This window comes from Cupriavidus basilensis (assembly GCF_000876015.1).
Lineage (GTDB): Bacteria > Pseudomonadota > Gammaproteobacteria > Burkholderiales > Burkholderiaceae > Cupriavidus > Cupriavidus basilensis_B.
This window is the reverse complement of sequence record NZ_BBQM01000020.1, coordinates 1-112552: the sequence shown is the minus strand read 5'-3', so window position 1 is coordinate 112552 and position 112552 is coordinate 1. Positions and strand designations below refer to the sequence as shown.

At 68.8% G+C, this 112552-nt stretch carries 107 protein-coding genes and 1 tRNA gene (1 of these 108 cut by a window edge); 40 read left to right on the top strand and 68 right to left on the bottom strand.

Annotation, left to right across the window (positions count from 1 at the left end):
* Positions 1–1815, top strand: the 3' portion of a protein-coding gene (gene ppk1, locus KF708C_RS22375; protein WP_081651385.1) for a polyphosphate kinase 1. The gene continues 309 nt to the left of window position 1, outside the view; 1815 of the gene's 2124 nt are visible here — the last part of the coding sequence; its start codon lies beyond the left edge, outside the window; it ends in the stop codon at positions 1813–1815.
* A gap of 108 nt (positions 1816–1923) precedes the next feature.
* On the opposite strand, the gene phoR is transcribed toward ppk1, so the two are convergent.
* The 11 genes from phoR to KF708C_RS22320 form a co-directional block, all read right to left on the bottom strand.
* Complete coding sequence (phoR, locus tag KF708C_RS22370; RefSeq protein WP_020202894.1) at positions 1924–3282, bottom strand: phosphate regulon sensor histidine kinase PhoR; 1359 nt, start codon at positions 3280–3282, stop codon at positions 1924–1926.
* 238 nt (positions 3283–3520) lie between these two features.
* On the bottom strand, positions 3521–4228 hold the full coding sequence (gene phoB, locus KF708C_RS22365) for a phosphate regulon transcriptional regulator PhoB (protein WP_020202893.1): 708 nt from the start codon (positions 4226–4228) through the stop codon (positions 3521–3523).
* Between the two features lie 26 nt (positions 4229–4254).
* On the bottom strand, positions 4255–4959 hold the full coding sequence (gene phoU, locus KF708C_RS22360; protein WP_020202892.1) for a phosphate signaling complex protein PhoU: 705 nt from the start codon (positions 4957–4959) through the stop codon (positions 4255–4257).
* A gap of 91 nt (positions 4960–5050) precedes the next feature.
* Positions 5051–5839 carry a phosphate ABC transporter ATP-binding protein PstB gene (pstB, locus tag KF708C_RS22355; protein ID WP_020202891.1) on the bottom strand — a complete coding sequence of 263 codons (789 nt, stop codon included), beginning with the start codon at positions 5837–5839 and terminating at the stop codon, positions 5051–5053.
* A 73-nt stretch (positions 5840–5912) separates the two neighbouring features.
* Positions 5913–6812: a phosphate ABC transporter permease PstA gene (gene pstA, locus KF708C_RS22350; protein ID WP_029043584.1), complete on the bottom strand. Its 900-nt coding sequence runs from the start codon at positions 6810–6812 to the stop codon at positions 5913–5915.
* Positions 6809–7774, bottom strand: a complete 966-nt coding sequence (pstC, locus tag KF708C_RS22345) for a phosphate ABC transporter permease PstC (protein WP_029043583.1) — start codon at positions 7772–7774, stop codon at positions 6809–6811. Before pstC ends, pstA begins: the two co-directional genes overlap by 4 nt.
* Positions 7775–8019: 245 nt before the next feature.
* On the bottom strand, positions 8020–9051 hold the full coding sequence (gene pstS / locus KF708C_RS22340) for a phosphate ABC transporter substrate-binding protein PstS (protein WP_059413327.1): 1032 nt from the start codon (positions 9049–9051) through the stop codon (positions 8020–8022).
* A 408-nt stretch (positions 9052–9459) separates the two neighbouring features.
* Positions 9460–10806 carry a phosphoglucosamine mutase gene (gene glmM, locus KF708C_RS22335; RefSeq protein ID WP_020202887.1) on the bottom strand — a complete coding sequence of 449 codons (1347 nt, stop codon included), beginning with the start codon at positions 10804–10806 and terminating at the stop codon, positions 9460–9462.
* A 36-nt stretch (positions 10807–10842) separates the two neighbouring features.
* On the bottom strand, positions 10843–11727 hold the full coding sequence (gene folP / locus KF708C_RS22330) for a dihydropteroate synthase (protein ID WP_059413326.1): 885 nt from the start codon (positions 11725–11727) through the stop codon (positions 10843–10845).
* 189 nt (positions 11728–11916) lie between these two features.
* The gene (gene ftsH, locus KF708C_RS22325; RefSeq protein ID WP_020202885.1) at positions 11917–13800 is read right to left on the bottom strand and encodes an ATP-dependent zinc metalloprotease FtsH; all 1884 of its coding nucleotides are present in this window, start codon (positions 13798–13800) and stop codon (positions 11917–11919) included.
* A gap of 116 nt (positions 13801–13916) precedes the next feature.
* Positions 13917–14582 (bottom strand): RlmE family RNA methyltransferase, encoded by a 666-nt coding sequence (locus KF708C_RS22320; protein ID WP_020202884.1) that lies wholly within the window; start codon positions 14580–14582, stop codon positions 13917–13919.
* Between the two features lie 273 nt (positions 14583–14855).
* Here KF708C_RS22320 and KF708C_RS22315 point away from each other — a divergent pair, with 273 nt between their 5' ends.
* The gene (locus KF708C_RS22315) at positions 14856–15353 is read left to right on the top strand and encodes a YhbY family RNA-binding protein (protein ID WP_029043582.1); all 498 of its coding nucleotides are present in this window, start codon (positions 14856–14858) and stop codon (positions 15351–15353) included.
* Positions 15354–15521: 168 nt separating this feature from the next.
* Here the strand turns inward: KF708C_RS22315 and KF708C_RS22310 are convergent, their stop codons facing one another.
* The 15 genes from KF708C_RS22310 to gloB form a co-directional block, all read right to left on the bottom strand.
* Entirely contained in the window at positions 15522–16025 is a 504-nt protein-coding gene (locus KF708C_RS22310) for a DUF4149 domain-containing protein (protein WP_020202882.1), read from the bottom strand.
* A 17-nt stretch (positions 16026–16042) separates the two neighbouring features.
* A complete protein-coding gene (greA, locus tag KF708C_RS22305; protein WP_020202881.1) occupies positions 16043–16519 on the bottom strand; it encodes a transcription elongation factor GreA in 477 nt (158 codons plus the stop codon).
* 213 nt (positions 16520–16732) lie between these two features.
* The gene (gene carB / locus KF708C_RS22300; RefSeq protein ID WP_020202880.1) at positions 16733–19981 is read right to left on the bottom strand and encodes a carbamoyl-phosphate synthase large subunit; all 3249 of its coding nucleotides are present in this window, start codon (positions 19979–19981) and stop codon (positions 16733–16735) included.
* Between the two features lie 64 nt (positions 19982–20045).
* Positions 20046–20723, bottom strand: a complete 678-nt coding sequence (leuE, locus tag KF708C_RS22295) for a leucine efflux protein LeuE (RefSeq protein ID WP_020202879.1) — start codon at positions 20721–20723, stop codon at positions 20046–20048.
* 82 nt (positions 20724–20805) lie between these two features.
* Complete coding sequence (gene carA, locus KF708C_RS22290) at positions 20806–21942, bottom strand: glutamine-hydrolyzing carbamoyl-phosphate synthase small subunit (protein ID WP_059413325.1); 1137 nt, start codon at positions 21940–21942, stop codon at positions 20806–20808.
* 342 nt (positions 21943–22284) lie between these two features.
* Positions 22285–22692, bottom strand: coding sequence for a RidA family protein (locus tag KF708C_RS22285; RefSeq protein ID WP_059413324.1), 408 nt, complete (start codon positions 22690–22692; stop codon positions 22285–22287).
* 101 nt (positions 22693–22793) lie between these two features.
* Positions 22794–23267 (bottom strand): acyl-CoA thioesterase, encoded by a 474-nt coding sequence (locus KF708C_RS22280; RefSeq protein ID WP_020202876.1) that lies wholly within the window; start codon positions 23265–23267, stop codon positions 22794–22796.
* Positions 23264–24940 carry an AMP-binding protein gene (locus tag KF708C_RS22275; RefSeq protein WP_059413418.1) on the bottom strand — a complete coding sequence of 559 codons (1677 nt, stop codon included), beginning with the start codon at positions 24938–24940 and terminating at the stop codon, positions 23264–23266. Before KF708C_RS22275 ends, KF708C_RS22280 begins: the two co-directional genes overlap by 4 nt.
* Before the next feature lie 63 nt (positions 24941–25003).
* A complete protein-coding gene (locus tag KF708C_RS22270) occupies positions 25004–26167 on the bottom strand; it encodes an acyl-CoA dehydrogenase family protein (protein WP_020202874.1) in 1164 nt (387 codons plus the stop codon).
* 39 nt (positions 26168–26206) lie between these two features.
* The gene (locus KF708C_RS22265; RefSeq protein WP_059413323.1) at positions 26207–27058 is read right to left on the bottom strand and encodes an enoyl-CoA hydratase family protein; all 852 of its coding nucleotides are present in this window, start codon (positions 27056–27058) and stop codon (positions 26207–26209) included.
* 61 nt (positions 27059–27119) lie between these two features.
* Positions 27120–27920 (bottom strand): SDR family NAD(P)-dependent oxidoreductase, encoded by an 801-nt coding sequence (locus KF708C_RS22260; protein ID WP_043366525.1) that lies wholly within the window; start codon positions 27918–27920, stop codon positions 27120–27122.
* 2 nt (positions 27921–27922) lie between these two features.
* Positions 27923–30361, bottom strand: a complete 2439-nt coding sequence (locus KF708C_RS22255; RefSeq protein ID WP_059413322.1) for a bifunctional salicylyl-CoA 5-hydroxylase/oxidoreductase — start codon at positions 30359–30361, stop codon at positions 27923–27925.
* Between the two features lie 228 nt (positions 30362–30589).
* Positions 30590–32518, bottom strand: coding sequence for a propionate--CoA ligase (locus tag KF708C_RS22250; RefSeq protein WP_269432173.1), 1929 nt, complete (start codon positions 32516–32518; stop codon positions 30590–30592).
* Between the two features lie 190 nt (positions 32519–32708).
* Positions 32709–34418 carry a transglycosylase SLT domain-containing protein gene (locus KF708C_RS22245; protein ID WP_020206643.1) on the bottom strand — a complete coding sequence of 570 codons (1710 nt, stop codon included), beginning with the start codon at positions 34416–34418 and terminating at the stop codon, positions 32709–32711.
* Positions 34419–34579: 161 nt separating this feature from the next.
* Positions 34580–35383: a hydroxyacylglutathione hydrolase gene (gloB, locus tag KF708C_RS22240; RefSeq protein WP_059413320.1), complete on the bottom strand. Its 804-nt coding sequence runs from the start codon at positions 35381–35383 to the stop codon at positions 34580–34582.
* A gap of 10 nt (positions 35384–35393) precedes the next feature.
* Here gloB and KF708C_RS22235 point away from each other — a divergent pair, with 10 nt between their 5' ends.
* From KF708C_RS22235 to KF708C_RS22215, 5 genes are all read left to right on the top strand, one after another.
* Positions 35394–36182, top strand: coding sequence for a class I SAM-dependent methyltransferase (locus KF708C_RS22235; RefSeq protein WP_029044380.1), 789 nt, complete (start codon positions 35394–35396; stop codon positions 36180–36182).
* An 85-nt stretch (positions 36183–36267) separates the two neighbouring features.
* The gene (gene rnhA / locus KF708C_RS22230; RefSeq protein WP_029044381.1) at positions 36268–36708 is read left to right on the top strand and encodes a ribonuclease HI; all 441 of its coding nucleotides are present in this window, start codon (positions 36268–36270) and stop codon (positions 36706–36708) included.
* Between the two features lie 50 nt (positions 36709–36758).
* On the top strand, positions 36759–37490 hold the full coding sequence (gene dnaQ / locus KF708C_RS22225; RefSeq protein ID WP_059413417.1) for a DNA polymerase III subunit epsilon: 732 nt from the start codon (positions 36759–36761) through the stop codon (positions 37488–37490).
* Between the two features lie 155 nt (positions 37491–37645).
* Positions 37646–37720: transfer RNA gene (locus KF708C_RS22220), tRNA-Val, on the top strand.
* Between the two features lie 239 nt (positions 37721–37959).
* Positions 37960–38283 carry a hypothetical protein gene (locus KF708C_RS22215; RefSeq protein ID WP_156173917.1) on the top strand — a complete coding sequence of 108 codons (324 nt, stop codon included), beginning with the start codon at positions 37960–37962 and terminating at the stop codon, positions 38281–38283.
* Between the two features lie 30 nt (positions 38284–38313).
* On the opposite strand, the gene KF708C_RS22210 is transcribed toward KF708C_RS22215, so the two are convergent.
* The 4 genes from KF708C_RS22210 to KF708C_RS22195 form a co-directional block, all read right to left on the bottom strand.
* Positions 38314–39429: an NADH:flavin oxidoreductase/NADH oxidase gene (locus tag KF708C_RS22210; RefSeq protein WP_020206649.1), complete on the bottom strand. Its 1116-nt coding sequence runs from the start codon at positions 39427–39429 to the stop codon at positions 38314–38316.
* 124 nt (positions 39430–39553) lie between these two features.
* Positions 39554–40177: a TetR/AcrR family transcriptional regulator gene (locus KF708C_RS22205; protein ID WP_059413318.1), complete on the bottom strand. Its 624-nt coding sequence runs from the start codon at positions 40175–40177 to the stop codon at positions 39554–39556.
* Between the two features lie 135 nt (positions 40178–40312).
* On the bottom strand, positions 40313–41311 hold the full coding sequence (gene waaC / locus KF708C_RS22200; protein WP_059413317.1) for a lipopolysaccharide heptosyltransferase I: 999 nt from the start codon (positions 41309–41311) through the stop codon (positions 40313–40315).
* A gap of 103 nt (positions 41312–41414) precedes the next feature.
* The gene (locus KF708C_RS22195; protein WP_059413316.1) at positions 41415–42020 is read right to left on the bottom strand and encodes a cysteine hydrolase family protein; all 606 of its coding nucleotides are present in this window, start codon (positions 42018–42020) and stop codon (positions 41415–41417) included.
* A gap of 145 nt (positions 42021–42165) precedes the next feature.
* Here KF708C_RS22195 and KF708C_RS22190 point away from each other — a divergent pair, with 145 nt between their 5' ends.
* The gene (locus tag KF708C_RS22190; protein ID WP_059413315.1) at positions 42166–43038 is read left to right on the top strand and encodes a LysR family transcriptional regulator; all 873 of its coding nucleotides are present in this window, start codon (positions 42166–42168) and stop codon (positions 43036–43038) included.
* A gap of 69 nt (positions 43039–43107) precedes the next feature.
* Here KF708C_RS22190 and KF708C_RS22185 read toward each other — a convergent pair whose 3' ends face one another.
* From KF708C_RS22185 to KF708C_RS22150, 8 genes are all read right to left on the bottom strand, one after another.
* A complete protein-coding gene (locus KF708C_RS22185) occupies positions 43108–43698 on the bottom strand; it encodes a TetR/AcrR family transcriptional regulator (RefSeq protein WP_020206654.1) in 591 nt (196 codons plus the stop codon).
* A gap of 133 nt (positions 43699–43831) precedes the next feature.
* The gene (locus tag KF708C_RS22180; RefSeq protein ID WP_059413416.1) at positions 43832–44539 is read right to left on the bottom strand and encodes a hypothetical protein; all 708 of its coding nucleotides are present in this window, start codon (positions 44537–44539) and stop codon (positions 43832–43834) included.
* A 495-nt stretch (positions 44540–45034) separates the two neighbouring features.
* Positions 45035–46765: an ABC transporter substrate-binding protein gene (locus KF708C_RS22175; protein WP_043366115.1), complete on the bottom strand. Its 1731-nt coding sequence runs from the start codon at positions 46763–46765 to the stop codon at positions 45035–45037.
* A 118-nt stretch (positions 46766–46883) separates the two neighbouring features.
* On the bottom strand, positions 46884–47192 hold the full coding sequence (locus tag KF708C_RS22170) for a DUF2160 domain-containing protein (protein WP_020202337.1): 309 nt from the start codon (positions 47190–47192) through the stop codon (positions 46884–46886).
* A gap of 124 nt (positions 47193–47316) precedes the next feature.
* Positions 47317–48138 (bottom strand): carbohydrate ABC transporter permease, encoded by an 822-nt coding sequence (locus KF708C_RS22165; protein WP_020202336.1) that lies wholly within the window; start codon positions 48136–48138, stop codon positions 47317–47319.
* On the bottom strand, positions 48131–49024 hold the full coding sequence (locus KF708C_RS22160; protein ID WP_029043452.1) for a carbohydrate ABC transporter permease: 894 nt from the start codon (positions 49022–49024) through the stop codon (positions 48131–48133). Before KF708C_RS22160 ends, KF708C_RS22165 begins: the two co-directional genes overlap by 8 nt.
* A gap of 5 nt (positions 49025–49029) precedes the next feature.
* The gene (locus KF708C_RS22155; RefSeq protein ID WP_059413415.1) at positions 49030–50136 is read right to left on the bottom strand and encodes an ABC transporter ATP-binding protein; all 1107 of its coding nucleotides are present in this window, start codon (positions 50134–50136) and stop codon (positions 49030–49032) included.
* 1 nt (position 50137) lies between these two features.
* Positions 50138–51241 carry an ABC transporter ATP-binding protein gene (locus KF708C_RS22150; RefSeq protein ID WP_059413314.1) on the bottom strand — a complete coding sequence of 368 codons (1104 nt, stop codon included), beginning with the start codon at positions 51239–51241 and terminating at the stop codon, positions 50138–50140.
* Between the two features lie 156 nt (positions 51242–51397).
* Between KF708C_RS22150 and KF708C_RS22145 the strand changes: the two genes are divergently transcribed.
* The gene (locus tag KF708C_RS22145) at positions 51398–52165 is read left to right on the top strand and encodes a DeoR/GlpR family DNA-binding transcription regulator (RefSeq protein ID WP_020202332.1); all 768 of its coding nucleotides are present in this window, start codon (positions 51398–51400) and stop codon (positions 52163–52165) included.
* Positions 52166–52238: 73 nt separating this feature from the next.
* On the opposite strand, the gene purU is transcribed toward KF708C_RS22145, so the two are convergent.
* Positions 52239–53105 carry a formyltetrahydrofolate deformylase gene (gene purU, locus KF708C_RS22140; RefSeq protein ID WP_020202331.1) on the bottom strand — a complete coding sequence of 289 codons (867 nt, stop codon included), beginning with the start codon at positions 53103–53105 and terminating at the stop codon, positions 52239–52241.
* 29 nt (positions 53106–53134) lie between these two features.
* Positions 53135–53989 (bottom strand): NUDIX hydrolase, encoded by an 855-nt coding sequence (locus KF708C_RS22135; RefSeq protein WP_020202330.1) that lies wholly within the window; start codon positions 53987–53989, stop codon positions 53135–53137.
* 66 nt (positions 53990–54055) lie between these two features.
* Here KF708C_RS22135 and glpK point away from each other — a divergent pair, with 66 nt between their 5' ends.
* The 4 genes from glpK (at position 54056) to KF708C_RS22115 (ending at position 58211) form a co-directional block, all read left to right on the top strand.
* On the top strand, positions 54056–55642 hold the full coding sequence (gene glpK / locus KF708C_RS22130) for a glycerol kinase GlpK (RefSeq protein WP_059413313.1): 1587 nt from the start codon (positions 54056–54058) through the stop codon (positions 55640–55642).
* Positions 55643–55742: 100 nt separating this feature from the next.
* On the top strand, positions 55743–57347 hold the full coding sequence (locus tag KF708C_RS22125) for a glycerol-3-phosphate dehydrogenase/oxidase (protein WP_020202328.1): 1605 nt from the start codon (positions 55743–55745) through the stop codon (positions 57345–57347).
* A 26-nt stretch (positions 57348–57373) separates the two neighbouring features.
* Positions 57374–57748 carry an MliC family protein gene (locus tag KF708C_RS22120; RefSeq protein WP_020202327.1) on the top strand — a complete coding sequence of 125 codons (375 nt, stop codon included), beginning with the start codon at positions 57374–57376 and terminating at the stop codon, positions 57746–57748.
* A 76-nt stretch (positions 57749–57824) separates the two neighbouring features.
* Complete coding sequence (locus tag KF708C_RS22115; RefSeq protein ID WP_020202326.1) at positions 57825–58211, top strand: hypothetical protein; 387 nt, start codon at positions 57825–57827, stop codon at positions 58209–58211.
* A gap of 557 nt (positions 58212–58768) precedes the next feature.
* On the opposite strand, the gene KF708C_RS22110 is transcribed toward KF708C_RS22115, so the two are convergent.
* Complete coding sequence (locus tag KF708C_RS22110; RefSeq protein ID WP_059413312.1) at positions 58769–59176, bottom strand: DoxX family protein; 408 nt, start codon at positions 59174–59176, stop codon at positions 58769–58771.
* A gap of 136 nt (positions 59177–59312) precedes the next feature.
* Here KF708C_RS22110 and KF708C_RS22105 point away from each other — a divergent pair, with 136 nt between their 5' ends.
* A complete protein-coding gene (locus tag KF708C_RS22105) occupies positions 59313–60200 on the top strand; it encodes a LysR family transcriptional regulator (RefSeq protein WP_059413311.1) in 888 nt (295 codons plus the stop codon).
* A 107-nt stretch (positions 60201–60307) separates the two neighbouring features.
* Here KF708C_RS22105 and KF708C_RS22100 read toward each other — a convergent pair whose 3' ends face one another.
* Entirely contained in the window at positions 60308–61129 is an 822-nt protein-coding gene (locus tag KF708C_RS22100; protein ID WP_059413310.1) for an SDR family NAD(P)-dependent oxidoreductase, read from the bottom strand.
* Positions 61130–61264: 135 nt separating this feature from the next.
* Here KF708C_RS22100 and KF708C_RS22095 point away from each other — a divergent pair, with 135 nt between their 5' ends.
* Positions 61265–61855 (top strand): TetR/AcrR family transcriptional regulator, encoded by a 591-nt coding sequence (locus tag KF708C_RS22095; RefSeq protein WP_059413309.1) that lies wholly within the window; start codon positions 61265–61267, stop codon positions 61853–61855.
* Positions 61852–62349 (top strand): hypothetical protein, encoded by a 498-nt coding sequence (locus tag KF708C_RS22090; RefSeq protein WP_059413308.1) that lies wholly within the window; start codon positions 61852–61854, stop codon positions 62347–62349. Before KF708C_RS22095 ends, KF708C_RS22090 begins: the two co-directional genes overlap by 4 nt.
* A gap of 284 nt (positions 62350–62633) precedes the next feature.
* Here KF708C_RS22090 and KF708C_RS22085 read toward each other — a convergent pair whose 3' ends face one another.
* The 7 genes from KF708C_RS22085 to pdxR form a co-directional block, all read right to left on the bottom strand.
* Positions 62634–62924, bottom strand: a complete 291-nt coding sequence (locus KF708C_RS22085) for a hypothetical protein (RefSeq protein ID WP_059413307.1) — start codon at positions 62922–62924, stop codon at positions 62634–62636.
* Between the two features lie 93 nt (positions 62925–63017).
* Positions 63018–63245, bottom strand: coding sequence for a hypothetical protein (locus KF708C_RS22080; protein WP_029043449.1), 228 nt, complete (start codon positions 63243–63245; stop codon positions 63018–63020).
* A 48-nt stretch (positions 63246–63293) separates the two neighbouring features.
* On the bottom strand, positions 63294–63509 hold the full coding sequence (locus tag KF708C_RS22075; protein WP_020202317.1) for a hypothetical protein: 216 nt from the start codon (positions 63507–63509) through the stop codon (positions 63294–63296).
* Between the two features lie 82 nt (positions 63510–63591).
* Complete coding sequence (locus KF708C_RS22070; RefSeq protein ID WP_020202316.1) at positions 63592–63795, bottom strand: hypothetical protein; 204 nt, start codon at positions 63793–63795, stop codon at positions 63592–63594.
* Between the two features lie 71 nt (positions 63796–63866).
* On the bottom strand, positions 63867–64241 hold the full coding sequence (locus KF708C_RS22065) for a DUF5594 family protein (RefSeq protein WP_020202315.1): 375 nt from the start codon (positions 64239–64241) through the stop codon (positions 63867–63869).
* Between the two features lie 372 nt (positions 64242–64613).
* On the bottom strand, positions 64614–65246 hold the full coding sequence (locus KF708C_RS22060; RefSeq protein ID WP_059413306.1) for an NAD(P)H-binding protein: 633 nt from the start codon (positions 65244–65246) through the stop codon (positions 64614–64616).
* 282 nt (positions 65247–65528) lie between these two features.
* A complete protein-coding gene (gene pdxR / locus KF708C_RS22055; protein WP_059413305.1) occupies positions 65529–67079 on the bottom strand; it encodes a MocR-like pyridoxine biosynthesis transcription factor PdxR in 1551 nt (516 codons plus the stop codon).
* Between the two features lie 171 nt (positions 67080–67250).
* Here pdxR and KF708C_RS22050 point away from each other — a divergent pair, with 171 nt between their 5' ends.
* From KF708C_RS22050 to KF708C_RS22000, 11 genes are all read left to right on the top strand, one after another.
* Complete coding sequence (locus KF708C_RS22050; protein ID WP_020202311.1) at positions 67251–68012, top strand: SDR family NAD(P)-dependent oxidoreductase; 762 nt, start codon at positions 67251–67253, stop codon at positions 68010–68012.
* Between the two features lies 1 nt (position 68013).
* A complete protein-coding gene (locus tag KF708C_RS22045; protein WP_059413304.1) occupies positions 68014–68736 on the top strand; it encodes a sulfite exporter TauE/SafE family protein in 723 nt (240 codons plus the stop codon).
* A gap of 127 nt (positions 68737–68863) precedes the next feature.
* Positions 68864–70462, top strand: a complete 1599-nt coding sequence (locus KF708C_RS22040; RefSeq protein WP_370552851.1) for an ABC transporter substrate-binding protein — start codon at positions 68864–68866, stop codon at positions 70460–70462.
* 9 nt (positions 70463–70471) lie between these two features.
* Positions 70472–71443 (top strand): ABC transporter permease, encoded by a 972-nt coding sequence (locus KF708C_RS22035; protein WP_059413303.1) that lies wholly within the window; start codon positions 70472–70474, stop codon positions 71441–71443.
* On the top strand, positions 71440–72339 hold the full coding sequence (locus KF708C_RS22030) for an ABC transporter permease (protein WP_059413302.1): 900 nt from the start codon (positions 71440–71442) through the stop codon (positions 72337–72339). Before KF708C_RS22035 ends, KF708C_RS22030 begins: the two co-directional genes overlap by 4 nt.
* Positions 72339–73367: an ABC transporter ATP-binding protein gene (locus KF708C_RS22025; protein ID WP_020202306.1), complete on the top strand. Its 1029-nt coding sequence runs from the start codon at positions 72339–72341 to the stop codon at positions 73365–73367. Before KF708C_RS22030 ends, KF708C_RS22025 begins: the two co-directional genes overlap by 1 nt.
* Positions 73364–74371, top strand: a complete 1008-nt coding sequence (locus KF708C_RS22020; protein ID WP_020202305.1) for an ABC transporter ATP-binding protein — start codon at positions 73364–73366, stop codon at positions 74369–74371. Before KF708C_RS22025 ends, KF708C_RS22020 begins: the two co-directional genes overlap by 4 nt.
* A 72-nt stretch (positions 74372–74443) precedes the next feature.
* Positions 74444–76096 (top strand): amidohydrolase, encoded by a 1653-nt coding sequence (locus KF708C_RS22015; RefSeq protein ID WP_020202304.1) that lies wholly within the window; start codon positions 74444–74446, stop codon positions 76094–76096.
* Positions 76093–77184, top strand: coding sequence for a CobW family GTP-binding protein (locus KF708C_RS22010; RefSeq protein ID WP_059413301.1), 1092 nt, complete (start codon positions 76093–76095; stop codon positions 77182–77184). Before KF708C_RS22015 ends, KF708C_RS22010 begins: the two co-directional genes overlap by 4 nt.
* A gap of 33 nt (positions 77185–77217) precedes the next feature.
* A complete protein-coding gene (locus tag KF708C_RS22005; RefSeq protein WP_020202302.1) occupies positions 77218–77622 on the top strand; it encodes a nuclear transport factor 2 family protein in 405 nt (134 codons plus the stop codon).
* A 13-nt stretch (positions 77623–77635) separates the two neighbouring features.
* The gene (locus KF708C_RS22000) at positions 77636–79045 is read left to right on the top strand and encodes an NAD(P)/FAD-dependent oxidoreductase (protein WP_059413300.1); all 1410 of its coding nucleotides are present in this window, start codon (positions 77636–77638) and stop codon (positions 79043–79045) included.
* Between the two features lie 85 nt (positions 79046–79130).
* Here the strand turns inward: KF708C_RS22000 and KF708C_RS21995 are convergent, their stop codons facing one another.
* The 8 genes from KF708C_RS21995 to ggt form a co-directional block, all read right to left on the bottom strand.
* The gene (locus KF708C_RS21995) at positions 79131–80702 is read right to left on the bottom strand and encodes a methyl-accepting chemotaxis protein (protein ID WP_231586556.1); all 1572 of its coding nucleotides are present in this window, start codon (positions 80700–80702) and stop codon (positions 79131–79133) included.
* A 212-nt stretch (positions 80703–80914) separates the two neighbouring features.
* Complete coding sequence (locus tag KF708C_RS21990; RefSeq protein ID WP_059413298.1) at positions 80915–82000, bottom strand: ornithine cyclodeaminase; 1086 nt, start codon at positions 81998–82000, stop codon at positions 80915–80917.
* Between the two features lie 163 nt (positions 82001–82163).
* Entirely contained in the window at positions 82164–82595 is a 432-nt protein-coding gene (locus KF708C_RS21985) for an Lrp/AsnC family transcriptional regulator (RefSeq protein ID WP_020202298.1), read from the bottom strand.
* A 3-nt stretch (positions 82596–82598) separates the two neighbouring features.
* Positions 82599–84068 (bottom strand): amidase, encoded by a 1470-nt coding sequence (locus tag KF708C_RS21980; RefSeq protein ID WP_059413297.1) that lies wholly within the window; start codon positions 84066–84068, stop codon positions 82599–82601.
* A gap of 58 nt (positions 84069–84126) precedes the next feature.
* Positions 84127–85128, bottom strand: a complete 1002-nt coding sequence (locus KF708C_RS21975) for a Bug family tripartite tricarboxylate transporter substrate binding protein (RefSeq protein ID WP_197090409.1) — start codon at positions 85126–85128, stop codon at positions 84127–84129.
* Positions 85129–85173: 45 nt separating this feature from the next.
* Complete coding sequence (locus KF708C_RS21970) at positions 85174–86292, bottom strand: succinylglutamate desuccinylase/aspartoacylase family protein (protein ID WP_059413296.1); 1119 nt, start codon at positions 86290–86292, stop codon at positions 85174–85176.
* 196 nt (positions 86293–86488) lie between these two features.
* Positions 86489–87430: a Bug family tripartite tricarboxylate transporter substrate binding protein gene (locus KF708C_RS21965; protein ID WP_020202293.1), complete on the bottom strand. Its 942-nt coding sequence runs from the start codon at positions 87428–87430 to the stop codon at positions 86489–86491.
* Positions 87431–87530: 100 nt separating this feature from the next.
* Positions 87531–89123, bottom strand: a complete 1593-nt coding sequence (gene ggt, locus KF708C_RS21960) for a gamma-glutamyltransferase (RefSeq protein WP_020202292.1) — start codon at positions 89121–89123, stop codon at positions 87531–87533.
* Between the two features lie 335 nt (positions 89124–89458).
* On the opposite strand from ggt, the gene KF708C_RS21955 reads away from it, so the two are divergent.
* The gene (locus tag KF708C_RS21955; protein ID WP_059413295.1) at positions 89459–90109 is read left to right on the top strand and encodes a GntR family transcriptional regulator; all 651 of its coding nucleotides are present in this window, start codon (positions 89459–89461) and stop codon (positions 90107–90109) included.
* A 41-nt stretch (positions 90110–90150) separates the two neighbouring features.
* The gene (locus tag KF708C_RS35830; protein ID WP_156173916.1) at positions 90151–90312 is read left to right on the top strand and encodes a hypothetical protein; all 162 of its coding nucleotides are present in this window, start codon (positions 90151–90153) and stop codon (positions 90310–90312) included.
* 66 nt (positions 90313–90378) lie between these two features.
* Here the strand turns inward: KF708C_RS35830 and KF708C_RS21950 are convergent, their stop codons facing one another.
* The 8 genes from KF708C_RS21950 to KF708C_RS21915 all read right to left on the bottom strand — a co-directional run bounded on the left by KF708C_RS21950 (position 90379) and on the right by KF708C_RS21915 (position 96581).
* The gene (locus tag KF708C_RS21950; RefSeq protein WP_059413294.1) at positions 90379–91539 is read right to left on the bottom strand and encodes a thiolase; all 1161 of its coding nucleotides are present in this window, start codon (positions 91537–91539) and stop codon (positions 90379–90381) included.
* The gene (locus KF708C_RS21945) at positions 91536–91916 is read right to left on the bottom strand and encodes a Zn-ribbon domain-containing OB-fold protein (protein WP_020202288.1); all 381 of its coding nucleotides are present in this window, start codon (positions 91914–91916) and stop codon (positions 91536–91538) included. The genes KF708C_RS21950 and KF708C_RS21945 overlap by 4 nt, the downstream gene beginning before the upstream one ends.
* Complete coding sequence (locus tag KF708C_RS21940; protein ID WP_059413293.1) at positions 91913–92377, bottom strand: MaoC family dehydratase; 465 nt, start codon at positions 92375–92377, stop codon at positions 91913–91915. The genes KF708C_RS21945 and KF708C_RS21940 overlap by 4 nt, the downstream gene beginning before the upstream one ends.
* Before the next feature lie 66 nt (positions 92378–92443).
* Positions 92444–93430 carry an NAD(P)H-dependent flavin oxidoreductase gene (locus tag KF708C_RS21935; protein ID WP_059413292.1) on the bottom strand — a complete coding sequence of 329 codons (987 nt, stop codon included), beginning with the start codon at positions 93428–93430 and terminating at the stop codon, positions 92444–92446.
* 10 nt (positions 93431–93440) lie between these two features.
* Positions 93441–94139, bottom strand: coding sequence for a 3-oxoacid CoA-transferase subunit B (locus KF708C_RS21930; RefSeq protein ID WP_020202285.1), 699 nt, complete (start codon positions 94137–94139; stop codon positions 93441–93443).
* The gene (locus KF708C_RS21925; protein WP_059413291.1) at positions 94136–94801 is read right to left on the bottom strand and encodes a 3-oxoacid CoA-transferase subunit A; all 666 of its coding nucleotides are present in this window, start codon (positions 94799–94801) and stop codon (positions 94136–94138) included. Before KF708C_RS21925 ends, KF708C_RS21930 begins: the two co-directional genes overlap by 4 nt.
* 3 nt (positions 94802–94804) lie before the next feature.
* Entirely contained in the window at positions 94805–95704 is a 900-nt protein-coding gene (locus tag KF708C_RS21920) for an SDR family oxidoreductase (protein WP_059413290.1), read from the bottom strand.
* Between the two features lie 58 nt (positions 95705–95762).
* A complete protein-coding gene (locus tag KF708C_RS21915; protein WP_059413289.1) occupies positions 95763–96581 on the bottom strand; it encodes an enoyl-CoA hydratase-related protein in 819 nt (272 codons plus the stop codon).
* 256 nt (positions 96582–96837) lie between these two features.
* Between KF708C_RS21915 and KF708C_RS21910 the strand changes: the two genes are divergently transcribed.
* The 6 genes from KF708C_RS21910 to KF708C_RS21890 all read left to right on the top strand — a co-directional run bounded on the left by KF708C_RS21910 (position 96838) and on the right by KF708C_RS21890 (position 105067).
* Positions 96838–97647 (top strand): IclR family transcriptional regulator, encoded by an 810-nt coding sequence (locus KF708C_RS21910; RefSeq protein ID WP_059413288.1) that lies wholly within the window; start codon positions 96838–96840, stop codon positions 97645–97647.
* A gap of 210 nt (positions 97648–97857) precedes the next feature.
* Positions 97858–98841, top strand: coding sequence for a Bug family tripartite tricarboxylate transporter substrate binding protein (locus tag KF708C_RS21905; RefSeq protein ID WP_059413287.1), 984 nt, complete (start codon positions 97858–97860; stop codon positions 98839–98841).
* A 429-nt stretch (positions 98842–99270) separates the two neighbouring features.
* The gene (locus KF708C_RS21900; protein WP_020202279.1) at positions 99271–100029 is read left to right on the top strand and encodes a DeoR/GlpR family DNA-binding transcription regulator; all 759 of its coding nucleotides are present in this window, start codon (positions 99271–99273) and stop codon (positions 100027–100029) included.
* A gap of 218 nt (positions 100030–100247) precedes the next feature.
* Entirely contained in the window at positions 100248–100409 is a 162-nt protein-coding gene (locus KF708C_RS35825; protein WP_020202278.1) for a hypothetical protein, read from the top strand.
* Between the two features lie 49 nt (positions 100410–100458).
* Positions 100459–102720, top strand: coding sequence for a phosphocholine-specific phospholipase C (locus KF708C_RS21895; RefSeq protein ID WP_020202277.1), 2262 nt, complete (start codon positions 100459–100461; stop codon positions 102718–102720).
* Positions 102721–102808: 88 nt separating this feature from the next.
* Positions 102809–105067, top strand: a complete 2259-nt coding sequence (locus KF708C_RS21890) for a hypothetical protein (RefSeq protein ID WP_059413286.1) — start codon at positions 102809–102811, stop codon at positions 105065–105067.
* Positions 105068–105298: 231 nt separating this feature from the next.
* Here the strand turns inward: KF708C_RS21890 and KF708C_RS21885 are convergent, their stop codons facing one another.
* Entirely contained in the window at positions 105299–105994 is a 696-nt protein-coding gene (locus KF708C_RS21885; protein ID WP_029043440.1) for a VIT1/CCC1 transporter family protein, read from the bottom strand.
* Between the two features lie 299 nt (positions 105995–106293).
* On the opposite strand from KF708C_RS21885, the gene KF708C_RS21880 reads away from it, so the two are divergent.
* Together KF708C_RS21880 and KF708C_RS21875 are read left to right on the top strand one after the other, a co-directional pair.
* On the top strand, positions 106294–106950 hold the full coding sequence (locus KF708C_RS21880; protein WP_029043439.1) for a response regulator transcription factor: 657 nt from the start codon (positions 106294–106296) through the stop codon (positions 106948–106950).
* A 2-nt stretch (positions 106951–106952) separates the two neighbouring features.
* Complete coding sequence (locus KF708C_RS21875) at positions 106953–108302, top strand: sensor histidine kinase (RefSeq protein WP_059413285.1); 1350 nt, start codon at positions 106953–106955, stop codon at positions 108300–108302.
* Positions 108303–108359: 57 nt separating this feature from the next.
* Here KF708C_RS21875 and KF708C_RS21870 read toward each other — a convergent pair whose 3' ends face one another.
* Positions 108360–108875, bottom strand: coding sequence for a cytochrome b (locus KF708C_RS21870; protein ID WP_059413284.1), 516 nt, complete (start codon positions 108873–108875; stop codon positions 108360–108362).
* A 212-nt stretch (positions 108876–109087) separates the two neighbouring features.
* On the opposite strand from KF708C_RS21870, the gene KF708C_RS21865 reads away from it, so the two are divergent.
* Complete coding sequence (locus tag KF708C_RS21865; RefSeq protein WP_059413283.1) at positions 109088–109621, top strand: GNAT family N-acetyltransferase; 534 nt, start codon at positions 109088–109090, stop codon at positions 109619–109621.
* Positions 109622–110098: 477 nt separating this feature from the next.
* On the top strand, positions 110099–111658 hold the full coding sequence (locus tag KF708C_RS21860; protein WP_197090408.1) for a sensor domain-containing diguanylate cyclase: 1560 nt from the start codon (positions 110099–110101) through the stop codon (positions 111656–111658).
* A 233-nt stretch (positions 111659–111891) separates the two neighbouring features.
* Here the strand turns inward: KF708C_RS21860 and KF708C_RS37060 are convergent, their stop codons facing one another.
* A complete protein-coding gene (locus KF708C_RS37060) occupies positions 111892–111981 on the bottom strand; it encodes a DUF2514 family protein (protein ID WP_156173921.1) in 90 nt (29 codons plus the stop codon).
* Between the two features lie 79 nt (positions 111982–112060).
* On the opposite strand from KF708C_RS37060, the gene KF708C_RS34780 reads away from it, so the two are divergent.
* On the top strand, positions 112061–112534 hold the full coding sequence (locus KF708C_RS34780) for an HNH endonuclease (RefSeq protein ID WP_197090407.1): 474 nt from the start codon (positions 112061–112063) through the stop codon (positions 112532–112534).
* Positions 112535–112552: the final 18 nt, after the last annotated feature.

Genomic DNA, 112552 nt, shown 5'->3' with positions numbered 1-112552 from the left:
CTCGTGGCCTCGCAGTATGACATGCTGCAGAACGTGATTTTCCCCCTCCTGGAGAAGGAGGGCGTGTTCTTCCACCTGACCTCGACCTGGAACGACGCGCAGCGCGAATGGGCGCGCAGCTTCTTCCTGCGCGAGCTGGGCCCGGTGCTCACGCCGATCGCGCTCGATCCGGCCCATCCGTTCCCGCGCGTGCTCAACAAGAGCCTGAACTTCGTGGTCGAGCTCTCGGGCAAGGACGCCTTCGGCCGCGAGGCCGACCTCGCCATCGTGCAGGCCCCGCGCGCGCTGCCGCGCATGGTGCGCATGCCCGAGGAGCTGTCCGGCTTCCCCTACGGCTTCGTGCTGCTGTCGTCGTTCATGCAGGGCTTCGTGCACGAGCTGTTCCCCGCCATCCAGGTCAACGGCTGCTACCAGTTCCGCGTGACCCGCAACTCCGACCTGTTCGTCTCCGAGGACGACATCACCGACCTGCGCGAAGCGCTGCAGGGCGAGCTGCCGGCGCGCCATTTCGGCGACACCGTGCGCCTGGAGATTTCCTCCGACACGCCGCCGGCGATCGCGCGCCGCCTGCTGCTCGAATCGGGGCTCGGCGAGCAGGACGTCTACCGCGTGAGCGGCCCGGTCAACCTGGTGCGGCTCATGCAGATCCCCGACCTGGTGGACCGCCCTGCCCTCAAGTTCCCGCCGCACGTGCCCGCGCCGGTCAAGGTGTTCACGCCGGGCGTGCCGATGTTCGACGCGATCCGCCAGCAGGACGTGCTGCTGCACCATCCCTACGAGAGTTTCAGCTCGGTGCTGGACCTGCTGCAGCAGGCCGCGGTCGATCCCGCCGTGGTGGCCATCAAGCAGACCGTCTACCGCACCGGCAACGAGTCGCCGGTGATGGAGGCGCTGATGACCGCGGCGCGCAACGGCAAGGAAGTCACGGTGGTGGTAGAGCTGCTGGCGCGCTTCGACGAAGAGACCAACATCAACTGGGCCGAGCGGCTCGAATCGGCCGGCGCCCACGTGGTCTACGGCGTGGTGGGCCACAAGTGCCACGCCAAGATGCTGCTGATTGTGCGGCGCGAGCTGACCGGCGCCAAGAGCAAGCAGTTCAAGCTGCGCCGCTACGCCCACCTCGGCACCGGCAACTACCATCCGCGCACCGCCCGGCTGTACACCGACTTCGGCCTGCTGACCGCCAACGAGGAAATCTGCGAGGACGTGCAGCACGTGTTCCAGCTGCTCACCGGCACCGCCGGCACGATCCGCCTGAACCACCTGTGGCAGTCGCCGTTCACGATGCACAGCAACCTGGTGGAGCACATCCGCGCCGAGGCCCGCAACGCCCGCGCCGGCAAGCGCGCGCGCATCATCGCCAAGATGAACGCGCTGCTCGAGCCGTCCATCATCGACGAGCTCTACAAGGCCTCGCGCGCGGGCGTGAAGATCGACCTGATCGTGCGCGGCGTATGCGCGCTGCGGCCCGGCGTGCCGGGCATGTCGGAGAACATCTCGGTGCGCTCCATCGTCGGGCGCTTCCTCGAGCATCACCGCGTCTACTACTTCCTGGCCGACGGCGCCGAAGTGACCTACCTGTCCAGCGCGGACTGGATGGACCGCAACCTGTTCCGCCGCGTGGAAGTGGCGTTCCCGGTGCTGGACAAGGCCCTCAAGGCGCGCGTGATCAAGGAAAGCCTGCGCGTGCACCTGGAAGACAACGCCTCGGCCTGGGTCATGCAGTCCGACGGCACCTACCTGCGCAAGCACACCAAGTCCAGGCAGCCGCACGTCAGCCAGAACGATCTGCTGGCGATGTTCGCCGCGGCCTGACGCCGGCGGCGAAATACCGCACGCAAATCACCCGCGGCACGCCCGGCGTGCCGCGGCGGCCGCGCGCCGGAGGCCGGCATGTCCGGTCCCGGCGCGCGGCCTTGCCGTTCAGGCGGCCTTCTGCGGCGGCTGGCGCGAATGATCGGGCTGCGGGTGCGCGGCGGGAACCGGCGCGTGGCCGCTGCGGTCGGGCGGGAACACCACGCGGAACACGCTGCCGCGCCCCACTTCGCTGGTGATGCGCAGGTCGGCATGGTGGCGCGACAGCACGTGCTTGACGATCGCCAGCCCGAGGCCCGTGCCGCCGGTGTCGCGCGAGCGGCTGCGGTCAACGCGGTAGAACCGCTCGGTCAGGCGTGGGATGTGGTCGGCGGCGATGCCCAGGCCGGTATCGCTGACCGCGAAGATGGCGTGCTCGTTCTCGTAGCTCAACCTGATGCCGATGCGCCCGCCGTCCGGCGTGTAGCGCACCGCGTTCGAGACCAGGTTGCCGAACGCGGAGAACAGCTCGGTCTCGGCGCCGCGGATCTGCACCTCGGGGTCGATGTCCGCGCTGAGCTGGTGGCGCCCCTGCGACAGCGCCTCGGCATCGTGCACGAGGTGGGCCGCCATGCTGGCCATGTCGACGCGGTCGTAGCTCGGCGGCAGCGCGTCGCTCTCGAGCTTGGCCAGCACCAGCAAGTCCTCGACCAGATGCTGCATGCGCATCGACTGCACCAGCATCATGTCCAGGTAGCGGTTGCGGTCCTGCTCCGACACCGGCAGGTCGCGCACGGTTTCCAGGAAGCCGGTCAGCACCGTCAGCGGCGTCTTCAGCTCGTGCGAGACGTTGGCGACGAAGTCGCGCCGCATGGCCTCGGTGTTCTCCAGCTTGGTGATGTCGTTGGTCAGCACCAGCTTGCGGTTCTCGCCGTAGGGCAGGATCTGCACGGCGATCACGCTGCGCTTGTGCTCGCCGAGGTCGCGCATCAGCAGCGGATCGTCGAAGCGCTGCAGCGTCAGGTACTGCACGAACTCGGGGCGGCGGATCAGGTGGGTGATGCGCTGGCGCACGTCGCGCCGCGCGTTGAGGCCGAAATGCTGCTCGGCCACGTCGTTGCACCACTCGATCTGGTCGGCGTCGTCGAGCATCAGCACGCCGTTGGGCGAGGCCTGGATGGCCTGGATGAAGCGCGTGTGCTGCTGCTCCACCTGCAGCACCTGCATGCGCCAGCGCTTGACCAGGCGGTGCAGGCGGTAATACACCTCGCCCCACAGCCCGAGCGCGCTCGGGATCTCGCCGTAGGCCGGCGCGTCCAGCACCCGCCACAGGCGGTTGATCTGGTACAGGTAGTACAGCAGTTGGCCGAGCAGCGCGGCGCACAGGAACGACAGCGCCGACACCGGGCCGGACAGGAAATACAGCCCGGCGGATGCCAGGCCGAGGACGATCAGGATGGCCGCCGAGCGGGCCCAGATGACGTTCATGAAGAAGGGGGAAGGTCAGGCAGGCCGCAGGCCCGCGCGCGATGCGGTGGAGTGTGCCACGAAATCGGCAACAGGCGCATGACAGGCGGGTGAAGCGGGGGTGACAGGGCCGGCTGGACGCGCGGCGCGCGCGGATCCGCCGGAGAGCCGGCTGGCGGCGCGCCGGCCGCGGCACCGGCGGCTCGGGCGACTGCGGCGGCCCCGCCGCCACGCCGGCGCCGGCATGGCCGGCCTGGGTTCAGTGGCTCGGGCCGCGCGCCAGGCGATAGCCGCTGCCGCGTACCGTCTCGATCATATTGCTGTAGCCGCCGGGCGTCAGGGCCGCGCGCAGGCGCTTGATGTGCACGTCCACGGTCCGTTCCTCGACGAACACGTGGTCGCCCCACACCTGGTCCAGCAGTTGCGAGCGGCTGTGCACGCGCTCGGGATGCGTCATCAGGAAGTGCAGCAGGCGGAACTCGGTGGGGCCGAGGTCGAGCTTGAGCAGGCCCGACTCGTCGTGGCCGGTGACGCGGTGCGTGGCCGGGTCCAGGCGCAGGCCGTTGATGGCGACCACGTCGTCGGTGAGCTGCGGCGCGCGGCGGCGCAACACCGCCTTGATGCGCGCCAGCAGTTCCTTCGGCGAGAACGGCTTGGTGACATAGTCGTCGGCGCCGGCCTCGAGCCCCATCACCTTGTCCTGCTCCTCGCTGCGCGCGGTGAGCATGATGATCGGGATCTGCTTGGTGCGGTCGTTGTTGCGCAGTTCCTTCGCGAAGGTTGCCCCCGACTTGCCCGGAAGCATCCAGTCGAGCAGGACCAGGTCGGGCAGCACGTCGCTCATCAGCGACAGTGCCTGCTCCGCGTTGTAGGCCCGGATCGGATAGTGTCCAGCGTGTTGCAGGTTGACCGCGATCAGTTCCGCGATCGCCGGTTCGTCTTCGACGACAAGAATGCTGCTTGGCATGTATTTTCTCTCCGCTATGGCGCCCGTCAACTCAGCGCTTCGCGCTCCATGTCCTCACGCGAGGCGTGGCGCACGTCGGTGCCCTTGACGATGTAGATGATGAACTCGGCGATATTCTTGGCATGGTCGCCGATGCGCTCGATCGCCTTGGCGATGAAGAGGAAATCCAGCGCGACCGAGATGGTGCGCGGGTCTTCCATCATGTAGGTGATGAGCTTGCGCACGAAGGCCCGGAATTCGTCGTCGATGGCCTTGTCGTCCTTGACGATGCGGGCGGCGGCCACGGTGTCCAGGCGCGCGAAGGCGTCCAGCGCCTGGCGCAGCAGCGCGATGGCCAGGTCGCCCGAGAGCTTCACCTCGGAATAGTTGATCTGGTGCGCGCCGGCGTCTTCCATGATGTGCTTGGTGCGCTTGGCGATCTTCTCGGCCTCGTCGCCCGCGCGCTCGAGGTTGGTGATGGTCTTGGAAATCGCCATCACCAGGCGCAGGTCGCGCGCGGTGGGCTGGCGGCGCGCGATGATGTTGCCGCAGTCGGCGTCGATCTCGAGCTCCAGCGCGTTGAGGCGCTGCTCGCGCTCCACCACCTGGTCGGCGAGCGCGCCGTCGAATTCGGAAAGCGCCCGCATGGCGGTCTCGATCTGCGATTCGACCAGCCCGCCCATCTGCAGCAGCTTCGTGCTGATGGCGTTGAGGTCGGCGTCGAATTGGGTCGACAGATGCTTGTCAGACATGTTGTTCTCCTGGCCTCTGGTCCTGCAAGTGTTCCGCAAATTCCACTGATGCCGTTGTTCGTATGCTGTGCATTATGCGCGCAGCGCTCAATCAGCCGAAGCGGCCGGTGATGTAGTCTTCCGTTTCCTTGCGGTGCGGCTTGATGAAGATCTTCTCGGTCTCGCCGAACTCGATCAGCTCGCCCAGGTACATGTACGCGGTGTAGTCCGAGCAGCGCGCCGCCTGCTGCATGTTGTGCGTGACGATGACCACGGTGTAGTCGTCCTTCAGCTCGGCGATCAGCTCTTCGATGCGGCCGGTCGAGATCGGGTCCAGCGCCGAGCACGGCTCGTCGAGCAGCAGCACCTCGGGGCGGATGGCGATGCCGCGCGCGATGCACAGGCGCTGCTGCTGGCCGCCCGACAGGCCGTAGCCCGACTGGTTGAGCTTGTCCTTGACTTCGTTCCACAGCGCGGCCTTGGACAGCGCCCACTCCACGCGGTCGTCCATCTCCGAGCGCGACAGCTTCTCGAACAGGCGCACGCCGAAGGCGATGTTGTCGTAGATCGACATCGGGAACGGCGTGGGCTTCTGGAACACCATGCCGACCTTGGCGCGCAGCAGGGCGATGTCCTGCTTGGCGGTCAGCAGGTTGTCGCCGTCCATGTTGATCTCGCCCTCGGCACGCTGCTCCGGATAGAGCGCGTACATCTTGTTGAAGGTGCGCAGCAGCGTCGACTTGCCGCAGCCGGACGGGCCGATGAAGGCCGTCACCTTGCGTTCGGGGATCGACATGTTGACGTTCTTCAGCGCATGGAACTGGCCGTAGTAGAAGTTCAGGTTGCGCACGTCGATCTTGGCGCGGGTCGTATCGGGAATGTCGATGACGGTCGAGGTCATGCTCGTCTCTCGCAGGAAATTTTCGGTTTGCCGGTTCGGGCGTCTATGCAACAAGGGCGATATGGGCCGCCGGTCACTTCTTGAACAGCATGCGCGCGACGATGTTGAGCGCCAGCACGCCGATGGTGATCAGGAACACGCCGGCCCACGCCAGTTGCTGCCATTCCACGAACGGGCTCATGGCAAAGCGGAAGATCGTCACCGGCAGGTTGGCCACCGGCTTGTTCAGGTCGCTGGTCCAGAACTGGTTGGACAGGGCCGTGAACAGCAGCGGCGCGGTCTCGCCGGCGATGCGCGCCACCGCCAGCAGCACGCCGGTGACGATGCCCGCGTAGGACGACTTCACCGTGATCGACAGCACCATCTTCCACTTGGGCGTGCCCAGGGCGAAGGCGGCCTCGCGCAGCGCGTTGGGCACCAGGTTCAGCATGTTCTCGGTGGTGCGCACCACGATCGGCACCTGCAGCAGCGCCAGCGCGCACACCCCCGCCCAGCCGGAGAAATGGCCCATGCGGGTCACCACCAGCGCGTAGACGAACAGGCCGATCACGATCGACGGCGCCGACAGCAGGATGTCGTTGATGAAGCGGATGAAGCTGGCCAGCGGCGACTTCTTGCCGTACTCGGCCAGGTAGATGCCGGCCAGGATGCCCAGCGGCGTGCCGATCAGCGTGGCCACCCCGACCATCACGAAGCTGCCGTAGATGGCGTTGGCCAGGCCGCCGCCGGCGGTGTTCGGCGCCGGCGTCATCTGCGTGAACAGGTCGAGCGACATGCCGCCCACGCCCAGCGTGATGGTGGTCCAGAGGATCCACGCCAGCCAGAACAGGCCGAAGCCCATCGCGCCCAGCGACGCGGCCAGCGCATAGACGTTGGTGCGGCGGCGGCGCGCCTGCAGGCGCGTGCGCACGGCATCCGCGTCCTGGCTCACGGCCGGCATCGACGAAGAAGTGGACATCGAGGCTTGGCTCATTTTGCGCCCTCGCTCTTGGCCAGGCGCAGCAGCAGGATCTTGGACAGCGCGAGGACCACGAAAGTGATGAAAAACAGGATCAGGCCGAGCTCCATCAGCGCGGCCGTGTGCAGGCCGGCGCCGGCTTCGGCGAATTCATTGGCGAGTGCCGAGGTGATGCTGTTGCCCGGCGAGAACAGCGACGGGCTGTCCAGCAGGTTGGTATTGCCGATCACGAACGTGACCGCCATGGTCTCGCCCAGCGCGCGGCCCAGGCCCAGCATCACGCCGCCGATCACGCCGGCGCGGGTGTAGGGCAGCACGACGCGCCACATCACTTCCCACGTGGTGCAGCCCACGCCGTAGGCCGATTCCTTGAGCAGCACCGGCGTCACTTCGAACACGTCGCGCATCACCGAGGCGATGTACGGAATGATCATGATGGCCAGGATCACGCCCGCGCACAGCAGGCCGATGCCCAGCGGCGCGCCCTGGAACAGCTTGCCGATCAGCGGCAGCTGCCCCACGGTGGCGGCCAGCGGCTTCTGGAAGTATTCGCCGAAGATCGGCGCGAACACCAGCAGGCCCCACATGCCGTAGACGATCGAGGGCACCGCGGCCAGCAGCTCGATGGCGGTGCCGAGCGGGCGGCGCAGCCAGGCCGGCGACAGCTCGGTGAGGAACAGCGCGATGCCGAAGCTGATGGGCACCGCAATGATCAGGGCGATCAGCGACGTGACGAGGGTGCCGTAGATCGGCACCAGCGCGCCGTAGACGTCCGCGGGTGGATCCCACTCGGCGGTCCACAGGAAGCGCAGGCCGAAGGTCTGGATCGACGGCCAGGCGCTGATCGCGAGCGATACGATGATGCCGCCGAGCAGCAGCAGGGTCACGATGGCGGCGCCGCGCGTCAGGCCACCGAACAGGATGTCACCGGTGCGGCTGGGAGGCCGCACTGCGGATAGATCGGATGTAGTCGCCATGATGTGATATTGGGGTTCGTTTAGGTGGCGTACCGCCCGCTGCCAGCGCGGCCGCGGACTGCGGGGCCCGCGCTGCATGCTCGCGCGGACGCGGTGGATGCCTTGGATACTCAGGTATTCGGTACTTCGGTACAGCGGCGCGGCAGCGTCTGCCGCGGTCTTGCCTGTCCGGCGCCTGGCCGGCGCCGGACAGGCAAAACCGCCAGGCCGGGCGCCAGGGCCCGGCGATGGCGGTCAGCCCATCATCAGTACAGCGACTTGCCCGAACCGTCCTTCACCGAGGTCTTCCAGGTGTTGCGGATCTGGTTGACGACGCCTTCCGGCAGCGGCACGTAGTCCAGGTCGGTGGCCATGGCGGCACCGCTCTTGTAGGCCCAGTCGAAGAACTTCAGCACTTCGGTGCCTTGCGCCGGCTTTTCCTGGCTCTTGTGCAGCAGGATGAAGGTGGCGCCGGCGATCGGCCATGCGGCCTTGCCCGGCTGGTTGGTCAGGATCTGGTAGTACGTCTTGCTCCAGTCCGCGCCGGCGGCGGCGGCCTTGAAGCCGTCGTCGCTGGGCTGCACGACCGCACCCGAAGAATTCTTCATGTTCAGGTAGGTCATCTTGTTCTGCTTGGCGTAGGCGTACTCGACGTAGCCGATCGCGCCGTTCAGGCGCTGCACGAACGCGGCCACGCCTTCGTTGCCCTTGCCGCCCGTGCCGCCGCCCGGCCAGTTGACGGTGGTGCCTTCACCGACCGAGCTCTTCCAGTCCGAGCTGACCTTGGTCAGGTAGTTGGTGAAGATGAAGGTCGTGCCCGAACCGTCGGCGCGGCGCACCGGCAGGATGTCCTGGCTCGGCAGCTTGGCGTGCGGGTTCAGCGCCTTGATGGCGGGATCGTCCCACTTCTTGATCTTGCCCAGGTAGATGTTGGCCAGCACTTCGCCAGTGATGGTCAGCTCGCCCGGCTTGACGCCCTGCAGGTTGATCACCGGCACCACGCCGCCGATCACCGTCGGGAACTGCACGAGGCCTTGCTTGGCCAGTTCGTCGTCCGTGAGGGGTGCGTCCGAAGCACCGAAATCGACGGTCTTCGCGCCGATCTGCTTGATGCCGCCGGCCGAACCGATGGATTGATAGTTGACCTTGTTACCCGTTGCCTTTTGGTATGCGTCGGCCCACTTGGAATACACGGGCGCCGGGAAAGATGCGCCAGCACCGGTAATTTCCGCCGCGAACGCAGTGCCCGCCACCACCAACGACACGATGCCTGCTACGGCAGTCTTGACCAGCTTCATATGTCCTCCAGAGACATGGTTGGGGAATGACAATTTTTTGACACGTCGAACTTTATGCCCCGTATATGACAATTCCATGACATCACGAGATCTTCTTGTAAGTCGACGGCAAGTCTCTTTGACGGTCGCCAGGAGGATGACATGCGCATGACAAAACACGCCGTTTAATACACTATTTCGCCCAAAATCGCCCCGATAGACACATTTTGCTAGCATTTGGCGCGCGCGCACCAGATGGCCGTTAATTGCAGTACGGGCGCAAAAAAAGCCGGGTGAAAACCCGGCTCCATGCCACCGGCGACGCCGGCCCACCGCATCCGCCACGCTCGCGGCGCAAGCGGCCTACCCTCTCCCGCCTGCGGGCGCGGAAGGCAAGCCCCCGCATCCCGCGCGCGGCGGAGTGGCGTGTCAGGCGCGCAGCGAATCGGCCAGCGTCTGCGCCGCCCGCTCGGCGGTCTCGACCTGCTCGGCCTCGACCATCACCCGCACCACCGGCTCGGTCCCCGAGGCGCGGATCAGCACCCGGCCCTTGCCTTCGAGCTGCGGCTCGATGACCGCGCGCGCGGCGCTCAGGCCGGCGTGCGACTGCCAGTCGAAGCCCTTTTCCACGCGCACGTTGATGAGCGTCTGCGGGAACAGCGACACGCCTTCGAGCAGTTGCGCCAGGGTCTTGCCGCTGCGCCGCAGCGCGGCCAGCACCTGCAGCGCGGAGACGATGCCGTCGCCGGTGGTGTGCCGGTCCAGGCAGAGCAGGTGGCCCGAGCCTTCGCCGCCCAGCACCCACTTGCGCTTGTTCAGTTCCTCCAGCACGTAGCGGTCACCCACCTTGGCCCGCACGAACTCGACGCCCTGGCGCTTGAAGGCCAGCTCGACCGCCATGTTGGTCATCAGCGTACCGACCGCGCCGGCCACGCTCTGCCCGGACTGCAGGCGATCCTGCACGATCAGGTAGAGCAGCTCGTCGCCATTGAACAGGCGGCCGTCGCGGTCCACCACCTGGAGGCGGTCCGCATCGCCGTCGAAGGCCAGGCCGAGGTCCGCGCCGTGGGCCTTGACCGCCTCGATCAGCTTCTCCGGCGCGGTGGCGCCATAGCCGGCGTTGATGTTGCGCCCGTCGGGCTGGTTGCCGATCGACACCACGTCGGCGCCCAGCTCGTGGAACACGTGCGGCGCGATGTGATAGGCGGCGCCGTGGGCGCAGTCCACTACCAGCTTGAGCTTGTGCAGGTCCTGCTCGTAGGGGAACGTGCTCTTGCAGAACTCGATGTAGCGCCCGGCCGCATCGTCGATGCGGCGCGCGCGGCCGAGGTCGTCGGAGCGCACGCACACCATCGGCTCTTCCAGGGCCTGCTCGATGGCCAGCTCCACCTCGTCGGGCAGCTTGTCGCCGTCGGCGGAGAAGAACTTGATGCCGTTGTCGTAGTACGGGTTGTGGCTAGCCGAGATCACCACCCCGGCCGACAGCCGCAGCGCGCGCGTGAGGTAGGCCACGCCGGGCGTGGGCAGCGGCCCGGTCAGCAGCACGTTGACGCCGGCCGAGGTGAAGCCGGCTTCCAGCGCGGCTTCCAGCATGTAGCCGGAGATGCGGGTGTCCTTGCCGATCAGCACGGTCGGGCGCCCCTGCGCCTGCTGGCGCGCGCCGTGGGCCAGCACCATGCCGGCCGCGTAGCCGAGGCGCATCACGAAATCGGGCGTGATGGGCGCCTCGCCCACCCGGCCGCGCACCCCGTCGGTGCCGAAGTACTTGCGTGTCATACGTGTTTTCTCCCGTCGTTCTGTCTTGTGGGGATGCTAGCCCGCGTCCCCTGTGATCGATTCCTGCCGGATGGCCCACCACGTCTTGATGGCGTCCACGGTCTGCTCCACGTCGTGCACCCGCACGATGTACGCGCCGCGTTCCGCCGCGCAGACCGCCGCGGCCAGGCTGGCGGCCACGCGCTGCTGTGGCGGCCGGCCGCCGAGGATGGCGCCCAGCGTCGACTTGCGCGACAAGCCTACCAGCAGCGGCAGCCCCGCTACCGCGAGTTGCGGCAGGCGGGCCAGCAACTGCAGATTATGATCCGGCGTCTTGCCAAAGCCAAAGCCCGGATCGAGGGTGATGCGGGCCTCGTCGACGCCGGCGGCGCGCAGCGCGTCCACCCGTTCGCCGAGGAAGCCGGCCACCTCGCGCACCACGTCGCCGTAGCGCGGGTCTTCCTGCATGGTCTGCGGGTCGCGCTGCATGTGCATCACGCACAGGCCGGCCTGCCCCGCCGCCGCCTCGCTCACGGCCGCGACCGCGCCGGGCATGCGAAAGCCCCAGATGTCGTTGATCAGGTCGGCGCCGGCGGCCAGCGCGGCGCGCATGACCTCGGGCTTGTAGGTGTCGATCGACAGGGGCCGGCCGCAGTCGCGCAGCGCCTCCACCACCGGCAGCACGCGCGCCAGTTCCTGCTCCAGCGGCAGCGCCGCCGAGCCCGGCCGGCTGGACTCGCCGCCGATGTCGATGATGTCGACGCCCTCGGCGATCATGCGCTCGGCATGGCGCAGCGCGGCATCGCGCCCGGCATGCTGGCCGCCGTCGGAGAACGAGTCGGGCGTGACGTTGAGGATGCCCATCACCAGCGGGCGGCGGTTGCGTGCGAAGCGGAAGCGGCCGCACTGGAAATGCGAGTCAGCGGAGATCGGGGACAACATGGGAAAACCGGGAAAGTGCAGGAAACCGGGACGGGCCGCGAGGCAGGCCGCTGAATAGGCCGTGGAATAGACCGCGGAGCAGGCCGCGCCCGGGCGGCGGCAATGAAAAAGCCGGCGCACGGGGCGCCGGCTTCAGGCTCGGTGGACGGGCAGGCAAACGACTGCGGCCGCTGCCGCCGAGCCGGCCGTTCAGGCTGCGGCGGGCGCGGTGGCGGGCGCCACCGGCGAGCCGCCCGACGGGGTGTTGCCACCACCGTTCTGGCCGGACGCGCCGCGCGGCGGCCGCGGCGGCTTGCCCGCCATGATGTCGTTGACCTGGTCGGCGTCGATGGTTTCCCATTCCATGAGCGCGGTCGTCATGGCCTCGACCTTGTCGCGGTTTTCCTCGAGCAGGCGCTTGGCCAGGCCATATTGCTCGTCGACGATGCGGCGGATTTCCGCGTCGACCTTCTGCTGCGTGGCTTCCGACACGGTCTTCGAGGACATCTTGCCGAACATGCCGTCCTGCTCGGTGTCGACGTAGACCATCGTGCCGAGCGTGTCGCTCATGCCGAAGCGGGTCACCATGTCGCGCGCGGTCTTGGTGGCGCGCTCGAAGTCGTTGGAAGCACCGGTGCTCATGGCGTTGAGGAAAACCTCTTCCGCCGCGCGGCCGCCGAACAGGATGGCGATCTCGTCGAGCATGTTGTCCTTGTACTTCGAGTACTTGTCATGCTCCGGCAACTGCCAGGTCACGCCCAGCGCCCAGCCGCGCGGCATGATTGTGACCTTGTGCACCGGGTCGGCCTTGGGCAGCAGCTTGGCCACGACCGCATGGCCGGACTCGTGGTACGCGGTGGCGCGGCGTTCTTCCTCGCGCATGACCGTGGACTTGCGCTCCGGACCCATGTAGATCTTGTCCTTGGCGTCCTCGAAGTCCTGCATGTCGACCACGCGCTTGCTGCGGCGGGCGGCGAACAGCGCTGCTTCATTGACCAGGTTGGCCAGGTCGGCGCCCGAGAAGCCGGGCGTGCCGCGCGCGATCACCGAAGCGTCGACGTCGTTGCCGATCGGCACCTTGCGCATGTGGACCTTGAGGATCTGCTCGCGGCCGCGGATGTCCGGCAGGCCCACGTAGACCTGGCGGTCGAAGCGGCCCGGACGCAGCAGCGCCTTGTCCAGCACGTCGGAGCGGTTGGTCGCGGCGATCACGATCACGCCCGAGTTGGCCTCGAAGCCGTCCATCTCGACCAGCATCTGGTTCAGGGTCTGCTCGCGCTCGTCGTTGCCGCCGCCCATGCCGGCGCCGCGATGGCGGCCGACCGCGTCGATTTCGTCGATGAACACGATGCAGGGCGCCTGCTTCTTGGCGTTCTCGAACATGTCGCGCACGCGGGCCGCGCCCACGCCGACGAACATTTCAACGAAGTCCGAGCCGGAGATGCTGAAGAACGGCACCTTGGCCTCGCCGGCGATGGCGCGCGCCAGCAGCGTCTTGCCGGTGCCCGGGGGGCCGACCAGCAGCACGCCGCGCGGGATGCGCCCGCCCAGCTTCTGGAATTTCTGCGGATCCTTGAGGAAGTCGACCAGCTCGACCACTTCTTCCTTGGATTCGTCGCACCCGGCGACGTCCTGGAACGTGACCGCGTTCTGGTTCTCGTCGATCAGGCGCGCGCGCGACTTGCCGAACGAGAAGGCGCCGCCTTTGCCGCCGCCCTGCATCTGCCGCATCATGTAGAACCAGAACACGATGATCAGCAGGGTCGGCCCGAGGTAGTACAGGGCCTGGACCAGCACGTTGGGTTCGTCGTCGGCCTTGCCGGTCACCTGGACGCCGTACTTCATCAGGTCGCCGACCATCCAGATGTCGCCCGGCGAGATGATGGTGTACTTCTGCCCTTCCTTGGGCGTCACCACCAGATTGCGGCCTTGCACGTCAACCCGGCCCACCTTGCCGTTCTTGGCGTCATCCATGAACTGCGAATAGGTGACGCCCTCCTGCGTGCGGGGCTTGTCGAACTGCTTGAAGACGGTAAACAACACCAGCGCGATCACGAGCCAGATTGCCGCCTTTTGAAACAGGTTGTTATTCAAGGCCAAACTCCTTTACGAACGCCTTGCCAACGGGATAGCTGCATTGTAATGCAGTGCCCGGTGCCGGGGGGAAAAGCAAATTCATCGATGCGATAGGCCCGTCCCGCTGGCCCATCTCACCCCACCGACTTGAGGTAACGCCCAAGAATGAAGGTCTCGGAAGACTTGTCGCGCGACGCCTTGGGCTTGCGTTTGGCGACCACCTTGAACTGGCGCTTGAACTTCTCCACGATCTGGCTATAACCGCTGCCATGGAAGCACTTTACCAGCAATGAGCCCTCCGGCTTCAAATGGGCCTGCGCAAATTCCAGCGCCAGGTCGCACAGGTAATCGATGCGCGCCGCGTCCGCGAAGGCCACCCCGGACAGATTGGGGGCCATATCCGACAAAACAAGGTCGATCTTCGCGCCGCCGGAGGCGGCCAGCACGATTTCCTCGAGCTGGCGGAAAACCGGCTCCTCGCGGAAGTCGCCCTGGATGAAAGTGACGTCGGCGACGGCTTCCATCGGCAGGATGTCGATCGCCACCACCGCGCCGTCGATGCCGCCGTCCTTGGCGCGCGGCGACGCCGCCAGCTTGTTGCGCGCGTACTGGCTCCAGCTGCCCGGCGCGGCGCCGAGGTCGACGATGACCTGGCCGGGACGGATCAGCTTGTCCTGCTCGTCGATCTCCTTGAGCTTGTAAGCGGCGCGGGCACGATAGCCCTCGCGCTGCGCCAGCTTCACATACGGATCGTTGATATGGTCGTGCAGCCACGACTGATTGAATTTGTTCTTGGCCATTTGCCTGTGAAACCTGCCTGATACCTGCCTGAAACTCGCCTGATGCCTGCGCGGGGCACCCGCCCCGGAAACCATTTGCCGCGCCGCCCCGGTCCGGGAGCGGCCGCGCGTTTTTCATTCGTTTTGCTGTTTTTGCAGCCCGACGGTGCCAGTTTGACGGATAATACGCGCCGATTCGTTTTTTCGGCACTTCGGTGCCCTGGTTTGCGCACCGAGCTGCGCGCCCGTTTGCACTAACCCGCGCCCATTTGCGCCCTCGCCTGCGCTTTATCTATGCCCGCTCTTCAACTTATTCCAGCCCAGCGCTCCGAACTCCGCTCCCGCGCCCACGGCCTCAACCCGGTCGTGATGATCGGTGCCGACGGCCTGACGCGCCCGGTGCTGGCGGAAATCGACCGCAGCCTGGCCTCGCACGACCTGATCAAGATCCGTGTGTTCGGCGACGACCGCGAGAACCGCATCGCCATCTACGAAGCCATCTGCGAGGATCTCGACGCGGCCCCGATCCAGCACATCGGCAAGCTGCTGGTGGTATGGCGCCCGGGCCCGGCCGTCCTCAAGGAAAACCGTCCCCAGGAACTGGGCCGGCTGGCGCCGCGTGGCGGCGCCGCCCCGCGCACCGTGACGGTGCGCAAGCCCAGCGCGGCGCCCAACCGCCGCCCGAAGCGCTCGCAGGTGACGGTGCTCGGCAACGAGCGCGTGACCGCCGGCGGCAACGTCAAGCGCGCGCGTCCGCGTCCGTCCAGCCAGAAGAAGAAGGCGCTCGACTGAGGCGCTGCCCGGCGCGGCCAGGGCCGCGCTTCGGGCCATGTGCCTTATTCGGGCTTGGAAGTTGTTTCAACATGAAGCGAAGCGGTCCTGGCCAGGCGCGGCCGCAGACAGTACAGCTGGTACTTGCCGTGCCGCGCAACGACGCCAGGATCTTTTTGAAACGACTTCTTATTCGCCCGCCGAACGTGGCGCCGCTGCGCGCCACACCATGACCAGGGCCAGCAGGCTCTGCACCAGGTAGATCACGCTCGACACGCCGTGCAGCATGCCGAACTGGCCCTTGTAGGGCGACTCCGACACGCCCACGCCGAGCGCGGACGCCTTGTCCTTGAGATCTTCCATGAACGGCTGGATGCCGAAATAGCCGGCCAGCACGCACACCAGCATGGCCAGCACCAGCCAGCGCAGGCCGCGGTAGCGGCCCGCGCCGCGGCGGATCATCAGGTTGCACAGCGCCAGTTGCAGCACGCCCACCACGATGCCGAGAATGGCTTCGGTGCGGAACAACTGGCCGGCGATCAGGCCGGCGGTTTCCCGGCTGGGCAGCACGGCGAACAGGGTCGGGGCCACCATGTAGCCCACCGTCCACAGGCTGCCGGCCCAGACCACGGTCAGCAGGAGAAAGATCCGATGCGGCAGCGGCGGCAGACTGGAATAGGAAGAGGAGAACACGAAGCCTCGTTGATCGTTCAGATGTAGCGAACCGTGATGACTTCGTATTCGCGCTCGCCGCCGGGGGCCAGCACGGTCGCCACGTCGCCCTCGAACTTGCCGATCAGCGCGCGCGCGATGGGCGAGCTGACCGAGATCTTGCCGCTGTCGAGGTCGGCCTCGTCGTCGCCGACGATCTGGTAACACACCGGCTTGCCGGATTCCAGGTCTTCCAGGTCCACGGTGGCGCCGAACACGATGCGGCCGTCGGTGTCGAGCTGGCTCGGGTCGATGACCTGCGCGGCCGACAGCTTGGATTCCACTTCCAGGATGCGGCCTTCGATGAAGGCCTGCTTTTCCTTGGCGGCGTCGTACTCGGCGTTTTCCGAGAGATCACCCTGCGCGCGCGCTTCGGAAATGGCATTGATCACGGCGGGACGCTCGACCGCCTTCAGGCGCTGCAGCTCTTCTTTCAGCAACTCTGCGCCGCGCTTGGTAATCGGAATCGTGCTCATGTCTTTCGTTCTGCAAAAAAATGAGCCGCAGCGGAGCGGGAACCATGCACCGGCAACGTGCCCGGGCACTTCCGCTCAACCGCGGCTTTTCAGGTTGTTCTCAGATTGGGTCGTCGGCCCTGACCGACCAGATTGCCGTAGTTTAGGCCAAGACTGCCGCCCGCAGCAACTGCGGGCGGCCCGGGGGCCCGGCCAGGCCGGGCCCCGCGGCGCTCAGGCCAGCGAGGCGTGCAGGCCCTGCAGGTCGTAGACCTCCAGGCTCTGCAGGTGCTTGAGGCCTTCCACCGCGGCGCGCGCGCCGGCGATGGTGGTGTAGTACGGCACCCGGTTGGCCAGCGCCGAGATGCGGATCGAGCGCGAGTCGGCGATGGCGGTGCGGGTCTCGTCCACGGTGGTGAACACCAGCGCCAGCTCGCCGTTCTTGATCATGTCGACGATGTGCGGGCGGCCGTCCTTGACCTTGTTGACCACGCGCACCGGAATGCCGGCGGCCTCGATCGCCGAGGCAGTGCCGCGCGTGGCCACCAGCGGATAGCCCATCTCGTGCAGCATGCGGGCCACGCTGACGGCGTGCGGCTTGTCGCTGTCCTTCACGGTCAGCAGCACCGTGCCCTTCTCCGGCAGGCGCGAGCCGGCGGCGAGCTGGCTCTTGAAGAGCGCCTCGCCGAAGGTCTTGCCCACGCCCATCACCTCGCCGGTGGAGCGCATCTCGGGTCCGAGCACCGGGTCCACGCCCGGGAACTTGTTGAACGGGAACACCGCTTCCTTGACGCTGAAGTACGGCGGCACCACTTCGTCGTGGATGCCCTGCGAGTCCAGCGACTGGCCGGCCATGCAGCGCGCGGCGATCTTGGCCAGCGACAGGCCGGTGGCCTTGGACACATAAGGCACCGTGCGCGAGGCGCGCGGGTTCACTTCCAGCACGTAGACCACGTCCTGGCCGTCGGTGTGCTGGATGGCGAACTGCACGTTCATCAGGCCGATCACGTTCAGGGCGCGGGCCATCGCCGCGGTCTGGCGCTTGAGTTCGTCCACGGTGGCCTGGGCCAGCGAGTACGGCGGCAGCGAGCAGGCGGAGTCGCCCGAGTGCACGCCGGCCTGCTCGATGTGCTCCATCACGCCGCCGATGAACACGCGCTGGCCGTCGCACAGGGCGTCGACGTCGCACTCGATGGCGTCGTTGAGGAAGCGGTCCAGCAGCACCGGGGAGTCGTGCGACACCTTCACGGCCTCGCGCATGTAGCGCTCGAGGTCGCGCGGCTCATGCACGATTTCCATCGCGCGGCCGCCCAGCACGTAGGACGGGCGCACCACCAGCGGGTAGCCGATTTCCTCGGCCAGGCGCAGCGCCTCGTCCTCGGCGCGCGCGGTGCGGTTGGGCGGCTGGCGCAGGCCGAGTTCCTGCAGCAGCTTCTGGAAGCGCTCGCGGTCCTCGGCGGCGTCGATCATGTCGGGGCTGGTGCCGATGATGGGCACGCCGTTGGCTTCCAGGTCCAGCGCCAGCTTCAGCGGGGTCTGGCCGCCGTACTGCACGATCACGCCGACCGGCTTTTCCTTGTCGACGATCTCCAGCACGTCTTCGAGCGTCAGCGGCTCGAAGTACAGGCGGTCCGAGGTGTCGTAGTCGGTCGACACGGTTTCCGGGTTGCAGTTGACCATGATGGTCTCGTACCCGTCCTCGCGCAGCGCCAGCGCGGCGTGCACGCAGCAGTAGTCGAATTCGATGCCCTGGCCGATCCGGTTCGGGCCGCCGCCCAGCACCATGATCTTCTTGTTGGCGGTCGGCTGCGCCTCGCACTCGCCATGCTCGGCTTCGTACGTGCCGTACATGTAGGCGGTGTTGGTGGCGAACTCGGCCGCGCAGGTGTCCACGCGCTTGTAGACCGGGCGCACGCCGGCGGCGTGGCGCGCGGCGCGCACCTCGGCCGGCGTGGCGCCGAGCAGCCTGGCCAGGCGGCGGTCGGAGAAGCCCTTCTGCTTCAGGTGGCGCAGCTCGGCCGCCGACAGGCTGTCGAGCTTGCGCGCCTTGACCAGGGTCTCGGTCTTGACGATGTCCTCGATCTGGGCCAGGAACCACGGGTCGATGTCGGTCTCGGCATGCACTTCCTCGAGCGACATGCCGATGCGGAAGGCATCGCCCACGTACCAGATGCGGTCCGGGCCGGCTTCGCCGATTTCCTCGACGATCTCGTCGCGGTCGGTGGACTTGTCGTCCAGGCCGTCCACGCCGACTTCCAGGCCGCGCAGCGCCTTCTGGAACGATTCCTGGAAGGTGCGGCCCATCGCCATCACCTCGCCCACCGACTTCATCTGGGTGGTCAGGTGGCTGTCGGCCTGCGGGAATTTCTCGAAGGCGAAGCGCGGCACCTTGGTGACCACGTAGTCGATCGACGGTTCGAACGAGGCCGGGGTCTGGCCGCCGGTGATCTCGTTCTTGAGCTCGTCGAGCGTGTAGCCGACCGCCAGCTTGGCCGCGACCTTGGCGATCGGGAAGCCGGTGGCCTTGGAGGCCAGCGCCGACGAGCGCGACACGCGCGGGTTCATCTCGATCACGATCATGCGGCCGTCGGCCGGGTTGATCGAGAACTGCACGTTGGAGCCGCCGGTGTCCACGCCGATCTCGCGCAGCACCGCCAGCGAAGCATTGCGCAGGATCTGGTATTCCTTGTCGGTCAGGGTCTGCGCCGGGGCCACGGTGATCGAGTCGCCGGTGTGGATGCCCATCGGGTCCAGGTTCTCGATCGAGCAGATGATGATGCAGTTGTCCGCCTTGTCGCGGACCACTTCCATCTCATATTCCTTCCAGCCCAGCAGCGATTCCTCGATCAGCAGCTCGCGCGTGGGCGACAGATCCAGGCCGCGCTTGCAGATTTCCTCGAATTCCTCGCGGTTGTAGGCGATGCCGCCGCCCGAGCCACCCAGCGTGAAGGACGGGCGGATCACGATCGGGTAGCCGCCGGTGCTGGTTTCCCTGGCGATCTGCGACTGCACGGCCAGCGCTTCTTCCATCGAGTGGGCGATGCCGGACTTGGCCGAGCCCAGGCCGATCTTGGTCATCGCTTCCTTGAACTTCTGGCGGTCCTCGGCCTTGTCGATGGCCTCGGGCGACGCACCGATCAGCTCCACCTTGTACTTGTCCAGCACGCCGTGGCGGTGCAGGTCCAGCGCGCAGTTCAGCGCGGTCTGGCCGCCCATCGTCGGCAGGATGGCGTCGGGGCGCTCCTTCTCGATGATGCGTTCGACCACTTCCCAGGTGATCGGCTCGATGTAGGTCACGTCGGCCGTGTTGGGGTCGGTCATGATCGTGGCCGGATTGGAGTTGACCAGGATGACCTTGAAGCCTTCCTCGCGCAGCGCCTTGCAGGCCTGGGCGCCGGAATAGTCGAACTCGCACGCCTGCCCGATGATGATGGGGCCGGCGCCGATGATCAGGATGCTCTTAATGTCTGTGCGCTTTGGCATTGCACGCTCTCTTTGTTGGCCGGCCGCGCGCTCGCGCGGGCCGCGCCGGATATCAGGATTCGATTCAGTTCAGGGTGGCCGTGGCCAGCTTCGCGCCGAAGCCGATGAACATGGCGCCCACCCCGCTGGCCATGCCCGCCGACAGGCGCCGGCGGCGACGGAACATCTCCGCCAGCCTGGCGCCGGCGAAGATGATCGAGGTGAGGTAGGCGAAGCTGAACACCTGGCACACCAGCCCCAGCACCGCGAACGACAGCGCCGGATGGCCGAACTGCGGATCGACGAACTGGATGAAGAAGGAGATGAAGAACAGGATCGCCTTGGGATTGAGCAGGCTCACCACCAGCGCCTTGCGGAACGGGTTGGCGCGGTCCGCCGGCGCGGCCGCGGGCGCCTCGCGCCCGGCCTCGGCGCCGCGCTGCGACCAGCTGCGCAGCGCGCCGCGCAGCATCTGCAGGCCGATCCAGCCCAGGTAGGCCGCGCCGATGTACTTCACCACGTAGAACAACGCCGGGCTGGCCTGCAGCAGCGAGGCCACGCCCGCCGCCGACAGCACCATCAGGACCGCGTCGCCCAGGAACACCCCGCAGGCGCCCTTGTAGCCCGCGCGCACGCCGCGCTGGGCGGCGACCGACAGCACGTACATCGAATTCGGCCCCGGCAGCAGCACGATGAAGATCGTGCCGAGCACATAGGTCCAGAAATCGGTGATGCCGAGCGTGGCGTGCATGAAGGCGTTCATGGGGGGTTCCTGCTGGTTCCTGGGTCTTGCTGTCTTCGTTTCTTCTTCGGTTCTGCTTCGTTGCCGGTCCGTTGCGCCGCGCTTACTTGCGCGCGTCCGCCATCATCTTGGTGAAGCGGTCGAACAGGTAAGCCACGTCGTGCGGGCCGGGCGAGGCTTCCGGGTGGCCCTGGAAGCAGAACGCCGGCTTGTCGGTCAGCGCGAAGCCCTGCAGCGAGCCGTCGAACAGCGACACGTGCGTGGTGCGCACGTTGGCCGGCAGCGTGGCGGCATCCACGGCGAAGCCGTGGTTCTGCGAGGTGATCACCACGCGGCCGTCGTCCAGGTCCTTGACCGGGTGGTTGGCGCCGTGGTGGCCGAACTTCATCTTGAGCGTCTTCGCGCCCACGGCCAGGGCCATGATCTGGTGGCCCAGGCAGATGCCGAACGTGGGAATGCCGCGCGCGATGAACTCGCGCGTGGCGGCGATGGCGTAGTCGCACGGTTCCGGGTCGCCGGGGCCGTTGGACAGGAAGATGCCGTCCGGGTTGAGCGCCAGCGCGTTGGCCGCGCTGGCCTGGGCCGGCAGCACCGTCACCTTGCAGCCGCGCTGGGCCAGCATGCGCAGGATGTTGAACTTGACGCCGTAGTCATAGGCGACCACGTGGAACTGCGGCTGCTCCTGCTTGCCGTAGCCCGCGCCGAGCTTCCACTCGGACTGGGTCCATTCGTACGGCTCCCTGGCCGACACCACCTTGGCCAGGTCCATGCCGGCCAGGCCGGGGAACGAGCGGGCCAGGTCGATGGCCTTCTGCACATTGTCCTCGCCGGCCAGGATGCAGCCGTTCTGGGCACCCTTCTCGCGCAGGATGCGGGTCAGCTTGCGGGTATCGATGCCGGCGATCGCCACCACCTTTTCCTGCTTGAGGTAGTGCGCGAGCGTGTGCTCCTTGCGGAAGCTGGAGGCCAGAATCGGCAGATCCTTGATGATCAGGCCGGCGGCATGGACTTTCGTTGCCTCGACATCCTCACCGTTGACGCCGTAATTGCCGATATGCGGATACGTCAGCGTGACGATCTGCCGCGAATAGCTCGGGTCGGTAAGGATTTCCTGGTATCCGGTGATGGCGGTGTTGAACACCACTTCGCCAATCGTATGACCGGAAGCGCCGATGGAATAGCCACGAAAGACCGTGCCGTCTGCAAGCGCGAGAATGGCGGACGGAAAAGACGGTAACACGGGTAGGCTCCTGCTGGATTCACCCCGTGACCGACCTGCTCAACGCCTCTTGCCCCGTTGTCCGGCTTGGCAGCAGGCATGGCGCCGGAGGCGCCGCCTGTTGCCCGGACCGTTCGCCAGGCGCTCGAAACGCCACACGAAAACATGGGGCGGAGCCAGGGCGAAATGGGGGCGGCGGAAGGTGGAATTCGGTAGGCGCTAGGGTGAGGGGTTCTGAAAGCGAAACTTTCGGATTATACCCTGCCGCGCCCATTTTCTCAAGTTATCAAGGACTTGCGGACCGCACGGCGGCGTGCGGGCCACCCGGCCTGCGGCCGCGCGCCGCGGCGTGCGGCGCGGGGTTCATGCCGGCGGCACCACTGCCGTCACCTCGATCTCCACCTTGGCGCGCGCCTCCACGAGGTCGGACACCTCCACCGCCGTCATGGCCGGGAAATGGCGGCCGATGGTGGCGCGGTAATGCTCGCCGATGGCGCGGTAGGCGCCCACGTAGGCCGCCTTGTCCTTCACATACCAGGTCATGCGCACGATGTGCTCCGGGCGCGCCCCGCCCTCGGCCAGCACCGCCACCACGTTGCGCAGCGCCTGCCCGGCCTGTTCCGCGAAATCGTCGGTCTCGAACTCGCACCTGCCGTTCCAGCCGATCTGGCCGCCGACGAACAGCAGCCGGCTGCCCACGCGCATCTCCGTCATCACGCCGTTGGCATAGCCGCGCGGCGGCGCCCAGTCTGGTGGTTGCAGAATCTTCATGATCGGTTTCCCCGTCGTTCTTGTGATGTTGAATTCCATGTTTTCCGATGCGGCCCCGTACAGCCCGATGCGTCCCGATGCAGCCCGGGCTGGCGCGGCGCTCAGCCGCCGTCCTCGCCGCGCGGGCCGTCGGCAGGCACACCGCCGGCCTCGCCCGGCGGCGCCAGGAAGCGCGCCATCGCCGCGTGCACCGCGGGCGGCAGCGCGCGCGGCGCCAGTCTGCCGGCATCGACGCACACCAGCCGCTGCGCGATCTCCAGCCGCGCGTCGCCGGCCGGCCCGCGAAAGCGCACCAGCAGCGAAAAACTGCTGCGCCCGAGATGCGTCACGCGCAGCTCGCGCGTGAGCACCTCGCCGAGCCGGCTCGGCGCCATGAAGCGGCACGACAGCGCCGCGGTCGGCACGCCGGCCCCGCCGGCGCCGTGCATCTCGCCGAAGGGCCAGCCCAGCGCCTCGCGGAACCAGTCCTCGACGAGGTCGTTGAGCATCTCGAAGTAGCGCGGGAAGAACACGATGCCGGCGGCATCGCAGTCCTTGAAGCGCACGCGCCGCGTGCCGGCGAAGACCTCGCTCATGGCTGCCCCGCCCCGCCGTCCGCCGCCGCCTGCTGCTCGGCCATCTGCCGCAGGCGGAAGCGCTGCAGCTTGCCGGTCTCGGTGCGCGGCAGCGCGTCGACGAAGATCACGCGGCGCGGATACTTGTACGGCGCGATCTCCGCCTTGACGTAGGCCTGCAGCGCCGCGCGCGTGTCCTCGCCCGCCGGCACGCCGGGGCGCAGCACCACGTAGGCCGCCACCACCTGCCCGCGCTCGGCGTCGGCCATGCCGACCACGCCGCATTCGGCCACCGCCGCGTGGCGCATCAGCGCGCTCTCCACCTCGGGGCCGGCGATGTTGTAGCCCGCCGAGACGATCATGTCGTCCGAGCGCGCCTGGTAGAAGTAATAGCCGTCGGCATCCGCCATGAAGGTGTCGCCGGGCAGGTTCCAGCCGTCCTTCACGTAGGCCGCCTGGCGCGGGTCGTCCAGGTAGCGGCAGCCGGTGGGCCCGCGCACCGCGAGCCTGCCGACCGTGCCCGGCGGCACCGGCTGCATGGCCTCGTCGACGATGCGCGCCACGTAGCCCGGCACCACCTTGCCGATCGCGCCGGGCCGCACGTCCGCGCCGGCGCTGGAGATGAAGATGTGCATCATCTCGGTGCCGCCGATGCCGTCGGTCATCTCGATGCCGGTGGCGGCCTTCCAGCTCTGGCGCGTGGCGTCGGGCAGCGCCTCGCCGGCCGACACGCTCTTCTTCAGGCTGGCGATGTCGTAGCCCGGCGCCAGCGCCGCCATCTGGCGGTAGAAGGTCGGCGCGGTGAAGACGATGGTGGCGCGCCACGACTGGATCAGCGCCAGCAGGCTCTCCGGCGTGAGCCGCTCGGCCAGCACGGTGGAGGCGCCCGCGCGCAGCGGGAAGCACAGCATGCCGCCCAGGCCGAAGGTGAAGGCCAGCGGCGGCGTGCCGCAGAAGATGTCGTCCGGGCCCGGCTTGAGCACGTGGCGCGGGAACAGGTCGCACATGGCGATCACGTCGCGGTGGAAATGCACGGTGCCCTTGGGCTGGCCCGTGGTGCCGCTGGTGAAGGCGATCAGGCAGATGTCGTCGGCGGCGGTGTCGCAGGCCGCGTAGGCGTCCGGCTTGCCGGCGATGGCCGCTTCCAGCGCGTCGGCGCCGCTGCCGTTGAAGTAGCGCACCTGCGCGAGGCCCGGGCAGTGCTGCGCGCCGCCGGGCGCGAGGTTGGCGTCGAGCTCGTCGCGCAGGCGCGCGTCGCACAGCGCCGCGCCGACCTGGGCGCGGTCGATGACCTGCTTGAGTTCCTTGGCGCGCAGCAGCGGCATGGTCGGCACCGCGATCAGGCCGGCCTTGACCACCGCCAGCCAGCTCGCCGCCATCATCAGGTTGTTGGGCCCGCGCAGCAGCACGCGGTTGCCGGGCACCAGCTTCATGTCGCCGGTCAGCACGTGGGCGATGCGGTTGGACAGCGCGGCCAGCTCCGCGTAGGTGACCGCGTGCCGCGCGCCGTCCTGCTCGTAGCGGATCGCCACGCGCGCGCCGCGCCCCTCGCGCACGTGGCGCTCGACCAGCTCCAGCGCGCAGTTCATGCGCGGCGGGTATTGCGTGTCTTCGTTGAACAGCAGCTCGGGCCACTGCTCCGGGGGCGGCAGCCGGTCGCGCGCAAAGGTATCGAGGTGGGCTGTGCTAGCCATGATTGTCTCCGCTTCCTTCATTCTGATGATGCTGGTAAGGGTCTTGCCGCGCTGTCCGCCGCGCTAGCCGCGCTGCTGCGCCAGCGTCTCGCGCGCGATGATGAGCTTCTGCACCTCGGTGGCGCCTTCGTAGATGCGCAGCGAGCGGATCTCGCGGTACAGGCTTTCCACGCGCGTGCCGACCTTGACGCCGAGCCCGCCGAACATCTGCACGGCGCGGTCGATCACCTGCTGCGCGTTCTCGGTGGCCACCATCTTGGCCATCGCTGCCTCGCGCGTGGTGCGCACGCCGGCCACGTCGCGCAGCCACGCCGCGCGGTAGGTCAGCAGCGCCGCCGAGTCGATCGCGGTGGCCATGTCGCCGAGCGCGGCCTGCGTCAGTTGCAGGTCGGCCAGCACGCCGCCGAACATCGGCCGCGTGCTGGCGCGCGCGAGCGCCTCGTCCAGCGCGGCGCGGCCGAAGCCGAGCGCCGCGGCGGCCACCGAGGCGCGGAAGATGTCCAGCGTCATCATCGCCACCTTGAAGCCCTGCCCCGCCTCGCCCAGGCGCGCGCCGGCCGGCACGCGGCAGCGGTCGAAGCGCAGCGTGGCCAGCGGGTGCGGCGCCATCACGTCGATGCGCTCGGCAATCGTCAGCCCGGGCGTGTCGGCGTCGACCACGAAGGCCGAGATGCCGCGCGCGCCGGGCGCCTCGCCGGTGCGCGCGAACACGCAGTAGAAATCGGCGATGCCGCCGTTGGAGATCCAGGTCTTGGCGCCGTCGAGCACGTAGTCGTCGCCGTCGCGCGCGGCGCGGCACTGCATGGCCGCCACGTCGGAGCCGGCATCGGGCTCGGACAGCGCGAACGCGGCGATGGCCTCGCCGCGCGCCACGCGCGGCAGGTAGCGCTCGCGCACGGCCTCGCTGCCGGCCAGCGAGATCGCGCCGCTGCCCAGCCCCTGCATGGCGAAGGCGAAGTCGGCCAGGCCGTCGTGGCGGGCCAGCGTCTCGCGCAGCAGGCACAGCGAGCGCGAATCCAGCTTGTCGAGCGCGCCGCCGTAGGCGGCCGGCACGCAATAGCGCAGCCAGCCGGCCGCGCCGAGCTGGCGCACCAGCGCGCGGCAGGCGGCGTCGGTGTCGCGGTGGTCGACCGCGAGCGAGGCCGCGGCCCAGGCGTCGAGGCGCTGCTCCAGCGCGCGGTGCGCGTCGTCGAAGAACGGCAGCGAGAGATAACTCTTGTCGGACATGGCGTGGGATTTCCTCTGGTTCGGCGTTGCGCGCAAGATTCAGTCGCCTTCGAACACCGGGCGCGCCTTGGCGACGAAGGCGTCGTAGGCGCGGCGGAAGTCGCGCGTCTGCATGCAGATGGCCTGCGCCTCGGCCTCGGCCTCGATGGCCTCGTCCAGGCCCATGTTCCATTCCTGGTGCAGCAGCTTCTTGGTCACGCCGTGCGCGAACGTGGGGCCGGCGGCGATCTGCGCGGCCAGCGCCTGCGCGTCGGCCAGCAGCGTGCCGGGCGCGTGCAGCGCGTTGAAGAAGCCCCATTGCAGGCCCTCTTCCGCGCTCATCGCGCGGCCGGTGTAGAGCAGCTCGCCGGCGCGGCCCTGGCCGATCACGCGCGGCAGCAGCGAGCACGCGCCCATGTCGGCGCCGGCCAGGCCCACGCGCACGAACAGGAAGGCGGTCCTGGCCTGCGCCGTGCCCAGCCGCATGTCGGAAGCCAGCGCCATCATCGCGCCGGCGCCGGCGCAGATGCCGTCGACGGCGCTGATGACCGGCTGCGGGCAGGCGCGCATGGCCTTGACCAGGTCGCCGGTCATGCGCGTGAAGTCGAGCAGCTCGGGCATGGTCATGCGCGTGAGCGGGCCGATGATCTCGTGCACGTCGCCGCCCGAGCAGAAATTGCCGCCGGCGCCGGTGACGACCACGGCCTTGATGTCGCTGGCATGGCACAGGCCGCGGAACAGGTCGCGCAGCTCGGCGTAGGAATCGAAGGTCAGCGGGTTCTTGCGCTCGGGGCGGTTCAGCGTCACGGTGCCGACCTTGCCGTCGGCCGAGACCGACCACAGGAAGTGCCTGGGCTGGTAGCCGGCGAAGCTGCGCTTGTGGTGGCGCATGTCCAGTGCGATTTCGCTCATCTCGTCTCTCTCGCTTGCGGGTGTTCGTTGGATTGCGTGGGTCGTGTCCCGGCGCGCGCGGCTAGCCGGCCATGACTTCGCCGCCGGCCACCGGCACCGCCTGCCCGGTGATGGCGCCGGCAGTCGGCTGGCACAGCCACGCCACCGCGTCGGCCACTTCCTCGGGCTGGACCAGCCGGCCCTGCGGGTTGCCCTTCGCCAGCTCGGCGCGCGCCTCGGCTTCGCCGCGGCCGGTCTTGCGCACGATGTTGGCCACCGCGTCGCGCACGATGTCGGTCTCGGTGTAGCCGGGGCAGACCGCGTTGACGGTCACGCCGCCGCGCGCGGTCTCCAGCGCCAGCGCGCGCGTGAGTCCGATCACGCCGTGCTTGGCCGCGCAGTAGGCGCTGACGTAGCCGTAGCCGGCCAGCCCCGCGGTGCTGGCCACGTTGACGATGCGGCCCCAGCCGTTTTCCAGCATGCCGGGCAGCGCCGCCTGCGTGCACAGGAAGGTGCCGGTCAGGTTGACTTCGAGCATGCCCTGCCACAACGCCAGATCGGTCTTCAGGAACGGCGCGCTGCGCGCCTGCCCGGCGTTGTTGACGAGGATGTCGATGCGCCCCGCGCGCGCGGCCGCCGCGGCAAAGGCCGCCGCCACGCTGTCGGCGCTGGCGACGTCCGCGCTCACGGTGCCGAGCGTGGCCGGCGGCACCACCGCGTCGGCCAGCGCGTCGGCGGTGGCGGCCAGCGTGGCGGCGTCGCGCCCGAGCAGCGTGACGCTGGCGCCGTGCGCGAGCAGCCGCCGCGCGATCGCCGCGCCGATGCCGCGGCCGCCGCCGGTGACCAGCGCGTGCCGGCCCTGCAATGCAAGTTGTGCCGCCATGTTCAACGTTCCTCCGCCTGGCGCGCATGCCGCGCCGCCGCTTGTATCGCCCGCGCCGCCTGCGCCGCCTGCTGTTGCGCCATCTGCGCGGCGCGTTCCAGATTGGTTTCGAGCTGGCGCTTGCCGGCCTGGTATTGCTTCGGCCACGCCAGCTCGCGGTGGCCGATGCGCGCCGCCTCGTGAAGGGTCCAGGCCGGGTCCGCCAGGTGCGGGCGCGCGATCGCGCACAGGTCGGCGCGCCCGGCGGCGATGATGCTGTCGACGTGGTCGGCCTCGAAGATCGCACCCACGGCGATGGTGGCGATGCCGGCCTCGTTGCGGATGCGGTCGGCGAACGGCGTCTGGTACATGCGACCGTACACCGGCGCCTGGTCCGGGCTGACCTGGCCGGACGAGCAGTCGATCATGTCGGCGCCGGCGGCCTTGAACGCGCGCGCGATCCCGACCGCGTCGTCGGGCGTGATGCCGCCCTGGACCCAGTCGTGCGCCGAGATGCGCACCGACATCGGCTTGTCCTGCGGCCACGCGGCGCGCACCGCGGCGAACACCTCGAGCGGATAGCGCAGCCGCGCGGCCAGCGTGCCGCCGTATTCGTCGGCGCGCCGGTTGGTCAGCGGCGAGATGAAGCTCGACAGCAGGTAGCCGTGCGCGCAGTGCAGCTCCAGCCAGTCGAAGCCGGCTTCGGCGGCGCGCCGCGCGGCGGCGGTGAAATCGTCGCGCACGCGGTCCATGTCGGCGCGCGTCATCTCGCGCGGCACCTGCGAGACGCCGGGCAGGTAGGGCAGAGGCGAAGCCGACAGCAGTGGCCAGTTGCCGCCGGCAAGCGGATAGTCCATCTGCTCCCAGCCGAGCTGGGTCGAGCCCTTGCGCCCGGCGTGGCCGAGCTGCATGGCGATGCGCGCGTCGCTGCTGGCGTGCACCAGGTCCACGACGCGGCGCCAGGCGTCGCGCTGGGTGTCGTTCCACAAACCCGGGCAGCCCGGCGTGATGCGCGCGTCCGGGGAAGTGCAGGTCATCTCCGCCACCACCATCGCCGCGCCGCCGAGCGCGCGCGCGCCGAGATGCGCCAGGTGGAAATCGCCCGGCACGCCGTCCACGCACGAGTACATCGCCATCGGCGACACCACCACGCGGTTCTTCAGCGTCACGCCGCGCACGCGGAACGGCGTGAACATCGGCGGCACGGGATGCGCGGCGGGCACTGCGGGCGCGGCACCGCCGGCATGCGCCGCGGCCTGCCCGGCCAGCCAGCGCTCGAAGCCTTCCACGTAGGCCGCGTCGCGCACGCGCAGGTTCTCGTGCGAGATGCGCTGCGAGCGCGTCAGCAGCGAGTAGGCGAACTGCTCCGGGGCCATGCCGGCGTAGCGCTCGACGTTTTCGAACCATTCGGTGGAATTGCGCGCGGCGTTCTGGATCTTGAGCACCTCCACGCTGCGGCTGGCCTGGTAGCGCTCCAGCGCCCGCGGCAGCGCGGCGGCGCCGACGTCGCCCGCATCGCCAGCGGCGCGGATGTTGTCGGCCAGCTCGATGGCGTCTTCCAGCGCCAGCTTGGTGCCCGAGCCGATCGAGAAATGCGCGGTGTGCGCGGCATCGCCCATCAGCACCACCGGCACGCGGCGGCCGTCGGCCAGCGTGTTCCAGTGCACCCAGGTCTGGCAGATCACGCGCGGGAAGCGGATCCAGCTGGCCGAGCCGCGCAGGTGGGTGGCGTTGCTGATCAGGTGGTGGCCGTCGAGATGGCGCGCGAACAGGCGCTCGCAGAAGGCCACGCCTTCTTCCTGGCTCATCTGCTCGATGCCCGCGGCGCGCCACACCGGCTCCGGCGCCTCCACGATGAAGGTGGAGGTGCTGTCGTCGAAGCGGTAGGCGTGGGCCTGGAACCAGCCGTGCCCGGTCTTCTCGAAGGCGAAGGTGAAGGCGTCGAACAGCTTGTGCGTGCCGAGCCAGACGAAGCGGCAGCGGCGCGTGTCGATGTCGGGCCGGAAGGTGTCGGCATAGCGCGTGCGCACGCGGCTGTTGATGCCGTCCGAGGCGATCACGAGGTCGGCCCGGTACTGCTGCGCGAGCGCCTGGTCGTCGGCCGCGTCGATCTCGAACACGAGATGCACGCCGAGCGCCTCGCAGCGCGCCTGCAGGATGTTGAGCAGGCGCTTGCGGCCGATGCCGATGAAGCCGTGCCCGCCGGAGCGGATGGTGCGCCCGCCGATGTGGACGTCGATGTCGTCCCAGTGGTTGAACGCCGCGTCGATCTCGCGCGCGCTGACCGGATCGGCCTGCCGCAGGTTGTCCAGCGTGGCGTCGGAGAACACCACGCCCCAGCCGAAGGTGTCGTAGGGGCGGTTGCGCTCGACCACCCAGACCTCGCTGGCGGGGTCCCGCAGCTTGGTCAGCAGGCCGAAATACAGCCCCGCCGGGCCGCCGCCGATACACAGCACTCGCATCTTCCGTCTCCTGCGTGCCGGCCCGGGAATGCCGCCGGCCGGCGAACTCGGCACATGCGATGCGCGACCGCGCATCTAGATCATGCCTAAATATTTTATGCCTAAAATATTAGCCCGCATGCCGGCGCCTGGCAAGCACAATCTCTGCGGCGGCGCAGCGGCGCCGCCGTCATCTCCGGCCGGGGCGCGGCATTCGCCGCCCCGCCCCGGCCAGCCCTGCCGTCCGCCTCAGCCCTGCATCGCCGCCTGCAACTGCGCCAGCGCGCTCGGGTCCTCGATGGTGGTGAGGTCGCCCGCGTCGCGCCCCTCGGCCACGGCCTGCATGGCGCGCCGCAGCAGCTTGCCGGAGCGGGTCTTGGGCAGCGCGCCCACGAAGAACACCCGCGCCGGGCGCGCCACCGCGCCAAGCTGCTGGTCCACGGTCTTCATCAGGTCGCCCTCGAAGGCCAGGCGGTCGGCCTGGGTGGCCGTGCGGCTGGCGTCGCGCGCGATCACGAAGGCCATCGCCACCTGGCCCTTGAGCGCGTCGTGCACGCCCACCACCGCCACCTCGGCCACCGCCGCGTGCGAGGAAATGCTCTCCTCGATCTCGCGCGTGCCGAGCCGGTGGCCGGCCACGTTGATGACGTCGTCGGTGCGCCCGAGGATGAAGATGTAGCCGTCCTCGTCCTGCACGCCCCAGTCGAACGTGGAATAACAGCGGCGCCCCGGCACGCCGGTCCAGTAGGTCTTGACGAAGCGCTCGTCGTCGCCCCACACGGTGGTCATGCAGCCCGGCGGCAGCGGGCCGTCGATGGCCACCACGCCCTTCTGCCCGGGCGGGCATTCGGCGCCGGTGTTCTCGTCGACGATCTTCAGGCCGTAGCCGTACACCGGCACGCCCGGCGAGCCCAGCTTGGGCGGCAGCGGCTCGACGCCGCGCTGGATGGCGATGATCGGCCAGCCGGTCTCGGTCTGCCAGTAGTTGTCCACCACCGGCTTCCCGATGCCCTGCTGGATCCAGCTCGCGGTGGGCTCGTCGAGCGGCTCGCCGGCCAGGAACAGCAGCCGCAGGCTGGACAGGTCGTAGCGCGTGAGCCAGGCCGGGTCCTGCTTCTTGAGCACGCGGATGGCGGTGGGCGCGCTGAACATCAGGTTCACGCGGTACTGCTCCACCAGTTGCCACAGGATGCCGCCGTCCGGGCGCACCGGCGTGCCCTCGTACATCAGCGTGGTCATGCCGGCCAGCAGCGGGCCGTAGATGATGTAGCTGTGCCCGACCACCCAGCCGATGTCCGAGCTGGAAAACATGGTGTCGCCGGCTTTGCCGCAGAAGATGTATTCCATCGACGCGGCCAGCGCCACGGCGTAGCCGCCGGTATCGCGCTGCACGCCCTTGGGCTTGCCGGTGGTGCCGGAGGTATAGAGCACATAGGACGGCTCGTTCGATTCCAGCCACGTGCACGGCACCCGCGCCGCGCCCACGCGTTCGCGCCAGGCGGCGTAGTCCTCGTCGCGGCCCGCGGCCAGCGTCATCGGCGCCAGCTGGCGGTCCACCAGCAGCACGCGTTCGGGCTTGTGCGCGGCCAGCTCCAGCGCCGCGTCCAGCAGCGGCTTGTAGGGCACCACCTTGCCCGCGCGCGAGCCGGCATCGGCGCTGATGACCACGCGCGGCCGCGCGTCGTCGATGCGCGCGGCCAGGCTGACCGAGGCGAAGCCGCCGAACACCACCGAATGGATCGCGCCGATGCGCACGCAGGCCAGCATGGCGAACGCGGCCTCGGGAATCATCGGCATGTAGATCAGCACGCGGTCGCCCTTGACCACGCCCATCTGCTGCAGGATCGCCGCCATGCGGTTGACCTCGTCGTGCAGTTCCGCGTAGCTGTAGCTGCGGTGCTCGCCGGTCTCGGTGGACACGTAGATCAGCGCCGGCTGGGCCGCGCGCTCCGCCAGGTGGCGGTCCACGGCGTTGTGGCAGAGATTGGTGCGCCCGCCCACGAACCAGCGGGTGAATGGCGCGCGGCTGTCGTCCAGCACGGTGTCGAACGGGGTCTCCCATTCGATGCGGCGGGCCTGTTCGGCCCAGAAACCGGCGGGATCGCTCAGCGACCGGGCGTGAAAGGCACGGGTTGCCGTCATGGCTTGTCTCCTCCGCTTTGTCGCGGGTTGTGTGATGTCTTGCCGGCGGGCTCGATCGACGAATTCGCGATGCAAAGCACTAGTTTGCCACCACCGGCGGCGCTTGCAGTCTGGCCATGCCGCCTTACGCAAGACTTACCGGCCGCCGCGCGGCAAACAAAAAGGGCGTGCCTGCGCGGCACGCCCTTGATATAGCGCAAATCCGGTGCGGGCCAGGCCCGCGCCCTCAGCGCGTGTGCGCCTTGCCCGAAGCCTTGGCCGGGCCCGCCGTCCGGGCGGCGGGCTTGGCGGCGGCGCCCTTGGCCGTCGCCACCGCTGCCACCGCCGGCGCGGCCTTGGCGGACGATGCCCGCGCCGGCGCCTTGGCCGCCACGGCCGCGCCCTTGCGCGGCACCGCCTGCACCTCCACGCGCTGGCGCGCGCCGCGGCCGCCCTTGCCGGGCGCCGACGCGCGCACCGGCTCGACCGCGCGCACCGGCACCAGCGCCGACGCGGTCGACGGCAGCGCCGGCGCGCTGGCGAAGCGGCTCGCCGCCGGCACCATCACCACCAGGCTCTGCCCCGCCACCAGCTTGGTGCCGGACAGCTTGTTCCAGGACTGCACCTGGCCCGCCGACACGCCATAGCGGCGCGCCACCGTGGCCACCGTGTCGCGCCGCCCGGCGCGCACCACGATGCGGCGCGCGTCGGGCACGTCCGGCTCCACCGCCATCATGGCGCTCTCGGCCAGCGTGGCGCTGATGTCCTGGTTGTGCTCGCCCGAGCGCGGCACCACCACCGTGGAGCCGGCCTTGAGCCGCATGCCCTTGGGAATGCGGTTGATGTCGCGGATGGTGTCGGCGTCGATGTTCAGCCGCGCCGCCAGCGACTCGATGCGCTCGCGGTTGTCCACCGTCACCGCGGTCCAGCTCGACAGCCCGCCCCGGTAGGTGTTGAGGTTGTACTGGAAGCGCTCGGCGTTGTCGAACGGCAGCAGGATCTGCGGGTTGGCCGCGCCCAGGATCACCGGCCGGTTGAACGACGGGTTGAGCGCCTTGAACTCGTCGAGCGGCAGGTTGGCCAGCTTGGCCGCCAGCGTGACGTCGATGTCGCGCGAGGTCGTCACCGTGACGAAGTACGGGTGGTCCGGGATGTCCGGCAGCTTGACCCCGTACGACTGCGGGTTGGCGATGATGTTCTTGACCGCCTGCAGCTTGGGCACGTAGTAGCGCGTCTCGTTGGGCATGCTCAGGCTGGCGTAGTCGGTCGGCAGCCCGCGCGCCTGGTTGCGCGCGATGGCGCGCGAGACCGCGCCCTCGCCCCAGTTGTAGGCGGCCAGCGCCAGTTGCCAGTCGCCGAACATGTCGTACAGCCGGGCGAGGTAGTCGAGCGCGGCGTCGGTGGAGGCCAGCACGTCGCGCCGCTCGTCGCGGAACATGTTCTGCTTGAGGTTGTAGGTCTTGCCGGTGCTCGGGATGAACTGCCACATGCCGGCGGCCTTGGCGGTGGACTCGGCCTGCGGGTTGAACGCGCTCTCCACGAACGGCAGCAGCGCCAGCTCGGTGGGCATCTTGCGCCGCTCCAGCTCCTCGACGATGTGATACAGGTAGCGGCTCGAGCGCCCCACCATCCGCTCCATGTAGTCCGGCCGCTGCGCGTACCACTGCGTGCGGTCGTCGACCAGCGTGCCTTCCAGGTCGGGCATGGCGAAGCCGCGGCGGATGCGGCCCCAGATGTCGTTCGACGGGCCGCGCAGCCAGTCGAGGCTGTCGCTGTCGACGTTGATGACGGAAGCGCTGTTGATCGAGTTGAGCGGATCGGGCTTCGAGACAGCCGGTCTGGTTGCGGAGGCGGTCGCGGTGCCGCCGTCGGCGGCTTCAGGCGGCGTTGGCGTGCTGGCGCACGCTGCTAGCAGCGTGGCACACGCAAATACCGCCAGTAATCGACCAATTTTCATTAAGTTCTCAAATCGTGACGCTAAAAATTTGCCTGATGCTAAAAAAATCCGGCTTTCGCGTCAATGAAATTCTCCCCGCCGCGGCGGCGGGCAGGCCGGCGCGGCGGGCAATGGATGCGGCGGGCGCAGGCCAGGCAAAGGCTGGCGGGCGCCGCGCGCAATCAGCGGAAATTGTCCTTCCAGCCGCGCAGCGCGCCGAAGGCCGCCGCGTCGTCGCCGGCGGGACCGCCCGCGTGGGCGGCCACCGCCCGGCGCACGCCGGGCTCGCGCGAGCGCAGGAACGGATTGACCTCGCGCTCCTGCGCCACCGTGGTCGGCACGGTCGGCGTGCCGGCCGCGCGCAGCGCCTCCACGCGCGCCTCCCACGCCGCCAGCGCGGCATTGTCCGGCTCCACCGCGCGGGCAAAGCGGACGTTGCTGCGAGTGTACTCGTGCGCGCAGTAGACGCGCGTGCCTCCAGGCAGCGCGGCCAGCTTGTCGAGCGAGGCCAGCATCTGCGCCGGCGTGCCCTCGAACAGGCGCCCGCAGCCGCTGGCGAACAGCGTATCGCCGCAGAACACCGCGCGGCCCGCGCCCGGCAGGTCGGCCACGTAGGCGACGTGGCCGGCGGTGTGGCCCGGCACGTCCAGCACGCGCAACCGCATGGCGGGATGGGCCACGTCTACCGTATCGCCCTCGCGCACGGCCACGGTACGCCCGCCGATGCGCTCGCCGGCCGGCCCGATCACCGGCAGCGGCGCGCCGTCCGGCGCCGCCGGGTGTGCCGCCAGCAGCTCCGCCACGCCGCCCTGGTGATCGCCGTGGTGGTGGGTGATTACAATAGCGCCCAGGGCCAGCCCGTGGCGCGCCAGGTAAGCCTCCACCGGCGCAGCCTCGCCCGGGTCCACCACGGCGGCGCAGTGACCGTCGTGGATCGCCCAGATATAGTTATCCTGGAATGCGGGAATCGGCTCCACCTTCAACATGCGTGCTCCTATGTCCAAGCGTCCGATTATAAGTTGGGAAGACTGGCTTGCCTCGCCACCCGGGCAGTACATGCTGCAATGGGAGCAGACCCAGTACGACCGGACCGTCACGGACATCTTCGGCTACCACGCCGTGCAGCTCGGCCTGCCCCACATCGACACCCTGCGCGAGAACCGCATGCCGTTCTCCGCACTCGCGCTGGCGCCCGGCAGCGGCCCCCACGGCCCGCGCGCCCAGGCCGACGCGCGCCAGTTGCTGTGCCGCTTCGACGAACTGCCGTTCGAGACGCAAAGCATCGATCTCGTCACCCTGCCGCACGTGCTGGAATTCTCCGAAGACCCGCACGAAGTGCTGCGCGAGGTCTCCCGCGTGCTCATGCCCGAAGGCCGCGTGGTCGTCACCTGCTTCAACCCGATGAGCCTGTGGGGGGCGCGCCAGGGCCTCAAGCGGCTCGGCGCCGACCCCTTCCTGCCGCACGACAGCCAGTCGATCGGCTTCGTGCGCATCAAGGACTGGCTCAAGCTGCTCGGATTCGATATCATCCGCGGCCGCTTCGGCTGCTATTGTCCGCCCTATCGCACCGAGCGCTGGCTGCAGCGCGCCGCCTTCATGGAAAAGGCCGGCGACCGCTGGTGGCCGATCTTCGGCTCCGTCTACATGATCTCGGCGGTCAAGCGCGTGCGCAACATCCGCCTGGTCGGCCCCGCGTGGAAGACCAAGCCCGCGCTGTCGCCGGTCGCCGCGCCGGTGGCCACGCCCACCGGCACCCACGGCAAGTCGCCCGGCGACGAGCACTGAACGCCACCGACTCTTTACCGAACAACCCGGCGGGCGCCGCCACAGGCCGCCCGCCCCAGCAGCGAACTCCATGTCAAGCAACGAAATCGAAGACGTCATCATCTACTCGGACGGCGCCTGCAAGGGCAATCCCGGCCGCGGCGGCTGGGGCGCCGTGCTGGTCGCCGGCAGCAACGAAAAGGAACTGTTCGGCGGCGAGCACAACACCACCAACAACCGCATGGAGATGACCGCCGTCATCGAAGCGCTGCGCGCGCTCAAGCGGCCCTGCCGCGTGGCGGTCTACACCGACTCGCAATACGTGCAGAAAGGCATCGGCGAATGGCTGCCCGGCTGGAAGGCGCGCGGCTGGAAGACCGCCGACAAGAAGCCGGTCAAGAACGCCGACCTCTGGCAGGAAATGGACAAGCTCGCCCAGGGCCACGACATCTCCTGGCACTGGGTGCGCGGCCACAACGGCCACCCCGGCAACGAACGCGCCGACGCCCTCGCCAACCGCGGCGTGGCCTCGCTCAAGCAACAGTAACCCACGCGGCGGCGGCCGGCCGCCGCGCCCCACCGGTTAGAATGTCCGCCATGCGACAGATCGTACTCGACACCGAAACCACCGGCCTCAACGCCGCCGGCGGCGACCGCCTGATTGAAATCGGCTGCGTGGAGCTGCTCAACCGCCGCCTCACGGGCCGCCACCTGCACTTCTACGTCCACCCCGAGCGCGACATCGACGAAGGCGCGATCGCCGTGCACGGCATCACGCTCGAATTCCTGGCCGACAAGCCCAAGTTCGCCGAGGTCGCCCTCGAGATCCGCGACTTCATCCAGGACGCCGAGCTGATCATCCACAACGCGCCGTTCGACCTTGGCTTCCTCGACATGGAATTCAAGCTGGTCGGCCTGCCGCCGTTCCGCGAACACGCCGGCAGCGTGATCGACACCCTGCGCGAAGCCCGCCAGATGTTCCCCGGCAAGCGCAACTCGCTCGACGCGCTGTGCGACCGCCTCGGCGTCAGCAACGCGCACCGCACGCTGCACGGCGCACTGCTCGACGCGGAACTGCTGGCCGAGGTCTACCTCGCCATGACGCGCGGCCAGAACTCGCTGGTGATCGACATGCTCGAAGGCGGCGGCGAGGTCGGCGGCGCGGTGGCCGCCGCCGACCTCTCCCGCCTGGCCCTGCCCGTGCTGATGGCCAGCGACGAGGAAATCGAAGCCCATCTCGGCGTGCTCAAGCAGCTCGACAAGGCCAGCGGCGGCAAGGTGGTATGGAAGGAACCGCCGCCCGAAACCGATGCCGCCCAGGCCGCGTAGACCGGCATGGGGCGCTCCGCGCAAGGGCAGCGGCAGCCCCGTGGATGTGCCGCACCACTTTTTTGAAGAAATTTCCAAGAAAGGGCTTTACAAGATACAGAGGTGCCGGCATAATTTCGTTTCTCTGCAGCACGGCAGCAACAACGCAGCAGCAGGGGTGGTTAGCTCAGCGGTAGAGCACTGCCTTCACACGGCAGGGGTCACAGGTTCAATCCCTGTACCACCCACCAGAATTCGGTGAAGAACGAAGGACTTGAGGCGACAGCCCAAGTCCTTTTTTCTTTGGTGCGTCTCCGGTGCGCCGCGCGCATGCGCAAGTCAATGGCCCGCGGCATTGCCGCGCCGCCGCCCGCCTGTCTTTCCAGAAATCCCCCACCCCCGGTTCAGATTTTTCCGCCTGAATCCGCCCGCCACCTGCCGTAAATCTGGAACCGTCGCGCCGAAGGCGCATGCATGACGACGATCCGGAATGAAAAAAACATCTCGATGGATGCTCGCGGCCAGATGGCTGCTGACGCTGCTCCTCGGCTTTATCAGCCTCCTGATGATCGCCGAGCTTTGGGGCAGCGCCTTTCCGCCGGACCAGGCCGGCGGCGTGCTCGGCCCGGTGAGCGCGCTCCACGCCCACCGCTCGCGCGAGCATTATTTCGCCGCCTGCGCGATCATCCTGGCCGCGGCCTTGTCGGCGCTGTGGGCGCTGTGGGCCACGCGGCGCGACCTGTGGCTGCGCTGCCTGGCCGGCGCGCCCGTCCTGACGATCTGGATACTGTCGTTCCTCAACAGCCTGGACTGAACGCGCATGCCGGCCAGCAACGCCACCTCGTCAACGCTGCCCGAAGCTCGCATCGATGAACAGGTCCTTGTACTCGCGCGGCTGCGAGCGCCAGTACTGCTTGGGCGCGTGCACCTGCGCGCCGAGCTTGGCGGCGGCATGCCACGGCCAGCGCGGGTCGTAGAGCATGGCGCGCGCCAGCGACACGGCGTCGGCCTCGCCGTTGGCGATGATGGCTTCGGCCTGCTCGGGTTCGGTGATCAGGCCCACGGCGATGGTGGGCAGGCCCACTTCGGCCTTGACCCGCTGGGCGTAGGGCACCTGGTAGCCCGGCCCGAGCTTGATGGCCTGCGCCGGCGAGACGCCGCCGGTGGTGACGTGGATGGCCGCGCAGCCGCGCGCCTTGAGCACCTTGGACAGCGCCACCGTGCCTTCGATGTCCCAGCCGCCCGGCACCCAGTCGGTGGCGGAGATGCGCGCCCACACGGGCTTGTCGGCCGGGAACGCGGCGCGCACCGCGTCGAACACTTCGACCGGGAAGCGCATGCGGTTTTCGAGGCTGCCGCCGTATTCGTCGTCGCGCTTGTTGGCCAGCGGCGAGAGGAACTGGTGCAGCAGGTAGCCGTGCGCGGCGTGGATCTCGATGCCGTCGAGGCCCAGGCGCGCGGCGCGCTTCGCCGCGGCGACGAAGTCGTCGCGGACCTTGTCCATGCCGGCGCGGTCGAGCGCGTGCGGCGGGTCCTCGCCTTCGGCGTGCGGCACGGCGGAGGGCGCCACCGTCTTCCAGCCGCGCGGCTGGTCGGGGCGGATCTGCAGGCCGCCGTCCCACGGCGCGTGGCTGGAGGCCTTGCGCCCGGCGTGGGCGAGCTGGATGGCGATGGCGATCGGCGCGTGCGCGCGGGCGGCGGCGAGCACCTTGCCCAGCGCGGCTTCGTTGGCGTCCGAGTAGAGGCCGAGGTCCTGCGGCGTGATGCGCCCTTCCGGCGAGACCGCGGAGGCCTCGATGATCAGCAGCCCCGCGCCGGAGATGGCGAGCTGGCCGAGGTGGATCATGTGCCAGTCGCCGGCGGAGCCGTCCTCGGCCGAGTACTGGCACATGGGCGCGATGGTGATGCGGTTTTCAAGCCGCAGGTTGCCGATGGAGAGCGGCTGGAAGAGTTGACTCATGGGATGGGGTCCTTGTGGTCTGGGGCATGCACGGTGCTCGCGTGCGGGAATGCCGACCATTCTAGGACGCCTGCGCGTTTCGCGCCGGACGCGGCAACGGGTCTTGCCGCAACGGGTCCTGCCGCTATTGCGGGCGCTGCCCGCCGTCCGCGGCCGGCAGCGGCGGCAGCCCCAGCAGGCCGAGCGTCGGGCTGACCGCGCCTTCGAGCAGCGCGCGCCGCGGCTCGATCCGCGCCAGCACGCGCAGGCCCAGCTGCACGGCCAGCAGGTGCGTGGCGGCGGCTTCGGGCGGCAGCACCGGCGGGATCTCGCCGCTGCCCTGCCCCGCCGCCATGCAGCGCCGGAAGAACGCGCGCATCTGGTCCAGCTCGGCGACGATGGCGGCCTGCAGGTCCTCGTCGTCGGTCGTCGATTCCACCGCGGCGTTGACCAGCATGCAGCCGCGATGCTGCTGATCCGAGAGCGAGCGCTCGATCACCTCGGACATGAAGGCCGTGATGGCCGCGCCCGGCGGCAGCACGGATTCGACGCGGCGCATGCGCTCGTGCAGCGTGCGGGTGAGGTAGTGGTCCAGCGCGCGCCGGTAGAGGCCGCGCTTGTCGCCGAAGGCGTTGTAGATGCTGGGTTGCGTCAGGCCCGTGAGCCGGACCAGGTCGCGCATGGAGGTGGCTTCGAAGCCGCGGGCCCAGAAAGCGTCTCCCGCGGCTTCCAGCACCTGCCGTTCATCGAATTCGCGGGGTCGCGCCATGAGGGTTCCTTGCCGTTTGCGTCGTCTGCTGCATCCGCCCCAAGAAATGGTCGTTTCCCGGCAGCCGGTACGGATCGATTATATATCGGACGATACACAACGCAAGCGCGGGGCCGGCGCGGCCCGGGCAAGCGCTCAGGCCGTGTGCGCGGCGCCTGCCTGACGGCTGCGCTCGCCCGCGGTGACATGATCGATGGCGTCGAGCACTTCCGCGACTTCCGGCACCACGCCTTTCGCGCCCACGGAGACGGACTGGCCCGGCGTATTGATGCCGAAATGCTGGCTGTCCGTCACCGTGAACAGCATCACCGAGGGCTTGCCGAGCGCGTCGGCGAGGTGGACGAAGCCGGTATCGGTGCCGACCACCAGCGCGGCGGCGTCGACGCGCTGCGCGCATTCGGTGATGGTCATGCGCGGCAGCACTTCCGCGCCCGGGATCTCCGCGGCCAGCGCCTCGGATTCCGCGCGCTCGGCCGGCGAGCCCCACGGCAACTGGATCTTGTAGCCGCGCGCCGTCAGCTCCCTGCCGACCGCGATCCAGCGCTGCGCCGGCCATTTCTTGGCTTCGACCGAGGTGGCGTGGAACAGCATCGCGCGCGGCTGGCCGTCGGCGTTGAGCGGCGTGGCCGGCGCCGGCACGCGCAGGGCGTAGTGCTCGGCCGGCTCGATCGGGTAGCCGAGCGCGTTGGCCACCACCATGCGCATCTTGTAGCGGGCCGTGGCGTCGCCGTGCGGCCCGAAGATCTGGGTGTAGGCGAACACGGCGCGCGCCTCGCCGAGATACTCGGCGGCGTAGCCGAGCCGGCGACCCGAGCGCGCCAGCCACGCCACGATGGCGCTCTTGTAGACGCCATGCACGTCCACCACCACGTCGTACTTTTCCCGGCGCAGTTGCCACAGCGCGCCGATGATGGCGCGCAGGTCGGCCCAGCTGCGCGACTTCTTGAAACCCCGCAGCGGCGGCGCGATCACGCGGTCCACGCCCACCGCCCAGCGCGGGATGTCCGCGCAGGAGGCGTCCGCCACCCAGTCGATCTTGGCCTCGGGATAGGCGCGGCGCAGGTCGGACACCAACGGCAACGTGTGGACCATGTCACCCAGCGAGGTGATCTTGATGACGAGAATGCGTTTCATGGGGCGGTCGGAATGGCTGAGGAATGGGGCCGGAGGGGCGCCGGCGAGGCCGTAGTATGCACCAGCCCGCCCCGCCGGCGCACCTCCGCCGCCCGCAGGCGCTTCAGTCCCAGGCCGCCGGGCCGGCCACCACGGTGGCGAAGCGGTCGTGCAGCGCGGCCAGCGCCGCGCGGTGGACCTCGGCCGCCGCCAGCGGCGCGCCGCCGAGCGGATCGGGCAGGTCGCGCGTGGCGCAGGCCGCGGCGACCACGGTGCTGCGATAGCCGTGGTCGAGCGCCGAGCGCACCGTGGCGCTGATGCACATATGGGTCTGGAAGCCGCCCACGATCAGCTCCTTGCGGCCAAGCTGCGCGAGCAGCGCGGCCAGCGTGGTGCCGGCGAAGCTGTTGGGCAGCCCCTTGGCCACGGTGTGCTCGCCGTCGCGCGCGTCGAGGCCTTCGATCAGCGCGGCATAAGGGCCTTCCGGGTCGAACGCGCCGCCGCTGCCGGCGCGGCCGTGATGCACCACGTGCACCACCGGGCTGCCGTGGCGGCGCGCGAGCGCCAGCAGTTCGGCGCAGGCCGCGACGGCGGCGGGCATGCCGGCCAGCGGCAGCTTGCCGTCCACGTATTCGCGCTGGTGGTCGACCAGCACCAGCGTAGCTGCCTGCCAGGCCGAAGGGGCGCGGCTGGCGCCGGCGAGGTCGAGCAGGGTGAAGGGTGCGGGCATGGTGGCTCCTTTTGATGTGGCCGCGCCGGCTGTCCGGTCGCGATGGGGTCCGGGCGGCTTGCCGGTACCGCCGGGATGGTCGGTGTGCAGGCGATGATAGGGCGCGCTATGCTGTCCGGCAATTCTCAATCCGCTCACATCCGCCGTGCAAAAACGTTCACTGCATTGGGACGACCTGCTGACCTTGTCCACGCTGATCCGCACCGGCAACTACTCGGCCTGCGCGCGCGAGCTGGGCGTGACGCACGCCACCGCGATCCGCCGCGTGCGGCGGCTGGAAAGCGCGCTCGGCAAGCCGGTGGCCACGCGCACCGACGGCGCCTTCGCGCTCTCGGCCGCGGGCCGCGCGGCGCTGGCGGCGGCGCAGCAGATGGAGCATTCGGCCGAGCGCCTGCTGCGCGCGGTGGAGGACGCCGGCGCCGGCGTCTCGGGGGTGGTCGGCATTGCCTGCACGGCGGCGCTCGGCAGCCATTTCCTCACGCCGCGGCTGGCGGCGCTGTACCGCGCGCATCCGCAGCTCGAAGTCCGGCTGGAGACCGACAACCGCGTGGCCAGCCTGGCGCGGCGGCGCGCGCACATCGCGGTGCGGCTGGCGCGCCCGCAGGAGAGCGACGTGATCGCGCAGCGCGCGGGCAGCATGGGCTACGGCCTCTATGCGCCGGCGCGGCAGCCGGGCAGCGGACCGTGGCCGGAGGAAGCCCTGGCGGCGGCGCCGCTGTGCGGCCTGCTCGACGAAGGGCTGGCGCTGCCGGAATCGGAATGGACGCGCCGCGCCGGCGCGCGCGCCGGCTTCCAGTCCAACAACATGCTGGCCGTGCACGAGGCGGTCTGCGGCGGGCTCGGCATCGGGCTGCTGCCGCACCATCTGGCGCGCGGCGACGCGCGGCTGGAACTGGTGCGCGACGTGCCCGAAGTGGTCAGGGAAATCTGGCTGGCCTATCCGCGCGAGTTCCGCGGCGCGTCGCGCTTCCGGCCGGTGATCGACTGGCTGGCGCGCGCGCTCGCGGAATGTCCGTGAGCGCCACGCCGGCGCGCCACGCACGACGCCCGCCGGGTGGCGGGCATCGGTGCTGTGCAAGGCCGGGCTTCAGGCCGGCACGGGTTCGGCCACGGGGCCCGACACCGCCACCGTCAGCAGGTCGGCCGCGGCCTTGATCCGCTGCGGCGCGCCGAACAGCCGCGCCACCACCAGCCCGTTCTGCAAGGCGCCGAGCACGGCCTGCGCCATCGTCTGCGGCGCCAGCGCCGCGGGCTTGTGCTGCGCGGCCTGCACGCTTTCCAGCAGGCGCGTGAGCCACGTCTCGTTCACGCGGTAGAACTCCTTGAGCACGCGGTGCACCGGCTCGGGCAGCAGCAGCGCCTCGGTCGACAGCATGCCGACCAGGCAGATGCGGTCCCCGCCCGCCGAATCGAGCCACGGCTGGAGGAATTCGCGGGCCTGGTCCTCGGGCGGCAGGCCGGTGTCGATATGGCGCACGTGGTCGCAGATGCGGGCGCTGTACTCCGTCACCGCCGCCTGCACGAGGTCTTCCTTGGTCGGGAAGTAGTAATGGATGCTGGACGTCTTGACGCCCACGCGCTCGGCCAGGTCGCGATAGCTGAAACCATTGAAACCCCGCTGCCGGACCAGCACCAGGGTGTGCTCGAGCAGTTGTTCGCGTACGGATAGGGTTTTCATCTGGCATTTGTCCGCTGTTGGGCGGACCCTCTCGACTGTCAAAGCCAATCACGCAGCGAAAGATCGCGGATGGCGGCCCCTCGCTGCGCCCTTCCCCGCCCCGGGTCGCGGGAGCGGGGAACCGTCATGCCGCTCAGGCGTTGGCGCCTTCGGTGAAGACGTCGAACTTGCCGGTGCGGGCGCCGTCGGTGAAGGCGTCGCGGTTGCCGCTGCGGGCCGGGGTTGCCGACACGCCGCTGCGGTCCAGGCCGGCCACCAGCGCGCCATCGGTGAACGGGTCAGCCTTGCCGGTGCGCGCGCCATCGGTGTACGCATCACGGTTGCCGATGCGGGCGCCGTCGGTAAAGGCATCGCGGTTGCCACTGCGAGCCGGCGTCGCCGACACACCGCTGCGGTCGAGGCCGGCTACCAGCGCACCATCGGTGAACGGGTCAGCCTTGCCGGTGCGCGCGCCATCGGTGTACGCATCACGGTTGCCGATGCGGGCACCGTCGGTAAAGGCATCGCGGTTGCCGCTGCGCGCCGGGGTTGCCGACACGCCGCTGCGGTCCAGGCCCGCGACCAGCGCGCCGTCGGTGAACGGGTCGGCCTTGCCGGTGCGGGCGCCATCGGTGTACGCATCACGGTTGCCGGTGCGGGCGCCGTCGGTGTAGCCATCGCGGTTGCTGATGCGCGCGCCGTCGGTGTAGGCGTCGCGGGCATCGGTGCGGAACACGTAGCCGTACTTGTCGCCGGCGAAGCTGCTGTCCTTGGGGCCCGAGGCTTGTGCCTGGCCGGCCACGAAGGCGGCAGCGAGGGTGGCGGCGGTGATGACGGTCTTGGCGATGAGCTTGGCGTTCATGATCTTCTCCATTTCACATTGAGGATCCGCGCTGGGGCGGAATCGAATCGGTAAGGCGCGCTGGAGTCCGGCGTTTTTCTTGCTGTTATCTACTAGTAGATAGATGACTTGGGCAAAAAAAACGGGGAGTCCCCGGGTACTGCGCTGGATCCTCTTTCCTGCTTCAGCGTTCTGGCTGGGGCGGAGCAGCGGCTTCCATGACCCGAATATTATCTACTGGTAGATAGATAGTCAAGGAATTTTCCGAAAAATCGTTGAGGAGGTCTGGATGTCGGTATTGGTGCACTCGATGGAGGTGCCAGCTGTGCTGGCGCCGGGATCGCAGGAAACAATCGAGAAACAGTTGCGTTCGGGCTGCCGATGAAGCCGGCTTGCTGCCTGTGGTCTCCTCTCTCCCACAAGTGGGAGAGAGGAGCAAACCCCCGGGCAACGCGGGAATGGGCTGCGCGGCGGGACGTGCCCGGCAATCGGGTACGAGACACGCCCTGCACGCGCTCAGCGCACCCTACCCTCCTTCCAGGCCTGCAGCAGCTTGTCGTAGGCGATGGTCTCGCCCTTCGGCTTTTCGTTGGCCAGCTTCTTCCACGGCGCGTGGTCGTCCGACAGCCACTTGGCCGGATCGCTCTTGGCGTTCAACTTGGGCGCGCAGTTGCTCATGCCGGCGCGCTGCAGCCGCGCCATGACCTGGTCCATTTCCTCGGCGAGGTTGTCCATCGCGGACTGCGGTGTCTTCTCGCCGGTCACGGCGGTGGCCACGTTCTTCCACCAGAGCTGGGCCAGCTTCGGGTAATCCGGCACGTTGGTGCCGGTCGGCGTCCAGGCCACGCGGGCCGGGCTGCGGTAGAACTCGATCAGGCCGCCGTACTGCGCCGCGTTCTTGGTCAGGTATTCGTGGTGGATGTCGCTGTCGCGGATGAAGGTCAGGCCGGTGAGCGACTTCTTCAGCGAGACCGTCTTCGAGGTCACGAACTGCGCGTACAGCCACGCCGCCGCGAGCCGGTTGGGATCGGTGTTCTTGAAGAAGGTCCACGAGCCCACGTCCTGGTAGCCGTTCTGCATGCCCTGTTTCCAGTACGGGCCGTAGGGCGACGGCGCCATGCGCCACTTGGGCGTGCCGTCGGCGTTGACCACCGGCAGGCCCTTCTTGGTCATGTCGGCGGTAAAGGCCGTGTACCAGAAGATCTGCTGCGCCACCTGCCCCTGCGCCGGCACCGGCCCGGCCTCGGAGAAGGTCATGCCCATCGCCTGCGGCGGCGCGTACTTCTTCATCCAGTCGATGTACTTGGTGAGCGCGTAGACCGCGGCCGGGCTGTTGGTGGCGCCGCCGCGCGACACCGAGGCGCCTTCGGGCGTGCACTTGTCCGCGCCCACGCGGATGCCCCATTCGTCCACCGGCATGCCGTTGGGCAGGCCCTTGTCGGCGGCGCCGGCCATCGACAGCCACGCATCGGTGAAGCGCCAGCCCAGCGACGGGTCCTTCTTGCCGTAGTCCATGTGGCCGTAGACCTTCTTGCCGTCGAGCTCCTTGACGTCGTTGGAGAAGAAGCTGGCGATGTCCTCGTAGGCCGACCAGTTGGTGGGCACGCCGAGGTCGTAGCCGTACTTGGCCTTGAACTTGTCCTGCAGGTCCTTGCGCGCGAACCAGTCGGCGCGGAACCAGTACAGGTTGGCGAACTGCTGGTCGGGCAGCTGGTAGAGCTTGCCGTCGGGCGCGGTGGTGAACTTGGTGCCGATGAAGTCCTTCACGTCTAGGCCGGGATTGGTCCATTCCTTGCCGGCGCCAGCCATGTAGTCGGTCAGCGGCAGGATGGCGCCGTAGCGGTAGTGCGTGCCGATCAGGTCGGAGTCGGAGATCCAGCCGTCGTAGATGGACTTGCCGGACTGCATCGAGGTCTGCAGCTTCTCCACCACGTCGCCTTCCTGGATGATGTCGTGGTTGACCTTGATGCCGGTGATTTCCTCGAAGGCCTTGGCCAGCGTCTTGGATTCGTACTCGTGGGTGGTGATGGTCTCCGAGACCACGTTGACCTGCGTGATGCCCTTGGCCTTGAGCTTGGCCGCGGCGTCGATGAACCACTTCATTTCGGCGAGCTGCTTGTCCTTGGACAGCGACGACGGCTGGAACTCGCCGTCGACCCACTTCTTCGCCTCGGCCTCGCCTGCCCATGCGGCGTGGCCGCAGGCCAGCGCAGCCGCGCAGGCCAGGGCCGTCATGCCCAGTTTCACGTGCACCTTCATGAACGTCTCCTCGAGAATCCCCCTCCCTGCTCTTTGTCTGGGCTGCGGCCCGGGAAGGTACAGGCCGCCATGCCCATCGACGAGATTGCCGTCGCTTTATGCTTTCTCAGCCCTTGCGCATCACCAGGGCCAGCACCAGCATCGACGCCACGAAGCTGATCCAGATCGAGGGTTCCTCGGCCAGCGAGAACCACGCCATCATCTTCTCGCCCAGCCCCACCCACGCCAGGTTGATCCACGCGGCGCACATCAGGCCGATGAACAGGCGGTCGCCGCGCGTGGTGGCGATCGGCAGGAAACCCTTGCGCTCGAGCGTGGGCGCGCGCGTCTCCCACACGGTCATGCCGATCAGCATCAGCACCACGCAGACGAAGAACACGGCCACCGGGGTGGTCCACACCATCCAGCTCAGCATTGCCTCTCCTTGGAGGTCGTTTCAAAATGAAGCGAAGCGGTCCTGGCCAGGCGCGCGGCCGCGGGCAGTACAACCGGTACGACAAGGCCGCGCAACGACGCCAGGATCTTTTTGAAACGACGTCTTAAACGCGCCCCATCGCGAAACCCTTCGCGATGTAGTGCCGCACGAACCAGATCACGATGCCGCCCGGCACGATGGTCAGCACGCCCGCCGCGGCCAGCACGCCCCAGTCCATGCCCGAGGCCGACACCGTGCGCGTCATGGTGGCGACGATGGGCTTGGCGTTGACCGAGGTCAGCGTGCGCGCCAGCAGCAGCTCCACCCAGCTGAACATGAAGCAGAAGAACGCCGCCACGCCGACGCCCGCCTTGATCAGCGGCAGGAAGATGGTCAGGAAGAAGCGCGGGAACGAATAGCCGTCCACGTACGCGGTCTCGTCGATCTCGCGCGGCACGCCGGACATGAAGCCTTCCAGGATCCACACCGCCAGCGGCACGTTGAACACCAGGTGCGCGAGCGCCACGCCCAGGTGCGTGTCCATCAGGCCGATGGTGGTGTAGAGCTGGAAGAACGGCAGCAGGAACACCGCCGGCGGCGTCATGCGGTTGGTCAGCAGCCAGAAGAACACGTGCTTGTCGCCGATGAAGCGGTAGCGCGAGAACGCATAGGCCGCGGGCAGCGCCACCGTGATCGAGATCACGGTGTTCATGGCCACGTAGATCATCGAGTTGACATAGCCGGAGTACCACGACGCATCGGTGAAGATGGTCTTGTAGTGGTCCAGCGTGAAGTCGTTCGGCCACAGCGACAGCGTGGAGACGATCTCCTCGTTGGACTTGAACGACATGTTCAGCATCCAGTAGATCGGCAGCACGGCGAACACCAGATAGGCCACGAGGAAGATGGCGCGGCCATAGGCCGCGCGCCGCTGGGCGTCACGCATGGGGCATGTCCTCGCTGCCGGCGCTACCGGCGGTACCCGCGCGCTGCATCCAGTTGTAGAGGACGAAGCACATGAGCAGGATGATGAGGAAATAGACGATCGAGAACGCCGCCGCCGGGCCCAGGTCGAACTGGCCCACGGCCTTCTGCGTCAGGTACTGCGACAGGAAGGTGGTGGCGTTGCCGGGCCCGCCGCCGGTCAGCACGAACGGCTCGGTGTAGATCATGAAGCTGTCCATGAAGCGCAGCAGCACCGCGATCATCAGCACGCCGCGCAGCTTGGGCAGCTGGATGTAGCGGAACACCGCCAGGCGCGAGGCGCCGTCGATCTGCGCGGCCTGGTAGTAGGCGTCGGGAATCGCGCGCAGGCCGGCGTAGCACAGCAGCGCCACCAGCGGCGTCCAGTGCCACACGTCCATCACCAGCACCGTGACCCAGGCGTCGACCGCGCTGCCGGTATAGTTGTAGTCGAAGCCCAGTCCGGCGAGCGCGGCGCCGAGCAGGCCGATGTCGGTGCGCCCGAAGATCTGCCAGATGGTGCCCACCACGTTCCACGGGATCAGCAGCGACAGCGCGATCACCACCAGCACCGCCGAGGCCTTCCACCCCTTCGCCGGCATCGACAGCGCCAGCAGGATGCCCAGCGGGATCTCCACCGCCAGCACCGCGAGCGAAAAGCCGAGCTGGCGCAGCAGCGCGTCGTGCAGCTCGCCGTCGCGCAGCACGGTGCGGAACCACTCGGTGCCGACGAACACGCGCCGCTCGGGCGAGATGATGTCCTGCACCGAGTAGTTGACGATGGTCATCAGCGGCAGGATGGCGGAGAACGCCACGCACAGCACCACCGGGATCACCAGCAGCCAGGCCTTCTGGTTGACGGGCTTCAGCGTGCTCATGCCACCAGCTCCTCGTTGACGTAATAACAGGTATGGCGGTTGAACACCGACAGCCACACGGTCTGGCCCGGCGCCAGCCCGGCGGCCTCGTTGCCGAGCCGCGCGCGCACCAGCGCGGGCGCGCCGCCGGCGTCCTGCACGGTGGCCGTGACCAGCCAGTAGGTGCCGATGTCCTGCGCGCGCTCCACGCGCGCCGGCAGCGCCTGCGGATCGTTGCCGGCGGCCAGCCGCAGGTATTCCGGGCGCACCCCCACCTTGAAGCCGCCGGCGGCCCCCAGCGCGACGGCCGCCGGCGCGGCCAGCTCGGGCATGTAGCGCCGCCCGGCGATCTCGATGGCGCCGTCGCGCCACTGCGCGTCCAGGAAATTCATGCCGGGCGAGCCGATGAAGTTGCCGACGAAGGTATGCGCGGGCCGCTCGAACAGCGCGTCCGCCGAGCCCACCTGCACCGCCTTGCCGCGCGACATCACCAGCACCTGCTCGGCGAAGGTGAGCGCCTCGGTCTGGTCGTGCGTGACGTAGATCAGCGTGAGGCGGAACTCGTGGTGGATCTCCTTGAGCTTGCGCCGCAGCTGCCATTTGAGGTGCGGGTCGATCACCGTGAGCGGCTCGTCGAACAGGATCGCCGAGACGTCCTGCCGCACCAGCCCGCGGCCCAGCGAGATCTTCTGCTTGGCGTCGGCGGCCAGCCCGCTGGCGCGCCGGTCCAGCGACGCGGACAGGTCCAGCATCTCGGCCACGCGGCCCACGCGCTGCCTGACCTGGGCCGGCGCCACGCCGCGGTTGCGCAGCGGGAAGGCGAGGTTCTCGCCCACCGTCATGGTGTCGTAGATCACCGGGAACTGGAACACCTGGGCGATGTTGCGCGCCTGCGGCGTGGCCGCGGTCACGTCGCGCCCGTCGAACGCGATGGTGCCGTGCGACGGCCGCAGCAGGCCGGAGATGCAGTTGAGCAGCGTGGTCTTGCCGCAGCCGGACGGCCCCAGCAGCGCGTACGCGCCGCCGTCCTCGAAGGTGAACTTCAGCGGCAGCAGCGCGTAGTCTTCGTCGGACTGCGGGTCCGGGCGGTAGGAATGGGACAGGTCGAGGTCGATGCGCGCCATGTCAGGCTCCCCGCCCCGCGGCCAGCGGCGCCGCCGCGCGCTGCGGCCGCGCCGGCGCATGGATGCGCTTGCCGGCCGCGTCGAACAGATACAGTTGCGCCGGGTCGAGCTGCAGCGTGAGCGGTGCGCCCAGCTGCAGGTCGACCACGCCCGGGAACTGCGCCACCAGGTTGCCGACCGGCGAGTCCATGTGCACGAAGGTGTCCGAGCCAGACAGCTCGGCCAGCGCCACCGTGCCCGCCACCGGCACCATGCCGGACGCGGCGTCCAGGCGCAGCGCGCCGGCGCGCACGCCCACCGTCACCGGGCCGGCGTGGGCCGCGGCCGCCGGCAGCGGCACGGCGATGCCGCCCGGCAGGGTCACGATCCCGCCGCGCAGGTCGCCGGCCATCAGGTTCATCGGCGGATCGCTGAACGCGCGCGCCACGCGCAGTGAGTCGGGATAGTGGAAGACGTCCGGCGTGGGGCCGTATTGCAGCAGCTCGCCCGCGTCCAGCACGGCGGTGTGGCCGCCCAGCAGCAGCGCCTCGCCGGGCTCGGTGGTGGCGTAGATCACGGTGGCGTCGCCATGCGCGAACAGTTGCGTGAGCTCCTCGCGCAGTTCCTCGCGCAGCTTGTAGTCCAGGTTCACCAGCGGCTCGTCGAGCAGCATCAGCGGCGCGCCCTTGGCCAGCGCGCGCGCCAGCGCCACGCGCTGCTGCTGCCCGCCCGACAGCTCGGCCGGCAGGCGATCGAGCAGGTGGTCGATGTGCAGCCGCGCCGCCAGCGCCCGCACCTGGGCGCCGATGTCCTTCGCGCGGCGCAGCCTGAGCGGCGAGGCGATATTGTCGAAGACGCTCAGCGAGGGATAGTTGATGAACTGCTGGTAGACCATCGACACGTTGCGCTCGCGCACCGGCACGCCGGTCACGTCCGCGCCGTCCACCTCCACGCGCCCGGCGCTGGGCCGGTCCAGCCCCGCCATGACCCGCATCAGCGAGGTCTTGCCGGCCTGCGTGGCGCCCAGCAGGATGGTCACGGCGCCCGGCACGGGCGCCAGCGACATGGGATACAGATACGCCTGCGAACCTGCGTGCTGGGCGATGCCTTCCAATCTGAGCTGCATCGGGTCTCCGGATTCGTATGCTCACCGCATCACATGAACAGCGATGATGCGGACGCACAAACTTTTGCTTTCCGCTCGTTTTAGTGCAAAAACGAACATAAAACAATCATGCACCGCATCATTTGTTTTCGTTTGTGTTTGAACTAGAATGCCGGCATGACCTTGAATCCACGCCAGACCGCCCTGCTCGAAGAGGTACGCAGCCAGGGCTTCGCCTCCATCGACGAACTCGCCCGCAAGTTCGGCGTGACCCTGCAGACGGTCCGCCGCGACGTCAACCTGCTGGCCGGCAACGGCATGCTGGCGCGCTTTCACGGCGGCGTGCGGGTGGAGGGGTCGACCGTGGAGAACATCGCCTACCGGCAGCGGCAGGTGCTCAACGCCGAGGGCAAGGCGCGCATCGCGCGCGCGGTGGCCGGCGCGGTGCCGGAGGGCTGCTCGCTGATCCTGAACATCGGCACCACGGTGGAGGAAATCGCGCGCGAGCTGATCCACCACCGCGGCCTGCGCGTGATCACCAACAACCTGAACGTGGCCAGCATCCTGGCCGACAACCCCGACTGCGAGGTCATCGTGGCCGGCGGCGTGCTGCGCTCGCGCGACCGCGGCATCGTGGGCGAGGCCACGGTGGAGTTCATCCGCCAGTTCAAGGTGGACATCGGCCTGATCGGCATCTCGGGCATCGAGGCCGACGGCACGCTGCGCGACTACGATTTCCGCGAAGTGAAGGTGGCGCGGACCATCATCGAGCATTCGCGCGAGATCTGGCTGGCGGCCGACGCCAGCAAGTTCAACCGCCAGGCGATGGTGGAGCTGGCGCACCTGTCGGAGATCGACCGGCTGTTTACCGACGAGCCGCTCAAGCCGCCGTTCGGGCAGATGCTGGAAGACAGCGGAGTGAGCTGTGTGGTCGCCCGGGACTGAACGCGGCGGCCTGCGGCGCGCGCGCCATGCGCGCGGGCCGGGCGCGGAACGCGCCGGCCATGCGCGAGCGGGCTTACTTGAAGACGATGGTCTTGTGGCCGTTGATGAGGATGCGGTGCTCGGCGTGCCATTTGACCGCGCGCGCCAGCGCCACGCACTCCACGTCGCGGCCCACCGCGGTGAGCTGCTCGGGAGCCATGCTGTGGTCCACGCGCTCGATCTCCTGCTCGATGATCGGGCCTTCGTCGAGGTCCGCCGTGACGTAGTGCGCGGTGGCGCCGATCAGCTTCACGCCGCGGTCGTGCGCCTGGTAGTACGGCTTGGCGCCCTTGAAGCTGGGCAGGAACGAATGGTGGATGTTGATGGCGCGCCCGGCCAGCTTGCGGCACAGGTCGTCGCTGAGCACCTGCATGTAGCGCGCCAGCACCACCAGGTCGATGTTCTGCTCGCGCACCACCTCGAACACCTTGGCTTCCTGCGCGGCCTTCTGCTCGGCGGAGCTGTTCATCAGCGGCAGGTGGAAGAACGGGATGTCGTAGGACGCGGCGAGCTGGTAGAAGTCGCGGTGGTTCGACACGATGGCGGCGATCTCCACCGGCAGGCCGCTGGCCTTGGCGCGGAACAGCAGGTCGTTGAGGCAATGGCCGATCTTCGACACCATGATCATCACGCGCGGCTTGACGCTGGCGTCGAACAATTCCCACTGCATGCCGAACTGGTCGCCAATCGGGGCGAACGCGGCCTTGAGCGCGGCCAGGTCGGGACCGCCCGCGCTCGGCGTGAAATGCACGCGCATGAAGAAGCGGCCGGTGAATTCATCGCCGAACTGGTCGGAGTCGACGATGTTGCAGCCGTGCTGGAACAGCAGGCCCGAGACGGCATGGACGATGCCCGGCTGGTCCGGGCAGGAAATGGTGAGAATGAATCCGGTATTGCTCATCGTGTGTGGTTCTGTCGAGTGCGCGCCGATCATGCGCTGCGGGTGCCGGCCTCGCCCGCGGCGGGGCTCCAGCCGCGCCGCGCGAGCGTATCCAGCGTCACCAGCGTCGCGTCGACGGTCATGGCGCCATCCGCCATGATAGCAAGCAATGCCTCGGGCTCGATACGGCGGTGCTCGGCCACCTCGCCGTCGCGGTTGTGCGGCGTGAAGTCCGCCGGCAGCGGCAGGTCGTACACGTACACCGCCTCCCACTGCACGCCTTCGGGGATTTCGCGCAGCACCTCGATCACGCCGTGCGCCTCGGCGCGGCGCGCCAGCGCGGGCGGGATGCCGGACTCCTCGTCGCACTCGCGCACCAGCGTGGCGAGCGGATCGCTGCCGGCGGGCATGCCGCCGGCCACCAGGTTGTCCCACATGCCGGGGTCGACCGCCTTGGCGGCGCTGCGCCGCGAGATCCACAACGCGCGCTCGCCGGCGATCACGCCGTTCATGTGCGAGGCGAAGGTCAGCAGGCCGAGGAAACGCGCCGCGGCGCGCTCGATCACCGCGAACGCGGGCGCCTCCAGCGCCGGCGTGACCGCGAACAGCTCGTCGCGCCAGCCGCGCACGTGGCCGGCCTCCGCCAGCCAGCGCGCCAGCGTGGCCAGCGCCTCGCTGCGCGCGGCGGGCTCCGCGCGGCCCGGGAGCAGCGCCACCGTGCCGGCCACCTCATTGGCCAGCACCGCGGGCACCGCATCCTGCGCGCGCAGGATGCGCGCATGCGCGCGCGGCAGCCAGCCGACCTGCCGGCCGTCCACGGTCAGCTTGAAGTGGGCCCCGGCGTCGAAGCGGCTGCGCGCCGCCAGCGACGCGGCGATGCGGGAGAGAAACGAAGTATCGGACATGAATATTGCGGGCCGCCACGATGGCGCGCCCGTCGCATGGCATCCAGGAAATCCAGGAAAAAAGGCATGACGCAAACCCAGCCCACGGGCCAGCCCCGCGGCCAGTCGCCCGGCCAGCCCCGCTACGTGCTCGCGCTGGACCAGGGCACCAGCAGCTCGCGCGCCATCCTGTTCGATCACGCCGGCAACGTGGTGCGGGTCGCCCAGCGCGAATTCCGGCAATATTACCCGCACCCCGGCCACGTCGAGCACGATCCCTACGAGATCTGGCAGTCGCAGCTGGCGGTGGCGCACGAAGTGCTCGGCGACGCCGGCGTGGCCGCCAGCCAGGTGCAGGCCATCGGCATCACCAACCAGCGCGAGACCACCGTGCTGTGGGACCGCAAGACCGGCGAGCCGGTCGGGCGCGCGCTGGTCTGGCAGGACCGCCGCACCGCGCCGCTGTGCGAGGCGCTGCAGGCCGAGGGCCACGGCGAGCTGTTCCGCGCGCGCACCGGGCTCATCATCGACGCCTATTTCTCCGGCACCAAGCTGCGCTGGATGCTGGACAACATCGAAGGCGCGCGCGAACGCGCCGCGCGCGGCGAGCTCGCCTTCGGCACCGTGGACAGCTGGCTGATCTGGCAGCTCACCGACGGCAGGCGCCACGTCACCGACGTCTCCAACGCCTCGCGCACGCTGCTGTTCAACATCCACACGTTCGCCTGGGACGATGCCCTGCTCGGCGTGCTCGACATCCCGCGCAGCCTGCTGCCCGAGGTGGCGCCGTCCAGCGGCGAGGTGGCGCGCACGGCGGCGCGCTGGTTCGGCGCGGAGATCCCGATCGCCGGCATCGCCGGCGACCAGCAAGCCGCCACCTACGGCCAGGCCTGCCTGTCGCCGGGCATGGCCAAGAACACCTACGGCACCGGCTGCTTCCTGCTGATGAACACCGGCGCGCAGCCGGTCGCCTCGCACAACCGGCTGCTCACCACCATCGGCTGGCAGCTCGGCGGCGCCGCGCCCGCCGCCGCGCGCACGCAATACTGCCTCGAAGGCGGCGTGTTCATGGGCGGCGCCACCATCCAGTGGCTGCGCGACGGCCTGCAGATCATCAACAGCGCGCCCGAGGCGGAGCCGCTCGCGCGCCAGTGCGAGGATACCGATGGCGTGGTGCTGGTGCCGGCCTTCGCCGGCCTCGGCGCGCCGCACTGGGACCCGTTCGCGCGCGGCACGCTGGTGGGCATCACGCGCGGCACCGGCCGCCCGCATATCGCGCGCGCGGCGCTGGAGTCGATCGCGCTGCAGAGCGTGGACGTGCTGGACGCCATGCAGAAGGACGCCGGCATCGCGCTGGCCGAGCTGCGCGTGGACGGCGGCGCCTCGCGCAGCGACCTGCTGATGCAGATGCAGGCCGACCTGCTCGGCACGGTGGTGGTGCGCCCGCGCGTGACCGAGACCACGGCGCTGGGCGCCGCCTACCTGGCCGGGCTGGCCACCGGCTACTGGAGCGGCGAGGAAGAAATCGCCAGCCAGTGGCAGGTGGAGCACCGCTTCGAACCCAACCTGTCCGCCGACGCGCGCGCCTACCGCTTGTGGCGCTGGCACCGCGCGGTGGAGCGCGCGCGCGACTGGGCGCGCGAGGACGGCGCGCCGCCGCACGCCGCCGGCTGACCGGCCCGCCCGGACAGCCCAGAGCCACATCGCCACATCGCCACACCGGGCCGAACCGCCCCAGGCAACCGCCCCAGGCAACCGCATCAGACAAGGAATCATGCAGACACTGTCCTCCCCCGCCCTGCCGCCCGACCGCGCCGCGCTGCTCGCCACGCTCGAGCGCGAACCCAGGTGGGACGTGATCGTCATCGGCGGCGGCGCCACCGGCCTGGGCACCGCGGTGGACGCCGCCTCGCGCGGCTACCGCACGCTGCTGGTGGAAGCCGCCGACTTCGCCAAGGGCACCTCGAGCAAGGCCACCAAGCTGGTCCACGGCGGCGTGCGCTACCTGGCGCAGGGCAACATCAGCCTGGTGCGCGAGGCGCTGCACGAGCGCGGGCTGCTGGCGCGCAACGCGCCGCACCTGGTGTGGCCGCTGGGCTTCGTGGTGCCGGCCTACCAGTTGTTCGACCAGCCCTTCTACGGCATCGGCCTCAAGGTCTACGACCTGCTGGCCGGCGGCCTCAACCTGTCCGGCAGCCGCTGGCTCAACCACCGCGAGACGCTGGCCGCCGCGCCCACGCTGGCCGAGCACGTGGGCGGGCGCCCGCTGCGCGGCGGCAACCTGTACTTCGACGGCCAGTTCGACGATGCCCGCCTGGCCATCGCGCTGATGCGCACGCTGTTCGACGTGGGCGGCACCGCCGTCAACTACATGCGCGTGACCGGCCTGTCGCAGAAGAACGGCGTGATCGCCGGCGTCACCGTGCAGGACGTGCTCGGCGGCGCCAGCTTCGCGCTCGAGGCCGGCTGCGTGATCAATGCCACCGGCGTGTGGGTGGACGCCATCCGCCAGATGGAGGACGGCCAGGCGCGCGGCATGGTGGCGCCGAGCCAGGGCGTGCACCTGACGCTGCCGCGCAGCTTCCTGCCGGGCGAGCGCGCCATCCTGATCCCCAAGACCGACGACGGCCGCGTGCTGTTCGTGGTGCCGTGGAACGGCCACACCATCGTCGGCACCACCGACACGCCGCGCAAGGACCTGCCGCTGGAGCCGCGCGCGGGCGCCGACGACGTCGACTTCATCCTGGAAACCGCGGCGCGCTACCTGTCGCGCACGCCCACGCGCGCCGACGTGACCAGCGTATGGGCCGGCCTGCGCCCGCTGGTCAAGGCCACCGGCGAGGCCTCCACCGCCTCGCTCTCGCGCGAGCACACCATCCTGGTGTCCCGGGGCGGCCTGATCACCGTCACCGGCGGCAAGTGGACCACCTACCGGCGCATGGCGCAGGACGTGATCGGCACCGCCATCGAGCGCAAGATGCTGCCGGCCGCGCCGTGCGTGACCGCCGACCTGCCGCTGCACGGCGCGCGGGGCCTGCCCGCCGACCTGCCCGCGGCCGGCACCGGCTCGCCCGACCGCTACTACGGCAACGAGCTCGCCATGCTGCGCGCGCTGCCCGGCACGGACGAGATCCTCGTGCCCGGCTCCGGCCTGAGCGCCGCCCACGTGCGCTTCGCCGCGCGCTTCGAGCTGGCGCGGCGCGTGGAAGACGTGCTGGCGCGGCGCAACCGCGCGCTGTTCCTCGAAGCCGGCGCCGCCAGCGCCGCCGCGCCGCGCGTGGCGCAGATCCTGGCCGAGGAGCACGGCCACGACGCCGCCTGGCAGGCCGCCGAGGTGGAGAGCTTCCGTTCGCTGGCCAGCGGTTATATGCTGTCGTGATGCCCGCACGCCAGCCAGGAGCCGCCATGCCGCCGCGCTTTCCAAAGCATTGCCTCGCCGCCGCCCTGGCCTGCACGCTCGGCCTGGCGGCGCTTCCGGCGCAGGCCCGGCCCGGCATCGACGGCGTGCGCTTCGATGCCCCGCGCACGGTGCGCTACCGCTGCGACGAGGGCAGGCAGCTCACTGCCCGCTATTTCAACGGCGCGGACAACCAGATCGCCATCCTGCGCCTCGACGGCAAGCCGCCGCTGCTGTTCGTCAGCGTGCTGACCGGCTCCGGCGCGCGCTACGCGCACGGCATCCACCAATGGATCACCAAGGGCGACGAAGGCCGGCTCCAGGACCTGACCCGGGGCGACGACGCGCCGCCCGCCTACGCCAATTGCAAGGCGGTGAAATAAGCCTCCCGCCGCACGACATTGGTCGCCGGGGCTCCCGCTGAGCGATAATGCGGCTTATCGAATCAGGGAGAACACCATGGACGAGATTGACGATCTGTCCGATCTGCCGATGCCCCGCTTCATCTGGGGTTTCGCCATCTTCACGCCCAAGGGCGGCGAGGTGATGCATGACGAGTTTGAATATCTGACCCATACCCGCAGCCCGCGCTTCACCTGCCGGGTGGTGGAACTGGAAGACATGCCGGCCGACAGCGAGGAAAACGGCATCGACGGGCGCATCGTGCATTACGACGAGCCCGGCCGCCTGTTCTACATCACCGACGCCGGCCTGGCGCTGGTGAACTTCGAGCTGTTCGACAGCCTGCCGGACAAGAACAAGCTCAAGAAGGTCTGCGACGAAGCCATCACGAACTGGCTGCTGCGCCGCGATTTCCTCGAATCCGAGGAAGACGAAGAGGACTGAAGGACCGGGCCTCGCCGCCGGCGAGCGCCTGCCTCGACCGGCAATGACGGCCTCCCGGCCGCCGTTGCCGGCGCCACGCCCGCCGCCATCCCCCGCCATTCCCCTCCGGCCGCCTTCCGCCGCACCGGATTTCCCCGCCTCCCGGCAAGTCAGCCCCCTCCTACATGGCAAGGGGAAACCGCCGGACACCGCCCGCGAGACCCGCCCCCTACAGTGGAGTCGTGGAAACAGCGAAAAAGGAAGGAAATCATGCCCTACGTTCTCGCCTGGCTGCTCGGTGTCCCGGCCTTCGTGCTGCTGCTGATCTGGCTGTTCGTGCACTGATCGCGCGCCGGCGCGCGCGGCCTGCCGCGACATGAAGCGGCCAGACCCTGAAAACGAAAGCGCAGCCCGCGGGCTGCGCTTTTTGCCAATGGGCTTGCCGTTTTGGCGATCAAGCCTCGGTGGTGGTCGTCCCTTTCCCGAATCCCCGAGCCCCCGCAACGGACCAACGGACGCCCCCGGCAGGCGCGGGAGCAACGCCGCCGCATCGACCGTTTAGCCTTCGGCCTGCGCGTTCAGCCCGCCCGGCGCGACGGACGCAGAGCGCAGCGGCCATCGCCCAGCAGGATGAAGGCGACCAGGGCGGCCGCCCAGAACGCGGGATATTCCCAGCCGCCGCCCTTGTTGTTGAACTCCCAGCCGAGCTTGCCATGCACCACGGCAATGGTGCCCAGCAGTTCGAACACCAGTGGTACGGCCACCCAGCGCGCATAGACGCCGAAGATCAGCGCCAGGCCGCCCAGCAGCTCCAGCGCGATCGCCAGATAGGCCATCAGCGGCGGCAATCCCTGCGAGCCGAAATAGCCGACGAAACCAGGCACCGTGAAGACGAATAGCTTCACGCTGACGTGGGCCAGGAAAGACGCGCCGAGCAGGAGGCGGAGCAATAGCGCCCCGTATGGGGCCGTTTTGTTGTCCAACATGATGAATGGCACCTTGATGAAGAAGATGCCGTCATAGTGAACCGCGCCAATATGTTCGAAAATAGCTATATTTGGACATCGACTACACAAAAATGAACAGCCACCCGGCAAGTCCTGCCCAGCGCGGCGACTCCCCATGAAAGACCTCGACTGGAATGATCTGCGCCACCTGCTGGCCATGGCGCGCGGCGGATCGGCGGCGGGCGCGGCGCGCGCGCTGGGGGTATCGCACGCCACCGTGCTGCGACGCCTGCACGTGCTCGAACAGGAGGTCGGCACGGCGCTCTTCGACCGCCTGCAAACCGGCTACGTCCCCACGGACGCGGGCCAGCGTTTCATCGACATCGGCGAGGCATTCGAACGCGCCCTCACCGGGGCCCGGCGCGAGGTGGAAGGACAGGCCGCGGGCCTGGCCGGCCCGGTACGCTTCACCACAACGGATTCCCTCGCCGACGGCATCCTGCCGGACATCCTGCGTGCCTTCCACGAACGGTTCCCGGCAATCACGGTGGAAATGCGCATCACGAATGCCCGGCTGGATCTGGACCGGCGCGAGGCCGACGTGGCCTTGCGCCCCACGCACGAGCCGCCGCCCGCCTGGGTCGGCAAGCCTTTGGCGCGCATGGACTGGGGCTTGTATGCCGCGCCGGCCTCTATCCGGGCACGCGGCCATGAACCTGCCGGCCAGGCGTGGCTGCTGCCCGACGGCCATCTCGCGCAAGGGCCGATCGGCACATGGCTGCGCGAGCGTATCGGCAATGCCGCCGTCGCCGCCACTGCCGATTCATTCGTGGCGCTGCGCCGGCTTGCCGAAAACGGAACCGGAGCGACCGCACTGCCCTGCTTCATGGCGCACGGCACGGGCCTGGAATTGCTGGAATTTCCGCCCCGGCGGCTTTCGCCCAGCCTGTGGCTGCTGACGCACCCGCATCTGCGGCACTCGGGCCGGACCCGAGCATTCATGGATCACGTGGCGCAGCAGATCCGGGGCTGGCGCGAGCGCCTGGAGCCAAATAATGGGTAGGAGCATGCCAACGGGCACCCGCGCGCGCTGCGCTTTCGTCGATGGGATGCCGACGGGCTCGCCCGCGCCAGCGTCTCCGCCGGCGCGTTATCCTGGCGAAGCGTATTTCAGCCCTGCGCGGCGGCGGAGACTGTCTCCCATTTCGTCCAGCCATCCAGCCGCGCCGCATAGCATTGGCGTACCAGCGGCGTCAGACCGCCCATGATGAAATGCAGCGGCGGATCCTCCGCGTCGACGACCTTGAACAGTGCTTCAACCGTCGCCGACGGATCGCCGAACATGGCCGGGGTAAGGGTTGCCGCGAGCTGCGCCCGCATGGCGTCATATTCAGGCATGGGCCTGGCCTGCTTCATCGAAGACTGGCTCATGAACTCGGTGTTGAACGGGCCGGGCTCGATCATCGTGACCTTGATGCCGAATTCCGCGACTTCCTGGGCCAGCGTTTGGCCCAGGCCCTCGACGGCGAATTTCGTCGCCTGGTAGATGCCGCCCAGCGGGAATGTGATCAGCCCGCCGACACTGGTGACGAGCAGGATGTGTCCGTGCTTTTGAGCACGAAGCAACGGCAAGGCCGCCTGAATGACGGCCAGCGTCCCCAGGACATTGGTTTCGAAGTTCGCCCTCGCTTCATCGAGAGCGGTCTCTTCAACCGCGCCCATCAACCCATTGCCCGCATTGCTGATCACGAGGTCGATCTTTCCGAAGTGTTGATGCGCCTTGTTGACGGCGGCGACGACTTCCTGCTGACGCGTGACATCCATCGTCAAGGTCAACAAGGCGTCGCCAAACCTTTCCTTGAGGTCCGCGAGCGCGTTGGCGTCGCGCGCGGTTGCTGCCACCCGGTCTCCGCGCCGCAGCGCGCCCTCCGTCCAGATACGGCCAAAACCGCGGGAAGCTCCTGAGATGAACCAGACTTTCGACGCTGACATGGGTAACTCCTTGGTTGGGTCAGGGTTGACCGCGCCATCGAACATGATGACATTTTCGGTCCAAGTGTCAGTTTAATATATTGACATTACTTGTCAATATGTCAGAATCCAGCCATTGATCCTGAGTCCTCCTCCATGAAAAGAACCGCCCCGACAGACCCCGCGCGTACCCGGCAGGTCATTCAGGCCGCGATCGACGTGTTCCTTCGCTATGGCTACGCGCGCACGACGATGGCCGACATAGCCAAGTCGGCCGGGCTCTCGCGCCCCAATCTCTACCTGTCCTTTCCCGACAAGGAGAGCGTCTTCCGGGCCGTCATCGAAACGATGGTCACAGCCAAGTTCGAGGACATCAAGACCGGACTGGGGAAACGCTCGGGTCTTGAGGCAAAGCTGCGCTTTGCGTGCGAGAGCTGGGGTGCGGAGGGCTTCGAGATGGTCCTGGCCAATCCCGACGCCAAGGACATGTTCGACATCGGCTTCCCCCCGGTGCTTGAGAGCTATTTCGCCTTCGAGGAACTCCTGGCCGACATCCTGGGGACGTCCGTCGAACTCTCCGGATTGAAGGTAAAGGCGCCCGAACTGGCCCGCGTCATCGTCTTCGGCATGAAAGGATTCAAGGATGTCGCCAAGGACGGCAAGGAAATGCGCAGGATGATTGCCGCACTCATCGAAACGGTCACGGCCGCGTTGAAGTCAAGCGATGCCCAGGGAGGAAAGAGATGATCGACGTTGTCGATGGCTACTACAGCTCCGAGCGCATGGGCGCGGCGATCTGCTTCGGTTTGTCACTGGTTGCGGTGGGATCCGGCGCATACCTGGCGAGAACATCGGTCGGCATGCTCTACGGCATGGGATGGTCGCTTCTGATCGCGGGAGGACTCGTTCTGCTGGCAAGCGGAGCGTACTTTGCGGGCCTGGGCAGCAATCACGCCAGGTTCTCCGCCCTGCTGGGCACCGATCCTTCACAGTTTCTTGTGCAGGAAAGCGCCCACCTGACGGGCACCATCGAGAGTCTGCGCAGGGTGATCTACGGTGAAATGCTCATCGCACTCACTGGCATCATCCTCGCATTGGCCGGGCATGTCCGTGAGACGCCCATCCTGACCGGCGTCGGCCTTGGCATGGCGCTCGTCCTTGTCCTGCTTACGGGATACGACTCGTTGAACCGCGGCCGCGCGAGCGGCTATCACCAGGAGATCCAGGCGGTTTCGCGGTAACGCCCGGAAGCCGGGCAATCCGGTTGCGGCGGCAATGTCCCTCGCGGCCCGCGTCGGCTCGCGCGGCGTCGCTGGCAAGTCGCGCGCAAGGACGACGCTGCCCGCGCTGCCCGGCCAGGGATTGCTGCCGTCAGGCCGATGGCCCTGCACCCGGGGTTGTGCCGCATCGACCAATGAAAAACGCCCGCTGGATTCCAGCGGGCGTTTTTCATTGCGGGCGGGCCGGCGGCCAGCGCGTTCGATCCATCACACGTGCCGGCCGCGTGGCCGCGCGGCGCAGCAGTTCAGGCCTCGGCCGAAGCGGACGGCGCGGGCAGGCCGCGCTCCAGCGCTTCCTTCAGCAGTCCGCTCATGCCATCCGGATGCGCCACCGCCAGCGCCTGCAGGCGCTTGACCAGCTCGCCGTCGAGCTTGCAGGCGAACGGCACCAGGCCGAGTTCCTGGTCGAGGCGGCGCTGCTCGCGGCGGTCGACCTTCGGCTGGGCGCCTTCGCGCGCGGCCCGGACGGCGGCACTGTGCTTCAGGCTGTTGGCAAGCTTCAGCCCTTTGTTCTTTTCGAGGTCGGTCTTTTTCACGGCAGGTTCGCTAGAGTCGGTCTGGGGCGGTATTGTACGCACCTCGGCGCCGGCGGGACCGGACGGCAGCCGCGGGAAACGCCGCGGGCGGCGCTATGCCTCGCCGCGCACCTCGATCAGCTCCGCCGCCACGCGCTCGATCTCGGCATACACGGGCAGCGCGGCATCGGGTCCGGTGCAGCCCACCCCGCTCGCGCCCGCGGCATCGGCGCCGGGCGGCAGGAACACGAAGGCCATGCCGGGCCGCCAGCGCGGATCGCTCTTCAGGCTCTCGTTGAGGATTGCCAGGTACTGGCTGCGTGTGAACACGTGCTTTGCCATCTTCGCCTCCGATGCGTTGTCCGGATCGTAGCATGGCCGGCAGGCCACTCAGGCGGGCTCGATGGACCAGCCCGGCCCCTTGCCGTTCTTGTCGCTCTCGTGGCGCCAGCGGCAGCCGCAGTCCGCGCAGGTGTAGGTGGCGAAGGTGATCGCGGGCTCTCCGCGCGGCTTGATGCGCTGCGTGTCCGTCAGCAGCAGCCGCGGGTGTCCGGTGCCGCCGGTCGAACCGGGCCGGATCTGCGCGCACGCATCGCAAAGCGTCATCGTTGCTCCCGCGCCCGGTGCGCGTGGCCAGGGCGGCCGGCGCGACCGGTGCGGGCACGATTGCCCGTACCGCGGACGGCCGCTATCGGTCTTCCGCCATCGCCTTGAGCTGGGCGTCGCCAGCCACGCGCGCGGCGTCCGAAGTGGTGAAAGTATCGTCGGAGACGATATTGCGCTTGACCAGACGCGCATCGAAATCGACCAGCGTGATCACCCATACATAGCGGCCGGCCTGCGGCGCGGTCTGGACGATGGCCTGCAGATGCGGCGTGGAATCCTTGGACATGATGCTCCTCCGGAGAACGCATCCGGCAACTGTAGCACGAGCGCCCGCCGGTGGCCGCGCGCGCGGCGTGCTCAATGCTCGAAATCGAGACCGCCCAGCAGCACGGTCTCCTCGGCCTGGGAGCGCGTGCCGAGATCGATCTGGCGCGGCGCCTGCCACGCATGCAGCTTGCCGGGCAGCGCGGCCAGGTACAGCGCGAACTTCTCCTCGCCGCCGGTGGCGAACAGCGCCTCCACCTCGAGGCTGTCCCACGACAGGTAGATGTTGAGCGGATGGGCGAAGCGCCGCACCCCTTCGAACGGCTCGCCGTAGACGTGCAGCCGCGCGGGGCTCTGGCCGCCGTCGAGCTCGGCGTGGATGCGGTGCCTGAACAGGCCGGCGATCGTCTCGGCGATGCGGGGGGCGAACTCGGCATCGAAGCGTGCCGCGGCATTCTCATGACTCACGTATTTGTCTCTTCCCGGTTTTCAGCGGGATCGTAGCACGCGGGCGCGCCCGCCCAAACTCCGGTTGACCCGCGCCACCGCCGTCCTATACTGAAGGTCTGCCGACTGAGACACGCCGTAGCAAAGCGAAGGTAGGTCGGAGAATGGCCACGCTCGCCAGCAAGGCAGCAAGGCCGAGCAGGCCGATTAGGCCTGCACGTCCGAACCGGATCCTGGTGCGTTTGCCGACCCGGTTCGGATCCCTTTTTCCCGCCTGGCGCATCGACCCGCATGGCGCGTCGACCCGCATGGCGCGTCGACATATCGGCCGGACCAAGAAAGAAGCACCTTCGCGAAGGTGCTTCTTTCTTGGTCGCCGGCCGCGCGGCGCGGTCACGACAGGTCCCGCGACGTGATCATGCGCTCGCCGGGCAGCGCAGCGGCGACCGCAGCCACGAGCGCCCTGGCGATATTGGCCGCGGGATTGATGCGCAGGCCCCGCGGCAGCACCGGGCGAAGCAGCGCCGCGAGCGGGAATATCATGCGCTCGGCGAGGCGAAACTCGTCGCGCTCGCCGCCGATCATGCCCGGGCGCACGATCGTGAGCGATTCGAAGCCGATCGCCCGGATGTCTCTCTCGACCTCGCCCTTGGTCCGGCAATAGAACAGCGGTATCGACAGCGACGCGCCCGGGGAGGAAACCAGCGCGAAGGCCCTGGCCCCCTGCTGGCGGGCCAGTTTCGCGAAGGCCACCGGCAGCACGTAGTCGACATGCCGGAATGCCGCCTTCGAGCCGGCCTTGCCGATCGTGGTGCCCATCGCGCAGATCACCGCGTCCACCGGCCGCCGCGCCATTTCCGGCAACAGCGCCTGCAGATCGGGCGAGACCGGATTGTCCAGCTTGGGATGGGCGGGCAAGGCACGGCGCGTCGGCGCGATGACCGTTTCGATGCTGCCGTGCTCCAGCGCCTGCCGCAGCGCGTTCCGGCCGACCAGCCCGGTCGCCCCCAGGATCAGTACCTTCATCGCGCGCCGCGCCCGGCAGCCGCGGCCCGCCCGCCTGTTGCCGTCACGCCCGGGCCGCGCTCCGGCGAAACGGCAAGACCGCCGCGGGCGAGCGGCGCCATACCTGCATTCCTGGCTGTGGCCACGGCATGTGCCTCATGAGTGGTTGGATGAAGGCGGACATGATGCCCTGCGCCGGGAAAAAGATCATTCATCGCATCCTTTCAACTCCGTTCCATCTGCATCAACTATCGGCGCCTCCGCACGAAGCAGGCCGTACGGCATCGATGCAGCGCGCCGGCGTCATGCCGCCCCGCGCAGCCCGATCTCGCGCACGCGGCCCTGCGGCGACACCAGCCGCGCGAGTTCGCGGATGCCGGGCTCGATCCGCTCGAGCGGAATCGACGAGAAGCCGAGCCGCAGGCTGTTGCATGGCGGCGCGTCGGCGAGATAGAACGGCTCGCCCGATTCGATCAGGATGCCGTGCGCCATCGCGGTGCGCCTGAGCTGGCCGGTGTCGACGTGCCCGGGCAGCATGCCCCACAGTGCGGAGCCGCCGGGCGGCGCGGCGAAGCGCATGTCGCCCAGGTGCTGCCGGACCGCGTCGCACAGCGTGGCCGCGCGCGTGGCCAGGGCCTCGCGCATGCGGTGCATCAGCCGGTCGTAGTGGCCGTGCTCGATGAACAGCGCCGCCGCGAGCTGGTTGTTGGCCGGCGGATGCCGGATCATCAGTCGCCGCAGCCGGCGCAGCTGCACGATCACGGCGGCGGGCGCGACCACGTAGCCGATGCGCAGCCCCGGCGAGAGCGTCTTGGACAGGCTGCCGACGTAGATCACGCGCTCGTCGCGGTCGATGGCCTTGATCGCCGGCAGCGGCTGTCCCGCGTACTGGGTCTCGGCATCGTAGTCGTCCTCGATCAGCACGCCGTCGCAGCGGCGCGTCCAGTCGAGCAGCGCGAGCCGGCGCTCGGTGGTCAGCGTCACGCCGGTGGGGCACTGGTGGCTCGGCGTGCAGTACAGGTAGCGGCAGTCGCGCAGCGCCGCCTCGTCGGGCACCACGCCGTCGGCGTCCACCGGCAGCCCGGCAAGGACCGCGCCGCGCCGCAGGAAGATGTTGCGCGCGTCCATGTAGCCGGGGTCCTCCACGGCCACGCGCGTGCCCGGCCGGATCAGCAGCTCGGCCAGCAGGAACAGGGCCTGCTGCGCGCCCACGGTCATCAGGATCTCGTCGCGCTTGGCGGCGATGCCGCGCCGCGGCAGCACGCGGCGGATCAACTGGTCGACCAGGGAGTTGTCGTCGTTGTCGATGGCGTCGGGCGCCCAGCCGCGGATCGCGCCGACGTCGAGCGCGTGGCGGCTGCACTCGCGCCAGTCGGCGATCGGGAACAGCGTGGGATCGAACTGGCCGTACAGGAACGGGTAGCGGTAGCGCTGCCAGTCGTGCGGCTTCTCCAGCCACTTGGCGTCGGCGGCCACCCCGTGCATGCGCGCCTGCCACTGCACTGCGCTGGTGCCGCCCGGCGCCGCGGCGGGCGCGCCGTCCCCGTCGCGGGGCAGCGCCTCCACCGCCGGCGAGGCGTAGCGATGGGTCACGTAGTAGCCGCTGCGCGGCCGGTTCTCGAGGTAGCCGTCCTCGGCCAGCCGCTCGTAGACCAGCACCACGGTATTGCGGGAAATGCCCAGCATGTCGGCCAGCTCGCGGCTGGACGGCAGCCGCGTGCCCGGCGTCACGCGGCCGTCGAGCACCGCGTTGACGAGGTGCGTGCGCAGCTGGCTCTGCAAGGTCGGCCCCTCGCGCTCGGGCGCGGGGAACAACTGGTGCCACATCAACTGGTGAACGACAGCACTGCGCATCACAACCCCGACTGGTACGATCGAAAACCACCACTGGCATTAACCATGCCAGCCGGACGCGCGGCAACATGGCGCCACATCGTTACCGAGTGAGCCCATGCCGCCGATTTCCCCGCATCACCCCGCCTTCGCGGGCACGCCATCCCGTCCGGCACGCGCGGAGGTGCCGCGATGATCGTGCTGATCACCGGCGCCTCCGCCGGATTCGGCGAGGCCATCGCCGAGCGCCTGTGCCGCGACGGACACACCGTGGTGGCCACCGCGCGCCGCGCCGACAAGCTCGCGGCGCTGGCCGCGCGCTGCGGCCCGAGGCTGCATCCGCTCGCGCTCGACGTGCGCTACAAGGCGGAGGTCTTCGCCGCCGTGGCCTATGTCACCGAGACCGTCGGCCCCATCGACGCCCTGGTCAACAACGCCGGCCTGGCGCTGGGCGCGGGCCCGGCGCACGAGGCCAGCCTCGAGGACTGGGAGACCATGATCGACACCAACATCAAGGGGCTGCTGTACCTCACGCACGCGGTGCTGCCCGGCATGGTGGCGCGCGATCTCGGCACCATCGTCAACCTCGGCTCCATCGCCGGCACCTACCCCTACCCCGGCGGCAACGTGTACGGCGGCACCAAGGCGTTCGTGCACCAGTACAGCCTGAACCTGCGCGCCGACCTGGTCGGGCGCAACGTGCGCGTGACCTCGATCGAGCCCGGCCTGAGCGGCGGCACCGAGTTCTCGCTCACGCGCTTCCACGGCGACGCGCAGCGCGCGGCCGGCGTCTACGCCGGCACCCAGGCCCTGACGGCGGAGGACATCGCCGGCGCGGTCAGCTGGGTGCTGGCGCAGCCCGCGCACGTCAACGTCAACACGATGGAGCTGATGCCGACCTGCCAGGCGTTCGCCAACTTCGCCATCGCGCGCGCGCCCGACGCGCAACGCTGACATGGACGCCTCCGCCTTTGCCGTGCTGGCGGCGGTCACCGCCGTCGCCGGCATCGCCAAGGGGCTGACGGGCTTCGGCGCGGCGCTGATCATGACGCCGCTGTTCGCGCTGGTGGTCGCGCCCGCGCAGGCCGCGATGCTGACGGTGCTGCTGCACGGCCTGACCGCGTGGCAGGGCATCCGCGCGTGCCGGCGCCGCGTGGCCTGGCGCAAGGTGGCGGTGCTTGCCGCCATCGCGCTGTGCGCCCATCAACTGGCGCTGCTCGGCCTCGGCCGCGTGGAGCCGCACCTGCTGCGCCGTGGCATCGGCACGCTGGTGCTGGTCATGGGCGTGATGGCGCTGCTCGGGCTGCGCATCCGCCACGGCGGCGGCGCCGTCGCCACCGGGCTGGCGGGCGTGGCCAGCGGCGTGTTCACCGCGCTGGGCGGGCTGGGCGGCCCGCCCGTGGTCTATTACTTCAGCGGCCAGGGCGCCATCGACGCCTCGGTGCGCGCGAACCTGCTCGCCTACTTCATGCTGCTGTTCGCCGGCGCCTCGCTCGGCCTGCTCGCGCAGGGGCGGCTGGACCTGCCCACGGTGCGCGCCGGCGCGCTGCTGGTGCCGTTCTTCTGCGCCGGCGCGGTCGCCGGCGAAGCACTGTTTGCGCGCCTGCCATCCGCGGTGTTCGCCCGCGTGGTGCAGCTTGCACTGATAACGATCGGCGCGTTTTCGGTGCTTGGCTGAGCGCGCATCCGGTGCACGCGGCGCGCGCCGGTGCTGGAGCCATCGATCCTCCGCGTTGGCTCTACGTCGGAGGCAATCGCCTCTCTTATCGTGAACCCTGCCACCTATCCAACGGAGAAAAAGCGACATGACCGGATTTGCCCCCTTCCTACCCAGGTTGCGCCACGCGCTGATGGCTTGCGCGCTATCCGCCGTGGCCGTGTGCCAGGCCGTCGCCGCGGACACGCCCAAGCCCGGCGGCACGCTGGTGATCGGCACCACGCAGTCGCCGCGCCACCTGAACGGCGCCGTGCAGTCCGGCATCGCCACCGCCGTGCCCTCGACGCAGCTGTTCGCCAGCCCGCTGCGCTTCGACGACAAATGGAATCCGCAACCGTACCTGGCCGAGTCCTGGAAGCTCGCCGAGGACGGCAAGTCGCTCACGCTCAACCTGCGCCACAACGCCGTGTTCCACGACGGCAAGCCCATCACCTCGGAGGACGTGGCGTTCTCCATCATGACGATCAAGGCCAAGCATCCGTTCCAGAGCATGCTGGCGCCCGTGGAGAAGGTCGACACGCCCGACGCCTACACCGCCGTCATCCGCATGAGCCAGCCGCACCCGGCGATCCTGCTGGCGATGTCGCCGGCGCTGTGCCCGATCCTGCCGAAGCACATCTACGGCGACGGCCGCGAGATCACCACGCACCCGGCCAACTCCGCCGGCGTGGTGGGCTCGGGCCCGTTCCGCTTCGCCGAGTTCGTGCCGGGCCAGCGCATCGTGCTCACGCGCTTCGACAAGTTCTTCCTGCCCGGCAAGCCGTACCTGGACAAGATCGTCATCACGGTCAACCCGGACGCGCAGAGCCTGGCGCTCGGCATGGAGCGCGGCGACATCCAGCTGCTGCCCTACGAGTCCGTCTCGACCGACCTCAAGCGCCTGCAGAACAACCCCAGCCTGACGCTCACGCGCAAGGGCTACGAAGGCGTGGGCGCGCTGAACTGGCTGGCCTTCAACCTCGATCGCAAGCCGCTGTCCGACGTGCGCGTGCGCCACGCCATCGCCAGCGCGATCGACCGCAACTTCATCGTCAAGGCGCTGCACAGCGGCTTCTCCCAGGTCGCCGACGGCCCCATCGTGAGCAGCAGCCCGTTCGCCACCACCGACCTGCACCGCTATCCGTACGACCTCAAGCAGGCCGAGCAATGGCTCGACGAAGCCGGCTACAAGCGCAACGCCGGCGGCGAGCGCATGACGCTGACCATCGACTACCTGCCCGGCACCGACGAGCAGCAGAAGAACGTGGCCGAGTACATCCGCACGCAGATGAAGAAGATCGGCGTCACGGTGCAGGTGCGCGCCTCGGCCGATTTCGCTTCCTGGGCCAAGCGCATCTCGGCGCATGACTTCGACATGACGATGGACAACGTCTTCAACTGGGGCGACCCGGTGATCGGCGTGGCGCGCACCTACATGTCCACCAACATCAAGCCGGTGGTCTGGACCAACACGCAGTCGTACCGCAACCCGAAGGTGGACGAGCTGCTCAACACCGCGGCCGGCACGCTCGACGCCACCAAGCGGCGCGCCTACTACGCGACGTTCCAGAAGATCGTCACCGACGACCTGCCGATCTTCTACATCAACACCACGCCGTACCACACCGTGGCCAGCAAGAAGCTGGGCAACCTGCCCACCACCATCTGGGGCCCGGCGTCGCCGCTCGACGAGGTCTACTTCAAGTAGGGACGACCGATGGAAAATCTGCTCGCGCTGCTGAGAAAGGCTTGCCACGCGGCGCTGCTGACGCTGGCGGTGGTGGTGCTCAACTTCCTGCTGATCCGGCTGGCGCCCGGCGACCCGGTGGAAACCATCGCCGGGTCGATGGGCGGCATCACCGACGAGCTGCGCGCGCAACTGCGCAGCCAGTACGGGCTGGACCAGCCGCTGCCGGTGCAGCTGGCGACCTACGTCAGGCACGTGCTCCACGGCGATCTCGGCTATTCGTATTTCTTCAACCTGCCGGTCAGCGGGCTGATCGCCGAGCGCGTGCCGGCCACGCTGCTGCTGGTGCTCGCGTCGGTGGCGGTGGCCTTCGTGCTGGGCACCGCGCTCGGCGTGCTGGCGTCGCGCAAGCCGCACGGCCCGCTCTCGCAGGCCATCACCGTGCTGTCGATGACGGGCCACGCCGCGCCGGTGTTCTGGAGCGGCATGATGCTGGTGATCCTGTTCGCCTCGGTCTGGCCGATCCTGCCGGTCTCCGACATGCACTCGATGACGTCCGACGGCCAGGGCCTCGCGGCGGTGCTCGACGTCGCTTGGCACATGGTGCTGCCGACCTTCACGCTGAGCCTGGTCTACCTGGCGCAGTACAGCCGCCTGTCGCGCGCCAGCATGCTTGAGGTGCTGGGCTCGGACTACATCCGCACCGCGCGCGCCAAGGGCCTGTCCGAGCACCACGTGCTGTACCGCCACGCGCTGCGCAACGCGCTGCTGCCGGTCGTGACCGTGCTCGGCCTGCAGTTCGGCAACGTGGTGGCCGGCGCCATCCTGGTCGAGACCGTCTTCAACTGGCCCGGCCTGGGCCGGCTGGCGTTCGACTCGATCCTGCGGCGCGACTATCCCACCGTGCTCGGCGTGCTGCTGTTCTCCGCCATCGTCGTGGTGCTGATGAACCAGCTCACCGACGCCCTCTACCGCCTCATCGATCCGAGGATCCGCGCATGAGCAGCCCCGTTTCCACGGCGCCGGCGGCAGCCCCGGTTGCCGCGCCCGCCGCCGTCCCCCATCCCGCGCGCGACGCCTGGCGCATGTTCCTGCGCAGCCGCGCCGCGCTGGCCGGCACGCTGCTGCTGGCGTGCATCGTCGCGGTCGCGCTGTTCGGCCCGATGGTCTACGACGCCGACCCGTTCGCCATCGTGGCCGCGCCGCAGACCCCGCCGGGCGACCCCGACGCCTGGCTCGGCACCGACCAGCTCGGGCGCGACGTGCTAGCCGGACTGGTCTACGGCGGCCGCGCCAGCCTGGCCGTGGGCGTGGTGGCCGCGGTGCTGTCCGCGCTGATCGGCCTGACGGCCGGCGCGCTGGCCGGCTACTACGGCGGCGGCGTCGACGAGGCGCTGACGCGCGTGATGGAGTTCTTCCAGGTCCTGCCGGCGCTGCTGTTCGCGATGGTGCTGGTGACGCTGTTCTCGCCTTCGCTCACGACCATCTCGCTGGCCATCGGCATCACCAGCTGGACCGCCACCGCGCGGCTCACGCGCGCCGAGTTCATGCGCCTGCGCGACCTCGACTTCGTGCGCGCCGAGCGCGCCATCGGCGCCGGCAATGCCCGCATCATCTGGCGCGTGATCCTGCCCAACGCGCTGCCGCCGCTGGTGGTGTCGGGCACGATGGCGATCGGCTCGGCGATCCTGTTCGAGGCCGGCCTGTCCTTCCTCGGCCTGGGCGACCCCAACCGCATGAGCTGGGGCCTGATGATCGGCTCGGCGCGCCCCTACCTGCTGACCTGCTGGTGGGCCGTGGTGTTCCCGGGCCTGGCCATCTTCGCCAGCGTGCTGTCGATCAGCCTGATCGGCGACGGCCTGAACGATGCCCTCAACCCCAAGCTGAGAGAACGCTGATGTCGACCTCTTCCCCTCCCCTGCTGGACGTGGCGGGCCTGCGGCTGGAGTTCCGCACCTCGCGCGGCGCGGCCAGCGTGCTCAACGGCGTGAGCTTCCAGGTCCACGCCGGCGAGACGCTGTGCATCGTCGGCGAATCGGGCTGCGGCAAGAGCATGACCTCGCTCGCCATCATGCGCCTGTTCCCTGCGCCGCCGGGCCGCATCACCGCCGGCAGCGTGCGCCTTGACGGCGAGGACCTGCTGCAGCTGTCCGAGCCCGCCATGCGCCGCATCCGCGGCAACCGCATCGCCATGATCTTCCAGGAGCCGATGACCTCGCTCAACCCGGTCATGACGGTCGGGCGCCAGCTCGGCGAATCGCTGCGGCTGCACCTGGCGATGTCCAGGGCCGAGGCCCGCGCGCGCAGCATCGAGCTGCTGCGCGCGGTGGGCATCCCCGCGCCCGAGGCGCGCATCGACGAATACCCGCACCAGATGTCCGGCGGCATGAAGCAGCGCGTGATGATCGCCGTGGCGCTGGCGTGCCGGCCCGCCGTGCTGATCGCCGACGAGCCGACCACCGCGCTGGACGTCACCGTGCAGGCGCAGATCTTCGACCTGCTGCGCGAGCTGCAGGCGCGCGAGGGCACCGCCCTGGTGCTGATCACGCATGACATGGGCGCGGTGTCCGAGATGGCCGACCGCGTGATCGTCATGTACGGCGGCCGCGTGGTCGAGGAAGGCCGCACGCGCGACGTGCTCGAGCGCCCCGCGCATCCCTATACGCGGGGCCTGATCGCCTGCCTGCCCGAGCTCGAGGGCGAGGCGCGGCGCACGCGCCCGCCGCTGCCGGAGATTCCCGGCATGGTGCCGTCGATCTGGGAGCTGGGCACCGGCTGCGCGTTCCGCGCGCGCTGCCCGCACGCGGCCGAGCCGTGTGCGCGCGCGGCGCCGGACCTGCTGCCGGTGGCCGACCATCATCGCGCCGCATGCTGGGCGCTGGAAGCCGGCACCGTGCCGGCGCCGGTCCAGGGAGTCGCCGCATGAAACTGCTCGAAGTGGATGACCTCAAGGTGCATTTCAGACGGCGCGGCGGCTGGTTCGGCGCGCCGCAGGTGGTGCGCGCCGTCGACGGCGTCTCGTTCTCGATCGAGCGCGGGCGCACGCTGGCGCTGGTCGGCGAATCCGGCTCCGGCAAGTCGACCACGGCGCTTGCCGTGATGCGGCTGGCGCCGGCCACCGGCGGCACCGTGCGGCTGGGCGGGCGCGACCTCACGCTGATGTCGGGCGACACGCTGCGCCAGGCGCGCAGGCGCGTGCAGATGGTGTTCCAGGACCCGTACTCGTCGCTCAATCCGCGCCAGCGCGCCGGCGACATCGTGCGCGCGCCGCTGGACCTGATGCAGCTCGGCGCGCCCGCCGCGCGCGCGGCGCGCGTGGCCGAGCTGTTCGACGCCGTGGGCCTGCGGCCCGAGCAGATGCAGTTGTTCCCGCACCAGTTTTCCGGCGGCCAGCGCCAGCGCATCAACATCGCGCGCGCGCTGGCCAGCGAGCCCGACCTGATCGTCTGCGACGAGCCGGTGTCCGCGCTGGACATCGCCATCCGCGCGCAGATGCTGAACCTGCTGCGGCGCCTGCAGCGCGACACCGGTGTCGCGTTCCTGTTCATCTCGCACGACATGTCGGTGGTGGAGTACATCTGCGACGACATCGCCGTGATGTACCTCGGCCAGATCGTCGAGCGCGCGCCGCGCGAAGCGTTCTTCGACCGCCCGCTGCATCCGTACAGCGTGGCGCTCAACTCGGCGGTACCCACCGTGCGCGGCGGCCGCGCGCGCGCGGCCAGGCGCATCCGCCTGGAGGGCGATCCGCCCAGCCCGCTCCATCCGCCGCCGGGCTGCCGCTTCGCCGGCCGCTGCCCCGTCGCGCAACCGGTCTGCCACAGCGAATGCCCGCCGCTGCGGCCGGTGGCGGACGGGCATTTCGTGCGCTGCCATCTCGTCACCGTGACGGACGGCACGCCGGTGCCGCCGCTGGCCATGCCCGCATGACCGCATGACCGCACGATCCGCCGGCGCCGCCGGCCTCCTTTCGTTCCCCCCGCGATTCCACCACCGCCAACCATGACCACCACCGTTTTCGCCGCCAGGAAGATCCTCACCATGAACCCGGCCCAGCCCGAGGCCACCCACGTCGCGGTGCGCGACGGCCGCATCCTCGCGGTCGGCAGCGCCGCCGACGCGCAGGCCTGGGGCCCGTGCGCGCGCGACGACCGCTTCGCCGGCAAGGTGCTGATGCCGGGCCTGGTGGAAGGCCACTCGCACGCGATGGAAGGCGGCCTCTGGCAGTTTCCCTACGTCGGCTTCTACCCGCGCCGCGGCCCGGACGGCACGCTGTGGCAGGGCCTGACCGGCTTCGATGCCGTGGTCGCGCGGCTCGCCGCCGCCGCGCGGGAGCTGGACGCCCGGGGCGTGCCGGACGACGCGCCGCTGCTGGCGTGGGGCTTCGACCCGATCTTCTTCGGCGAGGCGCGCATGAGCGTGCGCCATCTCGACCGCGTCTCGGCCACGCGCCCGATCGTCATCATGCACGCGAGCATGCACCTGATGAACGTCAACAGCGCGACGCTGGCGCGCGCCGGCATCGACCGCGACACCGACATCGAGGGCATCGCGCGGTTTCCCGGCGGCGAGCCCACCGGCGAGCTGCAGGAGTTCGCCGCGATGTTCCCGGTGACGCGCCTGATCGGCAACCTGTTCCGCCGCGTCGGCATGTCCGAGACCGGGCTGCGCATGTTCGCCCAGGTCGCCGTGCAGGCCGGCGTGACCACCGCCACCGATCTGGTCAACGACCTTTCCGACGACAGCGTGGGCAGCATGGCGCGCGTGTGCGCGCAGGAGGATTTCCCGCTGCGCCTGGTCCCCGCGTTCCGGCCGCCCGACGCGATGCGCGGCGACGAAGGCCCGGCGCGCCTGCGCGCGGCCATGCGCGCCAACCACGAGCGGCTGCACGCCGGCATGGTCAAGCTGGTGGTGGACGGCTCGATCCAGGGCTTCACCGCGCGCGTGCGCTGGCCCGGCTATTTCAACGGCGCGCCCAACGGCATCTGGGTGCTGCCGCCGGACGCGGTCCACGAGGCCGTACAGACCTTCCACGCGGCGGGCTTCCAGCTCCATATCCACACCAACGGCGACGAGGCCACCGAGCTGGCGCTGGACGCCGTGGAGCAGGCGCTGACGCGCCATCCGCGCGCCGACCACCGCCACACGCTCCAGCATTGCCAGATGGCCGACGAGGCGCAGTTCGCGCGCATGGCGCGGCTGGGCATGTGCGTCAACCTGTTCGCCAATCACATCTACTACTGGGGCGACGCGCACCTGGCGCTCACGATGGGCCCGGACCGCGCGCGCCGCATGGACGCCTGCGGCACCGCGCTGCGGCTCGGCGTGCCGTTCGCGATCCACTCGGACGCGCCGATCACGCCGCTGGCGCCGCTGTTCACCGCGTGGTGCGCGGTCAACCGCACCACCGCCGCCGGCGTGGTGCTGGGCGAAGCGGAGCGCATCACGGTGGCGCAGGCGCTGTCGGCCGTCACGCTCGGCGCCGCCTTCACGCTGCGGCTGGACCACGAGATCGGCTCCATCGCGGTGCGCAAGCGCGCGGACTTCTGCGTGCTGGACGACGATCCGCTCGCCGTGGCGCCGGCCGCGCTGAAGGACATCGGCGTGTGGGGCACGGTGGTCGGCGGCCGCGTGTTCGAGGCGCCGCGGCAATGAGCGCGGCGCCGCTCCCGCTCGCGCGGGCACGCATTCCGCTGACCGTCATCGGCGGCTTTCTCGGCGCCGGCAAGACCACGCTGCTCAACCGCATCCTGGGCCAGGCCGAGGGCCTGCGCATCGCGGTCCTGGTCAACGACTTCGGCGCCGTCAACATCGACGCCGCGCTGGTGCGACGGCGCGGCGCCGACACCATCAGCCTGGCCAACGGCTGCGTGTGCTGCCAGATCGGCGACGACCTGACCGACGCGCTGATCCGCGTGATGACACAGCCGCAGCCGCCCGAATGGATCGTGATCGAGGCCAGCGGCGTGTCGGACCCGTGGCGCATCGCGCAGGTCGGACTGGCCGACCCGATGCTCTCGCTCGACGGCGTGGTGGTGCTGGCCGACGCCGGCGCCATCCGCGCGCAGGCGGCCGACGCGCGCCTCGGCGAGACCATCGCGCGCCAGCTCCGGGCCGCGGACCTGATCGTGCTCAGCAAGGCCGAAACCCTGCCGGAGCACGAGCGCGAGGACCTGCGGCAATGGCTGCGGCAGTTGGCCGGCCACGTGCCGATTCTCGACGCATGCCACGGCGACCTGCCGCTGGCCGCGCTGACCGGCGTGGCCTGGCGCGGCGGCCATACCGGCGGCCTGCCGCACCGCCACCACGCGGGCTGCGGCTGCGGCGAGCCCGTCAGCCACGGCGAGCTGTTCGACACCTGGCTGCTCGACAGCGCCGGCGCGGTATTGCGCGCGGCCGACCTGCACGCGCGGCTCAACGCCATGCCGCCCGGCGTATTGCGCGTCAAGGGCGTGGTGCGCACGGACCGCTACGGCGTCACGGAGCTGCAGTTCGCGGGGCGCCGCGGCACGCTGCGCAGACTGCCGGCGGACGCCGCGGCCGATGTGGCCGATGTGGCCGATGTGGTCAATCCGGCCAATGCGGCCGATACGCCGGCGCACGGCATGGTGGTCGCCATCGGCCTGCGCGGCGACCTGCCGAAGGCCGCGCTCGCGCGCCTGTTCGCGCAGTGCGGCGCCGGCGCGGCTGGCCTGAGCAAAGACCCCGCGCTGGCTCTAACCGGCGGCGCGGCCGAGGTTTAGCGTAGCGGCATGTTCACTCACCGAGCCGCAACCATGTCCCATCCCGCCGTTACCGTCGCCACGCTGCAAGCGTTCAGCGATGCATGGAACCGCCACGACATCGACGCACTGATGTCCTTCATGACCGACGACTGCATCTTCGACACCGTCGCCGGCGACGCCGCCTGCGGCACGCGCCACGTCGGCCGGGCAGCGGTGCGCGAGGCGTTCGCGTCGGCGTGGCGCGCCTTCCCCGACGCGCAATGGCGCAACGGCCGCCACCTGGTGAGCGGCGAGCGCGGCGTGTCCGAATGGACCTTCACCGGCACCGACGGCGAAGGCCGGCGCATGGAGGCCGACGGCGTGGACCTGTTCACGTTCCGCGACGGCAAGATCCACGTCAAGTGCGCCTACCGCAAGCAGCGCGCGCTGCTGCCGGCCCTGCCGCAACCCCTTTGAGCAAGCACGCACCATGTCCGCGAACCCGATCTACCTCCCCGAATCCGCGCCCGCCACCGTGCACGGCCCCTACGATCCGCAATACGACCCGCTGGTGTCGCGCGGCCCCGGCCGCGGCCGCGCCTACGCCCCGACCTACTGGGTGGACAGCGCGGGCGAGGCGCCACCCGACGACGGTCCCGTCGCCGCCGACACCGATGCCGACGTGGTCGTGATCGGCTCCGGCTTCACCGGCCTGGCGACGGCGCTGTTCCTGGCCCAGGAGCACGGCATCAAGGCCACCGTGCTGGAGGCCAACCAGGTGGCGTGGGGCTGCACCAGCCGCAATGGCGGGCAGGGCCAGAACGCCAGCGGGCGGCTCTACCGCTCGCAGTGGATCGAGCGCTGGGGCGTCGACACGGCCAAGGCGCTCGACGCGGAGATCCGCGGCGGCTTCGAGACCTTCAGGGAACTGGTGGCGCAGATCGACTGCGATGCGCAGGACGGCGGCCACCTGTACACGGCGCACCGCCCGCGCAAGATGGCGTTCCTCGCCAACGAGGCGCGCGTGATGCGCGAGGTGTTCGGCTACGACACCAGGATGCTGACCCAGGCCGAGCTGCGCGAGCGCTTCTGCGACGACCGCGATGCCTGCGGCGCCATGCTCGAGCCCGACGGCATCGGCGTGCATCCGCTCAAGCTGGCCTACGGCTACCTGAGCCGCGCCCGCGCGCTCGGCGCGAAGGTCCATCCGTCCAGCCCCGTGACCGGCTGGGAAACCCGCAACGGCGTCCATCACCTGCGCACGCCGGGCGGCACGGTGCGCGCGCGCGCCGTGGCGATCGCCACCGGCGCCTACACCGCGCCAGGACTCTCGCCGCTGCTGCGCGGGCGCTATTTCCCGGTGCTGTCGAACTCCATCGTCACGCGGCCGCTGACCGACGCGGAGATCGCCGCGACCAACTTCCGCTCGACCACGTTCCTGACCGACACGCGCACGCTGCGCTTCTACTACCGGCTGCTGCCCGACCGCCGCGTGCAGATCGGCAGCCGCAGCGCGATCGCGGGCGCCGACGCGGAACATCCGCGGCACTACCAGTTGCTGGTCGACGGCCTGGCGCGCAAGTTCCCGGCGCTGCGCGGCATCCGCATCGACTACTCGTGGTGGGGCTGGGTCGACGTCAGCCACGACATGATGCCGCGCATCGTGCAGCCGGACCCGCTGCAATCGGTCTTCTACGCGCTCGGCTACGGCGGCAACGGCGTCGCGTTCTCCGCGCATGCGGGGCGGCGCATGGCCGAGCGCGTGGCCGGCAAGGGCGGCGCGGAATGCAAGCTGCCGATCTACGACTCGCCGCTGCCGGGCCACTGGGCCACGCCGTTCCGCCGCCTTGGCCAGGCCATGCTGTATCGCTGGTATCACCTGCGCGACGAGCGCGCCTGAGTCGTGCCCCGGCACAATGGCAAAGGGCCGCTCTGCGCGGCCCTTTGTCTTTGCCTGCGCGCGCGGCCGCGCGGCCGCGCGGCCGTCAGGCCAGCGCCAGCCGCCCGCCGTGCACCGGCAGGCGGAAGGAGGCCACCGACGTCTTGAGCGTGGCCGCCTGATCTTCCAGCGCCTGCGCGGCGGAGGCCGCTTCCTCGACCAGCGCGGCGTTCTGCTGCGTAACCTGGTCCATCTGGTTCACCGCCTGGCCGACCTGGTCGATGCCCGCGCTCTGCTCATGCGAGGCGGCGGCGATCTCGCCCATCGTGTCCGTGACCCGGCGCACCGCCTGCACCACCTCGCCCATCGTCGCGCCGGCATGCTCGGCATGGCGCGCGCCCGCTTCGACGCGCTGCACCGTGTCGGCGATCAGCTGCACGATCTCCTTGGCGGCGGTCGCGGTGCGCTGGGCCAGGCTGCGGACCTCGCCGGCCACCACGGCGAAGCCGCGGCCCTGCTCGCCCGCGCGCGCGGCCTCGACCGCCGCGTTCAGCGCCAGGATGTTGGTCTGGAAGGCGATGCCTTCGATGGTGCTGGTGATCTCGCCGATCTTCTTGGAGGCGACGTCGATCTCGCCCATCGTGTCGACCACGCGCTTGACGGCCTCGCCGCCGCGCGCGGCGGTGTCCGACGCCTGCACGGCGAGCGAATTGGCCTGCACCGCGTTGTCCGCGTTCTGCTTGACGATGGAGGTCAGCTCTTCCATGCTGGCGGCGGTCTGCTCCAGCGCGCTGGCCTGCTCCTCGGTGCGCTGCGACAGGTCGACGTTGCCGGCCGCGATCTGGTGCGTGGCGGTGGCGATCGCCTCGCTGCCGCTGCGCACGGCGTGGATGGTGTTGATCAGGCCTTGCTGCATCTCCTGCAGCCCGCGCGTGAGCGCGCCCATTTCGTTCTCGCTCGTCACCTCGATGGCATCGGTCAGGTTGCCGCGCGAGATCTCGGCGAAGTTGCCGAGCATGCGGTTGAGCGGCACCGAGATGGCGCGATGCAGCCCGATGGCGCAGCCCAGCGCGGCAAGGATGCCCACGCCGATGGCCACCGAGACCAGCCAGAGGAATTCCTGCGAGCGCACCGACGCCGCCTCGTGCAGCGCCGCGGCCTGCTGGCTCTGGCTGTGCTCGAGTTCTTCCATCGCCGCCAGCAGCGCGGCGCTGCGCGGCGGCAGCGTATCCATGACGATCTTGTCGGCGGCCGCGGTGTCGTGGGCGCGCAATGCCGCCACCAGGGGCTCGATGCCCTCCTTGAAGTACGCCGTGCGCATGCCGTCGATCTTGACCGCCAGCTGCTGCTCCTCGGGCGTCTTGGGCAGCGCCTGGTAGGCCTTCCAGGCATCGTCGGAGCGGGTCTTGTAGCCCAGCGACTTGTCTACCGTGGCGGCCACGTCGGGGGCGTCGGGATGGAACATGACGCGGTCCAGCCCGACCCGGATCACGGTCAGGTGCTGCTGCGCCTTGGCGACGAAGCCCATCGAGGCAAGCTGGTTCGAGTAGATCTCCTGGAGGTCGGCGCTGGCGGTACGCATGCCAAGCACGCCGATGACGCCGATGACGGTAAGCAGGATGGCCAGCACGGACAAGGCCAGGTTCAGGCGGAAGCGGATGGAGAGTTTATTCAGCATGGGAGGAAGGTTGACCAGCAGTGACACGACAATGACACTGGTTACGGCAGGATGCCGGGGGACTTTAGCTTCCGCCGCGTTATCGCCATTGCAGTGCACCGCCACGTGCCTCCGCCTGCCCGCCGCGCCGCCGGAAACAGAAAAAACGCGGACACGGCGCGCGATGCCGCCGCGCGCCGTGTCCGCGTTTTGGCGCCGGCGCGGCGCCGGCCTCACGCCACCAGTGCCGCGGCGCGCTCCGGCAGGCGCGCATCCGCGTCCATGCCGGCGACAGACTCGCCAGCGCCGGTGAGCACGCCGAACAGGTCCTTCGGATCGTCCTGCGCCGGCACCAGCGCCAGCGGCACGCCGAGGCCGAGCGCCTCGGCGCTGTCGCGCAGGTAGCGCAGCGCGGAGAAATCCTCCAGCGCGAAGCCCACCGAGTCGAACACCGTGATCTGCGCCTCGCCGGCGCGGCCCGGCACGCGGCCGGCCAGCACGTTCCACAGCTCGGTCACGGGGAAGTCCGCCGGCATCTGCTGGGTGTCGCCCTCGATGCGGCTTTGCGGCTCGTATTCGACGAACACGCTGGCGCGCAGCAGCACCTCGGGATGCAGCTCGGTCTTGCCCGGGCAGTCGCCGCCCACGGCGTTGAGGTGCATGCCCGGCGCCAGCATGTCGGGCGTGATGATGGTGGCGTAGGCCTTGTCGGCGGTGACGGTGGTGACGATGTCGGCGCCGCGCACCGCGTCAGCGGTGCTGGCGCAGACCTGCACGTCCAGCCCGCGCACCGGCCGCAGGTTGCGCACCAGCTTGCTGGTGGCGGCGGGGTCGGTGTCGTAGACGCGCAGCTCGCGGATGCCCAGCAGGTGGTGAAAGGCCAGCGCCTGGAATTCGCTCTGCGCGCCGTTGCCGATCAGCGCCATGACGGCGGCATCCTTGCGCGCCAGGCGCCGCGCGGCGACCACCGAGGTGGCGGCCGTGCGCAGCGCGGTGGTCAGCGTCAGCTCGCTCAGCAGCAGCGGCTCGCCGGTGGCGACCGCGGCCAGCGTGCCGAACGCCATCACCGTGGGCAAGCCGTCGGCGGTGTTGGCCGGATGGCCGTTGACGTACTTGAAGCTGTACAGATCCGCGTCGGCGATCGGCATCAGCTCGATCACGCCGCGCGGCGAATGGCTGGCCACGCGGGCGCTCTTGTCGAAGTCGTTCCAGCGCAGGAAATCTTCCTCGATGTAGCGGGCCATCTGCTCGAGCACCTGCGGCAGGCCGCGGATCGCCACGATGCGGGAAACGTCGGTGGGGGAAAGAAAACGCGTCATGTCTGTGCTCCGTTGGATGAATGGGACAGCAGACATTGTTGCCGCGCCGCCTGTCAGCCAGAAGCCCATTTTCCGCGAGAAAAACGCGGCTTTCTGCCGCTTTGCCAGCCCGCGCTGACACTCCACGCAATCTCCGCCCGGCCGGTCCGCGCAGCCGGTCCGCTCAGCAGGTCTTGTAGGTCTGCAGGTGGATGCTGGTCTCGGTGTCGCGGATGCCGCCGATCAGCCGCACGCGCTCGAGCACGCCGGCCAGGTCGGTCAGCGTGGAGGCGCGCAGCTCGGCCAGCAGGTCCCAGCGGCCGTTGGTGTCGTGCAGCGATGCCACGCCGGGCTCGCCCAGCAGGATGGCGATGACCTCGCGCGTGCGGTTGCCCTCCACCGCGATCGACATCCACGCGGCGATGTCGTGCGGGTCCACGTCCGGGCGCAGCTGCACGGTGTAGCCGGCGATGATCCCGTCTTTCTCCAGCCGCGCGATGCGGTTGCTGACCGTGCCGCGCGACACGCCCAGGCGGTGCGCCAGCACGGCCACGCTGGCGCGCGCGTCGGCGCGCAGCATGGCCAGCAGGCGCTGGTCGGTCTCGTCGATGGCCATGCCTCAGCTCCCTCGCGCCGCGTCCAGCAGCGGGCTGCGCCGGCGCGCCAGGCCGCTGGCCAGGTCGTAGGCGTGGCCCAGCTCCAGCACGGCGCGGTCGGCCTGCGCGGGGCCGATGATCTGCAGGCCCATCGGCAGCCCGTCGGCGCTGAAGCCGGCCGGCACGTTGAGCGCCGGCAGCCCGGCCATCGTGGCGGGCACCACCACTTCCATCCAGCGGTGGTAGGTGTCCATCTCGCGCCCGCCCACGCTGCGCGGCCAGTCGAGCCCGGCGGCGAACGGGAACGTCTGCGCGGTGGGCAGCACCAGGTAGTCGAAGCGCGCGAACAGCCGCAGCACCGCCTGGTACCACGACGAGCGCTCCACCGAGGCGCGCTGCACGTCGCGCGCCGACAGCTTCAGGCCCTGCTCGATCTCCCATATCGCCTCGGGCTTGAGCAGCGCGCGCTCGGCCGGGTTCTCGTAGTGGCCGGCGTAGTTGCTGGCCACCGAGGCGCTGCGCAGCGTGTTCCACGCGCGCCACAGCGTCTCGGGCGGAAAGTCGGGCGTGGCGGCCTCGACCGTGCAGCCAAGCTCGCGGAAATGCCCGAGCGCCGCCTCGCACAGCGGCAGCACGCCGGGCTCCATCGCCAGGTAGCCGCCCAGGTCGCCCAGCCAGCCGACGCGCGCGCCCTTGAAGCCGCGCTCCAGCGGGCTGGCGAAGACGCCGGCCGGCTCGCGGCTGGAGAGCGGCACGCGCGCGTCCCAGCCGGCCTGCACCGAGAGCAGCATGGCGATGTCGGCCACGCTGCGCGCCATCGGCCCCCAGGTGCTGAACTGGGCGAAGAACACGTCGTCGGCGGGCCAGTTGGGCACGCGCCCGAACGAGGGGCGGAAGCCGAAGATGTTGTTGTAGCCCGCCGGGTTGCGCAGCGAGCCCATCATGTCGCTGCCGTCGGCCACCGGCAGCATGCGCAGCGCCACCGCCACCGCCGCGCCGCCGCTGCTGCCGCCGGCGCTGCGCGCCGGATCGAAGGCGTTGCGCGTCACGCCGAACACCTGGTTGTAGGTGTGCGAGCCGAGGCCGAATTCCGGCGAGTTGCTGCGCCCCACGAAGATGGCGCCGGCGCGCCGCATGCGCTCCACCGACAGCCCGTCCACGGTGGTGACGCGCTCGCGGTGGATGGGCGAGCCGCGCGTCGTCACCATGCCGGCGACCGGCGTGAGGTCCTTGGGCGCCTGCGGGAAGCCGTGCATCCAGCCGTGGCCCTCGCCGCGCGCGAGCGCGGCATCGGCCTCGCGCGCCTGCTGCAGCACCAGCTCCGGCGGCTGCAGCGACACCAGGGCGTTGGCCCCGGGGTTGAAGCGCTCGATCTGCGCCAGGAAGGCCTGCATGACTTCCAGGCAGGATACCTCGCGCCGGTGGATGGCCCGCGACAGGGCGATGCCCTCGAGTTCGACGATGGCGGATGCGGCGGTGGATGACAGACTCATGATGGTGTCCCGTGGCTAAGGTGCGGGGGAAAGCGCGGCGCGGCCGGCGGCCGCTGGTTTATTCGAGGCGGATGTTGGCGGCCTTGATGATGCGCGCATTATCGGCCGATTCCGCGGCGATGCCCTGCGCGAACGCGGCCGGCGTGCCGCCGGTCGGCACGTTGCCCATTTCAAGCAGCAGCTTGCGCACGTCCGGCTGCGCGAGGATCTTGTTGATCTCGGCGTTGAGCCGCTCGATCACCGGCGCCGGCGTGCGGGCCGGCGCGAACGCGCCCAGCGTGGACGACCGGTTGGCCTGCGGGAAGCCGAGTTCGGCGAGCGTCGGCACGTCGGGCAGCGACGCCATGCGCGCCGCGGCGCCGATGGCCAGCGGCCGCAGCTTGCCGCTGCGGATCTGCTGCAGCAGCGTCTGGCTGGCATTGATCGACACCATTTCGAGCTGGCCGCCCATCGCGTCGTTGAACTGCTGGCCCGAGCCGCGATAGGGAATGTGCGTGATGTCCACGTGGGCCGCGAGCTTGATCTGCTCGAGCATGATCTGGCCCAGCGAGCCCTGGCCCGAGGTGGACCAGCGGATCGCGCCGGGGCGCGAGCGGGCATCGGCCAGCACCGCGCGGAAATCGCGCGCCGGCATGATCGGCGTGGCCATCATCACCACCGGCGAATACGCGATGCTGACCACCGGCGCGATGTCGCGGGCGGGGTCGAACGGCATCTTGTTCAGGTGCGGCGTCAGGGTCAGCGTGCTGACCGTGGAGATGCCGAAGGTGTAGCCGTCCGGCGCGGCCTTGGCCACCGCGTCCATGCCGATCAGGCCCGCCGCGCCGGCGCGGTTGTCGACCACGATGGAGGTGCCGAGCTGCGCGCCGAGGCGGTCGCTCACCAGGCGCGCGACGGCATCCGTCACGCCGCCCGCCGGATAGGCGACGATCAGGCGGATCGGCTTGGAGGACGGCCACGCCGGTTGCGCCGCCGCGGTGAGCGGCAGGCATGCGCAAAGGCACAGCGAGGCAAGGCCGGCGAGGGCCGCGAGCGTGGCGCGGCGGGAATCAGAAGGCATGATGGATCGGACGGTAAGTGATGGTGAGGAAGAAGGACGAAGGGATCAGGCGCTCAGCAGGTAGCCGGAGCGGGCCGGCGCGTTGCCGGCCACGCGGGCCAGCGGATCGCCGTGCCGCGCGAAGCGGATGTCGCGGCCCATGAAGAACACGCCCGCCGTGCTCGTGGCGACCGGCGTGCGGCTGCCGCTGACCGGGTCGACGATGTCGAACAGGACCTGGCCCGCCTGCACCGCCGCGCCAGGCTCGGCGCGGAACACCACGATGCCGCTGACCGGCGCGGCGACGTATTCGCTGCCGGCCAGCGGCGTGGCCGGATGCGGCAGCGGCGGCAGCGGCGGCGCCGTGCCCGCGATCGCGCCGGCATGCGTCAGGTAGTTCAGGATCGCGGCGGCGTCCTGCTCCGCCAGTTGCCACGACACGTCGCGCTGGCCGCGGTGCTCCACCGTGGTGGCCAGGCTGCCGTGCGGGATCGGGAAGCGCGCGCCGAAGCGCTGCTGCAGCTGGTACCAGGTATAGCTGAAGGCTTCGTCGAAGGACTGGCCGCCGGCGTCCAGCGCCAGCAGGCTGGCTTTCGCGCCGAGGTAGCGGGCGAGCGGCTCCACTTCCGCCCAGATCGCCTCGCCGGTGTAGATGTGCATCGGCGACTCGCGCGAGCAGTGCAGGTCCAGCACCACGTCGGCATCGTGCGCCAGCAGCATCAGGGTCTGCTGCAGCGAGGCCATCGGATTGGCCGGCACGCTGGCGCGCAGGGCGTCGGCCATCGCGCGGCGGATCACCTGCACGTTGTGCGCGCCGTCGCTGCCCAGGCTGCCCTCCACCGCCGCCGCGATCGGCTCGTACAGCATCGGGAAGCCGCGGTTGAAGTTCTGCCCGCTGCCCAGGTCGAAGCGGCCGACCGGGCTGCCGAGCACGGTCTGCGCCAGGCCGGCGGGATTGGCCACCGGCACCAGCGTCACGGCCGCGCGCAGCGCGCCCGCCGCCTCCAGCTCCCGCAGCCGGTCCATCAGCACCACGGCCACGAGCATGCCGGGGATCTCGTCGGCGTGCAGCGCGGCCTGGATGTAGATCTTCTTCGGCGCGTCGGCGGGGCCGAAGCGGTGGCTGGTCAGATGGCAGGACATGCCGGGCGTGGCCGGCAGCAGCGGATGGGTGGTGGTTTGCATGGCGGCAGTGAAACGGACGACGAAGGGCGGACAGCGCGCGCTGTCCGCCGGGGATGGGGGCGGTGAACCGGAGCAGGCAGGGCCGGCGCGGCGGCCGCGGCGTTGGCCGGAGTCAATCCGGCTGGACTGCGCGGACCGGACTACGCGGACTCGACTACTCAGGCCCGGTTATTCGGGCCCGGTTATTCGGGCTCGGTTACTCGGGCTCGATGCCGGCGCGCTTGACCAGCGCCTGCACGCGCGGAATCTCCTTCCTGAGGCGGGCATCGAAGTCGGCCACGCTGCCGGTGAGCGCCTCGGTGCCGATGTCGGCCAGCTTCTTCCTGACCTCGGGCTCGCTCATCACCTTGTTGATGGCAGCATTGAACTTCGCGACGATGTAGGCCGGCGTGTGCGGCGGCGCCACGATGCCGTTCCACGAGGTCGACTCGAAGCCCGGATAACCCTGCTCCGCCACGGTGGGCACGTCGGGCAGCGCCGGCAGGCGCTTCGCGCTCGTCACCGCCAGCGCGCGCAGCTTGCCCTGCCGGATCAGCGACAGCGTGGGGCCGACCGCGTCGAAGTACGTCATCAGCTCGCCGCCGAGCAGCGCCGGCACGGCCTGGTTGGCGCCCTTGTAGGGCACGTGCAGCATGTCGATGTGGGCCGCGCCCTTGAGCATCTCGCCCGACAGGTGCGCCAGCGAGCCGATGCCGTAGGAGCCGAAGGTGACTTCGCCCGGATGCGCCTTGGCGTAGCTGACCATCTGCGGCAGCGTCCTGAACGGCGCGCTCATGCTCGCCACCAGCACGTTGGGCGTGGCCGACAGCAGGCCGATGCGGGTGAAGGCATCCGGATCGTAGGCCAGCTTCTTCTGCGTGAAGCGGTTGGTGATCAGCGGCGCGAAGCCGCTCATCATCACCGAGTAGCCGTCGGGCGCCGACTGCAGCACGTTGATGCTGGCAATGGCGGCGGAGGCGCCCGGCTTGTTGTCGATGATGATCGACTGGCCGAGCTCCCGCTGGAACGCCGGCGCCAGCATGCGCGCGATGCCGTCGGCCGCGCCGCCCGGCGGGAACGGCACCACCAGGCGGATCGGCTGGGTGGGCCACGCCTTTTCCTTTTCCCCCTGCGCCATCACGGCCGTGGAGGAGAACAACAGACAAGCGCATAGCGCGGAAAGCAACGATTTCATGAGCGAACGTGCGAGTTGAGGAAAAGGGTGGCGTGGCTGCTTTCCGGTGGGCAGTCGGGCGCGCTCAGAGCCCGATGGCGCAGCCGTCCTTGCGGTGGTCCGACGCGCCGGTGAGCACGCCCTGCTCCCAGTCGATGCGGATCACCTGCGCCCCGCCGATCGGGCGGGTGCGCGGCGCGATCTCGAAGCCGCGGCGGCGCAGTTCGGCGACCACCTCGGCCGGCACGGTGCGCTCGATCTCGACCGCGTTGCTGCCCGGCGTGGGAAAGACCCGCGGCAGCGACACCGCGTCCTGCAGGTCCATGCCGTAGTCCAGCACCTTGGAGACCAGATGCGCGTGGCCCATCGCCTGGTAGTGTCCGCCCATCACGCCGAAGCTGAGCGCGGCGCGGCCGTCCTTGGTCGCCATGCCGGGGATGATGGTGTGCATGGGCCGCTTGCGCGGCGCGATGGCGTTGGGATGGCCGTCCAGCAGCGAGAAGCTCTGGGCGCGGTTGTGCAGCAGGATGCCGGTGGTCGGCGTCATGATGCCGCTGCCGAAGCCGTAGAAAATCGAATTGATGAAGCTGGCGCAGTTGCGGTCCTTGTCGACCACGCTGATGTAGACCGTGTCCAGGTGCTCGGGCATGCCGATCACCGGCGGCACGTCGCTGGCGCGCGCCAGGTCGATCTTCGCGCGCAGCGCGTCGGCGAACGCCGGCGACAGCAGCCGCTCCACGTCGACCGCGGTGAAGTCGGGGTCGCACAGCACCTCGTCGCGCGCCGCGTAGGCCAGGCGCGTGGCCTCGATCTCGCGGTGCAGGCGGTCGGCCGAGAGCGGGTCGCCGTCGGCGGGGAAGCCGGCCAGGATGTTCAGGATCAGCAGCGCGATCACGCCCTGCCCGTTGGGCGGGCATTCGTGGATGTCGTAGCCGCGGAACTGCGTCTTGATCGGCGTGACGTAGCTGCCGCGGTATTCGGCGAAGTCCGCCTCGGTATGGAAGCCGCCCAGCGATTGCAGGTACCGCACCATCTCCTCGGCGACCGGGCCGGCGTAGAAACCGTCGCGGCCCTTCTGCCCGATCAGCCGCAGCGTGGCGGCCAGTTCCGGCTGGCGGTGCACGCTGCCCGGCAGCGGCGCGCTGCCGCCCGGCAGCATCACGCGCGCGGCGTGCTCGTTGCGCTTGAGCAGCGGCTCGGCCAGGGTCCAGTCGCGCGACACGCGCGGGGTGATCGCGTAGCCCTCTTCCGCGTGGCGGATGGCCGGGCGCAGCACCTCGGCCAGCGGCAGGCTGCCGTGGTCGCGGATCAAGCGGTCCCAGGCGTCGATGGCGCCCGGCACGGTGATGCCGTGCGGGGTGGGACGCAGCAGCGAGGTCACGCCGCGCTCGCGCAGCGCCGCGGGGCTGATGCCCGAGGGCGCCCAGCCGCTGCCGTTGTAGGCCACCACGTCCGCGCCGCCGTTCCTGGCGTAGAGCGCGAAGCAGTCGCCGCCGATGCCGGTGGAGCCCGGCTCGACCACGCATTGCACCGCGCAGGCGGCCACCGCCGCGTCCATGGCGTTGCCGCCGGCGTCCAGCACCTGCGCCGCCGCCAGGGTGGCGGCCGGATGCGAGGTCGCCACCATGCCGTTGCGGGCCATGACGGACGAGCGCCCAGGGCTTTCGAAGTCGCGCATTCTCATTTGGATTTTTGGTAGAACGTCTTGGGAAAGGAGTTTTTCGAGGGGGCCGGTCACGCACGCAGCACTGAATCAAATATCCAATGTGCAGGCACCGCCGGCCTTCTTGGCCAGATACCTGGGTAGATATTGTGGATCTATGCGGTTCTGTCTTGCTGTTTTCACAAATTGGATCTAATATACAATGACGTTGTGCAAAAAACAAGCCGCAGCCGCGCCACAAAATCAGAGACAATGCCGAGCACGTCATGACTAGCCACTTTTCCCGTATGTCCGCGCCTTCTTCCTCCCCTTCCTCATCCACGGCCGACGGCCCTGGCGGCGCCCGCCTGGTGCGCGCCACCGCGGTGGAAATGGTGGCGGCCGACCTGCGCCAGCGCATCCTCTCGGGCAAGCTCGCGCCGGGCTCGGCGCTGCGCCAGGAAGCGCTCGCGGAAGAACTGGGCGTGAGCCGCATCCCGCTGCGCGAGGCGATCCGCCTGCTCAGCTCCGAAGGCCTGGTGAATCTGCAGCCGCACCGCGGCGCCTACGTGGCGCAGTTGTCGGTGGACGAAGTGCAGGAGTTCTTCGAACTGCGCGTGCAGCTCGAGCCGTGGCTGCTGCGCCTGGCCGTGCCGCAGCTGCAGGCCGCGGACCTGGCGCGCGCCGAGGCGCTGGTGAATGAAATGGACAGCGCTCCCGCCGACGCCTGGAGCCGCCTCAACTGGCAGCTGCACGAAACGCTGTACCGGCCGGCCAACCGGCCGTTCGCGCTGAACATCGTGCGCACGCTGCACGAGAAGTCCGAGCGCTACCTCAACTTCCGCGTGGTCAGCGTGCCGCAGCGCCTGCAGGCGCGCCAGGAACACATGGAGCTGATCCGCCTGAGCCGCGCCGGCCAGACCGAGGCGGCGGCCACGGCAATGAAGCGGCACATCGGCAGCAGCGTCATGGAAGTCATCACGGTGGCGCGCGACCAGATCGACGACGCGAGCGGCGGCTGACGCGCCGCGCTCCCTCCGGCCCCCTCACCCCGCCGGTCCCGGTGGCGGGGTACGAGAACCGCGGCGGCTTTAGCCAAACGGACTTCCCGCGCGCGGCCGAAGGCCTGCCGCTCGCCGCGTTCGACGCCGGCTCGCTGTTCGGCGGCGCGGAGCACGGCTGCACCGACTATCCCGCCGCCGAGGGAAACGCCGCGCAGGCGTGAGGGCCGGGCACGCGCGGTTGCGGGCGACATCGGAATCGGAAGGGCCATAGCCATGCCCCGGAGAAACTACACCGTGTGCGCCGCCCCCAGAATGACGGTGTTCTGCGACGACAGCACGCCGCCGTTTCCGTGCGCGAGCGCGATCTCCGCGCCGGCCGCCTGGCGCGCGCCGCATTCGCCGCGCAGTTGCCGCACCGCCTCGATCAGCAGGAACATGCCGTACATGCCCGGATGGCAGTAGGACAGCCCGCCGCCGTTGGTATTGACCGGGAACGTGCCGCCCGGGGCAATGCGGCCGCCGCTGACGAACGCGCCGCCCTCGCCCTTGGCGCAGAAGCCGAGGTCTTCCATGAACAGGATCGTGTTGATCGTGAAGGCGTCGTACACCAGCGCCACGTCGACGTCCGCCGGGCGCAGGCCCGCCATCGCGTAGGCGATCTCGCCCGCGCGCCGCGCGCCGCTGTGCGTCAGGTCGGGCATGCTGGAGATGCTGTGATGCGTGGTGACGGTGCCGGCGCCCAGCACATACACGGGCGGGCGGCGCATGCCGCGCGCGCGCTCGGCCGACGTCACCACGATGGCGCCGCCGCCATCGGTGACGAGGCAGCAATCGCGAATGGTCAGCGGATAGCTCACCATGCGCGCGCCCAGCACCTCTTCCACCGTGAGCGGCTTCTTTTCCCAGGCCACCGGGTTCAGCAGCGCCCATTGCCGCGCGGCGACCGCCACCTCCGCCAGTTGCTCGCGCGTGGTGCCGAACTCGTGCATGTGGCGCGCGGCCGCCAGCGCATAGGCCGTCGGCGGCATGAACGGCTTGAACGGCGACTCGTACGGATTGGGCTCGGCCGCGCTGGTGTTCTTGCGGCCGAGCGAGCGCTGCGTGCTGCCGTAGGCGATGACGGCAACCTTGCAGGCGCCGGCGGCGATCGCCATTTGCGCGTGCGCCAGGTGCAGCATGAACGACGAGCCGCCGGTCGACGTGGAGTCCACGTAGGCTTCGGGCAACCCCAGGTACTCCGCCAGCGCCAGGCCGGACAGCCGGCTCTGCGACGTCGCGCAGAAAAGCCCGTCGACGTCGGACAGGGCCAGCCCGCAGTCGTCCAGCGCGCGCCGCACGGCCTGCGCCATCAGGTCGATCGGGGTGTATCCCGGGCCGACTTCGCCCAGGTCGGATTCGGCGGCGCCCACGATGGCCGCGCTGCCGCGCTTGATGAGGGAGGATGTCATGCCACGGTCACCGGATGGAAAACAGGATAGGGATCGTCGCCATTCGCGTGGACCTGGAACGATACGCGCATGCCGATCGCCACCGCGCCGGCGGGCATCTGCTCGACGCGGCTCATCAGCCGGAAGCCTTCGTCGCAGTCGATCAGCGCCACGTTGTACGGCGCGCCGTCGCGCGGGTAGACCACGGTCGTGCTGTAGACCGTGCCCAGGCCCTTGCTCACGCGCCATTGCAGGTCGGTGCTACCGGTGTACGGGCACAGCACGCGGGGATAGAACACCGCGCGGTCCGCGGCCGGGCTGAACTGGTAGGCAAGCCGGCCCTCGCGCAGGTGGCCGAGGTAGACCTCGTATGGGGATTGGGCGGCAGGGGCCATCATGCCCCCCGGGCGTAGATGACCGACACGGTTTCCGCGACCAGCGCGGGGCGCTCCATGCCCTCGATCTCCATCCGGTTGCCGAACGTCAGCCGCGCGCCGCCGTCGATGGCCTCGTACTTTTCGAGCGTGCGGTGCAGCCGGATGCGCGCGCCGCACTGCACCGGCGCGGTGAAGCGGACCTTGTTCGAACCGTAGTTGATGCCGCGCGAGCGCTGGCGGATGCGCAGGATGTTGCCGCCCATGTACGTGACCAGCGACAGCGTCAGCATGCCATGCGCGATGGTCTTGCCGCCGGGCAGTTCCCGGCGCGCCCGCTCCACGTCCACGTGGATCCAGTTCTCGTCTCCCGACACGCGGGCGAACGCATCGATGCGCTCCTGGTCCACCGTCAGCCAGTCGCTGACGCCCAGCGGCTTGCCCACATACTGCGCCATGTCCTCGGGTGTTTCTACTTCCAGCATTGCAGTCTCCTTGAAAGATCGGTCGGTGAGCGGGTCTCGCCGTTGCTCCGTTGCTCCGTTACGCCACTACGCCGCGCGCAGCGGGACGCCGGCCAGCCCGGCCAGCCGGTCGGCGATCAGCGCCTCGGCCTGCCGGATGATGCGGCCCACCAGCTCCGCGCAGGTGGGGATGTCCTCGATCAGCGCCTGCACCAGGCCCACGGTCCAGATGCCCTCCTCCACGTCGCCGTTCTCGTAGACGCCGCGGCCGCGCACGCCGGCCACCTTGGGGGCGATCTCCTGGATGGTGGCGCCGGCGCGCTCCATCGCGATGACGCTCTCGGACAGCGCGGTGCGCGCCACCCGGCTGCTGTTCTTCAGGCTGCGCAGGATCAGGCAGGTGTCGCGCTCGCTGTTGGCCACGATGGCCTGCTTGATGCGGTCGTGGATCGGCGCCTCGCGGGTGCACATGAAGCGCGTGCCCATGTTGATGCCCTCGGCGCCCAGCGCCAGCGCCGCCACCAGCCCGCGCGCATCGCCGAATCCGCCGGAGGCGATGACCGGGATGTCGAGCTGCGCCACCGCGGCCGGGATCAGGATCAGGCCCGGGATGTCTTCCTCGCCGACGTGCCCGGCGCACTCGAAGCCGTCGATGCTGACGGCATCCACCCCCATCTGCTGCGCCTTGAGCGCATGCCGCGCGGTGGTGCACTTGTGGATCACCTTGATGCCCGCCCGCTTGAACGCGGGCAGGTGCTGCGAGGGATTGTTGCCGGCGGTCTCGACGATCGTCACGCCGGCATCGATGATGGCGTCGCGATAGGCCTCGTAGGGCACCGGCTTGAGCGTCGGCAGGAAGGTCAGGTTCACGCCGAAGGGCTTGTCCGTCATGGTCCGCGTGCGCGCGATCTCGGCTGACAGCGCCTCGGGCGAGGGCTGCGTCAGCGCCGTCAGGATGCCCAGCGCGCCGGCGTTGGAGACCGCCGCCACCAGCTCCGCCCGGCCGACCCACTGCATGCCGCCCTGCACGATCGGGTGCTCGATGCCGAGCAGTTTCGTAATCGCTGTTTTCATGGTGACTCGATCAACGTTCAGTGTGGCCGGCGTCCGGCGCGTAGGGTCCGCAGTCCGGCGCCAGGGTCAGCGGGGCCGCGGTCGATTGCTGCAAGGTGGCGAAGTCGAGGCCGCGCGCCATGCGCCGCACCACCAGGCCGCGCGGCGTGACGTCGATCACGGCCAGGTCGGTGTAGATCCGGTCCACGCAGCGCGCGGCGGTCAGGGGATAGGTGCAGGCGTCCAGGATGCGCGGCTTGCCGTCCTTCGTGCAGTGCTCCATCAGCACCCACACCTGGGCAGCGCCGCAGGCGAGGTCCATCGCGCCGCCCACGCCCGGAATCTGTCCGGGCAGGCCGGTGGACCAGTTGGCGAGATCGCCGTTGGCCGCGACCTGGAACGCGCCCAGGCAGGCGATGTCGATATGTCCGCCGCGCACCATCAGGAAGGAGTCGCTGTGGCTGAACACCGACGCGCCCGGCAGCAGCGTGATGAATTCCTTGCCGGCATTGAGCACGTCCTCGTCTTCCTCGCCGGGCGCGGCCTTCGGTCCCAGCCCCAGCAGGCCCTGCTCGCTGTGGAACAGCAGTTCGCGGCCGGCGGGCACGTAGTCGGCCATCAGCGTCGGCAGGCCGATGCCGAGGTTCACGCAGCTGCCGTCGGGGATATCGCCGGCGGCCACGCGCGCCATGTCCTCGCGGCTCAGCCCTTTGCTCAGTCCTTTGCTCATTTCGCCTCCACGAGCCGGTCGATGAAGATGCCGGGCGTCACCACGTGCTCCGGGTCCAGCGCGCCCAGTTCGACGAACTCGCTCACCTGCGCCACGGCAAGCCTGGCGGCCCCCGCCATGACCGGGTTGTTGATGCGGGCGCCGCGGTGATAGACCAGGTTGCCCCAGCGGTCGCCGCGCTGCGCCTTGATCAGCGCCACGTCGCCGGTGATCGGCTCCTCCAGCACGTACAGCTCGCCGCGGATCTCGCGCGTCTCCTTGCCTCGGGCCAGTTCGGTGCCGGCGGCCGTGCGCGTGAAGAAGCCGCCGATGCCGGCCGCACCGGCGCGGATGCGCTCGGCCAGCGTGCCCTGCGGCACCAGTTCCAGCTCGATGCGGCCGGCGTGGTAGAGCTCGTCGAAGATGGTCTTTCCGGTCAGCCCGCGCGGGAACGAGCACACGATCTTGCGGATGCGGCCGGCCCGCATCAGGTCCCCCACGATGTCGGTGCCGATGGTCGCGTTGTTGGCCACGATGGTCAGGTCGCGCACCCCCAGCTCCAGCACGCCCTCCATCAGCCGGGTGGGCCGGCCCGACGTGCCGAAGCCGCCGACCAGCAGCACCGCGCCGTCGCGGATCCCCGCGATGGCGTCGGCTACGTTCTTGCAGCGCTTATCGATCATTGCTCAGTCCAGGTCGTTGCCTTTCATGTCGGCATTGCGGCGCGCGCGCGCGGCCAGGTCGCTCAGGACCGGCCCGATCTTGCCGGCATCGTCCACCGGCTCGGCCGACGGCCCGCGGTGCCAGCCTTCCAGCGCGGCCAGATGGCCGCCGCCGACCTCGAACACGCGCCCCGTCACCGCGCCGCTGTCGGCGCCGGCCAGCCACACCACCACGGGCGCGATCCAGCGCGGATGGCGCGCGGCGATCTCCTCGGGCGTGCGCTCGCGCAGGCCTTCGGTCATGCGGGTCTGGGCATGCGGGCAGATGGCATTGACGGTGACGCCATAGCGCTTGAGCTCGCGCGCGCCGATGACGGTCAGCGCCGCGACGCCGGCCTTGGCCGCGCCGTAGTTGGTCTGCCCGATGTTGCCGAACAGGCCCGACGACGACGTCGTGTTGATGATGCGGCCGTTGACCGGCTCGCCCGTGGCCTTCTGCGTGGCGCGCCAGTAGACCGCGGCATGGTGCGACGGCGCGAAGGTGCCTTTCAGGTGGACGGTCACCACGGCATCCCATTCGCCCTCTTCCATGTTGACCATGGTGCGGTCGCGCAGGATGCCGGCGTTGTTGACGAGCGCATCGAGCCGGCCGAAATGCTCGACCGCATGCGCGATCAGGCGCCGCGCGCCTTCCCAGTCGGCGATGTTGTCGCCGTTGGCCACGGCCTGGCCGCCGGCATGGACGATCTCGTCGACCACCGCCTGCGCCGCGGACATGTCCTGGCCGATGCCCTCGCGGGAACTACCGAGGTCGTTGACGACCACCCTGGCGCCATGCGCGGCCAGATGCAACGCGTATTCGCGTCCGATTCCACGGGCGGCGCCCGTCACGATCACGACGCGGTCCTGACAAACCTTGCTCATCGATGTCATCCTGAAAAAGAAGGGGAAAAATGGAAGAAACTGCTCTGCCCTGCCCGGCTCACGCGGGTGTCGCGCCGCCGCCCTCCGCGCCCGTCGCCGCCCGGCGTCGGGCCGCGCGCGCGCGCACCGCCTCGCGGTGCTCGGGCGTCTCGGTGCAGCGCACGTGGCGCCATGCCTCGGCATCCAGCACTTCGCCGAGCGTGGCGCCCAGCGCGTCATTGAGGTTGCGCTTCATGTAGCCGACCGCCGTGCGCGAATGGCTTGCGCAATGCCTGGCGATGGCCATGACCACGGCTTCGAGCTGCTCCGCGGCGACTTTCTGGTTGAGCAGGCCCAGTGCGGCGGCCTGGCCGGCGTCGAGCAGCGGCGAGCAGAGATAGAGTTCGCGGGCGCGCGCCGCGCCCACGATGCGCGGCAGGAAATAGTGGCCGCCAAAATCGCCGGGCACGCCGACGTCGATGAAGCCGGTCTTGAGCCGCGCGGTGTCGTCGCCGATGCGCATGTCGCAGGCCAGCGCGATCGACAGCCCCGCGCCGACGGCCGCGCCGCGGATCATGGCCAGCGTCAGCTTGGGCATCTCGTGCAGCAGTTCGCAGATCTCGGCGCGCCGGCGCAGCCGGTTCGCGCGGGCCTCGAACGACAGGGTCTCGGCCGCCGACGCGTCGGCCATGCGCGCCACGTCGCCGCCGGCGCAGAACGCGCCGCCGGCGCCCGTGAGCACCACGGCGCCGATCGCATCGTCCGCCGCCGCCAGGGACAACTGCTCGCGCAGGTTTTCGTACAACTGTGGGCTCAGCGCATTGCGCCGTTCGGGGCGGTTGAGCGTCAGGGTCAGTACGCCGTCCTGACGCACCGCAAGCAGGTGTGTGTCTTCCATTGCCGTGTGCCGCGCCTTGCTGCAGCGCAGCGTGTCTCCAGTCTTGTCTTGTCCGGCCAGGCGTCTCGTCGACCGCCTCGCCTCCGGGCGGTCATCCGCGATGCGCCGCTGCCGGAGCGAAGAATGACAGCAAGCGCGAGCGGGCCGCCATATGAAGTCCAAAATATGGACTTCATGAGTCCAGGCCATATACAGCCTGCCCAAGACGATGGACGATACGGTCCACATAATGAGAACCGCTCGGAATGAAAATGCCATGAGCCCGTCCAAGCCCAATGTCCTGGCCAGCGCCGCCGCCGGCACGCAGACCCTGCATCGCGCGGTGGCGCTGCTGCGGCTGATCACGGCCAACAACCGCAGCGGCATCCGCCTGGTGGACCTGTACCGGCGCGTCGGCATCGAGCGGCCCACCGCGCACCGGATCCTGCAGGGCATGATCGCCGAGCAGCTGATCCGGCAGGACGAGACCACCAAGCGCTACTACCTCGGCCCGCTGCTCTACGAGATGGGCCTCGCGGCCGCGCCCAAGCTCTCGCTGCGGGACATCTGCAAGCCCTACCTGCAATCCATCGCGGACCAGACCGGGGATACCGTCTTCATGACCGTGCGCTCCGGCTTCGACAACGTCTGCGTGGCGCGCGCCGATGGCAACTTCCCGATCAAGCTGTTCATCCTCGACGTGGGACGGCACCGGCCCCTGAACATCGGCGCGACCGGGCTGGCGCTGCTCAGCGCGCTGCCCGACGAGGAGGTCGACCGCATCTGCAAGGTGAACGTGGCGCGCACCCAGCGCAAGAATCCGCGCTACTCGCTGGCGGCATTGCAGGCGAGCATCGCGGAGACGCGCCGGCGCGGCTATGCCACGAACAAGGTGTTCGACTCGCCCGCGGTGATGTCCGTCGGCATGGTCATCCGCTATCCCGACGGCACGCCCGCGGCGGCGATCAGCGTGTCGACGCTGGCCACCCGGCTGGGCAAGGAGCGGACCGAAACCGTGGTGAACTGCCTCGGCGACGCCATCCGTTCGATCGAGGACGAACTGGCGAATCTCACCAAGCTCTATTGACCTCTGTTGACGCGACGCAGCGACGCCGCTCCGCGGGCAACGCGATAGTTCAAGTAGTGGACCTGAAACTGCCCGCGTCATGTGCAAAAGACAGTCGCAGGTACTTAGACTGTTTGCCGTACCTGCGATGCCTCGACACGGCAGTGGTGACGAGGCACCGCACGGGAATACACCTAACTAATCGTGCCAACGAAGGCACAGGAGGAAGACATGTTCTGCTTTCATCGTCTGGGGCTGCGCGCCGCCGCGGCATTGATCGTCGGCCTGGGTATCGCGACGTCGGCGCGGGCCGAGTTCCCCGACCGCCCGATCCAGTTCGTCTCGCCCTACGCGGCCGGCGGCGCCAACGACTTTCTGACGCGCCTGATGGCCCAGCACATGGGCGACGAACTGAAGACCACCATCGTCGTCGACAACCGCGCCGGCGCCAACGGCGTGGTCGGCGCCAGCTTCGTTGCCAAGGCCCAGCCCGACGGCTATACGGTCCTCATGGGCAATAGCGCGACGCACGGCACCAACCCCACGTTGTATCCCGACGTGACCTATGACCCGGTGAAGGACTTCGCCCCCATCGGCATGGTGGGCTCGGTGCCCATCGTGCTGGCGGTCAACGCCAAGCTCAACGTCAGGACCGTGGCCGAACTGATTGCCTACGGCAAGGCCAATCCGTCCAAACTGTCGTACGGCAGCAGCGGCATCGGCGGCACCGGCCACCTCGCCGGCGAGGCATTCAACGCGGCGGCGGGGCTCGACATGGTCCACGTGCCCTACAAGGGCGACGCCCCCGCCGCGGCCGACGCGATGGGCGGCCAGGTCTCGATGGCCTTCGTCGGCGTAGCCTCGGCGGCGTCGATGCTGCAGTCGGGCAAGATCCGCATCCTCGCGGTGGCCAGCCCGAAGCGCAGCAGCTCGCTGCCCGACGTCCCCACGCTGGAAGAGGCCGGCTTCAAGGGCCTGTACTTCGCGCAGTGGTATGCGCTGTTCACGCGCGCGGGAACGCCCGCGGCCACCATCGAAAAACTCAACGGCGCACTCAAGCTGGCGCTGGCGCGCAGCGACGTCAAGAAGGCGATGGCATCGCAAGGCGCGGACGCGGCCTACACCACGCCGGCGGCGCTCAACACGTTCTATCGGTCCGAGGTGAAGCGCTTCGGGGAGATCATCCACCGGCTGAACATCAAGGCGACGAACTGAGGACGCCGCCCCCCGCCGCATGACTGCCACGTGACCGCCACAGACGCGGGCACGCGGCATTTCCCCGCGACCCGCGCGCGCACCCGGCCAGGCCGGCCGATCCGCGCGGCCCGCCCGGAGCCGTCGCCATCCGGGCGCCGACGCACCGCGTCGATACGCAAGCCTGTCCGCCTGAAGATACGGCCAGACAGCGGGATGCAGGCCCCGTGAGCGCCTGAACGCCGTCATCGCCGATGACGGCGAACCCGGCGCCTTCCTCTTCCGCACGACCTCCCGCGACCCTGTCCGCCCGCTGGAAGCCCGCCGACAGCGCACCGGAAACGCGCCGGAAGCGGCCAAAACTATCCACGCTTTCGCCGCCGATATCATTTTGCCGTCACATTCGGCGGGTAAATTTTCATTCGAACATAAATCTTGAGCGAATGAACAATGAGCCTGAGCCGCCGACAACGGGACATCCTCGACTGGCTGCACGAAGTCGACCAACTGAGCACCGAGCAACTGGCCAGCCGCTTCAACGTGAGCAGCCAGACGATCCGGCGCGACATCAACGATCTCGATGAGCAAGGCCTGGTCAGGCGCGTGCACGGCGGGCTGAGCCTGCCGACGAACCAGCACAACCAGAGTTTCCTGCAGAGAAGCAATGTCCAGATCGAGCGCAAGCGCCGCATCGCGCAGGCGGCCGTCGGCCTCATGCAGGACGACGCGACGATCTTTCTTGGCTATGGCACCACGGTGGCGGAATTCGCGCGCGCCCTGCCGCCGGACCGGCCGCTGCGCGTGGTGACGAACAACATCGATGCCGTGCGGGCCCTGGCCGACAAACCCGAGATAGAGACCTGGGTGGCCGGCGGCAAGCTGCGGCCCGCCGACCGCGACGTGATGGGAAGCACCACGCTCGACTTCCTGCGCAAGTTCCGCGCGCACTTCGCGATCTGCGGCGTGGGCGCCGTGAGCGCCGACGGCACGCTCTACGAATTCCAGCCGGACGAAGCCGAGCTGTCGCAGGTCCTCCTCACGCACAGCCACCGCAGGCTGCTGCTTGCCGACAGCAGCAAGTTCCTGCGCGAGGCGCCCTGCCGGGTGGCGCGGCTCGAGCAGGTCGACCACTTCTTCACCGATGCCGACGCCTCCGCCGAACTGCAGGCGCTCTGCGAGCGCGCGGGCGTGGAGACGCACCTTTGCTGAACGCCCTCGTGGCGTCGAAAACACCCCATGAAGCGTACCGGAACACCTTTTCCCTCGCAGCCGAGCCTGCTCCAGGTACGCCCGCGGTCATCGCGATACCCGCGCATTGCGCACCGCTCGATTGACCACGAAGCCCATCACAACGACTCGTGCTCGGACTGCAACTGACCAATCTCATGACTAGACCGATCCCTACACATCAAGCAACAGGCCGATCCATGCTGGGCATTGGTGCGCTATGCATCGTGCTGTTGCTGGGCGGCTGCGGTGGCGATGACAACGCGACGACGCCGACCACCCCGGCCAACCCCGGCAATACCGGCGGCGGCGCCTCCACGCCGGCGGCCTGCACCACGGTGCACTGCGCGCCGGCGCCCTGACCGGGGCGCGCCCGAGCCTGTCCGAGTCACCCACAATCCCTGATCCGGTATGACCTTCAATCCTTCCAAACGCAAGTTCCTGCGCTCGTCCCTTGGCACCGCCGCCGCGGTCGCGACGCTCTCCACCTTCCCCCCGAGCATCCGGCGCGCGCTGGCCATCGAGGCCAACAACGCCACCGGCTCCATCCAGGACGTCAAGTACGTGGTGATGGTGATGCTGGAGAACCGCTCGTTCGACAGCTATTTCGGCACGCACAAGGGCGTGCGCGGCTACGGGGACCGCTTCCCGGTTCCGTCCGCGAACACCGCCAACATCTTCTACCAGAACTACGGCGCCACCACCCTCATCCCGTATCACCTCGACGGGACCGCAGGCAACGCGCAGCGCGCCGGCGGCACGCCGCACACGTGGAACGACGCGCAGGCCGCCTGGGACCACGGCCGCATGGCGGCCTGGCCGAACGCGAAGACGCCGCTCTCGATGGGCTACTACGACACCGCGGAAGTGCCGTTCCAGCGCGCGCTCGCCGACGCCTTCACGGTGTGCGACGCCTATCACTGCGGCATGCACACCGGCACCATCGCCAACCGCCTGTTCTACTGGACCGGCACCAACGGCCCGAACGGACTGGACCCGAACACCAACGCGCCGGTCGCGGTCGCGGGGCTGAACAACGAATTCAACGGCGGCAACGACATCGGCGCCTCCACCACCGGCTGGACGTGGACCACGTACGCCGACCGCCTGGAGCGCGCGGGCGTCAGCTGGAAGGTCTACCAAAGCCTGATCGACAACTTCGGCTGCAATGAAATGATGGGCTTTCGCCACTGGCGCAAGGCCATCGAGCAGATGCCCTCGACGCGCCGGCCGCTGTACGTGGCGACGGAAAGCCTGGCGCAGTCGCCGACGGCGGCCGGCCCGGTCTACAACCCGGAGATCGACGACGCGCTGAGCCCGCTGGCCAAGGGCTTTGGCAACACCATGCCGGAAGGCCTGCTCGAGACGTTCCGCAACGATGTGCAGAACGGCACGCTGCCGTCGGTCTCCTGGATCATTCCGCCCTCGCAATACAGCGAGCATCCCGGCCCCTCCAGCCCGGCGCAGGGCGGCTGGTACGTGCAGCAGGTGCTGGACGCCCTGACCGCGAACCCCGAGATCTGGAGCCAGACCGTGCTGCTGGTCAACTATGACGAGAACGACGGCTTCTTCGACCACCTGCCGCCGCCGAGCGCGCCGTCGCGCAATACGGACGGCACGCTGGCGGGCGGCAGCACGCTTTCGGACAGCGACATGGCGCCGGAGTATCACACCTACACACCGGCCACGAGCAACCAGCCCGCGATAGACGGCCGCCCCTACGGCCCGGGCCCGCGCGTGCCGATGTTCGTGATTTCCCCGTGGAGCCGCGGCGGCTTCGTCAACTCGCAGGTCTACGATCACACGTCGACGCTGATGTTCCTCGAAAAGCGTTTCGGCGTGGTCGAGCCCCAGATCAGCAATTACCGCCGCACCGTCTGCGGCGACCTGACCTCGTGCTTCGACTTCGTGAACCCGAACGCCGCCGTAGTGCCGACCCTGTCCGGCCGCATGACCAAGGTCAGCGCCGACGCGCTGGCGATCGCGCAGAGCGCCAAGACCGCCATTCCCGTGCCCGGCGCCACGCCCGCCTCCGCCCTGCCCGCCCAGGCGGCCGGCACGCGGCCGTCGCGCGCGCTGCCCTACGAACTGCATACCACCATGCATCCGAACGCGCAGCCGGGCGCGGTCACGCTGGAATTCGTCAACGCCAGCACCAACGGCGTGGGCGCGCTCTTCCACGTCTACGACCAGCTGCACCTGGACCTCATCCCGCGCCGCTACCTGGTCGAGGCCAACAAGTCGCTGACCGGCAGCTGGCTGCCGACCGCCGCCGACAACGGCAAGTATCGCCTCTGGGTGCTTGGCCCCAATGGCTACCACCGCGAATTCGCCGGCGACCTGAACGAAACCACCGGCACGGCAAGCCCGGAAATCCAGGTCTGCTACCAGCCGTGCGACGCCGCCTCGGTCAGCGTCAAGCTGTACAACAAGGGCAGCCAGCCCTGCACCTTCACCGTCACCGCGAACGCCTATCACACCGACGGCCCGTGGACGGCCACGGTGGCGCCGAACTCGGTGGGCGAACTGAGCTGGCCGGTCGCCGACAGCGGCAACTGGTACGACTTCAGCGTCGGCGCCAGCACATCGCCGTCGTTCAAGCGCCGTTTCGCCGGCCGGATCGAAACCGGCAAGGACACCGTCTCGGACCCGGCGATGGGCGCGGGCGCATAGCAACGATGCCAGGCCGGCGCGCCGGCCTGGCGGGACACGGCAGACCCCAGGGTCTCGACATCCATCCCCAATCCAGCCATTCCACAACATGAACATCCAATACGATCCTCTGCGGGCGGGCGGCAGTCCGCGGCCGCCGGCCGCGGCGCGCGACAGTGCCGCCGCCATCGCGCGCCAGCGCGCGCAACACCGGCGCTGGCCGCTGGCCAGACTCGCCGGCACGCTGGCCCTGGCCGGGCTCATGGGCAGCGCCCTGAGCGGCTGCGGCAGCAGCGACGACGCTAACGCCAGCGCCGGCGCACCCGTCGTGCCGCCCCCCGGCACCGGCACGCCCACGCCGTCCGCCACCCTGGCCAAGCGCACGCTGTTCGTCGATCTCGACGGCGTCACGTACGACGCCGTGCGCCAGGGCATCGCGTCGGGCCAGCTGCCGAATCTCGCCAAGCTCCAGCCGCAGCTCGCCTACAGCGGCGGCGTGCTCAACAGCGTCAGCCAGCAGCCCAACCTGGACGCGCCCGGATGGGCGACGCTGCTGACGGGAACGTGGGCCAGCCGGCATCGCATCTTCGCGATCGCGCCCGGCCAGAAACCCGCCGTGCAGACCCTGTTCGGCAGGGTCAAGGCAGCCAGCACGGACCTGACCGGGGCGACCGTCGCCTCGGCGCCGCTGGCGACCCTGCTGGCATCCGACCACACCGCGGGCGCGCTGGACACGCTGACCGACTGCTCCCAGGACGCCACCCCCGATGACTGCGTCACGCGCAACGCCGTCCAGATGATCGGCAACGGCGGCTACGCGACCATCGTCGCCCAGTACCATTCCGCCGAGGACGTGGCGCTGGGCAATGGCCTGGCCTCGTCCCAGTACGCGCAGAAGCTCGCGCAGCTGGACGCGGCGGTCGGCACGCTGCTGTCGGAAACCGCCAGGAATCCCGACAGCAAATGGCTGATCGTGGTGGCCTCGAGCCACGGCCTGAACGCCAACGGCCGCGCCGACGGGCTGCCCCAGGTGCCGCAGTCGGCCGCGTTCATCGCCGTCAACCAGGACGAGAACAATGGTCAGCGGGGCGCCACCCCGGCGCTGCCGGCGACCGTCGCGGGGCTGTACCAATATGCCAGCATCGCGGACGTGGCCCCGACCATGCTGGCCTATCTGGACAAGACGCCGGCCGGCCAGGACTACGCGATGGACGGCGGCCAGCTGATCGGCGCGCAGCCTCCCGCGCTGACCGTCCAGATTGCCGAGGACACCACCACGCGCGCGCGCGCCGTGCTCAACTGGACCGCGCCCGCCGGCGCGGCCATCACCGTGATGCGCGACGGCACGGCAATCGCCACGCTGCCCGCGGGCACGACGACCTACACCGACCCGCTCGCCGACCGGAACGAACTGAAGACCGGCAAGTACCAGTTCAGCTACACCGTGGTCGCGGGCACGGCGGCCCGCGCCGTGCTCACGCCGCAGATCTCGTACATCAAGGCGCAGCCCCCGGTGCCGCTGGCCACCACCCTCGCCAACGGGCTGACGGTCTACTACCCCTTCGGCGAAGACCCGCAGCTCACCGCGCCCGTCGATGCGCTCGGCCACAGCACGATGGGACCGTGGGCGGCCGATGCCAACGGCGGCGCCACCACCGCCGACCCGCTCGGCGGACATGGCCTGTTCATCGACACCGCCATCGCGAACGCCGCCGGCTACGACGGCTACCGGCTCACGCCGCAGTCCGCCGCGCAGGACGTGGTGAACAGCGCGATCGCCAGCAGCGGCGCCTTCACCATCGGCTTCTGGTACAAGGCCCCCGCGTGCAGCACCAACACCGTCGGCGAGCCCATCCTCAGCAACAAGACCGGCTACGCCACCAGCGGCGGCACCGCGGGCATCATCATCAGCATGTTCGGATGCGGCGCGGAGTTCAACGTCGCGGACGGCTCGCACCGCACCGACACCAACAGCCCGTACATCCCGTTCAGCGAAAACCAGTGGGTGTACTTCGCGCTGGTGGTCGACGTCGGCGGGAAGACCATGTCGGGCTACGTGTTCGATCCCATCCTGGGCACCCAGTCGCAGACCCATGCGTTCGCCGCCGGCATGAACGTCGCGGGCCTGGCTGGCGTGAACCAGGCAAGCGAAGTCGGCTTCGGCCTGGGAGAGGATGGAACGGGCAAGTTCTACATGGTCAAGAACGGGCAGACCGCCGGATCCTACGATCCCAGCCGCGCCACGTCCGACAAGCCCATGCAGATGGCCTTCTCCGATCTGGCGATGTGGAATCGCGCCTTGACGGCGGACGAGATGAGCTCGATGTTCCTGTCGCAGAAACCGCTGTCCGGCCTGCTGCCGAAGTAAGCGGGATCCGGCGCGCTTGAGCGGGTCGGTATTTCCGGGCCCGCTTGGCTGGGCCCGGGTCCGGCAGGCGCAATGGAAGGATGGAAGATGAAAGCCTCGCGGAATTTGTTTCCGCGGGGCTTTTCTTTTTTGCGCACGCGGATTCCGCGGGACCGGATCGAGCACATGCGCTGCGTCGCCGGCATGGTACTGCGGCCCCGGAACGATCCATGCCGCACACGCCGGAGCGTTTCAGACCGCCGCGCCGAAAGCGGCGCCGATCCCGGCAGTCACGGCCATTGCGAGCGCGCCCCAGAACACCACGCGGATCGTCGGCTTCAGGATGCCGGAGCCGCCGGCCTTGGCGCTGGCCACGCCAAGCAGCCCCAGGAACGCCAGGGACCCAGCGGATACCACCGGCAACAACCAGTTCGATGGCGAAGCCACGACGAGCGCGAGCGGAGCGGCCGCCCCGACCGAGAAGCTCGCCGCCGACGCCAGCGCGGCTTGCACGGGGCGCGCCGTGGTGATCTCCGAAATGCCGAGTTCATCCTTGGCATGGGCACCCAGGGCATCCTTGGCCATCAACTGCTGGGCCACCTGGCGCGCAAGTCCGGCCTCGACGCCGCGGGAGACATAGATATGCGCCAGTTCCTTTTCCTCGAACTCCACATCCTTCGCGAGTTCGTATTTTTCCCGCGCGAGATCGGCTTCCTCGGTATCGGACTGCGAACTGACCGAGACATATTCCCCCGCCGCCATCGACATGGCGCCGGCGACCAGACCGGCCACGCCCGTCAGCAGGACATTGCCTTGCGAACCCGCTGCCGAGGCCACGCCCAGGATCAGGCTCGCCGTCGAGATGATCCCGTCATTGGCGCCGAGCACGGCGGCTCGCAGCCAACCAACGCGCGCGATCAGATGTCTTTCCGTATGTGTGCGACGCATCCAACTCCCCCGATTCCGGTATTTGTTTCAGCACCCGCTCTCTCGCGCAGAGCATGGCGGGATCCCGTCCGGCCGACACGGGCGATCCATTTTCTCTTGAAGATGACGCCGCGCGGGCCAGCCTTTTGGCTTTTTCCGCGCCGGCATCCCGAATATTGGCATCAAGCGTTGCTACCATGACAGCACCCGTGCCATTGGACAACCTAGACCTGACGCCAGCCTGAAAAGGTCCGCCGGTTGTTCAGCCACCCGTCAGGCTGGCGTGGCATGCTCGGGCGTCGGCTTCCTGGAGGAGATTCATGCGGACATTGCTGATCGAAGACGACCCGGTGCTGGGCGCGGCCGTGCGGGACCACATCGCACTGAACGGCCACAGCGTCGACTGGCTGCGGACCATCGACGAGGCGCGGTCGGCCCTGGCTACCGTCGCCTATGAACTGGTTCTCCTCGATCTCGGCCTGCCCGACGGCTGCGGCCTGGCGCTGCTGCGCGAACTGCGCGCCGCGCGCAACCCGGTTCCCGTCATCATCGCCACGGCGCAGGATCAGATCGCCGTGCGGATCGAAGGGCTGAACGCGGGCGCGGACGACTATCTGGTCAAACCGTTCGATCTGAGTGAAATGAACGCGCGCATATCCGCCGTGGCGCGCCGCTACACGGGCGACCCCAACCCGGTGCGGGACATCGGCCCGGTCTCCATCGACCTGGCCCGCAAGCGGGCAATGGTGAACGGCAAGGACGCGGGGCTCACCGCGCGGGAGTGGGCGGTCCTGGAGCGGCTCGTCCGCCATCGCGGCGCGATCGTCACCAAGGGCGAGATCGAGGATTCGCTGTACGAATTCGGCGCGGAAATCGAAAGCAATGCGGTCGAGGTCTATGTCAGCCGCCTGCGCAGGAAGCTCGGCAAGGACTTCGTGAACACCGTCCGGGGACTGGGCTACCAGGTGGAAGGCTGAACATGGCGCGCCCTTCGATTGCCTGGCGGCTCGCCGCGGGTGTCTCGGCAAGCATGGCCCTGCTCTGGATCGGCGCTGCGAGCATCGCCGGCATGGTCATGTCCGCGCAGATCAACGAAGCGTTCGATCAATCGCTGCGGCAAGGCGCCTTGCGCCTGCTGCCGCTCGCCGTGCATGAAATCCAGGAGGGGGACGAGCATGGCCAGGATCGCGTGCGGGGCGCCGACCCCGACCAGGGGACGGCCTACTTCACCTACTACCTGATCGACCCGCGCGGCCGTGTGGTACTGCGCACGGACGACGCACCGGAAAGCCTGCCGCCAGCGCCCGTTGCGGCGGGGTTTTCGGAACTCGGCGGCAAGCGCCTTTTCTCGAAGCGGGACCCCCGCTCCGGATTCTCGATCGTCCTGGTCGAGCACACGGGGTATCGCCGTGCGGCCCTCAGAGCGGCGCTCGACGCGGTACTGTGGCCGCTCCTCGGCCTGATACCGCTGGCCGCCGCCGGCATCTGGATCGCGATCCAGCGCGCGATGCGGCCCGTCGGGCGCCTGGCGCGCGACATCTCCGAACGGAGCAGCCACAATCTGTCTCCCCTGGCGACAGAAGGACAACCCGCCGAACTCGCGCCCATCGCCGACGCGGTGGCCAGCCTGCTCAAGCGCCTGAGCGCGGCGCTGGACGCGGAACGCGCCTTCGCGGCCAGCAGCGCGCATGAGCTGCGAACCCCGATCGCCGGCGCCCTGGCGCAAACGCAGCTGCTGGCCGTCGAGCTTGGTGATCAGCCAGCGGGCCAGCGCCTGAAGGAGGTCGAGCTTTCCCTGCGGCATCTGTCGCGCCTGTCCGAAAAGCTGCTGCAGCTCGCCCGGCTCGACGCGGGCTTCGCCCAGGCGCAAACGGCGTCCGACCTCCTTCCCGCGCTGCGCCTGGTGGTGCGGGACTTCCAGCCGACCTCCGGCACGCCAGCCCGGGTGACGCTGCAGGTCTGCGATGGACTGGTCCTGACGCGCCGGATCAATCTCGACGCCTTTGCCATCGCCGTGCGCAACCTGATCCAGAATGCCCTGCTCCACGGCGCAGCGGACGGCCCGGTCGACGTGATCGCCGGACCGGGCCAGCAGGTTCGCGTGGTCAATCGGGGGCCGGTGGTCCCGACCGAAATGCTGCCGCGGATCACCGAGCCCTTCAGGCGCGGCGTCACGTCGGCCGCGGGAACCGGCCTGGGCCTGTCCATCGTTCGCGCCATCATGGACCAGACCGGCGGAAGCCTGACGCTTCGCTCGCCCGCGAGCGGAAGAAGCGATGGCTTCGAGGCCATCATCGCATGGCCGGACGAACCACCTTCGATGCCATGATTTCCGCAGCCGCCAGCCACGGCCGGCGGCAGGCATCGACAGCGCAACGCAGCCGGATCAGAGTGTCATGCGCCGCAGCGTGTCGTCCTTCAGTACGAAATGGTGATACAGCGCCATGAGTCCGTGCAGGCCCGCGATGACCAGAAACACGGAACCGCCCGTGCTGTGGAGTTCAGCAACGAAGCCCGGCGGTGGCTGGACCGGATCCGTCAGCGCCGGCAAGGCCACCCCGAACACCGTGACCGGGATACCCAGCGCCGAGGCGGCGTACCAGCCCGTCAACGGCATGGCGATCAGGAACAGATAAAGCACCCCATGACCGACCTTGGCGGCAAGCTGCAGCAACGGCGGGCTACCCGCGTCGAGCGGAGGCGCGCCACCAGCCAGCCGCGCGCCGATACGCGGCACTACCAGCAGCAGCACGGCCAGTCCGAACATGAAATGCCACGTCGGCGGATTGCGCACGACCGCCGGCCCACCCTCGCTGAGCAACCATGCGATCCCCACGCAGAGCGCGGTAAGCCAGTGCAGAACGATCATGAATCTTGAGTAGTGCTGGACCTTGTGTTCCATCGGATGTCTTTCCATGACGATAACCATGTCGCCTAGTAGACCCGGCCAAGCTGACGCCAGCCTGAAAATCAAACAGGTTTCCGACGCCGCCCCTTATGGACGCAAGGACATCGTTGATGAAATTCTTAAAATGGCTATACTCCACGCAGCGAACTCAAGAATGAAATTCACCCATATAAAATCGAAATTCGAATAATGCAATTCGCGTTACCATGAAAACAATTGAAACTGACCGGCTCATTCTGAGGCGTTTCGTTCAGGAGGATGCCGCGGACCTCTTCGAATATTTGCACAAGCCGGCCTCCAATTGCTTTCTCTCGCTTGCCCTGAAAGACATGGCCGAGGCCGAAGGCGAGGCTAAAAAGCGAAGTGAAAGTGATGAGTATATTGCGGTATGCCTGCGGAGATCAGGCAGACTTATCGGGGATCTTTTTGCAGTGCAGGAACAAGATACCTTCTCGGTCGGCTGGAATTTCAACCCTGAATTCGGCGGAATGGGCTATGCGTATGAGGCGGCAAAGGCCCTGATAGCCAGTCTTTTTTCAGAAAGCGCTGCACGTCGCCTTTATGCATATGTGGAAGACACCAACGCGCCATCCCGGCGACTTTGCGAAAAACTTGGTATGCGACAGGATGGAATTTTCAAGGAATTTGTGTCCTTCAAGAACGACAGTCACGGCGTACCCATCTACGAGAACACCATGCAGTACGCTATGCTTCGCAAAGAGTGGTCTATTGAAGAATAACGCGATCAGCCATCAAAATTCCGTGAACCCTGAATAGCCGCGGCATGAAATTAGGCCGCAAAATTGATTTTTCGTCGCCGCACGCTCTTGATTCACGAATATGAACCCCTTCCCCTCTGGTTAACGTGCCTCACCAGATCTCCAGCACTCAATTTACACTAGACTCTTACCCCCTCCTTTTTCGGAGTATGTGCCCTGCCAAATCCTGGAAAATCTCATCCCACCTCAATTAAGGACATAGGTGACTTCCCGGATCTTGCGCATCTGCGATGCATTCACAGGTGATGAATCCTTGCAACAGGTACGATCTTGACCGCTATCCGCCTTTTTCCTGCATATCAATAGACGTATAATGACACGTCTGCGTAAGAACCTGTTATTGCCATATGCTATTCCGTATTCAGGGTGGTCAATCTTCATACCATTTCCCCCTTGACGGCAAGGCGAGCCCCCCAGATTCCACGGGGGTTTGCATTCTTGAGAAAATCGAAGCGTGACATCCACCTCGTCATACTTTTGCAGCTCGTTAGCGGCTGCTCCCTGGCGCTGCTGACAATCTGGAACGTTGTGGCATCCCGAGATCGGACGCTGAAGAATGCGAGCATCCACGGGTTGAACCTTACCCAGGCGCTCGCGACTTACTCTGAAGACATCGTTCGGCAAAGCGCGATGTTCTCGCTCGGGCTTGCCGATCGCCTGGAAATAGATGGCAGCGGCCCCGCCCAGATCCAGCGGCTGGAAGCACTGGTCGGCCGACAGCGGCCCCAGATGCCACAACTAAACGGTGTCGCCATCTGCGATGACCAGGGCCGCGCCCTGATGTTCTCGAATCGGCCGGATCTGTCTGGGGTTTCCTGTAAAGGTCGCGCCTATTTCATTCATCACCGTGACGATCCATCCCGGGAGCCATTCATCGGGAAACCGATTCGCAGCCGCGCCACCCACAAATGGATCATCACCGTCAGTCGGCGTTTCAATGAAGCTCACGGGAAATTTACCGGGGTAGTGGTCGTGGCATTGGACGTGGAAAACTTCCTGCGGCTGTTCGGGCAGATCGACGTGGGACGGGGTGGCGCCATCGGGGTGACCTATACGGATGGTTCGATGCTGGTTCGCTATCCATTTCGCGAGCAAGACATCATGGGGCGTAATTTTTTACAGTCCCCGATCTATGCCAAGTACCTTGTCGACCAATCGGTCGGTACGGCTTCGTACACCTCCACTCTGGACGGGGTGGAGCGGCTCTACGCCTTTCGCAAGAGTGCCATGCTGCCACTGGTGACTACCGTCGCACTCGGCAGGCATGAAGTATTGGCTGCGTGGCAGTTAAACGCACTGCTGTCGATAGGCGTGGTGTCCAGCCTGCTGAGACTCACCGGCCTTATCGGCTGGCTGTTGATCCGGGACATCAATCGGCGAACCGAGGTCGAAGGGGAATTGCTGGTCACGCAAGAAAAATTGCTCTGTTCGAATCAGCAACTGGAATTGCTGGCGATGAAAGACGCACTGACCGGTCTGGCGAACCGGCGATGCTTTGACGAGACGCTTGCCACGGAAACGAAGCGGGCACATCGGGACGGGACACCATTGGCATTGCTGATGATCGACATCGACTATTTCAAGAGGTTTAACGACACCCATGGCCATCTCGCCGGAGACGCCTGTTTGCAGAAGGTTGCAAAAGTGCTGGAGGATTGCGTGCGACGGCCGTCCGATTTGGTGGCGCGGTATGGTGGAGAAGAGATAGGCGTCATCTTGCCCAATACCGACGGCGCCGGGGCACAGGTGGTCGCGCAACGTATCCTGGAGCGGTTGCGGCAGCAGAATATCCGCCACGAAACCAGTCCGTTTGGGCGCGTGAGCGCGAGTGTCGGGATTGCCTCCGTCTCCGGCTCGAAGCTAGATCGGTGGCAAGGGTTGGTCGAGGCGGCAACCAAGCACTGTACCGCGCCAAAGCGGCTGGACGGGATCGGCTTGCGATGGCTTGTGAAGTATGAACCCAGTCCATTCCCATTAGGGAAAGAGGTCCCCCTGTGAGGGGTACCTGGCGGAGAAGCCATGAAAAAAGCCCTTGAAGAATCAAGGGCTTATGGGATCCTGGCGGAGAGAGGGGGATTCGAACCCCCGATAGGCTATTAACCTGTACTGCAATCTACCATATCCCATTGATTTTAAAAAGAATATCGCTGTTTAGCCTCCCTATAGCACTCCATGCTGACCGCTCCTAAGTGCTTGATTTTACTGTGCAGGCATCTCCCCTATAGGACAGATCAATCTCTGGGCGTCAGCGCATCATAGGAACGTTCGCAGGCTTGACCGGCGACGCGGGCGCTGTCGGCATATTCAGCGTTCTGACATATAAGCGGTTACAATAGGCGAGCGCATCAGATGTTCCAGCACCCGATGCGCTCTAACCAATCCGCAGAAAGGACCTGCATCATGGCTAAGAAAGATCTTACCGCCGATCGCGTTCGCGAACTTCTCGACTACGAACCTGAGACTGGTGTCTTCACATGGAAGCCTCGCCCCGCTGGGCATAGAAGGTCAAGTGGATATGTCTCCATCCATATTGACGGATGCGAGATAAAGGCGCACCAGCTTGTTTGGTTCCTGGCATATGGAGCATGGCCAGAAACATTGATCGACCACATCAACGGCAACCCATCCGATAACCGCCTCAAGAATCTGAGGGATGGCTCATCGAAACTTAATGCAGAGAACCAACGCAGAGCGAAAGCCACGAATCAGGCAAAGCTTCTCGGGGTCAGTTGGCACAAAAAAAACGCCAAGTGGCAAGCGGGGATAACAGCCAACGGCAAGAAGTACTACTTGGGCACCTTTGACACCGCAGAAGAAGCGCACGCGGTGTACTTAGAGGCAAAGCGAAGGTTTCACGAAGGATGTTCGATCTAGCGCGGAATCAATGAATCA

What these genes read in the sequence shown, in the direction of transcription:
- phoR (WP_020202894.1), bottom strand. Translation starts at nt 3,282, where the DNA reads ATGAACGTCATCTGGGCCCGCTCGGCGGCCATCCTGATCGTCCTCGGC.
- phoB (WP_020202893.1), bottom strand. Translation starts at nt 4,228, where the DNA reads ATGCCAAGCAGCATTCTTGTCGTCGAAGACGAACCGGCGATCGCGGAA.
- phoU (WP_020202892.1), bottom strand. Translation starts at nt 4,959, where the DNA reads ATGTCTGACAAGCATCTGTCGACCCAATTCGACGCCGACCTCAACGCC.
- pstB (WP_020202891.1), bottom strand. Translation starts at nt 5,839, where the DNA reads ATGACCTCGACCGTCATCGACATTCCCGATACGACCCGCGCCAAGATC.
- pstA (WP_029043584.1), bottom strand. Translation starts at nt 6,812, where the DNA reads ATGAGCCAAGCCTCGATGTCCACTTCTTCGTCGATGCCGGCCGTGAGC.
- pstC (WP_029043583.1), bottom strand. Translation starts at nt 7,774, where the DNA reads ATGGCGACTACATCCGATCTATCCGCAGTGCGGCCTCCCAGCCGCACC.
- pstS (WP_059413327.1), bottom strand. Translation starts at nt 9,051, where the DNA reads ATGAAGCTGGTCAAGACTGCCGTAGCAGGCATCGTGTCGTTGGTGGTG.
- glmM (WP_020202887.1), bottom strand. Translation starts at nt 10,806, where the DNA reads ATGACACGCAAGTACTTCGGCACCGACGGGGTGCGCGGCCGGGTGGGC.
- folP (WP_059413326.1), bottom strand. Translation starts at nt 11,727, where the DNA reads ATGTTGTCCCCGATCTCCGCTGACTCGCATTTCCAGTGCGGCCGCTTC.
- KF708C_RS22320 (WP_020202884.1), bottom strand. Translation starts at nt 14,582, where the DNA reads ATGGCCAAGAACAAATTCAATCAGTCGTGGCTGCACGACCATATCAAC.
- KF708C_RS22315 (WP_029043582.1), top strand. Translation starts at nt 14,856, where the DNA reads ATGCCCGCTCTTCAACTTATTCCAGCCCAGCGCTCCGAACTCCGCTCC.
- greA (WP_020202881.1), bottom strand. Translation starts at nt 16,519, where the DNA reads ATGAGCACGATTCCGATTACCAAGCGCGGCGCAGAGTTGCTGAAAGAA.
- carB (WP_020202880.1), bottom strand. Translation starts at nt 19,981, where the DNA reads ATGCCAAAGCGCACAGACATTAAGAGCATCCTGATCATCGGCGCCGGC.
- leuE (WP_020202879.1), bottom strand. Translation starts at nt 20,723, where the DNA reads ATGAACGCCTTCATGCACGCCACGCTCGGCATCACCGATTTCTGGACC.
- KF708C_RS22285 (WP_059413324.1), bottom strand. Translation starts at nt 22,692, where the DNA reads ATGAAGATTCTGCAACCACCAGACTGGGCGCCGCCGCGCGGCTATGCC.
- KF708C_RS22280 (WP_020202876.1), bottom strand. Translation starts at nt 23,267, where the DNA reads ATGAGCGAGGTCTTCGCCGGCACGCGGCGCGTGCGCTTCAAGGACTGC.
- KF708C_RS22275 (WP_059413418.1), bottom strand. Translation starts at nt 24,940, where the DNA reads ATGGCTAGCACAGCCCACCTCGATACCTTTGCGCGCGACCGGCTGCCG.
- KF708C_RS22270 (WP_020202874.1), bottom strand. Translation starts at nt 26,167, where the DNA reads ATGTCCGACAAGAGTTATCTCTCGCTGCCGTTCTTCGACGACGCGCAC.
- KF708C_RS22265 (WP_059413323.1), bottom strand. Translation starts at nt 27,058, where the DNA reads ATGAGCGAAATCGCACTGGACATGCGCCACCACAAGCGCAGCTTCGCC.
- KF708C_RS22260 (WP_043366525.1), bottom strand. Translation starts at nt 27,920, where the DNA reads ATGGCGGCACAACTTGCATTGCAGGGCCGGCACGCGCTGGTCACCGGC.
- KF708C_RS22255 (WP_059413322.1), bottom strand. Translation starts at nt 30,361, where the DNA reads ATGCGAGTGCTGTGTATCGGCGGCGGCCCGGCGGGGCTGTATTTCGGC.
- KF708C_RS22245 (WP_020206643.1), bottom strand. Translation starts at nt 34,418, where the DNA reads ATGAAAATTGGTCGATTACTGGCGGTATTTGCGTGTGCCACGCTGCTA.
- gloB (WP_059413320.1), bottom strand. Translation starts at nt 35,383, where the DNA reads ATGTTGAAGGTGGAGCCGATTCCCGCATTCCAGGATAACTATATCTGG.
- KF708C_RS22235 (WP_029044380.1), top strand. Translation starts at nt 35,394, where the DNA reads ATGTCCAAGCGTCCGATTATAAGTTGGGAAGACTGGCTTGCCTCGCCA.
- dnaQ (WP_059413417.1), top strand. Translation starts at nt 36,759, where the DNA reads ATGCGACAGATCGTACTCGACACCGAAACCACCGGCCTCAACGCCGCC.
- KF708C_RS22215 (WP_156173917.1), top strand. Translation starts at nt 37,960, where the DNA reads ATGAAAAAAACATCTCGATGGATGCTCGCGGCCAGATGGCTGCTGACG.
- KF708C_RS22210 (WP_020206649.1), bottom strand. Translation starts at nt 39,429, where the DNA reads ATGAGTCAACTCTTCCAGCCGCTCTCCATCGGCAACCTGCGGCTTGAA.
- KF708C_RS22205 (WP_059413318.1), bottom strand. Translation starts at nt 40,177, where the DNA reads ATGGCGCGACCCCGCGAATTCGATGAACGGCAGGTGCTGGAAGCCGCG.
- waaC (WP_059413317.1), bottom strand. Translation starts at nt 41,311, where the DNA reads ATGAAACGCATTCTCGTCATCAAGATCACCTCGCTGGGTGACATGGTC.
- KF708C_RS22195 (WP_059413316.1), bottom strand. Translation starts at nt 42,020, where the DNA reads ATGCCCGCACCCTTCACCCTGCTCGACCTCGCCGGCGCCAGCCGCGCC.
- KF708C_RS22185 (WP_020206654.1), bottom strand. Translation starts at nt 43,698, where the DNA reads ATGAAAACCCTATCCGTACGCGAACAACTGCTCGAGCACACCCTGGTG.
- KF708C_RS22180 (WP_059413416.1), bottom strand. Translation starts at nt 44,539, where the DNA reads ATGAACGCCAAGCTCATCGCCAAGACCGTCATCACCGCCGCCACCCTC.
- KF708C_RS22170 (WP_020202337.1), bottom strand. Translation starts at nt 47,192, where the DNA reads ATGCTGAGCTGGATGGTGTGGACCACCCCGGTGGCCGTGTTCTTCGTC.
- KF708C_RS22165 (WP_020202336.1), bottom strand. Translation starts at nt 48,138, where the DNA reads ATGCGTGACGCCCAGCGGCGCGCGGCCTATGGCCGCGCCATCTTCCTC.
- KF708C_RS22155 (WP_059413415.1), bottom strand. Translation starts at nt 50,136, where the DNA reads ATGGCGCGCATCGACCTCGACCTGTCCCATTCCTACCGCCCGGACCCG.
- KF708C_RS22150 (WP_059413314.1), bottom strand. Translation starts at nt 51,241, where the DNA reads ATGCAGCTCAGATTGGAAGGCATCGCCCAGCACGCAGGTTCGCAGGCG.
- KF708C_RS22145 (WP_020202332.1), top strand. Translation starts at nt 51,398, where the DNA reads ATGACCTTGAATCCACGCCAGACCGCCCTGCTCGAAGAGGTACGCAGC.
- purU (WP_020202331.1), bottom strand. Translation starts at nt 53,105, where the DNA reads ATGAGCAATACCGGATTCATTCTCACCATTTCCTGCCCGGACCAGCCG.
- KF708C_RS22135 (WP_020202330.1), bottom strand. Translation starts at nt 53,989, where the DNA reads ATGTCCGATACTTCGTTTCTCTCCCGCATCGCCGCGTCGCTGGCGGCG.
- glpK (WP_059413313.1), top strand. Translation starts at nt 54,056, where the DNA reads ATGACGCAAACCCAGCCCACGGGCCAGCCCCGCGGCCAGTCGCCCGGC.
- KF708C_RS22125 (WP_020202328.1), top strand. Translation starts at nt 55,743, where the DNA reads ATGCAGACACTGTCCTCCCCCGCCCTGCCGCCCGACCGCGCCGCGCTG.
- KF708C_RS22120 (WP_020202327.1), top strand. Translation starts at nt 57,374, where the DNA reads ATGCCGCCGCGCTTTCCAAAGCATTGCCTCGCCGCCGCCCTGGCCTGC.
- KF708C_RS22115 (WP_020202326.1), top strand. Translation starts at nt 57,825, where the DNA reads ATGGACGAGATTGACGATCTGTCCGATCTGCCGATGCCCCGCTTCATC.
- KF708C_RS22110 (WP_059413312.1), bottom strand. Translation starts at nt 59,176, where the DNA reads ATGTTGGACAACAAAACGGCCCCATACGGGGCGCTATTGCTCCGCCTC.
- KF708C_RS22105 (WP_059413311.1), top strand. Translation starts at nt 59,313, where the DNA reads ATGAAAGACCTCGACTGGAATGATCTGCGCCACCTGCTGGCCATGGCG.
- KF708C_RS22100 (WP_059413310.1), bottom strand. Translation starts at nt 61,129, where the DNA reads ATGTCAGCGTCGAAAGTCTGGTTCATCTCAGGAGCTTCCCGCGGTTTT.
- KF708C_RS22095 (WP_059413309.1), top strand. Translation starts at nt 61,265, where the DNA reads ATGAAAAGAACCGCCCCGACAGACCCCGCGCGTACCCGGCAGGTCATT.
- KF708C_RS22090 (WP_059413308.1), top strand. Translation starts at nt 61,852, where the DNA reads ATGATCGACGTTGTCGATGGCTACTACAGCTCCGAGCGCATGGGCGCG.
- KF708C_RS22080 (WP_029043449.1), bottom strand. Translation starts at nt 63,245, where the DNA reads ATGGCAAAGCACGTGTTCACACGCAGCCAGTACCTGGCAATCCTCAAC.
- KF708C_RS22075 (WP_020202317.1), bottom strand. Translation starts at nt 63,509, where the DNA reads ATGACGCTTTGCGATGCGTGCGCGCAGATCCGGCCCGGTTCGACCGGC.
- KF708C_RS22070 (WP_020202316.1), bottom strand. Translation starts at nt 63,795, where the DNA reads ATGTCCAAGGATTCCACGCCGCATCTGCAGGCCATCGTCCAGACCGCG.
- KF708C_RS22060 (WP_059413306.1), bottom strand. Translation starts at nt 65,246, where the DNA reads ATGAAGGTACTGATCCTGGGGGCGACCGGGCTGGTCGGCCGGAACGCG.
- pdxR (WP_059413305.1), bottom strand. Translation starts at nt 67,079, where the DNA reads ATGCGCAGTGCTGTCGTTCACCAGTTGATGTGGCACCAGTTGTTCCCC.
- KF708C_RS22050 (WP_020202311.1), top strand. Translation starts at nt 67,251, where the DNA reads ATGATCGTGCTGATCACCGGCGCCTCCGCCGGATTCGGCGAGGCCATC.
- KF708C_RS22045 (WP_059413304.1), top strand. Translation starts at nt 68,014, where the DNA reads ATGGACGCCTCCGCCTTTGCCGTGCTGGCGGCGGTCACCGCCGTCGCC.
- KF708C_RS22040 (WP_370552851.1), top strand. Translation starts at nt 68,864, where the DNA reads ATGACCGGATTTGCCCCCTTCCTACCCAGGTTGCGCCACGCGCTGATG.
- KF708C_RS22035 (WP_059413303.1), top strand. Translation starts at nt 70,472, where the DNA reads ATGGAAAATCTGCTCGCGCTGCTGAGAAAGGCTTGCCACGCGGCGCTG.
- KF708C_RS22030 (WP_059413302.1), top strand. Translation starts at nt 71,440, where the DNA reads ATGAGCAGCCCCGTTTCCACGGCGCCGGCGGCAGCCCCGGTTGCCGCG.
- KF708C_RS22025 (WP_020202306.1), top strand. Translation starts at nt 72,339, where the DNA reads ATGTCGACCTCTTCCCCTCCCCTGCTGGACGTGGCGGGCCTGCGGCTG.
- KF708C_RS22020 (WP_020202305.1), top strand. Translation starts at nt 73,364, where the DNA reads ATGAAACTGCTCGAAGTGGATGACCTCAAGGTGCATTTCAGACGGCGC.
- KF708C_RS22015 (WP_020202304.1), top strand. Translation starts at nt 74,444, where the DNA reads ATGACCACCACCGTTTTCGCCGCCAGGAAGATCCTCACCATGAACCCG.
- KF708C_RS22010 (WP_059413301.1), top strand. Translation starts at nt 76,093, where the DNA reads ATGAGCGCGGCGCCGCTCCCGCTCGCGCGGGCACGCATTCCGCTGACC.
- KF708C_RS22005 (WP_020202302.1), top strand. Translation starts at nt 77,218, where the DNA reads ATGTCCCATCCCGCCGTTACCGTCGCCACGCTGCAAGCGTTCAGCGAT.
- KF708C_RS22000 (WP_059413300.1), top strand. Translation starts at nt 77,636, where the DNA reads ATGTCCGCGAACCCGATCTACCTCCCCGAATCCGCGCCCGCCACCGTG.
- KF708C_RS21995 (WP_231586556.1), bottom strand. Translation starts at nt 80,702, where the DNA reads ATGCTGAATAAACTCTCCATCCGCTTCCGCCTGAACCTGGCCTTGTCC.
- KF708C_RS21990 (WP_059413298.1), bottom strand. Translation starts at nt 82,000, where the DNA reads ATGACGCGTTTTCTTTCCCCCACCGACGTTTCCCGCATCGTGGCGATC.
- KF708C_RS21985 (WP_020202298.1), bottom strand. Translation starts at nt 82,595, where the DNA reads ATGGCCATCGACGAGACCGACCAGCGCCTGCTGGCCATGCTGCGCGCC.
- KF708C_RS21980 (WP_059413297.1), bottom strand. Translation starts at nt 84,068, where the DNA reads ATGAGTCTGTCATCCACCGCCGCATCCGCCATCGTCGAACTCGAGGGC.
- KF708C_RS21975 (WP_197090409.1), bottom strand. Translation starts at nt 85,128, where the DNA reads ATGCCTTCTGATTCCCGCCGCGCCACGCTCGCGGCCCTCGCCGGCCTT.
- KF708C_RS21970 (WP_059413296.1), bottom strand. Translation starts at nt 86,292, where the DNA reads ATGCAAACCACCACCCATCCGCTGCTGCCGGCCACGCCCGGCATGTCC.
- ggt (WP_020202292.1), bottom strand. Translation starts at nt 89,123, where the DNA reads ATGCGCGACTTCGAAAGCCCTGGGCGCTCGTCCGTCATGGCCCGCAAC.
- KF708C_RS21950 (WP_059413294.1), bottom strand. Translation starts at nt 91,539, where the DNA reads ATGACATCCTCCCTCATCAAGCGCGGCAGCGCGGCCATCGTGGGCGCC.
- KF708C_RS21945 (WP_020202288.1), bottom strand. Translation starts at nt 91,916, where the DNA reads ATGATGGCCCCTGCCGCCCAATCCCCATACGAGGTCTACCTCGGCCAC.
- KF708C_RS21940 (WP_059413293.1), bottom strand. Translation starts at nt 92,377, where the DNA reads ATGCTGGAAGTAGAAACACCCGAGGACATGGCGCAGTATGTGGGCAAG.
- KF708C_RS21935 (WP_059413292.1), bottom strand. Translation starts at nt 93,430, where the DNA reads ATGAAAACAGCGATTACGAAACTGCTCGGCATCGAGCACCCGATCGTG.
- KF708C_RS21930 (WP_020202285.1), bottom strand. Translation starts at nt 94,139, where the DNA reads ATGAGCAAAGGACTGAGCAAAGGGCTGAGCCGCGAGGACATGGCGCGC.
- KF708C_RS21925 (WP_059413291.1), bottom strand. Translation starts at nt 94,801, where the DNA reads ATGATCGATAAGCGCTGCAAGAACGTAGCCGACGCCATCGCGGGGATC.
- KF708C_RS21920 (WP_059413290.1), bottom strand. Translation starts at nt 95,704, where the DNA reads ATGAGCAAGGTTTGTCAGGACCGCGTCGTGATCGTGACGGGCGCCGCC.
- KF708C_RS21915 (WP_059413289.1), bottom strand. Translation starts at nt 96,581, where the DNA reads ATGGAAGACACACACCTGCTTGCGGTGCGTCAGGACGGCGTACTGACC.
- KF708C_RS21910 (WP_059413288.1), top strand. Translation starts at nt 96,838, where the DNA reads ATGAGCCCGTCCAAGCCCAATGTCCTGGCCAGCGCCGCCGCCGGCACG.
- KF708C_RS21905 (WP_059413287.1), top strand. Translation starts at nt 97,858, where the DNA reads ATGTTCTGCTTTCATCGTCTGGGGCTGCGCGCCGCCGCGGCATTGATC.
- KF708C_RS21900 (WP_020202279.1), top strand. Translation starts at nt 99,271, where the DNA reads ATGAGCCTGAGCCGCCGACAACGGGACATCCTCGACTGGCTGCACGAA.
- KF708C_RS35825 (WP_020202278.1), top strand. Translation starts at nt 100,248, where the DNA reads ATGCTGGGCATTGGTGCGCTATGCATCGTGCTGTTGCTGGGCGGCTGC.
- KF708C_RS21895 (WP_020202277.1), top strand. Translation starts at nt 100,459, where the DNA reads ATGACCTTCAATCCTTCCAAACGCAAGTTCCTGCGCTCGTCCCTTGGC.
- KF708C_RS21890 (WP_059413286.1), top strand. Translation starts at nt 102,809, where the DNA reads ATGAACATCCAATACGATCCTCTGCGGGCGGGCGGCAGTCCGCGGCCG.
- KF708C_RS21885 (WP_029043440.1), bottom strand. Translation starts at nt 105,994, where the DNA reads ATGCGTCGCACACATACGGAAAGACATCTGATCGCGCGCGTTGGTTGG.
- KF708C_RS21880 (WP_029043439.1), top strand. Translation starts at nt 106,294, where the DNA reads ATGCGGACATTGCTGATCGAAGACGACCCGGTGCTGGGCGCGGCCGTG.
- KF708C_RS21875 (WP_059413285.1), top strand. Translation starts at nt 106,953, where the DNA reads ATGGCGCGCCCTTCGATTGCCTGGCGGCTCGCCGCGGGTGTCTCGGCA.
- KF708C_RS21870 (WP_059413284.1), bottom strand. Translation starts at nt 108,875, where the DNA reads ATGGAACACAAGGTCCAGCACTACTCAAGATTCATGATCGTTCTGCAC.
- KF708C_RS21865 (WP_059413283.1), top strand. Translation starts at nt 109,088, where the DNA reads ATGAAAACAATTGAAACTGACCGGCTCATTCTGAGGCGTTTCGTTCAG.
- KF708C_RS34780 (WP_197090407.1), top strand. Translation starts at nt 112,061, where the DNA reads ATGGCTAAGAAAGATCTTACCGCCGATCGCGTTCGCGAACTTCTCGAC.